Source organism: Streptomyces sp. NPDC091377, from assembly GCF_044757045.1.
GTDB lineage: Bacteria > Actinomycetota > Actinomycetes > Streptomycetales > Streptomycetaceae > Streptomyces.
This window is the reverse complement of record NZ_JBIVUE010000023.1, coordinates 1-109547: the sequence shown is the minus strand read 5'-3', so window position 1 is coordinate 109547 and position 109547 is coordinate 1. Positions and strand designations below refer to the sequence as shown.

Here is a 109547-nt window from a genome sequence, read left to right as displayed (position 1 = left end):
GCGGATCTACCTGGTCACGAGCCTGCCGCCCGGCGCGGCCACCGGCAGCGGACTCGCCGCCTGGATCCGCGGGCACTGGCTCATCGAAAACCAGCTCCACCACGTCCGAGACCGCACCTTCCGCGAGGACGCCTCCAAAATCTGCACCCGGCACCTGCCCCGCGTGATGGCCGGCCTGCGCAATCTCGCCATCGGCGTCCACCGCCAGGACGGCCACACCCACATCGCCGCCGCCCTCCGCCGCACCGGCCGTGACCACCAGCGGCCCCTCACCGCCCTCGGACTGACCTGACGAACCCGGACACAAGATCACTTCTCAAAGACCCTGATCCGCATCTCAATCCATTTCGGGGACACCGGCGCGCCCGTCAACAGCACACACGCCGGCGCCTGGGAGAACGCCAGTCCTGCTGACTGGGCAGCATGGGCAGTCGTGCAGCACCTTGCCGGGCGAGAAGCGGACACCGTTCCTGCTGCCTAGAAACGCCTGCGGAAGGACATGGGGGCGGCGCCGATGGCGTCGCCCCGCCTCACTGCGCAGAGACGACAGCCGAACCGCAGGACCAGCGTCCGTGTCGTGCTGGTGCCCAACCCGCAGCTGACCTCACCAGATTCGAAACGACGTCATGGACTTCGACCTCGCCCCCCTGGACACGTCGCCGCTCGTCGGGTTCCTCGACTGGCTTCGGCTGCGACACCCGCAGGACGAGCACCCGGTCACCTGCCAGACGCGGACACCGGGGGCCTCGCCGGGAAGTTGTACACGGTGAAGTCGCTGACCGGGCGATACCCGATCCGCTGGTACAAGGCGTTGCTGGTGGGATTGGCCAAGTCCGCGAACAGCATCACCTCCGCCGCGCCCGCCGCCAGCGCCGCCCGGCTCACTTCACCCGTCGCGGCACCCCCATATCCGCGGCCCCGCAGATGGGCCGGGGTGTAAACGGGAGCAACCCGGACCTGTCCTGCGACCAACGGCGTCGTGCCCGCCAAGGACACGGGGGTGCCGTCCGGGGTCTCCCAGAACGTGACACGTCCCTCGGTGATACGAGTGTCGGCCCAGACACGATCGTCTGAAGAGGCAGTACCTCCGATGGCGGCAACGAACTCGCGCTGCCACAGCATGAGTTGCTCGCGGTCCTGCTCGCCGACGACCCGGCCTCGGCCCTCGGGAGCCGGATCCGGCAGGGTGAGTGCGCCGAGGCGGTACAGGCGCTCCTGCTCGTGGAGCGTCGGCGTCACGCCCGTGTGCCGCGCCCACGCCTTGGCGAACGCGTCGGCAGTGTCGTCGTCCGCGTTGACGCCTGGAAGGACACGGCCGAGGCCGGCGAGGTGAGCGGCGAGGGCGTCAGCCTCGGTGGGAGTTAGAGAGGTGATGGTCAGGCGGCGCGGCGGGGTGCGGAAGAAGGTCGCACGCACCTCGCCCGCTCGCTCCTGCCAGCCGAGGAGAGGGGCTTCCGTGCCGTACGCGTTCGCTCCGCAGGTACGCAGAGCCTCGGTCACGGTGAGTGGGACGGTGTGTAATGCGGGACGTGAGCGCAGGAAGTCTCCGGCCTCAGCGAGAAACGTCTCGACGTCTTCGGTGAGATGCCAGGCATTCGGGTTCATGCCCCATGATCCCGTGCGCTGTCAGCGTTCGCCCGCGAATTTCCCCGGCACAGACGGCAGGGCTCGCATGCCCGAAAGCCCGGAATCAGGATTACCTTCGGTGACGAATACGCCCCCGCAGCCCGTGGCCGAGAGTTCGTACCGCTGCACCGCCGTCACGACACCATCGTCCGCACCGGCAGGATCCACGCCGTTGTCGACCAGCAGCTCCCGCGCCCACACATCCACACCAGCAGCCACGATCGGATACGCCCACGCGCCTTGCGTCGTACGGCCGAGCAGTGCCCGCCGGACCCGATCCGCGAGCCACTCGGCCTGATCGGTGCGCGCAGCCACGACGGTCACCTGGTAGACGAGACGTGCATCCTCTGCCCTGTCGGCGAGCGGTGCTCCGTCGACCGTGCCGCCCTGCGGATACAGGACCGTGTAAGGCAACGGTGCCGGACGGCCGTCGACGAGCGGAAGGCGGCCACGACCGCACGGCCTGCCGGTAGCCGCGGCCAGCATCCCATGCAGGGCTTCCGTCACACGGCCGCGTTCGATCACAGATCGCCTCCGGCGAAGTACGCGGCTGCGGGCCCCTCAATGCTGAGCACTCCGTACCGGCACAGGCCGAGTGCGTCCCACTCCATCACTCCGGGCGTGGTCAAAATCGACAGGCTTCGCTCACCGTCCTCGTCGAGGACCTCGGCGACCACGACCGCGCGGGCGAGTAGTCCCCGCTCGTGGTCTGCGAGCACGCCCGCCAGAGCGTCCTCGAGACTGTGGGCCATATCGCTCACAGCGTCCTCGACACCGCGCCGCGCAGCTCCCGGACGAGGAGCGGGCCGAAGGTGTTGACGGCCGGCCCCAGGTGAGGGAACGGCGGCGTGCTGTAGTGGCGGCCGAGGCTGTCGACGCCGACTAACCCGAACTCCAGCCGCCTGCCCTGCGGAGCATTGGTCCCGACTTCAGCGACGATCACGGGCCCGGCTCGATGCACGTCGGACTGCCACGATGCCCGGTACTTACAGGTGATCACCCGCGGGCCCGGCCGCCCGGACGCATTGCGCTGCACCTGCACCACGAGGGCCTTCGCTCCGTGCCGCATCGCGGTCTCTGCCGCGGTCACTGCTTCCTTGCCGCCACGGTCCAACGCCGCGGCCAGCTGGGACGGATGCTGAAATGTTCCTCCGCTCACCGCGCCACAGGCTTCCGGTTGTGCTCCTCCAACCAGACGGTACGCAGCACAGGGAACGACGACACCTCACCCAACGCCGACACGCGGTACGTACGGCCAACGGCCTGCTCGTCACGGGCCTCAACGACCAGAACGGTGTCGTTCTCCCACACCTCCGGCGCCCCAAGAGGAAGCAGCATCCGGTACCCGGCGCGCACCTCCTGGACGTACGCGCCGTCCTGCCCGGACCCCTTGCTGCGGATCCGCTCCTGGTGCGCGTACAGACCGGCCTTGTCCTCGTACGCGACCACCGGTGGCGCCGGCACAAGGTCACCAGTTCCCGGATCGAGGATGTCCTCGCCGCTGCCCCGGCTGACCTGCACCTTGTCCCGGATCAGATGGCGCTCCGCGAAGCGGACGAGCCCGGACTGATCAAGCACCCGCAGCCCATTCCCTCAGCTGCGCCAGCGTCCCGCGGGTCAGCTCCCCTGCACGCCCGTCCAGATCGTCCCGGTCGAGAACGGCCTCGTCGAGCTTCTGCCAGTCCACCGCATCAAGAAAGCCGATCACCACATGCCGAACATCCGCCGGCTCCACGACCACCTCGGCCAGACCGTCGAACTCCACACCCTTCCAGCCCTGTTGTACGTACAGGGTGACCTCGGGCCCCTCGTCGACGGTCTGCGTGATCCGGAACGCCTCCACCGCGGAGGCCACATCGTGCCCGTCGAGTTCGATGACTGCCCCCTCTCCGGGGGCGGCTGCGATCCGTACGCGGCGGAAGTCCTCGTTCACGCTCATGATCTCGACCCTAGGTGCGCGAACGACGGGCGCATTGGTCTGCAAAGGCCGTGGTCTCGACATCGACGTCGTGATCCGTGACCTGCGCTTCACTGCCGTACCGTGAAGCGAGTCCTATTTGAGCTGCTGGCTGCATCGCTCGGCGATGCTCCGCTCCCGTGTGCTGCGTGGAGGCGGAGCATCCAGGGGGCTCCTCGAACACGCTCTCGCTGCCTGTGTGACCGGCTATGTATCGATGTGGCGTGAATCATGGCTGAGGTTCGAGTCAACTTGTCTTATTGAAGGGTAAGTTGTAAATGTCTGGCTGTAGGTTCCCTGTGACCATTCTTGATCGTTCTAGGGGGAACCTTGTCGCGTCTCCGCGCGAGATTCTTGGCCCTGGCGTGCGCCGGGGCGACCGCACTGACCGTTCTTGGCACCGCCGCCCCGCCGGCCAGTGCCGGCGCACCCAACGATGCGTGCAGCATCCTGTACAGCGCCCGTATCACCTTCTGGGGGATGACCTGCAGCCAGCCCGGCGAGCCGATGATCGGCGGCTTCGCCAGTTGGCGGAACGTACCGATCACCTTCGATCAGACCGACACCGGCTCTGCCACCGTGCAGGTGGGCAACTATCTGAGGGTCACACCGAACACGTCGAGCAGCCCGCTGGCCGCCAACATCGAGATCGGCCTGTACGCGAACAAAACAGGTAGGACCACTCACACCTACGGGCCACGCTGGACGGAGCTGACGACCAGCGGCGGCCGTACCAAGGCCATCACGGCAGGCGTCAACCCGACCAAGCCGGATATGCGCAACCACACCTACATGACCGTGCGTCAGGACCACGGCAACCAGTGGGACGTGCTCTACGACTTCAACAAGGTCGGATCCACCACCAGCCAGCTCAAGGTGCTGGGCGGCAACACCAACCGCATCGACGTCGGCCTGGAGGTGACCGGCCCCAAGTACGTCGATGCCCCCTCGATCGCGAACCGCATGCAGTTCATGACCGGGAACAAGGTCTGGGAGAAGGTGGCCACGCGCAACGTCGCCAAGTCCGTCACCCCCGCATGCGGCGCGAGCCACCCGGCGCCGAGCTGCTTCACCACCAAGCTGGCCGACAACACGACCTTCACCCAGTGGACGGTGAGCAAGCCACGCCGGCAGGCCGCCGCCCTCGCCGCACCGGGCACCGAGACCGCCGACCCGTCGCACGTCCTGGCCGCCGCGGACCTGCCCGCCACGTTCAACGGCGTGGACCAAAAGGCCCTGCAGACCTGCCTGGACAGCGACCCCGACGGCTGTCTGACCACCGTGCCTGGCCTATCCGAGTGCGTAGTCACCGCACGGGTCTGCAACGCCGCGGCCCTGCCTGCCGGAAACATCGGTGACGACAACACAGGCGAGGCGGATGTATCCACCGCTGACATCCGCTCCCGGGCCGCAGCCGCCTTCGATGTCCCCGCCGACGCCCTCGCCCTCGACCCGCCGCAAGCGAGCCTCCGCTCGACTAACGGCACCGATGGCGCCGCCTGGACGGTGACCTCCACCAGCACCACCCCCGGGCTGCTGCACACCGACCGCCGCTTCGACGGCTTCACCGCCCGCTACTCCGCACGTACCGGCACGCTGCTGGAGGCCTGCTGGGGCGACCTCTGCGATGCCTCATGACCGCCGTCATCCGAATCCCTCGCAGTCACCCCGCCGCCGCTCGCCCGCAAGGAGTCTTCCGGTGAACACCCCTACCACGCTGCCACGTTACGCCCGCGCGGGACGTCAGGGGCACCACAAGCATCGGTCGCCTCTGGTTCGACCAGTGGATCCTCGGCTTCTCCTACGACGGCGACCGCCGCGTCGACTACGTCGCCAGCATCGAGAACATACGCGTCCAGCCCATACCCACTGAAGATGCCACCAAGTGGCGCGTCCGCCAGCACTTCCGTTCCAGCGTCAACGCCTCCACCAGCGACCCGGACCCCCAAGTCACCGAGCCGTCAACCAAGGAACGCGACGAACTGCTCGGCGTATGGGACCGCACCCCGCAGTGGAACCCTCACCTACACCTCCCCCGACAAGGGGCCCCTGTTCGACCAAGGCAACCTGCAGCGCGTCAACTCCACCGTCACCATGGACCTGACCGCCAGCTCACCTACCGCCGCCCCCTTCACTGGGGGAGTGGACAGCTACCACTCCAACGTCCGTTACGACTACGCTGGAAAGTCCGCAGGCAAGTACAAGGGCACCGTCTTCACCTCCGCCCGCGTGGAACTCGTCATGAGCCAGAAGGACCCGGCAGTCAACGAGAGCGCCCTGCATATCTACGACGCCCTGAACCGTCCGGAGCGCACCCTCCCCTCCTGGCCCGGCAAGACCGTGCCCGGCGCGAAGGAGCCTCTGCACCGGGTCACCGACCAGAACAAGATCGACAAGAACCGACAGAAGTCCATCGGCGAATGCAGGAAGGTCTGGGGCGACTACTCCGGCAGCGGCCTGCAATGCGACGAGTACCCCTTCGCTTCCACCAAGGAAGGGTCCACCAAGGGCGACAACCGCTTCTCCGTCCGGTTGATCGACGGCACCGACAACCGCAAGGGCGGAGAACGCCTTGCTGAGATGTACACCCTCAACCGCATCCTGGACGGCGACCCCTTCTACATGAAGATCACCAACTAGCAGGAAGGCCCCCCATGGCGCTTCTCGCCGAACACAACATCACCGCCACCCCCGGCCGCCGTGTTGTGGAGGTCTACGACGCAGACGCCTACCTCGGCGACGAAGCCGCCCTGGACGCCGCGGAGACACAGGTGGTGGCCGGCAACGGCTACCACCTGTACCTCTTCAGCCTGCAACCTGACATGAAGGTGCAGGTCACCATCCGTATCTGGGACACACCGCCCGCCCTGCCGGCGGAGCGCGAAGGCCACGTCGACATCAGCCTCGAGTCCGAAACCGGCACCCTAGTCATCGGCCAACTCGACCGCGGCCCTGCCGCCGACCTCGCCCTGCCCCGCCCCGGCGTCTATGAAGGCCACGCCTGGTGGATCAACCGTCAGGCAGCCGCCGACTACTACGACACCACCCTCGGCCAACTCACCGACGAATCCCCCGACGGCTGGCTGACCGAGGCCTGGAACAGCTGCCCTGTCACCGAACGTTATGTCCTGGACCTCGCCTACAGTCGAGAACCCGAACCCGTCGATGACGAAGACGTCTGAGGATTCAACGGCGGGGCACCCCATCAGCTGCCGGGGATCCGCCTTGCCTGTTCTCTCCTGTGCCCAATTTCGCCACGCGCTTCGGCAGCCAGGCGTCGCCCAGGACCTTCCTCATAAACCATCGAACCCCCGGACAACGAACGGCGCCCGTCCGATTCTTGCCGTACTACGTGGAGGGTTCGCCGCGCTTCGTCCAGCACACGACCGTACGACTTGATGAGGGCAGGATCAGCGAGCGCGCTGATCGCCCCACCAGGGCAGGATCGGAGGTAGGTCGCTCAGGCCCCTGGCGGGCCTCTTGGGTTGGGGAGACTCGCCGTCGTCGCCGTCCCAGCGGCGACCGTACTGATCGGGAAGCACGCCCCATCCCCAGTACGGAGTCGGGCGGCCTGGGGTGTTGCCTACTGTCTCCAGAGGATCAATGCGTTTCTCTCCCACCGTGCACAGATGTGCCCAGTCGTCTCCCAAGTCGAAGACGTAGGCTAACTGTTCGCCGACTTCCAACCTGCTGAGCTTGGTGGTGCGACCATCCACAGTGTCATCGGGAACTTCGTCTCCCCACCAGTCCAGCGGGCTGACTCCGGTTCCGTCAGCCAGAGTGAAAAAGGTGCAGGTGGGACAGGTCCCACCTGCCGAAAGCAGCATCAACGGCTTCGGCAAACTGAGGTCTTTCGGAGATGAGGGTGGGGGTACGCAGCGGTGGTGCCGTGTCTAGCGGTGAGCGGCTGCCGCCACGTGCTGGCCGTCGGGCCGGGGTGCCGGCCGGAAGGTGAGCAGCACCGGTATCAGGCTGCTGAACATCAGGAACGTGAGGAGCCGTAGGAGCCTTTTCCGGTTCCGGTTCCGGGACGTGGAGGGGTGGGGCACGCGGGCGCTTTCCTTGTCGGACGTGTGAGGTGTGTGCACGGGTGGGCCGGGATTCCGGCTGTGTTGCCGTGGAGGGGCCGTGGCTACGGGGTGGGGGTGAGCATTCGCCGGACGGCTTCGAGGCCGAAGCGGGCGACGATCAGGCTGTGGTCGGTCAGGCCCCGTACTTCTGCGGAGGTGATGACGTCGACGCCGCGCAGGCCCGCCCAGTCGTGGGTGCCCACGATCCAGTCGATCCGCTGCGGGGGGCCTTGATCCGTGCGGCTCAGGCTCGCGGTGGGCTCCAGGGCGCCGGGCTGTCGCAGCCGGGTTCCCGCGTGGTGGCCCAGGTCGGTGAACACGGGCCGCTTACCGCCGGTGAGGATCCGGCTGGGCGCTGTGTGTGGGGGACGCGGCGGCCGTCGATCTCGACGGTGCGGTGCTGGATGTGGGTGGCGTCCTCGACGGTGTCCCAGTCGATGGAGGCGGTGGTCTCGTCCTGGACGCGGTGGGGGTAGGAGTTCGCGTCGAGACCCATGAGCACCGAGTTGCGTTCCGCGAACACGGTCAGTCGGGCCGCTTCCATCTCACGCAGCGCCGGACTGTAGTGCGTCAGGTGTGCGGATGCGAGGGTGAGGGGCTTGGGGCATCCCCGGAGGCGGACCTGGACACCGCAGATCGGTTTCCAGGGCATGTCCTGGTCGGTCCGGGCCACCATGGTGAACAGGCCGGGGTGGAACATGATCCCGGGCGGATGACTGCTGCGGTCCTTCTTCGCCTCGGCCATGAACGCGCTCAGACCGCCGATCTCCTCGGCCTCCGCATACAGCGCCCGCCCGCCGTTTCTGGCCGCGTCGGTCAGTTCCTGCCGGAACACGACATGCACGCCGAGGCCGGCGAGGACCTGGGACGCCTTGCGGATGCCGGGTGCGGCGTCCCGGCCGTTGTCCTGCACGTTCCACGACGCCACGACCAGCTCATCCACGGATTCCCGGACATCAGTACTGCTCACAGCGCTCCTTGAGGTCGTATCGGATAGGGGTGGCCCCGGAGACGGGCCCGGCTGCGGTGCGGCCGAAGGAGCCACCCGCCGTGGGGGTGGTGTCGGTGACGGAGTAGCCGGTGCCGGGCCGGTGCGTGAGCAGGCCCAGGCGGTGCAGTTCGTGCAGGGCGTCGCGGACGCGGGGCTCGGGCACGCCCAGTTCCCTGGCCGTGCCGGTGAGGCAGAGGACGGATCCGGCGGGGAGGACGCCCTCCTTGATACGGGCCCTGAGTACCTGTGCCGCGTTGACCCGCGCGTATCTCCTCGCCCTGCCGGCGGCGTTGCCGGGCGCGTTGCCCGCAGGGGCCTTGGGCGTCTGCAGCGCCCGTTCCAGATCCCACCCGACCACATATCTCTCGTAGAGCGTGCGGTGGTCGACGACGCATCGTGGGTGGACGGCCCAGTCGGCCATCGTGAGGCTCTCACCGAACGCGGCGAGCCTCCTCCGCCCCGGATTGCGTCGTTCCGGGAGAACGAGCAGTTCGTCTCTGGACAGGGCCGGCACCTTGACGGAGACGAACTGCCGCCGCCGGTCGACCACATGGAGCAGGCCTTGCTGCTGCATGCGCCGCACGGCCTTGCGGACCGTCGCCACGGAGACACCGAACTCCCGGCCCAGCACCACGTACGAGGGGAACGGGTCACCCGCCGGGTAGACCCTCAGGTAGAGGCGTGCGCGCAGGGCCAGTTCGATGCTCTGGTCACGGGGCAGACCGCGCGCATCGCCCGGAGGATCCCACGTCGTCCCGTCGGTGACGACCCGGATCCCCACGCCCGGCCGCGTCTCCACGAGCCCGTCCTTGCGCAGCGCTTTGACGGCCGGGACCACGACGGCCGGGATACGGTGCTCCGGCAGCCCGAACTCCCGCGCGATCTCCTGGCCGCTGGTGATGTGACCGGGAAGCCACTGGCGGGTCTCGATACGCCTGCGCAGCAGGACCTCCAGCCTGCGTGCCTGTTCCGCTGCGACGCCGGGCTGGATCGGCGCCTCACGATTCTCGGAAGCATCGTGTGGTGTCATGGGTGTGCTGGTACCTCGGGTGTATGAGTGGTGGACAAGAGCCGGGATGTCCCGGCCCGGAGAAGCGCACAGGGCCGGCGGGCGTATTCGGCTGCGGCTGTGTCACGGGTGGGGCGGTGGATGCCGGTGTCACCCACGAGTGTCACCGGCTCGGAGCTGGGGCGGGGCGGGAGCCAGGGTGGTCATGCGGGGATTCCTTTCCGTGGAGGGACAGCAGGGGGTGGGCTTCGGCTGGTTGCGCCCAGCGCGCGGTGCGGGCCGGCGGCGGCTTCGGGCCGGGCAGCGTGCACAGGATGTGCCGGACCGGGCCGGGGGAGGTGTGTTCCGCGGTGGCGATCACCGCGAGCCCGGTCTGCTCGTGCACCGCGCGGACGGCGGCCGTTGCCGGGGTCTCCAGCTCACGGCTCCTGGTCTGCGGCAGCTGTGCTGCGCCGCAGCGGTCGGTCACCAGCAGAACGTCGTCGCTGCCGTGGGGGCTGACCACCGCGGCGACCGTCTCGCGGGCCGGGGGCCGCTCCGTGGCGGGAGGGCACCTGCACGTGGCCGGGATCGGTCCTGTACTGCCGCACTCGGCGCGCGCGTGACGGCGGGCCGCCGTGCGCAGCGCGGTGACCGCGAGCGGGCCGCCGACCGTCACGGCGAGGAGGGCGTCGAGTGCGGCGCGGACCTCGGGGGTGGGCGTCCGGTAGGCAGGGCTGTAGGTCTCGTTGAGGTAGAGGGTGTCGCCGCCGGGCAGGACGAGGCGCGAGCACAGGATGCCCAGCTTCTGTGCGAGGCCGACCAGTTCCGGGGCGTAGCAGGACACGATCCGCACATCCATCGTGTCCTCGGCCCGTCTGGCGAGTGCGTTGAGCCGCCAGGCCGTGTGTGTGGTGCAGCCGTGGGGCCGGGCGAGGAGCTGGTCCTGGAGCACCAGCGTGGCCAGCGCGCCGGGCCACGGGCGGGGTTCTTCCGGACCGGGAGCGGGCGGGTCCCACTCCCACTGGCGGGGCCACAGCGGTCCCAGGGCGACCGCCGTCATGTCCACGGCCAGGTCCTCCACGGCTCTCAGCCGCTCCGCCGCGCCCGGCAGCACGTCCGTGAACAGCGGCTCCCTCTGGACGGCCAGGTGCCGGACCGCGGCGAGGCCGGCTTCGCCGCGGATGCCGACCGTTTCCGCGAACGCCTGTGCCCGCCGCACGCCCAGCGCCGCCCGGTGCCCGCTCTCGGCCTGCTCGACCTGGAGGGTGGTGCAGCCGAGGGTGTGGGCGACCTGGCCGGTGGTCAGGCCCGTGCCGAGACGGCGCTGGCGCAGCCAGGTGCCGAGGACCAGCCTGGACGCGGAGCGGCCCGCCCGGGTGGCCGCCGTGCTGCTGCGCGGCGACACGGCCGCTGCGGCCGGGGAGGGTCCGGCGGTGGCGGTGGGTTCTGTGGTGGCGGTGGTGTCGGGCGGGTGGTTCATGCGGTCGCCGCCCCGGGCAGGACCAGGCACCCCGGTGCCGGGTCGCTGGCGGAGGGTTCGTGCCTCGTGGTGGCGGGGGAGGCGGGGAAGGACCGCTTGGAGGGCCGCTGGGCGGGGATCCACGCCCGGGCGGCGCGCATGCGGAGCGCACCCTGGACGAGGGTCCAGTGGCTGAACGCCTGGGGGAAGTTGCCGACTTGGCGCTTCCGGTGCGGGTCCCATTCCTCGGCCAGCAGGCCAAGGCCGCTGCGGAGGGCGAGGAGCTTGTCGAACAGATGGCGTGGCTCGTCGGCCCGGCCGGCTGACGCGAGAGCGTCGGCCATCCAGAACGAGCAGGCGAGGAACGCGCCCTCGTCGCCGGGCAGGCCGTCCACTCCCGCCTCCTCACCCTCGGTGGGGTAGCGCAGGATGAAGCCGTCCGGCGTGGACAGCTCCCGCTGGATCGCCTCGATGGTGCCGATGACCCGCTTGTCGTCCGGCGGCAGGAAGCCGGTCTGCCCGATCAGCAGCAGCGAGGCGTCCAGTTCCTTGGAGCCGTAGGACTGGGTGAAGGTGTTGCGTTCCTGGTCGTAGCCCTTCTCGCACACGTCCCGGTGGATGTCGTCGCGCAGGCCGCGCCAGCTCTCCAGCACGTCCTGCGGCACACCGGACCCGAGGAGCTTGATGGTGCGGTCCACCGCGACCCAGGCCATCACCTTGGAGTGCACGAAGTGACGGCGCGCACCGCGCACCTCCCAGATGCCTTCGTCCGGCTCCGTCCAGCGGGCCGCGACCTGTTCCACCAGAGCGCGTACGACAGCGTCCGCCTGCGGGTCCGGGTCCAGACCGTGGCGGTGCGCGGTGTGCAGGGCGTCGATCACCTCCCCGTACACGTCGAGCTGGACCTGGCCGGCGGCGGCGTTGCCGATCCGCACCGGACGGGAGCCCTCGTAGCCGGGCAGATGCTCCAGTGTGCCCTCGGGGAGGTCCCGTTCCCCGTCGATCCCGTACATGATCTGCATCTCACCGGAGGTGGCGGAGAGGGTGCGCACCAGCCACGCCCGCCAGGCTAGGGCCTCGTCCGGATAGCCTGCGCGGAGCAGGGCGTCGACGGTCAGGGCGCTGTCGCGCAGCCAGGTGTAGCGGTAGTCCCAGTTGCGGACGCCGCCGATCTCCTCGGGCAGAGAGGCTGTCGGCGCGGCCACGATCGCCCCGGTCGGGGCGTAGGTGAGGCCCTTGAGGGTGATCAGGGAGCGGACCACCGCCTCGCGGTAGGGGCCGTGGTACGTACAGTGTGCGACCCAATCCCGCCAGAAGTCCTCGGTCGCGGTCAGTGACTGCTCGGGATCGGGCACCGGGGGCGGCGGCTCGCATGGACGAGGGGCGTGCGGTGGCCGAGGAGTGACAGGAGACGTGCGGCCTGATCCGTCGTCAGGTCGCCGATCTCCACCCGGCCGTCGGTGGCCCGGGGGGCCACCGACGCGAACAGGGGCGGGCCGTGGCGGTGTCCGAGGGTGCGGAGGATGCCGCCCAGGCGGGCGGCATACCGGTGCGGCCGGGGCATCTCCTCCTCCACCAGCTGGGCGAGCTGCATCATGGCCCGTTCGCAGGAGCAGGAGAGGCAGGGGAGGCCGCGGTCGGAGCGGACGTTCACGCCGTCGATGTGCCGCGCCCGCAGGGCCCGTTCCAGCCGGCCGGCCCGGGAGGCGGTGAAGTCTGTCAGCGGGACGCGCGCGAGTGTCCCGCCCGGCCGGTCGAGGGTGAGGGCGTGGAGCGTGCCGTCGTCGGGTCGTCCTGGCTCGGGGACCACTGCCGGGCGGTCAGCACGTCATGCAGCGTGCGGAGCGCGGTGGGGTAGTCGGCCGGCATGGCGCAGACCGCCGCGCCCGGCACGGCCCCGGCAGCAGTCATGGCAGGCGCGGGAGCGGGGGTGGGGGTCATGGGGTCCTCACAGATGTCGCACCGGGCTGGATGGAGTCCTGGGGCGGGCGCAAGGCGGCCTGCCGGGGGCGGCCGGGAACGGTGGGCGGCGGGCCGGGGTCGGTCGCGAGTGCGGTGTTCAGGGCGGTGGCGAGGATGGCGAGGTGCCACGGGCGCAGCCAGGCCGGATCCGGCAGCGGTACGCACGCCAGTTCGCGCGCAGCAGCCGGGCCTCCTGGCCGCTGACCTGGTGGATGGTGATGTCGGAGACGGTGAGCCGCAGTCGCTGCCACTGGCGGGTGATCTCGGCGCTGGTGACGGCGCTGCGGTGCAGCCACTGGCGGCGGACCGCGGCGAGCAGGTCCTTGTCCGGCTGCCTGCCGGGGCCGGCCGGCGGGGGCGGCGCAATGTCGGTGGGCGGGCGGGTTCGAGCGGTACGGGTGGTCACAGGGGCTCCGGGCGGTGCTGGATCGGTGGAGGGGGCCGGCGCCGGTGGCTGGACGGGCCGTGCGCGGGGTGCGGTGCCGGGGGACGGCCGGGTCAGCGGTGCTGCTCCAGGAGCCCGTTGAGGTGGATGCGGACAGGGGGGTAGAGGTGCGGTAGGCGGGTGAGGACGGTGGCGATGGGAGCCCAGTGGACCTGGGCGGCGTCCGGTGTGGCGGCCAGGGGGGTTCCGCTGATGTAGGTGCAGGCGACGAAGGCGAGGAGGGTGTCGGTGTGCGGGTCGGGGCGTTCGCCGATCACCGTGTCGGCGAACACCTTGACGCCGCTGTGCAGGAGGGCGGCGTGGACGGCGGCGCGCTGCCGGCTGTGTGCGCCGGTACCGGCCGCTGCGTGGGGGAACTCCCATCGGGTGCGGGCGTGGGGGCGGATGAGCAGGACGTCGGTCCCGTGGGTGATGACCGCGAAGACGGTCGTGTCCTTGCCGGGCGGGCCGGGGCGGGTGCAGTGCTGTGGCAGGGGGAGCGGGGGGAAGCGGTCATCGGCTGCGGAGCACGGGACACGGCCGGTGAGGAGGGCTGCGGCGGCGAGGTGGGCGCGGTTGTCGGCGCTGAAGGAGTACCGCAGCCGGGTCAGGATCTGGTCGACGCTGGGGCGGGACCGGTGCAGCCGGGCGGCGATCTGCGCGGCGCTGTCGCCGCTGCAGGCGGCGTGCAGGACGGGGCGGTGCTCGTCGCGGACCACGGGGGTGCCGGGGCGCAGGGGGACGTGGGCGCAGGTGGTCACGCCGTGCAGCACGCCCAGGGAGACGGCGTGCACAGTGGTGCGGGCTCCCACCGTGGCGCGCAGTGCCCTGACGCGCTCGCTCACCGAGCTCGGTGAGATGTCCAGCTGCCCGGCGATCACGGGCACGGTGATCCCTGCGGCGAGGAGCCGCAGGAGCCGTAGGTCGTCGGGTGCCAGCGCGGGGCGGGGCGGGGGTGCGGGTGCGGGTGCGGTGGCCGCAACGGCGGGAGTGGAGGAAGGCACAGGGGCTCCGGGGCAGGGCTGGATCGGTGGGTTGGTGGGTGCGAGGTGGTGCCGGGGCGGGCGGCCGCGCGCCCGCTGGTGGTTCACCGGGGGTCATGCGGGGGCCGGGTCGGGTGTGGGTGCGAGTCGGCCCTTTCGGTCGGTGAGGCGCTGTGACCACTGGACGGTGTGGGTGTCCAGGGCTGTTCTGGCGAGGTGGCCGCGCTGGACCTCGCCGGTTCCGGCGGGGGCGTAGGTGTGCTGGATGTCGCGGAAGTGGCGTTGCAGGTCGTACTCGCCGTCGAGGGCGTGGGCGCCGTGGAGTTCCATCGCGTCCTGGGCGCTGCGGGCGGCGAGCCGGTGGCCGTCGTGTTTGGCCTCGATGAGTTCGGCGTCGCAGGGCACGCCGTGGTCGAGGAGGTGGACGGCGTGGTAGGCGGCGGTCCGGGCGTTCTGGAGGCGGGCCTGCATGGTGCCCAGGCGGTCCTGGATGACGGGGTGGTCGCTGAGGTGTCTGCCGTAGCGGGGGCGTCGGCTGAGGTAGTGGCTGGTGGTGGTGACGAGGGCTTCGTGGATGCCGAGGCTGATGGCGGTGAGGTTGGGGCGGCCGTAGAGGATGCTGCTGCTCTGCGCGACGTGCAGTCCCGTGCCGACGCCGCCGAGAATGTTGGTGTCGGGGACGCGGACGTGGTCCAGGTGCAGGTGGCCGGCGCTGAATCCGTGGAGTCCCAGCCTGCACCGGTGGGGTTCGACGGTGAGTCCTTTGCGATGGCTTTCGACGAGGAACGCGGTCAGGGCGCGGGAGGGCGGGGTGTTGCCGGGTGGTGCGGTGCGGGCGACGACGATGTGGAGGGAGGCGAGGTGGCTGTTGCCGATGTGGGCTTTGCGGCCGGTGATCACCCAGGTGCCGCCCCGGTGTTCGGCGCGAGTTTCGATGCCGCCGATGTGGCCGCCGGCGTCCGGCTCGGTGACGGCGATCGTCGGCAGGACCGTGCCGTCGCCGGTCTGGGGGAGCCAGTGCTGCTTCTGTTGGTCGCTGCCCCAGTGCTCGAGTGCGCCGATGGGGATGTGGCTGGCCTGGAGGATCGCGGCGGCGGCTGCGCAGATGACGGCGAGCCGGTGGATCAGGACCGTTTTCGCGACGTGCCCGGCCCCGGTCCCGCCCCACTCGCGGCTCAGGGTGATCCCGAACCAGCCCTGTTCGGCGAGGCGCCGGGGCAGTACGCGTTCCACGCGGTTCGGGCGGGTCTCCATGTGCCTGACGCGGGGGGTGACGTGTTCGGCGGCGAACGCGGACGCCTCCTTCCACAGGCGGTGGTGGGCGGGGGTGAGGTAGGGGGTGAGGGCGGAGGGCGGTGGGGCGGGCAAGGGCGTCTCCCTGGTGTGGCGGGTCGGTCACCGGGCCGCGGTGGGGTCGGGCCGCGGGCGGCCGGGCCGGGGGTGCTGGGGAGCGGTCAGGGCCGGGAGCGTTCGACGACGGCTTCCACCAGCAGATCCCGCAGGTGCTCCATCAGCTGTTTCGCGGGCCGTCCCACGTCGCGGGCGCGGGGGTTGGGGCCGGTCGCGCAGATCGTGCCCCAGCGCTTCCCGGTGCGGGGGTCGCGCAGCTGGGCACCCTGGTAGGTGCGCACCCCGAACTCGTCGATGACGGGGTTGGACGCGAAGCGGGCGTAGGCGAGCGTGTCGTTGAGGATGAGTGTCCTGCCGGTCTCGTAGACGTCGGGGCAGTAGCCGTGCGTCAGTTCGGGCATGGTCCGTGTGGCCTGCGGCAGGCCGGACGCGGACGGGGGATTGGCGAGGCCGACGAAGAGCATCTGCTGGGGTACGAGTCCGAACCAGTTGACGAACGCGTACGGCAGGGCGCTCTGTCCGGCCAGGTGCGCGGCGAAGAGGTCGAAGGCGCCCAGCGGCGGGTCGTTGAGGTTCAGCTCGTCCGGCAGGTGCGCCTGCCAGTCCTCCGGGCGGGGCAGCGGGGCGAGGACGGCGGAGTACGGGGCGGGATTCATGTGCGGACTCCTTCGTACGGTGAAGTGGGTGTGCCGGCGTGTTCGATGGCCAGGTCCAGGGCGTCGGCGAGGATCTTGGTCGCGGACGCCCGCCGGCGGGCGTCGCAGAACAGGACGGGCCGTTCGGGCCCCAGAGCGAGGGCCTCGCGGACCTCGTCGGGGCTGTAGCGGTGGGAGCCGGGGAAGGTGTTCACGGCGATGAGGAAGGGCAGTGTGCGCCGCTCGAAGTAGTCGATGACGGGGAAGCTGTCGTCCAGGCGGCGGGTGTCGGCCAGGACGATGGCGACGACCGCCCCTTCGGCCAGTTCGTCCCACATGAACCGGAAGCGGTCCTGGCCCGGCGTGCCGAACAGGAACAGGGTGGCCCCTGCCTCGGGGAAGTCGCGCCGCCCGAAGTCCAGGGTGACGGTGGTCTCCGTCTTCTCGGGCAGGAGGGTGAGATCGGCGATGCCCTCGGAGGCGGACGTCATCGGGGCATCGGTGCGCAGCGGGCTGACGTCCGAGACCGCGCCCACGAAGGTGGTCTTGCCCACCCCGAAACCGCCCGCGACCACCGCCTTGATCGCCACCCGGCCGTCAGAGGGCACGGCGTAGCCCGTCACGGACTGCCTCCAGAAGGGTGATGGTCTGGTCCGTGCTGCGGTTCTGCGGCACGCAGACGGTGAGGGTCCCGGCATCGATCTGCCGGGACAGCAGGGACTTGACGAGGTGGACGGGCAGGTCCAGCAGGACGGCGATCTCGGCCACCGAGGACGGCTGGCCGCGGCACAGGGAGATGGCCTGCTCGGCCTCGGGTGGCTGTGTTCCGGTCGGGGGCGGCGGGTCCAGCGCGCTGAGCATGGTCTCCACCCGCAGCGGGTGAGCGGGCCGGACCGGGCCCCCGACCACCACGAACAGGGGCGCGGTCTCCGCCGGCTGCCGGGTCCATGCGGTGCCGGTGCGGCCCGGCATCTCAGTTACCGCCGTCCGTGACGGTCCCGGCGCGGCGGGCCTGCGTGCGCAGCACGTGGCCGAGCCGGTTGACCATCTGCCGCATCTCGTGCCCCACGGCGCCCTCGTCCGCCCCTGGCCGGGTGAGCACACCGAGCGTGCACTGCACGGTGCCCGGGCGCATCACCATGCCCAGCCCCAGCGGGGTTCCCTCCAGGACACCCTCGCCGGCGCTGGTGACGAACAGCGACCACCCGGCGTCCTTGAGGAGGGCGAGCTGGAGTCCGTTCCAGGTGCCCAGGGTGGCGCCCAGTCCCCGGGCGAGTCCGTGCAGACCGCTGATCACCGACGCGGTCTGGTCCGCGAGGTCTTCGTCGATGCCCGTGCCGCTGTCGGGGCGGCGCGGGGTGTAGGCCACCTTCAGGCCGTCCTGCGCGGCGATGACCGCGCCCGACACGCCGGGCAGGTCCAGCAGCGGTTGCAGCAGCCATTCCCAGCCCGTGCCCTGCTGCTGGCACGTGCTGGTCCTGTTCTCGGTCATCGCATGCTCCGATTCGCGTCACGGCGGGCGCCGGACACAGGTGGGGGGTCAGTGGTCGGTCTCGGCCGGTGACGGTGCCGCACTCGCGTCGGCACTTGTGCCGTTCGTGAAGTTCGCGAAGAAGTCCGGCGACGGGTCAGGCACGGGCCCCGCAGCCACCGCCCCCTCCGCCTCCGGCGCCTGTGTGTGCGCGGCGGGCGCCCGCTCGCCGGTGCGCGGGGTGCGGCGGGGCAGCAGGGGCCGCCCGCCCTCGGGGGCCCCGGGCCGTGGCTCGCCCGCCGCGGGAACCGGGCGCAGAACAGGAGAAGCGGCCTGCCGCAGGGCCAGGTCCGGCCGGGGCGGGTCGGCACGGTGCTGCTGCAGAAGCCCGCGGGGAACGATCACCGATGCCGTCGTGCCCGCGTACCAGTTCCGGTCGAGCCTGACCTGGATCCGGTAGCGGGCGGCGAGCCGGGCGGCGACCAGCAGCCCGGTCTGCCGGCGCGCGAGGCGCTCCGGCACGTCCTGCTCGGCGGGGGAGGCGAGCATCCGGTTGCTGTGGTCGAGCTGCTCATCGGTCATGCCCAGCCCGCGGTCCACGATCTCGATCAGGAGACCGGCGGCGACCTCGCTCGCACTCACACTCACCTCGTGCCGGGGCGGAGACGCCTGCGTCGCGTTCTCCATCAGCTCCGCGAGCAGATGAATGACATCCGGGGCGCCGCTGCCCGGACGGAAATCGGGCCGGGTGTCCGGGGCCGGGGTGACGATCCTCGTCGCGTCGTAGCGCTCGATCTCCCCGGCCGCAGCCCGCAGCACATTCAGCAGGGGCGTCGGCGTGTCGAAGCGGCGGGCGGTGGTGCCTCCCAGGACCGCGAAACGGGCGGCCTGCCGCCGGATCCGCCGCAGCAGGCTGTCCACGTCCAGAAGGTCGTAGAGGGCCTCGGGATCCTCCATCGTCGCCTCGCGCGCCTCCACGATCTCCAGGGCGCGCACGACCAGCGTGAACAGGTTTCCCGCCAGGAGCACGAACACCTGGGTGACATCGTCACCGGACTGGCGGCGGGCAGCCAGCGCGGACAGCGCCAGGCCGTGGGACGAGTGCAGGACATGGTCGACCGCCGTCCACTTCCCGTCCTGCGGCCTCAGACACATCCCCTGCGGTGCGGCACCCCGGGCCCCGCCCCGTCCGGCCGGGTCGACCGCGGCCCGGACAGAGCTGCTGAACTCCTCGGCCAGGGACGAGAAGTGGGACAGCCACTCGTCCGACCGCTGCCCCTCCTCCAGCTGCTCCCGCCGCAGACGGCGGGCCGACCGCAGCGCCGACCGGTCACAGACGAGCGCGCAGCAGCCCCACACCACGCCCGCGGCGGGCGCCAGCACCCAGCCGGGCAGCACGCCGGCCGCGTGCGCGGCCCAGGCCGACGACACGACGGCCGCCCCGGCCGCACCGGCCGCCAGGACCGTCGGCCGCAGCCCGGACCACACCGGGCCCGGCGTCACACCCGGGATGCCCGCCGAGGACGCTGTGCGGTGGCGCGCCGAGCGGCGGGCGAACGGACGACGGTACGAAACCATGGCTCCTCAAACAGGTGGTAAAGGCTACAAAAAGGTCAGTTGGGGGGTGCGCGGTGGGACCGGCTGCCGCAGGCCACAGGCGCGGCGGCAGCCGGGAGGGTGCGGCTTCAGCAGGTCCGCGGTCTCACCCCGCCCCCGGCCCGGATCCGGGAAGGTGGATCCAAGCCGGCGCAGGGCCCCTGTTCCGGCAGGCCGTCCCGCCCGATCCCCAAAAGCGGAACGCCGTGCCTGACCGTCCCGGAGCGCGACTGCCGGACCCATGACCCGGGGGGAGCCAGCGGGACCGGAGCCGACGGCTCCCGGACGGCCGTCCGAGGGCCGGGCACCGTCACGGGCCGCGGCCGGCGCTCCCCTGCGACACGGCGTCCGCGAGGAAGGGACGGAGCACCGCTCCGTCCGGCAGCACGGCGGGCGACCTGCGCAACGGCTGCCAGGGAGGCGTGTCCCACGACACGCCCCCGGTCGGCGGCAGGGGGAGCAGATCCGCGCCGGCCGCCACCCGCACGCCGTCCAGGGCGGGCGCGGAGCCCTGACGCACCAGCAGCGTCAGACCGTCCGGACCCAGCAGTATCGGCACCGGCTCCGCACCGTGCTGGAAGACCGGATGCCCCTCCAGCGCCCGGGCGACCCGGCCGACCGCTCCCGCAGGCACGGTCACCGCATCGACACCGGCAGCCGCACACGATGTGCTGATCACCGTCCCCGGGTCCCGGTCCAGCAGCCGCAGCGCCAGCCCGGCCGTCACCTCGGCCCCGCCCGCCAGGAGCGGCCAGCCGAGAACGGCGGTATAAGCCGCCAGCAGCCCGGCGGGATCGCTGGAGCGGGGAGGCCAGGGGGAGCCCATGTGAATCACGTCCTTGTGACCGGTCAGTCGAAAGTGGGGGCAGGGTCACGCGGTCGTTGCAACGCCAGGGCCACGAGCCGCCGCCCAGGTGGTCGGCTTCCCGAAGGCGTGCACGTTCCGCACGGGAGGTGAGAAGGTTCGCAACCAGCCGAGAGGCAGAACCACCCTCATTCCGCCCCCGGAAACATGCATGAGAGTGACCCGTTTCCCCGTTCCTCCTCCGGAGTCCCTCCGGAAACGGAGTCAAGGTTCCAACTCGGCCGCAGGGCGGGAACATTGACTGCCGGGAAGTCCTGACGTCGCCCCGGCGCAGGGAAGACCGACAGGAAGGGGCAGCCGGATGAGTACCTTCTTCCGCTACTTGCTTGACCAGGGCGAACTCGGTGATCACCGGGCGTTCCTCGCCGCCTTCCGGAAGGCGGCGCGTGAACTGGCCGACCTTGAGGACGATCCGCCCCTGCGGAACCTGGAACCGGCCCTGACCACGTTCGAGGGCTGGTACTACGGACGGCGCCAGCCGCAACGCGACGCCAGAAGAGTGCTCAGGCACTGGCTCGGACACAGTGTCGAGGTCCTCTGGAGCCCGGCCGAGTCCGTTCTCGCGCAACAGCACGAGAACTCCCCCGTGGATGACCGTGCCGAAAGAGGCCCGGTCCTGGACGAGATGAGAAGGACGGCAGTCATGGCCGCAGAACGCGCAGCAGACTTCGCCATGGGAACGGAGCACGGGCAGATCGGCCCGGAGACTCTCGCCATCGTGGCCGACAAGGTCGCCGCGATAGTCGAGGACTACCCGCGGGTTCCACTGTCCGCCATCTGGGAGGACATGGCCGCGACACAGGACCAGGTCTTCCGCCTGCTCGACGGCGGCCGGATCCAGCCCTCCCAGGGCCGCGACCTCGGGGTCCTGGCCACGATCCTGTCCTTCCACATGGCCAAGGGCTGCAACGACATGGGCGACCCCCGTCTGGCCATGACCCAGGCCCGCGCCGCCGGCGTGGCAGCCCAGTGGGCCGAACACACCGGACTCATCGGCATCACCCTGGAACTCAAGTCCCTGATCTCCTACTGGTCGAACCAGGCAGGACAAGCCCTCCACTACGCACGTCAGGGTGCCGCCCGGTGCGCAGACTCCCGGGGGACCGTCACCGTCTGGCTCGCCGCGCTGGAAGCCCGCGCAGCCGCACTCCTGGGGGACGAGGAATCCGCGACCGCCGCCCTCATCCGCGCCACCGACCTGCGCCAGCGCGTCGAACCCGACGACCTCGACCGCCTCGGCGGACTCCTGACCTTCCCCGAAGCCAAACAGACCTACTACACCGTCGAGACCCGCGTACTCCTCAACCACCGCGGCGCCGAAGTCGTCGCCCTCGCCGAGGAAGCCGCCCGGGCCTTCACCAACCCCGACACGGCACACTGGGCCTTCGGCGACCAGGCCGGAGCCCAGTGCAACCTCGCACTGACCCGCCTCAACAGCGACCAGCTCGACGGCGCCGCAGAAGCCGTACGCCCCGTCCTGGACCTCGAACCCACCCGGCGCAACCTCGGCATCGTCGTCTCCGCCGGACGCGTGGCATCCGCCCTCACCCACAGCCCGGCCCACAGCGCCCGCGCGGCCAGAGAACTCCGCCAGGAGATCGAGGCATACAGCTCCACCGCCCCCTCCCGCCCGGCACTGGCACGCTGACCTGAACCGGTAGAGTTCCCGCCCATGTACCCGGTCAGCCGCACCAGCGAGCGCCTCGCCCTGCGCGAACTGCACACCGACGACACCGACGACGTCCTGGCGATCTACGGAAACCCGCAGGCGACAGAACACCTCTCCTTCACACCACGGAGCAGGCAGGAAGTCACGGACATCGTCACCCGCTCCATCGCCTCGGCCCGAGCCGAACCGCGCGCCGAGTACGCCCTCGCCGTCACCACCCGCAGCGAGGACCGGCTGATCGGCTGCACCCGACTCGCCCTCGACCCCCACCAGCAACGCGCCGCCACCATCGGCTTCGCCCTGCGCCCCGACACCTGGGGCACCGGATACGGAACCGAGACCGTCCGGCTCCTGCTCACCCTCGCCTTCCACGACCTGGCTCTCCACCGCGTGTGGGGAGCCCGCTCGCCCCTCAACCACACATCCGCCCGCACCATGGAACGCGCCGGGATGCTCGAAGAAGGACTCATCCGCGAACACATCAACAAGAACGGCATCTGGCGTGACTCGGTCGTCCACGCCATCCTCGAACGGGAATGGACGCCCTGACCCCGCCCAGAACCGGCTGACGCGGCTCCGCGGCACAACGCCCCGTCCCTCCGCTGCGTCACCACCCCGTGACGCCGATGACCGGGCGGCTCCCGCGACACCGCAGACAAGGAACCGCCCATGCGTGTCGGCATCACCGGTCACCGCGGACTGCCCGACCCCGTCGCACACGAGGTGCACCGCCTCCTGACGGAGAAGGCCAAGGCGTACGGGCCGTCGTCCCAACTCGTCGCGGTAAGCTGCCTCGCGGACGGCCCCGACGCCTGGTGGGCGGACATCGTTCTCGACGCCGGCGGCACCCTGGAGGCCGTGGTCCCGGCCGAGGAGTACCGGTCCGGGCTGCCCGACTGGCACCACCCGCACTACGACACCCTCCTGGCCCGGGCCGACCGCGTCCATCACACCGGGCTGACCGGGTCCACCGCGCAGGCCCACCAGACGGGGAGCGAGATCCTCGTCGACCGCAGCGACGAACTGGTCGCGGTCTGGGACGGGCTGCCCGCCCGCGGCTTCGGAGGCACCGCCGACGTCGTCACCTACGCCCGCCGCACCGGCACGCCCGTCACCGTGCTGTGGCCCGACGGAGCCAGCCGCTGACACCGCCGCGCAGAAGGGCACAGCCGGAGCGTTCATGTCGCCGCCCTTGCCGCGGCGCAGATCCTGTGGGGCGGTGCAGGCCGCCAGCAGTCCGGCGGAATCGCTGGCGAGGGGAGGCCAGGTCATGTGCATCAGATCCTCGTGACCGGAACTGGACTGGTGTGTTCGGAGATGGGACCCGTACGCCGGACCGGAACCGACGCGAGCGGGACGCGATCCGGGCGGAGCGGGAGAGCCGGTAACGGAGGAGGCGTCATGGATGCGACGTCCTCCTTCGTGCGCGTGGGGGAGCCGGACCGGGACCCCTGCGGGCAGCGCGAGCGCGAGGGTCCCGCGCGTCACAGGGCGTGCCCCGGCAGTGACCAGCAGACACCGAAGTGACTGCTGAAGGGAAGGAAGTCCTGATGAAGTTGACCCGTCAGTAACCGGGCTGAGAGTGCCGCGCGGCAGGAGCCTGGTGACATGCTGGACGCCATGACCACGCTCAACGAACAGGCCGCGACCGCCGAGGACTTGCTTCCCCTGGCGCTCACCTCGTACGGACACTTCACATCCATGAGGGCCGACGCCGAGGGCCGGATCCGCGGCCTCTCCCTCCACCTGGAACGGCTCGTACGGGACAGCGAGAGGGTCTTCGGCACCCCGGTGGACCCAGCCCGGGTACGCGAACTCGTCGCCCACGCACTGGAGGAGAACAGGGGGCCCTGCGTCGTACGGGTCACCAACTACGACCCCGCTGTGGGCCTGGCACGCCCCGCCGACGCCGACAGCCCCCAGCTCCTCGTCACCGTCCGTGCGGCCGGCGACCTGTCCCCGCCCCCGCTCACCGTCCAGAGCATCCCCTACGAACGCGATCTGCCCCGGGTCAAGCACTGCGGCCTCTTCGGCGCCCTCCACGCACGCCGCACCGCCCAGCTCAACGGCTTCGAGGACGCCCTCTTCGTGGGAGCCGACGGCCTCGTGTCCGAGGGCGGGACCTGGAACGCCGGATTCATCGACGCGGCCGGCACCGTCGTGTGGCCCCAGGCCCCGGTACTGCCCGGCGTCACCATGGCCCTGCTCCAGCAGCACACCGATTTCACCGTCGCCCCCGTCACACCCGATCAGGCCAGGAACATGGCGTCCGGGTTCGCCACCAACACCTCCATCGGCGTCCGCGCCCTCGCGGCCATCGACAACAGCCCCCTGGACACCGGGCACCCCACGCTCACCGAACTGCGCGACACCTACCTCCGGATCCCCGGCGAAACCCTGTAGGGGACGGCCATGGGAGCCAACCGCTGGACCGGCAGCGAAGTCGCCCTGCTGCGGCAGGCCCTGCGCAAGACCGTCCGCGACTTCGCCGCCCTCGTACCCGTCAGCGCACGCCAGCTCACCACCTGGGAGAACCGCCGCGCGTCCATCAGCCTGCGCCCCGGCAACCAGGAAGCCCTCGACACCCTGCTCGCCCGCTCCGGGACCGCCGCCCAGGAACGCTTCGCCGCCCTGCTGACCGAACGGGCCGCGGCAGCCCACGACGCACGTACCGAACAGCTCCTCAGCCAGCTCCCGCGCACCGTCCCACACCCGGGGGACGGCAAACTCATGGTGGCCGTGGAAGAGGGCATCTTCTTCTCCGGGCCCGCAGACCAGCCGGTGTGGCTGGAGGCATTCCTCATCGACGTCTACCCGACGACGAACCGGGACTACGCACGCTTCGTCCTGGCCACCGGGCACCCGCCGCCGCGGCACTGGCCGGAGGGAAGGTGCCCCGCCGCCCGGGCCGATCACCCCGTGGTGTGGGTGACTTGGCACGACGCCAACGCGTACGCGAGCTGGGCCGGAAAGTCGCTGCCCACAGTCCGCCAGTGGGAGAAGGCCGCGCGGGGAACGAAAGGACGCCACTACCCGTGGGGAATCGAACCCACGGCCGCCAAGTGCAATGTCGCCGAAGCCGGGATAGGCGCCACGACCCCGGTCACGCGCTACCAGTCCGGCGTGAGCCCCTACGGCGCCTTCGACCTCTGCGGCAACTGCTGGGAATGGTGCTCCACCGAGGAAGTCCCGCAGTCCACACCTCGCCGCTACGAGCTGAAAGGGTCCGCCTTCACATCCCCCTTCGAACGCGCGCTCCCCTCGCTCAGGAACGCGGCCAACGCCGGTATGCGTGACAACGACACGTCCTTCCGCTGCGTCAGCAACCCGTGATGCCACAGGCTCACCGGCCTCAGCCCGACGGCAGCCCGCCGCATCGGCACCCCTGTCACCGTGCTGCGGCGGTAGCCCCCCTGCCACAGCCGGAGCGTTCACGTCGCCACCTCCGCCGCGGCGCAGGCCTTGTGGGGCGGGGTGAGGCGGCCGTCGGGCAGGAGGCATCCCGTGTCCTCGAAGGACACCACCCCGTTGCACAGCAGTGCCCATCCCTGGACCGGCTGGGAGCACACCGTGCGTGCCGACTGGCGGTCCGGGGCGGACGGGTCCGGGCACTGCGGCGTGTGCCCGCACATCCGCCCGGTCACCGGACCCACCCCGTGACCGCCGCGCGGCACCCCGCCCGCAGCGCATCGGGCGCCGGGCGGGCCAGGACCGCGAGCTCCCGGACCCTCTCCGCGGCCCGCACCACCGCGATCAGCGCGCCCAGGCCCTGTCCGGACCGGGCCTGGGCGAGCAGCACCTCCGCCCGGACGGCGACCTGGCGGGCCCGGTCCGTGTGCGGGCCCTGCTCGGCGAGCGGCAGCAGCACACGGACGTGGCGGCCGAGTGCCCGGCGCTGGCGGGCCAGGCCCCGCCCGGTGCAGGACAGGCGGCGACCGGGGTCGAGGATCCGCGCGGTGCGGGCCATCGCCCGGCGGACGGCGCGGTCCGCCCCGGCGGGCGTCGTGGCCGCCGCGGGCAGGGAGACGACGAAGGGGAACGGGGCCGGGCGGACCGATGCGGGCCCGGGCCCGGGCGGGGCGGCGGGCATCGGCGGCGGGAGAAGAGCGAGCGGCGACATGCGGGAATCCCAACGGGTTCGGCGAAGCGGGTTCGGAGCGGATGTGACCGGTGCTGCCGACTACGGCGCCGCGGCGGGAGCGGGCTCGCCCCAGTGAGGGACGTACATCCACACGCGCTTCCCGGGGCGGCTGAGGAAGCGGGTGCAGCCCCAGCGGCCGGTCAAGGAGTCGACCAGGCGCATCCCCCGCCCGCTGCTCTCGCAGTCTCCGGGGGACCGAAGACGCGGCGGATCGGCGCAGGTGTCGTCCACCGCGACACGGAGCACCCGCGGGCCGTGCTCAAGGGTGAGCGTGACCAGGTCACCGGGGCGCGAGCCGTGGACGACGGCATTGGTGACGAGTTCAGACACGGCGACCACCAGCAGATCCAGGTCGTCCCCCAGTACCTGGTCCCACGGGTTGAGGAACCGGTGGGCCAGACGCCGCGCATCGCGGACGTGGATCTCCAGCGCCGGGAACACGGCACAGCACATCCCAGGGGAAGCCGTGCGCTCCGGTTCCCCGGAACCTGCCGCGGGCGGTTGGGGAACGGCCCACTTCCGCAGCCAGTCGCAGGTCTCCCACGAGGCCGGCTCCAGGGCCTGGACCCGCCCGGCGTCCAGCGGGCTCGGGCCCGGGGCGCCGTGATCTGGGCGGTATCCCAGATCCGCCCGTGAGCGGACGACGAGGGTGCTGGCCCCGCTCTCCAGCAGGGGCGCGACCGCGGCCCAGCCCCGGCGTCCGTCCAGCCTGCTTCCCCGGGGCGCGGAGTCGGCGACCGACGCCCGTACCGTCAATCCCCGCGCCCGGGCGGACCGGGCCAGTCTGTCGGCAGCCGCTATCGACGCGGCGGCGTCCGGCTCGCAGGCATACACGATCGCGGTGGTCATGACAGACCCTCCGTAAGCGGGCGGTACGAACACTGCCCGGCGCTGCGGCCCAGGGCGTGCCCGCAAGGGCTGCGGCGGTGCGTGGGCGGATCGGCGGGCAGTCTGAGCCCCCGGGTGAGTACCCGGCCGTCCGGCAGGACCAGCGGGCGGCGGGCGTCCAACAGTGTGGAGCGCGCCGTGGTGCTGGCGAGCGACGCCCGCACTGTCAGCTTCCGGGTCTTTGCCGCCTGCGCCAGTCCGTCGACGGCCGCCACCGACGCAGCCTCGTTCGACTTGCAGGTGTACACGATCGCGGTCGGTACGTCTCTGGGTGCGGTGGTCATGAAGGACCTCCAGAAACGAAGTCTGCGGTGTGTGCGGCAGCGGGCGGCGAACTCCGCAGCGCAGTGACACTGCGGAGATCTGTGGCGTTGATGCTGCGGAACTTCTGCGCAGCGATGTGGCCCGGTCCGGGGAGGTGTCATCGGGCCGGTCGCGGATGCCTGGACGAGTGTGATCACCATGTCGTTCGGGGTGAGGGTCATGGCGGCCTCCGACCAGGCGAATTGGCTGAACGCGACACGGCGGGGAACCAGCGAGGGCTGAAAGGGCCCGGAGATGGTCAGCGATTTGATGAACTGGTTCGTCGCCGGGAACAGCGTTGCGCAGGAAGGCGGGAAGTGGGGCTGCCATCTCGCGTCATCTCGCGTCATCTTCGCGATCGGAGATGACGCGAGATGACGTGGGATGACGGTGCTGCAGTCGCGTGAGATGCGGGACGGTGGGGCGGGAGCAGACGGTCACCTGGCGCTGCCGGAGGGTGCCGACCTCGTCGAGTGATCGGCAGAGGCCGCATACGGAGACTCGGTGCGGCGTCCGTGATGACGTATGTCTCGGCCCAGGGCGGGAGGAGGGAGACTCGGGCATGAGGATGTCAGAGGGAGCCGAATGTGGTGTGGCGATCGCCGGCTCGGTCGCGGACGCTGTGTCCGGGCAGCGGGCAATGAAGGAAGCTGGCTGGACGGCTCCTGTCCGTTCCGCGTTCGGCGGTCGGCCTCTTGGCGGCTGATGCGCCGAGCCCGCAGGCTCCGGCGCGGGTACTCCGTGTCGGAGTGCACTGCCGCGACCGATCACACGGGGCCGGACTTCTGGACGACCGGACCTTTGCCGCAAGGATCACCCGGGCCATGGGGGCCGGTGTCACCTTTCTGGACACATCCGACGCCTACGGACTGGGCCGGTCCGAGCGTCTTCTCGGACGTCTGCTGGCCGACCACCCCGACCGTCCCGTGCGGGTGAGCAGCAAGGTCGGCCGGGTCCGGGGCACCGCCGCTCATCCGTACGCCGGGAGACGGGTCTCACTTCAGTTGCAGCAGACACTGGACAACCTGGGCCTGGAACGCCTGGCCGTCTACACCCTCGAATCGACGGACTTCGGCGAGGACGACCGTTACCTCGTGCCGGTGGTGGAGCAGTTGCGGACGCTGCGGGAGCTCGGCTACATCGGTGCGATCGGTCTGCGCGTGGTCGACGGTCGTCAGGGGCCCTGCGCTGAGGCCGTGGCCCGTGCCCGGCGGATGCTGTTTCTCCTTCAGCTCATCCGGCCCGATGTGATCTGGACCGAATTCGATGCACTGTTGCCGGCCAGGGCATTCAGTCCCGACGGCCGGGACCTGCTGTCGTTCGCAGCGGAGGAAGGGATGGCGGTGTTCCTGGCGGTCTCAACTGGTGCGAGGCTGCCGGCGGATGCGGCTGGGCCGGAATCGCGAGCGCTGGCCGCCCTCCGGCGCAGTCTGGGCGAGCGAGCGGGGAGGCTGCTCCTTCGGTACGTCGTGCGGCAGGCCGACTGTACTGCCCTCGCGGGCATGAAGGCCGACACCGAGGAACTGCGGCGGCTCATGGAGACGCCCTTGCCCCCCGAGGATCTCGCACGGGTTGCTGACGCGTACGGGCTGGTGCGCCGGATGCTGGCGGTGCCCGGAGTTGCAAGGCCGAATGGCCTGGTGTGAGGCCGCCACTGCCGCAGTGGCCGACGTGCTGGTCACGGACTCACATGTCGGGCACCGTCCCGCCGCGGGGCTCCTGGGCGTGCTGGGATACGCGGCCTGTGGACTGCTGCGGTGAGTGGCCCGGCAGCGTGTGGCTGACGCTGCCGGTAGGCGGATCTTCAGGTGGAGGCGGGTGAGGTCCAGCGGGTGAGGGCGTCGCCGTCGGCGAGCATGCTGAGGCGGCTGGCGAGTTCAGCGCGGGCGAAGTCGCTGCGGTGGGCGTTGCGGATGTAAGGACTGAGGCCGGTGATCTCCCGGGCTGCGATGACAGTGTCCAGGCTGTCCCAGGTACGGATGTCCCATCCGTAGGCGGCGGCGAAGGAATCCGCTTCCGCTGCCGTTGGGCGGCCGAAGCGGCGTCGGGTGTAGTGGATCTGCGCGAGGTCCCATTCGCGCGGGCCGATCGCGGTGTGGTCCCAGTCCGCGAGGATGGGCCCGTCGGGGGTGTGGAGAAGGTTGTTGGGGTGCGCGTCGCCGTGGATCAGGGCCCAGCGCCGGGTGAACGGCAGCAAGGGCCACTGGCGACCGAGGCCGTCCAGCCGGGAGAGTAGCCAGGAGCGGGACGCCGCGGTCATGGCGTCGGGGGCTTGTCGGACGGCAGCGGAGACGTCGTCGAAGGGGTCGTCGAACCAGGGCAGGGGAAAGGGCAGCAGGGGCTGATGGTGGAGGCGGCGCAGGAGATGTCCCAGCGCCGCCCCTGCCTGACCGGCTGGGGGAGTGGCGGGTACGAAGTGCCACAAGGAGACGACGGAGCCGTCGACGACCAAGGGCTGGTCGATCCCGCTGACCGGTATCACGCAGGGGAAGCCCTGGTCGGCGAGCCACCCGGTGACGCGCACCGACTGCGTGATGCGGTCCAGGGCGTCGGGAGCCGACGCTATGCGCACGACCCAGCCGGGGACGGGCAGCGCGATGACCGCGTTGGAGTGCTGATGCAGTATCCGGGCCCCGGTCATGTCGACGGAGAGACGCTCTGCGAGGCGGGTGACCACGCTCATGGTCCGCGTTTCGGCGTTCGGATCGTTAGACACACGCCGAGTGTCCCTGACCCGCTGCTGCCTCGCGACGATCCCCTCGGCAGTCCTCAGATAGCGGGAACGGAAGCGGAAACCAGCACGCGGCCCGCGACCTCGTACAGATCCTTCACCGCAGGCACTTCCCGGAACGGGGCCGCAGCATCGAGCACGTCCTGCAGACGGCGCTGGACCCGCCGGGAGGAGACCGACGGTGCCAGATAAGCCAGCTCGGTCCCCACCACGCACCCCTGCTCCACCTCCCCGGCCTGCAGATACCCGACCGCCTGGACCGACAGGGAGAAGGCCAGCAGCCGTGTGTAGCCGTTGACACCGGTACCGCGGAGCTCCATCGCCTCGGCCTCCGCCGCGACCGCCTCAGTGCCCATCGACAGGTTCCGGTAGCAGTGGCCTTCCTCGTCCCGCAGATAAGCCAGGTCGTAGATCCCCGCCCATGCGGGCTCACCCGAGCCGTCAGCCTGTTCCAGCAGTCCGCGTACCTGGCACAGCAGACCCTGTGTTGCGGCCCGGTCGCCCGTCAGAGAGGTGGCCAGCGCGGCCTTGCCCATGACGAAGGCGCGCGCTTTGCCCGGTGAGCGCGCCACCATGCCAGCGGCTCCCTGCGTATAGCTCAGAGCCGTCGGCACGTCCTGCGCCCAGACGGCTTTGAGTCCTCGCATGGCCAGGACCCATCCGACGAGCGTGGAGTCCCCGGCCTCCTCCGCAGCCGACAATGCAAAAGCCAGGAAATGACCTGACTGGCGCAGGTCACCGGTGTCGAAATGCATCCAGCCCACACGGACACCGAACTCGGCCGCCGCGCGGAACAGTTCCTGGCGGACCGGATCGCTCATCGGCAGATGCAGCCGGGGCTGGACCACCCGGCGCAGATAGCCGGTCGCGTACTCGCGGGCGTGCCCGCCGCCGAACTGATGGTCCGACGACGTGAGCGCGGCCAGGGTGGCGCGGATTACCTCGACATCCCGCGGACCCGGTCGCCCGCCCGCCGCGGGCAGCAGTTCCTGTCCCCCGGGCATGGCTCGGCCGCCCCAGAGGTGCGGCGGAGCATCGGCACGGGCTGGAGTGGGCGCCCCGCTCGGGCCCGAGGCCGAAGGATGCCCGCTCGCGCAGCCGGCAGCGGACTGCGCTGGCAGCGCGAAAAGCTGCTCCACCGGAATCCCGAAAAGGTGCTCAAGAATGATCCGGGGCTCGTGACGCGGCTTCACCTTCAGATCTCCGCTCAGCCACCGCTCGAACGTGCGCCGCAGGACAAACGCCCCACGCAGCGTCTCCAAGCCGGGCCGACGTGCGAGGTCCCCCGCCGCCTTGCGGTAGTGCTCTGCGAAGACGTCCGGCGACGTCCAGCCCCGAGCCGTCACCAGCTCACGGAACGGCGTCGGACGGGACATCGCTCCTCCTTGAACCGCAGCCCCCGGCTTTGCCCGGGCGCCGGGCCACCATGTGCCACAGGAGGCGACAGGGACATCACCCACCGTCATCCCAGGATGCTCCCGCGTCAGCCTCATTGGCAAGCCGAAAGGAGCAATCTGCGCCGCAGATTGCTCCTTTGACTGGTTGTCGGCCACCCGCAGCACCGTGCACACTGGTGCCCATGCCGCAGACCACCGCACCCACGGCCTCCCTGCCTGGACATCAAGTCGGCGCCCTGCTAAAGGAGTTGCGCGAAGGGACCGGCGACAGCCTCGCCCAGGTCTGCGACTACCTGAACACCCGGAACATCGGATGCGACACCGGCACTCTCAGTCGCATCGAGAACGGCAGGCGGCGCATCAACGCCGAGACCGCCACCGCACTCCTGGACCGCTACGGCGCCGACCCAGACGAAAGAAATCAGGTCCTCGACCTGATCAGCGTCGACACCACCCGACGCCGGCGCCCCGGCCTGTGGCGCAGGCACAGCGCCCTCATCTCCGGCATGCAGTTCGAACCGTTCCTCACCCTCGAACGCAAAGCCGACTGGATCACCACATACCAGACCGACCTGATCCCCGGCCTGCTGCAGACCCGCGACTACGCCCGCCAGGTCCTGGCACTCCTGCGCCCCAACCTGACCGCAGGCGACCTCGAGGGCCTGGCGGACCTGCGGATGAGCCGACAGAAGTCTTTCGCCCAGGGCCGGCAGCGGATCCGGGCACTGATCTGCCAGCGAGCCCTCACCCGCTCGGTCGGCGACCCCGCCGTCATGCACGAGCAACTGCAGCATCTCCTGTACACCGCAGGATCCCCACGCCATGACGTGCGGATCCTGCCCTACACCTCGCTGATCCACCCAGGGGCCACCGGCCCGTTCGTCATCCTCGGATTCGACGAGACCACCCCCGACCTCGTCTGCGTGGAAACCATGACCCACTCGGTGTACTTCGAAGGCGAAGCCGACGTCCGGGCCTACACCGAAGCGTTCTCCGGACTCTGGGACCGGGCCCTTGCGCCCGGCGACCCCACCATCGGCCTCGAAGAAATGATCAAGGAGCAGCACCCGTGAACCCGCACCACCCCGACCCGGCCCGTCTCGACCTCTCCCGCGTCGAATGGACCGTCTCCTCGTACAGCGGAGGCGGAGGCGACTGCGTCCGCGTCGGAGCTATCAACGGACACACTCTCATCGGCGACACCAAGGACCCCGACCGGCTCCCGAACATCTTCACTCCCCAAGCAGCACGCGCCTTCTTCCGAGGCGTCAAGAGCGGGAAGTTCAACTACCACCCGGATCAGCCCGGCTGAACTCAGGGCAGCCGCTGACAACGACGGCACGAACGCCCCTCGGATGCCCTTGGCCAGCGCCCCCAATGGACGCCCGCGTCTGCCGGGGCGTCGAACTCCGCGCCGAGCACGCGGCTTATCGTCTGCGGCCCTTGGGATGAAGGTCCAGCTCAGCGGCACCATGGTCGAACGGATCGAGAAGAACGAACGAACCTGCACCACCGAACTCGCCCGCAGGCTCGATCAGGCTCTGGACGCCGGCGGGGCGCTGATCCACATCTGGGAACGGGTCCAGGCGGAAGCGGACAGCCCCCGTGATGCGGACAAGTCCGCATCACCCACCCCGGACCCCGGATCGGGCACGCCCGCAGCGGGAACACTCCGCAGGAACACCGACGATGGGAGCAAACCGCCCGTGATACGTCGCAGATTCCTCGCCGGCGGCATGGCCGCAGCAGCCCCGGCCGCGCTGCCCTGCCCCGACATCCCCGCCGCAGGCACCACGCCACTTCCGAAGAGCATCCGCCCCCAGGACATCGACCAGATCCGCGCCGCATCCACGGCCCTCGCCCAATGGGACAACCTCTACGGAGGCGGCGGAATGGTACGAGAAGCCTTCATCGGACACCTCCGCTGGGCCAACGACCTCCTCACCGTCCCGTGCCCTGCACATCTCCACAACACCCTCTTCACCGCCGTCGGCCAGCTCGCCATCACCATGGGCGCCTCGGCCTTCGACGCCTACGACCACCCCACCGCAACCCGTCTCCTCTCCTTCGGCACCCGCTGCGCCGAAGAAGCCGCAAACTGGCATCTCCGGGCCGTCGGCTGCAACTGGCAGGCCCGCCAGGCCATCTGGACCGGCACCCCCGACGAAGGGCTCACGCACGCGGAACAGGGCCTCGTCCGCGCCGAACGCCTCACCCCCCGCGAACAGGCCATGCTCCACAACGCCCGCGCCCACGCCAAAATGGGCCACCACCAGGAAGCCCTCACCGCCATCGCGACCTCCGACGAGATCTTCTCCTACGCCCGCCCCGGCGAAGACGGCCCCTGGATGACCTACTACGACCACGCCCAGCACCACGGCGACACCGGCCACGCCGCCTTCGACCTCGCCCTCACCAACCCCCGCACCGTCCGCACCGCCGCCCAACGCCTCCATACCGCAGTCCAGCACCACACCGACAGCTACCTCCGCTCCCGCGCACTGTCCGGCACCAAACTCGCCACCCTCCTCATGACCACCGGCGACCCCCACCACGCCACCGCCACCGCCCACCGCGCCCTCGACGAAGCCGGCCGCCTCCGCTCCCAACGCGCCCTCGACGACCTCCGCGCCCTCGGCCGCTCCACCCACCCTTACCGACACCACCCCGACATCACAGAACTCCGCCACCGCATCACCACCCTCATCACCCCATGACCACCCACACCGAACCCAGCCGCGCCCTGCTCCACGAACTGACTGCCCAGGCAGGACTCTCCGCAACCGGCGCCCGGCCGATCCGCCTCGCCGAGAACGCCCTGTGGCGCCTGCCCGAAGGAATCGTCGTCCGGATCGCCCGCCCGGGACAGGAACACGCCGCAGCCCGCGAGATCACCGTCACCCGCTGGCTCACCACCGTCGGCTTCCCCGCAGTCAGACCCCTCGCCATCGACCAGCCGGTCCACGCCGCAGGCCGCACCGCCACCTTCTGGCACGAACTGCCCCCACACCACCACGGCACCACCAGCGACCTCGCCCCGCTCCTACGACGACTGCACGACCTGCCCGTACCACCGGACGTGGCGCAGGTACTCGGACACACCGACCCCTTCGTCCGGCTCACCGAACGCATCAACGCCGCACCCCACCTTGACCAGACCGCACGCGGCTTCCTGCTCGAACGCGCCACGGACCTCCGCGCACAATGGGACACCCTCGACCTCTCCACAGACACCCGGACCGTTCACGGAGACGCCTGCCCCTTTCACTAGGCAAGTGGGTTGTCGGAAGTGGGTGTGTCGGGTCGGCAGCGGAACCAGGGACTCGGCCATCGACACGCCGTTCTGAAGGAGACGCCGGAGCAGATTGGTATGGGTGCCAGCTGCATGCCGGTGTGCCGGGCGACGCTTGAAGCCTGCAGTGATGCCCCGTCTCGCCAGCCTTCGTATCGTCCTGGAGACGTCCCCACTTGCCCAGATATAAACGGTCGCTATGGCGCGGTCCATATCTGGCCCGGGCAAGTGCTCAGGGAATTACAGTCACGCTGGCGCCAGCGTGCCTGAAGGCCTCCACTGCCGTGAAGCCGCTAGTTCTTGACGCGCTGTAGGTATGCGCAGGGGCAGCGTCCTTATCGAAGGTGATTTGACCGCCGAACACGTCTGTCACCGTCACGCGGTAGGCGTCAATCTCTTCCTCTGAGGTGATACCGGGAACGAGATGGACTATGAATCCCATCATCGGTGCGCCATGGTGGATTGGACGTGGCGGCCAGTCCACCAGGTGCTGCTGATCTAGCGAGATATCGTTGTTGCCGATCCGGATTTCCACCGGAGATGACTGCCAGTTCTGAATGCGAGTCCCTGGAATCCACTGTTCAGCTCGTTTGGCTTCCAGCTCGAATCGTAGCGGGTGTACTGGGTGAACCGAAGAGTTGGTCAGCAAGATATGGAGACCAACGATACGTCCAGAAGGAAGATCAGGGATGATTGAACTGAATCCGTTGCTCCAAGCGAAGGTGACTGAGCCCTTGAGCTTGGGGCGGGGGCGAACGGCCCTCCATGCAGCAAAGGCTGAACCGATCGAGATCAGTGCGGCAAAGATCGCTACGACGAGACTGGAAACTTCCATTTCGTACTCCATGAGGTCGTCATGCGCCGACTCGGTGGGCGCTCTCTGTGCAATTTCGGCACAGGCGCGCTGGGCTGGTGATCTTAACGCTTTGAGTGTGGTAGCCGTACGTCAGCTGTGCTGGACCCGGCTCTGGTTGCAAAACTGTTGGGCGCCGTACTGAAGGACGCCTCAACGTTTGGTGGTGCTGTCATGGTGAAGCGGTCCACGTCCATGGTCTAGGGCCGCGGCGACCACGCAGGCAATCGGCGCGCAATTGAGCTTCACTGGTAAACCGTGTTTGCTCGGTGGCGAGCTGTGCCAGATAGCTCATCATGCGGAGTTCGCGAATGTCTCGGAGTAGTGGATAACCAGGCCACTCGGTGACGTCGAATCCATAAGTGTCGACGAACGCGTGGTAGTCGTTCTCGCCGATCATATTGAAGGACGTGTACTTGATGGCGGTGGAGACCAGGTCCCACTCGGGGCGTCCGATGGAGAACCGTTCGAGGTCGAGGAGTCGCACCATTCCGTCGTCCGACACGGCAAGATTCCCGCTCCACAGGTCGCCGTGAACGGCTGTCTCGCTCAGCCCTGCCGGCAGCCCGTCCGCCCACCGGCCTTCGAGGGACGCAAGGTGTCTGAGCAGCCATTCCCGGTCGTCGGGTATGAGGGCTGTCGCTGTGCTCAGTCGTTCCCGGAGGCGTACGAAGGGAGCCAGGCGGCCAAAGCTCCGGGCGTCGGGAACCGGGAGGTCATGGAGTTGTCGCAGGATGGTGGCGGTTTCGACAGGGGTGCCTGGGCGGTGCGGTGGCAGCTCCTTCCAGAAGGTCACCGGTCGGCTCTCGACCAGCAACGGCTGCTCCAATGGGAGGGCTTCGACCGTTGCCACTCCGTTCTCGGCGAGCCAACGAGCGACGTGTATCTCCCGTGCTGCGGCCTCGTGCTGGCCGACTCGGGCAATGCGTACGACGACGCTTCCCGGTAGCCGATAGATCGTATTCTCGCCCTGCCAGAGCACTTCGGCATCCGTCGCATCGATGCCGAGTTGGCCGCAGGCTGTCTTGAGGATCTCGGCCATGGTGTCCACGGGTCGAGCTTGGCACATCCGATCGCACACCGTGGCCCGCGGGCGAGACCGCCAAGGTGTCTGCAGGGGTCAGCGCCGTGGGCTGCGGGAGCGAGGCAGTTGCCTCACCTCGTACGCGGAGTCGCTTTCCTCACGGACTTGTTGCAGTTCCAGGGAGAGCTCGGCGGCGATGCGGCTCAGTGCTTTGCTCCGTTCGCGCTCGACGGTCAGTTCCGCCTTGAGCGCCGCCACCTGTTCCTTGAGCGCGGTGTTCTGCTCGGCGGTTTCGCGTACGACGTCGGGGGTGACGGACTGGTTGCGTGCGCGGGCCTGGAACTCCTCGACCAGGGATTTGTGGTCGCCGTAGACGACGTCTCGACGCAGTCCGCACTCGGTGATCAACTCGGTTCCGGTGAGTTTCCCGGTCTTCGATCTCAGCGGGGTGCCGGCCAAAAGCCGCGCGGCAGCGGCCTGGATGGTGGCGCGCTCGGCCTCCAGGTCACGTGTCCTTCGGGTCATACGACCTTGGCCTCCACATCGCCGGAGGGCCGGGTTGCCTCATGCCGGTCGATGACCTGCTGTGCGGCCCTGGCCTGCGCGGCTGCCCGGTCGCGACGCGGGCGGGGTGCGAGTGCGTCCGACGCCGTCGCTTCGTAGTCCGCGAGCTCCCGGTGAAGCTGCATGATGTCGCGGTCGGTGTAGGCGAGATTGAGGCACGAGGTCCGGCAGAACGACTCGTCCGGGCCGCTGCCGGCGGGGAGCCCCAACGTGACCTTCTCCATGCGGCACTCAGCGGTCTCCGCGCGGTGCACGCATGTCATGCCCTCGCCATGATGGATGTCCGGATCCGCCTGGTGCAGCAGCCGCTCGACACTGCGGATGCTGCTCACTATGCGTCCGGAGAACTTCGCGACCCGGCCCAACCGCGTCCGGTACTCGGCTGCGGACGGGCCGCTGACATGCTCGCCGTCCTCCGCGAGTGTGCAGTCGTCATCGATCTGCTCGAGCACCACCTCCAGTTTCTCCACGGCGAGATCCTCCATCCACGACGTGTCGCCTTCGCCCGCGTAATTGAGCGTGACCTTGGTGGATATGTGCGCGTACTGCAACGCGGCAGCGATGAGTCCTCGGGGGCGGCGCACGATGAAGTACGCCAGGGTCCTTCTGAATCGCGATCCAAGCAGCTTCTTCGACGGGTCCGGCGGGATCAGCGGCTGCTCACCGGGGGTGGCGAAGGTGTCGTTGATCCACGCAACCATGGACTCTATGCCGTCGTTCATCTGGTTCGATCGCTGGGCGAATCCGACAGAGCGAGGATTGTTCGTGAGCAGCTCGGCGGGGAAGAGCAGGTCAGCGTCGTGGAGCGACTCAAGCAGGGCGATGGCCTCGTGGACAGGCTGGACCGTGACCCACGGCTGGCTCGGCTTCGCGGCAGCCTCTGTGTCGGCTCCGGTGTCCGGGGTTCGGTCGCTTCCTTTGCCGGGGCGTCCGCGGATGAGGAGTTCGCCGCTGTTCTCGTCCGTGTCCCGGCAGCCTCTGCGTAGCGTCAGGACTTCCCCGGGGCGAGTTCCTGTCAGGTAGCAGATCACCACAAAGCAAGCCGCCATTGCGTGTCGGACCAGCCGAGGCAGCTCGGCGACCGTGATTTCCCGGTCGCGCCAGGGAACGTCGTTGACGAGGCCCGTGACCGTCCCGATGAAGCAGTCGTCGGCAATGGGCAGCCCGAGCCGGGCCGCGACGGCCTTGGCCTGTCCACCGAGATGATCAGTCCGGCGTCGCGGTTCGAGCCCCAGGTGGGAGTCGCTGATTTCCCCGGGCTGCTTCTTCGGGTTGCCGGGAAGTGCGACACCAGACCGGGCCGCGGCCTGTGCGAAGAGCTGTAGGCGTTCCCGGGGCGGTAGGTCTCGGTACGGCTCTTGGCTGGGGTGGACTCCGGCCTCCAATGCCTGGAAGTAGCGCCAGGCATCTCGGATGTCGGGCCCCATGTCCTCAACGATCCGCAATGCCCAGTCCAGCAGCGGCTGCATCGTCGACTCGGCGATCCTCGGGGTTGCGTTGAAGCGGCCGGGGGCCGGGCGTTCGGCGAGCTGCGAGACCGGGATGCCCTTCCACGGGTCATTGGTTGAGAGGCGGCAGACATCCGGCAGGAACTCCGCATAGGCCCACAGAGCACGGACCGCGCCGAGGAGCTGGCGCCGGACTTCCGGACTCGCGGAAGTGGCACGGACATGGTCGAGGTAGTCCTCCAGGACCTGGTCGTCCGCCTCGCTCAGCCGCTCGACACCGCGGTGGTCCAGCCAGACGGCGAAGGCCCGCAGGCGCATGAACCACAACCGCACGGTTCCCGGACCAGCCCGATCAATCGTCTTGTGGCCGGTGATCGCGACGGGGTACGGGTGGTCGAGAGCCGCGAGGACGAAGGTTCTGAACTGGTTCGCTGAGGTGGTCGGATAGGTGGTCCACCACAGGTTGATCGACTGGGCGTGCGCGTCGGGGTGCGCCGGTGTCAGGGGCCAGACATCGTCGTCGAAGCGGGCCATGCGCGTGCCTGCGGAGGTTCGGCGAACCCGCCGGCTGCGCAGGACGACCGTGTCGCCGAGCGGCCATCCGTCGTCCTCGACCCGGACGGCGACGGTCATGTTGGTGCGGGACATCATCGAAGATCAAGCCTTCCCATGGCGAGGTCGTCGACCAGCTGCCGCTGCGGACCGGTCAGGTTCCGGCGGGCCTGCTCCTGCTCCGCAGTGCTGTAGTGGCTCACGACATCGCACAGTTGGTCCAGCGGGCGCTCGAAGCGGACACGCCACACGTCAGGGTCCATGTGAGACCGCAGGGCCGCGAGCCGGTCGCGCAGCTCGATCTGTACGGGGAGCTGATGCGGTAGCGCCCGTGCGTTCTCGCAGTCCAAGCAGGCCAGGAAGGAGGCGTTGCACGGCTTGCCAGGGGGTGTGTGGGGGCCTGCTCGGTGGTCGGTGCAGGCGGTGGCTGCGGTGTCGTTCCGGCCGTCGATCATCTGCCGGAGGACCTCGGGCGGCACATCTGCCTCGGCGGCCGCGGTCACCAAGTCCGTCCGGGCCTTGGCGACCAGGGCGGCGGATACCACGGGAATCACGCGTCGCGCGCGGGCCTTGGTCACCTCCGTACGCAGTGCCTCGCCGACGATGGTCCGGCTCTCACGCTGCACCTCCGGGCTGCGCTTGAGGTAGTAGTCGTTCATCGTGCGCCGGGTGTGCGCGGCCGGGCGGCGGGTGTGCTCGATGCCTGGCTGCCGGATGCGTCCGGCCTCCACGGGTGGCGGCCCGCCCGCGAGGCTCTGACCGGTGGGGAAACCGTGACGGACCGCCCATTTTCCAATGTAGGACGCCCGCACGCCCTGGGCCCACCGGTCTGCCGCACTCTTGCGCATCGGAATGAGCCCGCTGAGCGCCAGTGTGTGCTCGCCGTGATGGCGTGACGTCTCGCTCAGTTCCAGCAACAGCCGGTAGACCCGCAACGGCGAGCGGAACAACGGGAGATCATCGCCCGGGTCCTGCAGCAGGGGGCCGAGACCCGAAGGAAGATCCTCCAGCGGCGTCACCATGTGCTCGCGGTCCGGACCGCGTCGTGGCTTCACCGACTCGACCAGCGCAATGCCGCCCTCCGCGCCGCCATCGGGTCGGTAGTGCACGGCGGGCCACGCCGCCACCGTGCCGAAGTTTTCCGTGGTCAGCGCGGTCAGCAGCAGACAGAACGCCGTGAGTTCGTCCACCGTCAGACACAGGCGCAGCCCGATCCCGGTCATTCCGCCCCAGCGCGATGCCGCGTGAGTGAGCGCGCCACCGTCGTACCGGGGGAGGTCTCCGGTCCGGTCGAAGTGATCCAGCAATCGCCCGATCTCCAGGTCCTGGCCTGCATCAGTGATCGTCCCGGAGCGAAACCGGTTCAGCAAGGCACGCCCGGCTCGCACCCGGTCTCGAGCCCGTCGGACATCACCTCGCACTTCCGTTATGATCCGCTGCATCTCTTCGTCGGAGTAGGCGAGAACCGCCTCCCGGTCCTCGCTCTCCGGCAGCCGCTCGGCGAACAGCACACGCAGCGACTCCACGGGGAGGTCCGGATCGTCGCGAAGCAGAGATCGCATGCCTTCCAGATAGGTGCGGTGCGCCCGCGTACGTCCGCAGAACTCCCACAGGCCCTGCATATGAGCTGGCGTGATCTCTTTTGGTCCCTGCGGTGACGGGCTGAGACTCGAGACGTACTGGGCCAGACGCACGGCCGACCGGTAGACGCCGGCGGCACCGCCGAGGCGGGTCACGCCCGAGCGTACGGACGTCTTGCGGGTGAACACCCTGGCCAGCCACTGCTGGATCCCGGCCTCGATCTCAACGAGATCGCCCTGCCGGGTCCGTGTGTCGATGAAGTCAAAGATCCGCTCCTGGTCACCGGACTGGCTCAGAAACCGCACCGTGGTGCCCTTGCCGTCCGCGAGCAGCCGCTCGGGCCGCTGCCATCCCTGGGGCGGAAGAGCAGCCCTGCGCCCTCCGCGAGACCCCGCCCTCATGCCGTTGCCACCCGGTTCGCAGCCGGTCCGACCGGCAGCAGAGTCCGGCCGCCAGCCGTGGCGACGGTACGGACCAGAGCATCCACCGCAGTCTGCTCCTCCTCGTCGAGTAGCGACACCAGGTAGTCGACCTGCAGAGAAGTGAACGGCTCAAGGTACACGTCCTTGGTGACCGCAGGGTCGTCGTGGCCCAGCAGCGTGGCAAGCGCGTACCAGACGTCGCCGAACTGTTCACGCAGATCCGCCAGTTCCTGGGTGGTGAAGCCTTCCACCGCCGGCTGCCACACGAGCGACAGCAGAGAGAACCATTTGAGGGCGAAAGAATGCCTGGCCATATGGGGGCGGGCCCACAGAGGACACAACTCCTTGCGGAGCTCGCGCTCCTGTCCCTTGAGCTCCGGAGCGGTCCACTGCACCCACTTCTCGGCGATCCTCGCGTTGGCCGCCTGGAAGGTGTCCTCCCAGCCGTCCGGCTTCTTCGGGATGCCACTCGGGGCCAGCCACAGTGCCAGGGGCTCCAGCCCCTGGGCTGTGCGGCGAAATAACAGGCGCCGCTCGTCGGGGCCGATCGTGTCCAACGGCAGCAGGCTCTCCGGCGTTCCCTCGACGCGCAGCGTACGGGTGCGCGCGTTGTAGCCGGTCACGATCCGCAGGTACGGCAACCGCTGGAATCGGCCCTCACGCTGGGCGCGCCGGATCGCCTCGGTACGTGACCCCTCCAGAGGGTCGCAGTACGCCACGATGTCGCGGAGCACCCGGCGCGGGATGCGGTAGGCGCGTCCCTCCTTCTTCGTCCCCTTGATGCATGACGCTGCCAGCCATGCCTTCGGGAAGTTCCCCGAAGCGCCTACAGGCAGCTCGAGGTCGAGCACGCTCGCCCACTCCTGCAGCCGCAGGCCAGTGCCGTACAGGCCGTCGACGAACACCGCGTCACGGTCCTCGTTCATCCCACGCCAGCCCGGAATCCTCAGCCCATAAAACCCGTAGCCACGCAGGCCGATGTCCCGCCACTGCTCGAAGGCCGCCCGCAGCAGCCACTTCACCTGGCGCCGACGCGCCCCCGTCGGCCGGAAGCCGTCTCGGCCGCGCCGCTGACCATCCGGACCGATCTCCTGCTCCTGACGCTCGTCCTGCTCGGCCGTCGAGACGCTGGGAACGGGATTGACCAGCGCATAGGCCCCCGATGCCCAGGAGTAGAAGGTGTTCAGGGCGGCACGGTCGGTGTCGAAGCTCCCCGGCTGGATGCGTTCGGGATTGCGGACATCGGTCAGACGCCAGTCCTTGAACGCCTCCATGTCCTGCGGTGTGACCTCCGCCCAATCGCGTCCGACCGCGTCGAGGAAGTTGAGCCACACCACCAGCGTCATCGCGTAGCGCCGCCACGTCCTGGGCTTCCGCCCCGTCATGGGACGCACACGGAAGAAGAGGTTCAGGCGAGGATCAGGCAGCACCCCGTGCGGAGGGATGATGATTGGCGTGCCGTGCCGAGCTTTGTTTCGCGCGGCTCGTTCGTGGAGGTCACCGAAGGATGCGAGGTACTCGTCGGGCAGGCTCGGTGCAGGCTTGAGGAAGTCATAGAAGTCCACCCTCCAGCCATCCTCGGTCACGTCGCTCAAGTCCCCTCCGCCGCCATCGAATCCGACAACTTCAGAGAGCCTAGTGAAGGCCGGGCAACACGGCCGCCCTCCCCGACGGCCGCGTCGCCCTCCTCGACTTCGAACGCACAGCGCTCGGTCCACCCCAATGGGACCTGACCTCCACAGCCGTCGCCGCCGACACCTTCGGCACCCTCGCCCCGGCTGCCTACCGGAACTTCGCCGACGCCTACGGCTCCGATGTCCGCACCTGGGACCACTACCCCGTCCTCCGCGGCATCAGGGAACTGCGCCTGGTGAGATTCGCTTTCCAGACTGCCGCTCAGTCGCCCGGTGCACTGCGCGAGGCACGGCACCGGCTCGCTTGCATCAGGGGAGAGAACGGACCACGCCCCTGGAACTGGACGGCCGTCGGCTGACCGCCATGGACACTCAACGACATCCGTGCGACGGCACACCCGCGGCGGGCGATGCGGTCGACCAACTCGCCGACGCACCTCACGCAAGCAAGTGCAGCGCTTTCCCGACTCACGGTCAGTCCCGGAGATGAACGCTGCTCGCGGCGGCACGGTCGAGGGGGTCGAGGGGAGTCCGCTCGTGAGGTCCTCCTGCTCACTGCGGTGACGAGCACGGCCGGCTGCAGGCCGTTCGCGTGCGATGTCATCGTGCCGAAGGTGACGCACCCGCACTCCTTCAGACCGCCAACCGGCCCGACGGCCTGCAGGTTATCCGTCATGTCCTGCAGGCCCAGGATGCCGTCCAGCATTACCACCACGAGGCACTCGGGACAGCGCGCGGCAAGGCGCCACCCACTCGTGGTGACCAGGAGCACTTTCACGTCACCGCTTGGCGTTCACGCAGGCGCACTTGCACAATCCTGAGCGTGAGGGCCGGCTGAGTGTTCCTCCGTGACCTCACCGAGTTCCCGGAGCCTCACCACCGCGACAGGGGCACTGGTCGCAGGCAACGCCACAGCGGTATCCGTCAGACGGACCTCGCAGGGCTCCGGATCAGTGATGCCGTCATTGTGGTCGCTCCACAGGTGTACTTCGCGGTACTTCTCCCACGGCCACCACTGATCCGCTCCACTGCCTCCCCGCGCCACAATCACCAGCCGGACTTAGGCGTCCTGACAGAAGCGACCACGTCCTCCCGTCACGGCGGGGGCACCATCCGCACCACCGTGATCTTCACGACGGTCGCCGCGACGTAGTAGCGGATGAAGACACCGGCGACGGTTGCTTCTCGCCGATCCCTCTCCCCACCCACCGGGCTGGAACCGTGCCCGTACGGATCGTGCCCGAGCGTCGAGGCCATCGCCCTGCGGAAACCGGCCGGCCCCGCGTACTGCTTGAGCGTCGCCTCCGCCACCGGCGCGTAGGCGATGCGATATCCGCTCACACCGCCCCCCGCCCCCGGTTCTCGGCCTCCAGCCGGGCGAACTCGTCCTCGTCCTCCGGATCCGAAGCGAGGTTGAGAACCCAGTGGCGCACCACACTGGCCACGGTCTCCGCCGTCGCCCGCCCCAGCTCCTCCTCGAAGCGGACCAGCTGCTCCTCGGACAGCGCGGCCCGGATCCCGTCCACCGTGTCCGGAACCGCGACCCGCTGCTCGTTGCGGACGGTCCATCTCAAACCGCTGTCCTCGGGCATACGGAAGATCCTCTCCATCCCCACCGGCACGGCACTCGCCGCACCCACCATTCACCCCAGCGTAGGACGCACAGGCTGCCCCGTAGGCGCACGCAGCGGGGGCGCCCGCAGCAACTGCAGCGCGCACGTCATACAGTCGCGCGCCTCCACACCGGGTCTGAGGCGGATTGAGCGAAGGGCGCCGTGGCGGGCGGCGAAGGCGCGGATGCCGGGCAGCTTCTGAGACTGCCGGGTGTAGAGAAGGTCGGTGGTGACCGTGCGCAGGGAGGGGCGTCGGAGTTCTTCCGGCGCGACATGCTCGATGGCGCGGAGGCCGGCGTAGACGCGGCCGGGTCGCCCGATTTTGTGCCACATGAGCGCGCTGTCGGTGTGGTAGTGGGCTTGCCGTTCGGCGGTGGGGAGGCGGGTGGGGGCGATACGTTGGGCGTAGGTGATGCCGTCGTAGGGGGTGCCGAACTGGGTGTGGATGCCGATCCGGTAGAGGCCGACCGTGCGAAATTCGGTGCACCGGCCCCGGCCGATTTGAGGAATCACCCCGACGGTCACCCACCCCGGGCGCCGGTCCCCGTGCCATCGGCGTCGTCAGCCGCGCCGCGCACTCAAGGGTGTTGCCGCCGCCATGGGCCTTCGCCACCGCTGGCCTGCGGTCTGCTGTCTGAAGACGGAGCGGACGTGCCTGCCGCCCGCAGGGGGCGCACGCCCTGGCTGCGTGCTCCCGGCAGTTCCCGTGTGCTGGGCTGACAGGGGTGCACCGTAACCGTCACACTTCTAGGTTGCCGGGGGACGGCGCCCGCACGGACAGGCAGGGAACCCGTATGGCCGGCCATCAGCAGACCATGTACATGGAGGGCGGACCGGTACAGGTACCCGCCACGATCCGCGGTGTGCGCGAGGCTCTGCCCGAAGGGCTGCGCGACGAGTTCATCGAGGACGTCGAGAACGCGTCGCCCGATCAACTCCGGTTCACTCTGGGCCGTTGGGCGATGAACATCCCTACGGAGAACGATGCGGCCGAAGAAGCCATCCTCAGCCGCATCCGGTCCGGTGACTTCTCCGACGTCACCTTCGCCGAAGACCTCGGTGACGACGAGTACCGGAGCGCCGGATGAGCTATCGCCTCGCCTGCAGCGACGTGGCGCGGGCGGGCCGTAACGCGCTTTCGGCTGCGGACCGCAAAGTGTTCGACGCCAAGAGCGCCGCCATTGCCCGGGACCCCCAAGGCTGCGTTTCCAGCGGGGCCGGGGCAGCCGGGACCGGCGGGACGCCCCGATCGGCAGAATCGCGATCGTCCGCTACGAGGTGAGCCCCAGCGTCGTCACCGTGACCGTTGTCCGCGTCTCCGGTTTCTGACTCCGTACCGGTCAAGGACCAGTGAACAGTCGATGTGAGCAGCGGCGCGCGGCCCGGGCCGTGGCCGGGCTGGCCCCGTCTTGCCCGCCGTGAGTACGACGGGGTCCGGGGGAGGCGTTCCACCTGACCGGCGGGGGCGTTCGGCGTGCTGCTCCTGTCGGTCCTCGCCACCTTGGCGGTAGACAGCGGCCCGTAGCGGAAGGTGTTGTCCGGGAATGCGGTGAAACCGCCCGTTTGATCGCGGTGAGGACGAGCGGCAGTTCGACTGCGGTCAGGTCGGGAGCGTCGGTGATGCGGCCACCTTTACGGCCGCCCTATGTTCTCGCCGCAGTGCCGCGCCCATTGGGGCAGCGATTCGTCGTTCCCATGCCGCCCGACCGCCGTGGAGGCTCCGGTCCGGCAGCGTGGTGCCTGCGGCTGCCGGCCATTCTGGCTCGTTCACAGGAGGTGATGCCGCCAGCGCAGAGAGGGGTGCTGGTCGAACCAGTAGGTGTGAGCTTCCTGGGTGACGCGGAGCCGCACGGTGGTGATGTCGGGGCTTCCCGCGTCCTGCCATGTGGTGAGGGCCTGTTCGATCGTGTCCCACAGCGGCAGCGGGCCGCCCTGCCGGACCGTCCATACGCCGTGGTCCTTGGTGAACGACGCGAACGACTCGCGGTCGGGGTCGAAGAGGTGAAGGAGCTGCCTGCCGTCCTGCGACGTGGCCCGGCTGAACTGCGCTCCGGGGGCGGCGAGCTGTGCGAGGAACGCGGGCATCCACTCCTCCAGCAGGAGCGGGGACAGTGTGGTTGCGCGCTCGCTGTCGGCGTAGGCGGTCCGGGCGGACAGGTCCCCGCCGAGGGGCACTTCGGCCTGGGACCGGGCCTGCATGAAGGATGACCGGCCGACGATCCTGCCCTCGGCGGTGCCGTCCTGCTCGACGGTGACTCTGGCGAGCCCGGTGCCGTACTGCCAGGACCCGCCGACCGTGGCCAGGACGATTCCGCCGGGGCGGGTCTGCCGGATCCAGGTGTAGGGGATGCGGCGTACCGCGCAGGTGGCGATGACCCGGTCGTACGGGGCCCGGCGGGGGTGGCCGAGGAGCCCGTCGCCGGTGACGGTCCAGGTGGAGAAGCCCGCCGTCTCCAGTGCGGCGTCCGCGCGGCGGGCCACGGCCGGGTCGACTTCGACGGTGGTGACGTTGTCCTCACCAAGGCGGTGGCACAGCAGGGCGGTGGAGTAGCCGGTCCCGGTCCCGATCTCCAGGACCCGGTCTCCGTCCTGCACGTCCAGCTGCTCGATCATGCCGACGACGGTGACCGGGGTCGTGGACGACGACGTGGGCGATCCCGTCACGGGGGTGCTGGTCTGGTCCGCTGTGAGGTGCCCGTCGAGCTGGGTGGCGAGGGACTCGTCGCGGTAGGCGATCCGCAGCCACTCCCCGGGGTCGGTCCCGACGGCAGTCACGGGACGCCACCGGCCGCCCTCCGCGGGCAGGAACACACCCGGATTCAGGAACAGCTCCCGGGGAACACTCTCCACGGCCGTCCGCCACTGGGGGCTGACCAGGACACCGGCCTGCGTGAGACGGTCGGCGAGCGCGCGACGCTCCAGAGACATGCCGGTCATGATGTGGCTCCTCGGGTCAGCAGATCAGCGAAGGCGACGGACATCGCAAGGCCAGTGGACTCCTGGAGCCAGCCCCACTGGCCGTTCGGGTTCAGCTCCAGCCACCACAGGCCGCCCTCCCGGTCGACGGCGAGATCGAAGCTTCCCGACACCAGCCCGAAGTGCCCCAGGTACGCCAGGAGCGCATTCTCCACCCGGGCGGGCAGTTCCACGGGGCGGTAGGACAGGACGGAGTAGTCCTGGCGCCAGTCCAGCATCCCGGACTCGATCCGTACGGCGAACACGCGCTGCCCGGCGACCAGGACACGGAGATCGGCCACTTTGTCCACGGCGGCCTGGTAGAGGTGCGGGGCGGCCCGTACGCTCTCGTCGATCTCGGGCGCGGTGACCGGTGTGGTCCATCCCGTCAGCGGGACACCGTCGCGCCGGTAGGGCGTCCACCGCAGCGTTTTGAAGATCACTCGCTGGTGGCTTTCGATGAAGTCCCGTGCCGCAGCGGGGTCGTTGGTGACCAGCGTGTCCGGCACGGTGAGCCCGAGCCTTTGGGCGGCGGCGAGCTGGACGGGCTTGTAGTCCGCGGCGGCGTTGCGCAGGGGGTGGTTGACCCACAGCGGACCGTCGAGGGCGTGGAGGATACCGCCGAGCCCGTAGCGGACCTGCGCCGCCGCGAAGCGGGCGTCGTCCGCGCCGAGGTGACCGAACGCGGGCCAGACCGGGCGGCGCCAGTACACGGAGCGGACCCCGTCCAGCGCAGCGGCCTTGGACGGGGTCCGTACCTGCCCGACGGGAGGGGCCGGGCAGGTACCGAACCGGGCGGAGACCGTCAGGTCCCGGCCGATGTCGGCGGGGTTGAACCGGACCACCGGCACGCCGCGCCGGTTCAGCTCGGTGATCACCATGTCGGCGGTGGCATCGTCGGTCTCGGTGACCACCAGCACCGGCCTGTTCCCGGACACGCTCAGTCCTGCTCATCGTCCTGGTCGTGTCCCTGGTCCGGCGCGGAGTCCAGGTTGGTCTTGGTGTTCGTCTCGGTGGCTTTCGCGGTGCCGTGCTTGCCCATCTCGATCACGCGCCCGTCCCGGTCGGTGTAGACACCGAGCTGGGTGTCGGCATCCAGGGTGACGGCCGTGTGGGGACAGGAGGTGACGGTCGGATACGGGGCGAGGTGGCGGACACCCCAGGGAGGTGGAGTCGTCTCGAACGCGGTGGTCATCGCCATGGGACTCCTTCTGCCGGCGGTTCCTGTCCTGAACCGAACCTACGGTCACCGTGGGTGGAGTAGAACTGACTGCGGGTACGGGTTCGCCGACCGGAGGCCACAGGGGGCGGCATGGCCGTGAGACGAGCCGCACAGGGGCGTGCGGCAGCGGGAGCGATCGCCGGGTACGTCCTGCGTATCGCCCGTGAGAGTGCGGACCGCACCCAGGTGGCCATGGCGGAAGCGCTGGGCGCTGATCTCACGACGTGGCAGGGCTGGGAGAGCGGGCGAAGGCCCCTGGCGAACATGAAGGCCGGTGCCCTGCTGGATCTGCGGCGCCGTCTCCTGGCGCTCGGATCAGACCCTCACGTCCTGCATCTGCTTGATCCGGCGATGGACGCGGACCGCATCATCGCCGCCACGGTCCGCCCCGAGGAGGGAGCCCCGCGACCGCACCCGCTCGCCGACTGGGTACACACCCGCGACACCGCCCACATGATCGCCTGGGCCCTGAACGGACGTGTCCCGCCCGGCCTCGCACGCAGGCCGGCAGCCGCACGCCGAGGCCCCGTCGCCAGAGCCCCCCTGCTGCCCGCAGCCGAACGAGGCGCCTTCTTCTCCCGCCTCCAGGACATGGCCGAGTCGGCCGCGCGAAAGGGGCAGGGCGGGCTGCTCCTGCACCGCCAGGCCCTCTACCTGTGTGCCTACGACCGCACACCTGAGGCCGCCGCATGGATGAGCCAAGCGCTGCACGACCGCCGCGACCTCGTGGCAGAGCGTGGCTGGACACCGCTGTGGCCGACCGCGCGCTCGACTGCCACCGCCCTCGCCCGGCTGGGCGACCGCCGGCCCCTGATGGACTTCATCGACAGGTCCATCGCCGGCCACGACGCTGCCGAGACCGCCAACCTGAACTACTGGGCCTACTGGCTCGGGTCGATCCGCGAACCCCAGCCGGACGACAGCTTCATGCGGCTCAGGGACGGCAACTGGGAGCCCTTACGCCTCCTGCACGGCCTCGCCGCGGGACTTCACCAGGCACCCGCCTACATCGACCTGTACATCCACACGCTCTGGGCCCTGCTGACCACCCACATGTGGCTGCCGCTCGCGGACCCCGCGCTGACGGACACCCTGCACACCCACACCGCCAGGCTCCTCGACCACGGGGGGATTTCCCCGCGATCACGGCGGGAACTCTCCACCGTGCACTACGTTCTAGGCGAGAACCGCACATGACCAACCGGAGGGCACAGACTCATGGCGGACACAGATCAGCCGGAGCACGCGAAAGGCACGACCGGCTTCCTGCTGGAGATGGGGATGCTCAAGCGTGCCAAGCGCACCGGGTGGTGGATCGCCGGGGTCAAGGACCCCGAGACCATCGCCGAACACAGCTTCAGAGTCGCCCTCATCGGTTCCGTCCTCGCCATGATGGAAGGCGCCGACCCTGCCAGGACCGCCCTCCTCGGACTCTGGCACGACACCCAGGAAACCCGCGTCGGTGACATCCCCCACATCGGCCGCCGCTACCTCACCGCCACAACCAACGAGGACGTCACCGCCGACCAGCTCTCCGCCGCACACCCCGCCGTACGCGCCGGCGCCCAGGAGATCGTGCACGAGTACGAGAACGGCGACTCCCTCGAAGTGATCTGCGCTCACGACGCCGACAAACTCGAATGCCTCCTCCAGGCCGTCGAGTACCGCGAACAGGGCTGCTCCAACGTCCAGCCCTGGATCGACAGCAGCCTCGCCAAGCTCAAGACCGCCGCAGCCCAGAACCTCGCCGAAGCCGCACTCGGCATGACCTCCATCGAGTGGCAGAAGACCTATCTGCGCGGCGGCAGCTGACTACAGGTGCCTGGAACCAGGCTGTCCGCCAGCCCTTCACGGTCCGGGCCACGTGCCCAGGGCCGGCTGACCTACCGCCAGTACGTCATAGGCCGCGGCGTGGTAGAGCAGGTGGGCCTTCCGTACCTGCCTGACGCACGTCCTGGCCCGCTGCCCCGAACTGGACACGGCCGCCGGGCACGTCCGGGACTTTGGCGAGACACTCAGCGGCCGTCTCGGTAGCACGTTCCTTGCCTGGGTCGACGCAGTCGATGGCAGCCGGTTGCCCGGGCGCACCGGCTTACCACTTCACCTGCTCCGGGGCCTCGACGCCGTGACGGGCGGGCTCACCCTGGACTGGAGTTCCGGCAGCATCGAGGGCGCCGTGAACCGCATCATTCTGTGGAATCAGCGATGTCAAGCCGTGTGCTTGCCCATCACGCCGAGGTAGTGGCGGTCTCGGTGAGGAACGTGGTTGTCCCGGCCCGGGAGACTGAAGACCGCGCAGACGTCAGAGGGCCCGGGCCCGGTCCGCCACCTCCTCCAGCACCCGCACCCCCTCCACAGCCCGGTCGAACGTCAACTGCGCCGCCGCGCCCTGGGCGTCGCGCAGCTCGCTGGCCCTCAGCGCGACGGACCGGACCCGGGCCCGCTGCAGACCGAGCTGCCCGTAGAGAACCCGCGCGGTGCGGGCGAGCGGCGGGGTGCGCGCGGTCGGCTCACCCATCGCACGGCTGCGGACCGTGGAACTCCCGTCCGCGTAGCCGACCGTCAGCTTCAGCCGCCCCGCGACCAGACCGCCCGTCCGCAGCCGCCAGGCCACCCTCTCGGCGACCCGCAACGCCCGCTGATGCCGGAACGGGCTGAGCTCGTCCCGGGGAAAGGCGTACTGCTCCGTGCTCGATGACCTCACCGGCTGGCACAACATGTTGAAGGCGACGGCCTGGTCCAGGTCAAGGACGCTGTCCTTGGTGGGGCCGGGACAGCCGTCGGGGCGGAAACGAACGGGTGAACCGAGCAAACACGTGAGGGCACAACTGCCTCCTGTGGAGACCGGATCACGGGCCGTGTATGGCCGTTGGCTCATTCTCACTCAATCTGCCGGTGGGAGTCTCGTCGGTATGTTTCTCTCCTGCCTTGTGGTGGGGAGAACGAGCACTTCCTGTTCTATGGAGAAGAGGGGAGAAGCCATGCCGATCACGGTTGAGGGCCGCCGTCGCGCAGGTGTCGCGCTCGATGCGCCGGAGTCGCGGCTGCCACTGAGTCCCGACGGCGCCCAGGCGATGCCGGAGCTGTCCGTCGGCGACGGGCCGTCACCGTTCGCGTTCCGTTTCCTCGTACCGGTCGCAGCTACCGGTGGCATCTTCCCGGGCGATATCGTCTACGACAAGGACACGCAGACGGGAACGTACGAGGGTCTGCCACCGGGCGTCTACATGACCAAGAATCCGCCGAAGACCTACGGACCGACGCAGCCGACGGGCGAGCTGGACGCGCCGGACGATCCCGGGCCCAGCGACGACTGATGCCCGAGGCCGGACAGATCCTCGTCCTCGCGGGTCGCTTCGACCCGACGTGCGACCTGGTGGTCTACGAGCTGAACCGCCGTGGCGTGCCTGTCTTCCGGGCGGACATGGCCGACTTCCCGCTCAAGCTCACCCTCGCCGCGTCCCTCCACGGGGACCGCTGGAACGGCACCCTGGCCGGCGACCGCCGCACGCTCGACCTCGCCTCGGTCCGCTCCGTCTACTACCGCCGTCCCATCCGGCCGAGACTTCCCGAAGGCATGTCCGCCGCAGCGCGCAAGGTCGCCGAGACCGAGGCCCGTCTCGGATTCGGCGGCCTGCTGACCGCTCTCCCGTGCCGCTGGCTCCCGCCGCCGGGGAAGGCGGCCGACGCCGAGTACAAGCCGCTCCAACTGCGCGTCGCCGCGCAAGCAGGGCTCAGCGTTCCGCAGACGCTCATCACGAATGATCCCGGCGTGGCCCGCGACTTCGCTGACACGGTCGGCGGCCCCCTCGTCTACAAGCCGTTCTTCCCCGTCAGGGGAACCGTCGACGGGCAGAGCGCCGCCGTGTACGCGAGCATCGTCCAACCCGGTGACCTGCCCCACCCGGACATCGCGACCACCGCCCACCTCTTCCAGGAATGGGTGCCCAAAGCACACGAGGTCCGGCTGACCGCCGTCGGTACCACGCTCTTCGCGGCCGAGATCCACGCCGGCTCCGAAGCGGGGCACATCGACTGGCGCAGCGACTACGACAGCCACCGCTACCAGGTCTGCGAGCCGCCCGCCGAGGTGACGGCCGGCGTCCTGCGGATGCTCGGTGTTCTGGGACTGCCTTACGGGGCCTTCGACTTCGTGGTGACCCCGGAGGGCGACTGGCGGTTCCTGGAAGTGAACCCGAGCGGCCAGTACGGATTCATCGAACAGGCGACCGGACTGCCGATCACCGCCGCGATCTGCGACTACCTGGAAGGCACCGGCCCGTGACACGCCCCGAAGAACAGCGCCTCCTCGACGCCCGGATCTCCCTCACACAGCAGATCGACCGCAGCGGCGTGGTGCTCTCCTCGCGCCTCGCCGGCGCCTTTCTCAACGTCCCACGCCACCTGTTCGTCCCCGTCTTCTACCGGCGCGAGGGCGACCGCTTCATCCCGTGGCGGCGCACCGACGGTGACGCGGACGCCTGGCTCGCAGCCGTCTACACCGACGACTCCCTCATCACCGAGGTCGACGACATCCACGCCGAGGACGCACCCGGCGGGGGAGTGGCCGGTGTGCCCACCTCGTCCTCGACAGCGCCGGGGCTCATGGCGGACATGCTCGACGCCCTCGATGTCCACGAGCAGCACGAGGTCCTCGAAGCCGGGACCGGCACAGGCTACAACGCCGCTGTCCTCAGCATCCTCGCCGGGGACAGGCACGTCACCACCGTCGACCGGACCGGAAACCTCACCAGCAAGGCAGGCCCGCGGCTGAACTCCGCCGGTTTCGACCCGCTCGTCCTGCACGGCGACGCCGCCCGCGACCTTCCTGCCGGCACGGTGTACGACCGGATCATCGCCACCGCCTCCGTACGCCGCATCCCACCCGCCTGGCTCACCCGTCTGCGCACCGGCGGCATCATGGTCGTACCCATCAAGGGCACCCTCGCGGGCGGGATGGTCGCCCGACTCACCAAACTCCCCGACGGCACTGCGGCAGGCCACATCCTGCACACGCCTGCCGCGTTCATGCCGCTCAGGGACGGCACACCGCCATCCGGAGAGGTACCCGACGCCGTGACCGGCCCCTCCAGAGACACCTGCCTGTCGGGCCGCTCGCTCGACGACTGGACGTTCTCCTTCTTCGCCCAGCTCCACCTGCCCCCCGGCCTCATCCGCACCTACGCGAGGACCGCCGACGCACTGCACGTCACAACCCTCTACGACCCCGCCGACGGCTCAGCAGCCCAGATCGCCGACCTGCCCGAGGGGCCACCGAGGGTGACCGTCGACGGACCGCGCGACCTGTGGGAACCCGTCGAAACCGCCCACCGCCTGTGGCAGGTCCTCAACCGCCCGCGCCGCGAGTGGTTCACCATCGAAGCCACCACGAACCAGCAGACCGTCAGCTACACCACCCCCGACGGGCGCACCCAGCGCTGGACCTTGTAGCTGCTGTCCTCAGGATCGAGGCTGCAGCGCTCTGTCCCATGGCAGCGCAAGAGTCCTCCGCCTGTCCTGCGCTGGTTGAGCGGATGCGGGGGTGAGGAGCGCGGCGCTGGTCCCCGCCGCTCCGGTCATATGGTCTCGGCGTCGCACATCGTCCTCCGGGTCGGCCGGGTCAGCTCCGGGGCCCACACTCCAATTGTTCGTACATGAGTTGCTTTCGGCAGTACGGATGTCGATCAGGTGTCATCCTCCGCAGGCGACGGGATCCGACGCGAGGGCGATGTGATCGACTCCCACTGTGCTCGGTCGGGGCCGTCGAATCCGCCGGTGAAGCGAGGGTGTGCGGAGATCCATTGGCCGATGCGGTCCCGTACGCCCGGCTGTTGGAGTACCTGGTCGGGGTAGATCATGAGGTGGCGTACCCGGGCCCGCGCGCGCATCACGACCGGGTCGTCCCAGGCGGACGCTTCTATCGCCGCGGCCTCGGGCGGAGGCAGCACTGTGTCGCCGGCCGCGCCTGCCCGCAGGCGCTCCGCGTAGGCGCGGTCCGAGGTGACCTGGTGCTCGTACCAGGGCCGCAGCTCCCGCAGAGTCCACTGGTGGTGCCGGGCGGCGAGCGCCGAAGGGTCGTCCGGGTGCCGGCCGGTGAGGCGGGCGGTCTGCTGGGCGGTGCGCAGGGCGAGAGCTGCGCCCTGGCCGAGGGTGGGGTTGGTGTGGACGAGGGCGTCGCCGGCGTTGATGATGCCGGTCGCCACGGGCCCGGAGCCGTCGGCGAGGGGGGTCCAGCTGTTGGTGAGGCCGCCCATGGCCAGCACGGGGGAGAGAGGCTCGGGGTGTCCGGTGAGCCAGGCGTTCATGGAGGGGAAGGCTCGGGCGGCGGCCTCGAAAACGCTCGGGTCGAGGAGGGCGGTGCGGGTGGGGTCGGTGGAGGACAGGACGAAGGAGAGGGCGAAAGTGGCGCTGTCGGAGGGGAAGACCTGGCCGATCCCGAACGAGGCGGTCGACCCCGCTTTCACCCGGGCGGTGGGGGCGTGGCCGGGCCTGCCGCGGTACCAGCGGCAGTAGTAGCTGACGCCGGTCGGGTGGGACTCGGCTGCCGGCGACCGGCAGCCGGCGTCGGCCAGCCAGTGCGGTACCCGGGTGCGCCGTCCTGAGCAGTCGATGACGAGGTCCGCGGTGCGGTGAGTGCGGCGGGTGCGCACGCCGGTGACGCGGGGGGTGCCGTGCGCGGGGGTGATGGTCAGTCCGGTCACCGGCTGCCCGGTCATCAGGGCTGCGGGGTGATCCCGTTCGAGTGCGCGGCGCAGGGCGATTTCGAGGAGGAGACGGCGGGTCTGCACGGTGACCAGTTGCTCGTCGCCGGGCTGGTGCGGGGGGTGGTGGTCGAACCAGTCGAACTCGTGGCGCTCGCGGGCGCCGAGTTTGAGCATGGCGGCGTAGACGTCCGGGGCCTCGGCGAGCAGCACGTTCCGGACAGGGGCGAGGAGGCCGTGCGGCTGGACGGCGTGGGGGACGCGGGGGCGGCGCCAGGGCAGGAAGTCGTCGTCGGGGTGCGGGCTGAGCGCGTGGCCGTCCTGTTCGAGGACGGTGACCTGGTGGCCTCGGCGGGAGAGGAAGAGGGCGGTGGCCAGGCCGCTGACGCTGCCTCCGATGACGATGGTGCGGGTCATGTCGAGTCTCCTGGCCGGGCGGGTACGGGCACGCGTATTTTCGGCCAGAATGCCTTGCGCGGAGGGTATTTCGGGGATCTCGGGCGGCCGGCCGGGTGCGCCCGGTGCGGTATCCTCCCGTATGGCGTAATGCAATTTAGCGCCTGTGCAGCACCGTGGACTGCGGGATGCCGTCTTCGTCGCGGTTCCTCATTTCCCGGCTGTACCGGCCCCACATCCTGTGCGCGCGCCCATGATTCTTTCTGGGTGGATTCCTTCTTTTGCCGTGCGCGGTGGTCGGCCGATGGATGCTGTGCCCGTCAGAGCCTGCCGCCGGAGTGCGTTGGCAGGTTCCTCCTTGGAGATCACGTGCAAATTCTCGAAGAGACCTCCCGTACGCTCAACGAATTCCTTCTCCTGCCCGGCCTGACCACCAGGGAATGCACGCCGCAGAACGTGGATCTGACGACGTCGCTGGTGCGGCACCGGGTGGGGGAGACGTCTGCGGTGCGGGTCGCGACGCCGCTGGTGTCCGCGATCATGCAGGCGGTGTCGTCGCCGGGGCTGGCGGTCGCCCTGGCGGAGATGGGCGGCCTGTCCTTCATCCACCAGAACCAGTCGGTCGCCTCCCAGGCGGAGGAGGTGCGGCAGGTCAAGGCGCACAGGGCCGGGTTCCGCACCAGCGAGGTCGCCGTCAAGCCCACGGCCACGCTCGGCGAGGTGGCGCTGCTGCTGGCCGAGGCGGATCAGGGCCTGGCCGTGGTCACCGACGACGGCGACCCGGCCGGAGCGTTTCTCGGCGTCATCGGCGTGGAGGACTTCCACACCCGGCGTCACGGCGCGGACCAGGCGGTCACCACCCGGATGCGCCGGCGGGAGGCGCTGCGGACCGCGCCGCCGTCGATCACGCTGTCGGAGGCCAACGAGGTGATCTGGGACGAGCGGCTGGACGTGCTGCCCGTCGTCGACGGCGACCGGCTCGTCTCGCTCGTGCTCAAGGCGGACTACCAGGCGCACAAGACGTTCCAGCACGCGTCGATCGACGCCCAGAAGCGGTTCCGGGTGGGTGCGGGGATCAATTCCCGGGATTTCGAGGAGCGGGTTCCGGCGCTGGTCGAAGCAGGCGCCGATCTTCTGTGTCTGGATTCCTCGGACGGCTATTCCGAGTATCAGGCCGAGACGATCGCGTTCATTCGTCAGAAGTACGGGGACACGGTTTTCGTCGGCGCGGGGAATGTCGTCGAGGGCCGTGCGTTCCGGTATCTTGCGGAGGCCGGAGCCGATTTCGTGAAGGTCGGCATCGGCGGGGGGTCGATTTGCATCACCCGCGATCAGAAGGGCATCGGCCGGGGTCAGGCGTCCGCGCTGATCGACGTGGTCCGGGAACGGGACGCATATGCGGCCGAGACGGGAATCTATGTTCCCGTCTGCTGTGACGGCGGTCTGCTGAGCGACTCCCATGTGGCGATCGCGCTGGCGATCGGCGCCGACTTCATCATGCTGGGACGCTACTTCGCGCGTTTCGACGAGTCGCCCTCCCGCAAGGTCCAGGTGGAGGGCCAGTACTTCAAGGAGTACTGGGGCGAGGGGTCACGCCGCGCGCAGAACGCCGCGCGGTACGGGCAGTCGGATGCGATCGCCTTCGAGGAGGGCGTCGACGGCTATGTGCCGTACGCGGGCAGTCTCTACGACCAGGTGGCGCTGACCCGGGCGAAGCTGACCTCCACGATGATCAGCTGCGGGGCGAGGACGCTGCGCGGCTTCCACGAGGACGCGAAGCTGGTCCTGGTGTCCGAGCGGAGTTACGAGCAGAACAGCGCCGAGGTGCGGCTGAGGGTGCCCGCTGGCGAGTAGCCCCAGCCCTATTGGTTGTGATGTTGCGGCCCCGCACCCCTGGTCGGTTCGCCGGCCCGGGGGTGCGGGGCCTTCGTGGTTCAGCGGGCTGTGGTGCGGGCGGCGTGGGCGCGGGCGGCCGGCTGGAGGTGGAGGGCGGGGTGGAGGGCGGCGGTGTTCGCGTCCCGCCAGAGTCTCGGGATCGGGCCGCCCCGGCTGGTGGCGTGGACTCCGGCCTCATGGAAGAGCCGGTTGGCCGCGTCGTTGAGGAGACGGGCCGCGGTGGCGCAGTCGAGACGGCAGCGGACGGTCAGCTCGCCGTCCGGCCGGGGGTTCTGGTCGGCGGTGGCGGCCGCGCGGTGCAGGAGAAGGTGGGCTGCGTCGGTCTGCCCGGCGGACAGGGCGACGGCCAGGTCGGTGTCCCGCGCGGATCCGGCGGACGCTGCGGGGCGCCCGCGGGCGGCGTCCGTCCACGCCGTCAGGAGCGCCTGGACCGCGCCGAGGAGCGGCGCGGCGAAGAAGAGGCCGCTGACGGCCTCGTGCGCGGGGCCCGTGGTGGGGCTCAGCAGGCTCGCGCGGGGGAAGGAGCGGTCGGCCGGGACGTGTGCCGAGCGGATGGTGAGGGTGTGGCTGCCGGTGGCGCGCAGCCCGGCCGCGTCCCACGTCGCTTCGATGGTCCAGGCCGTACGCGGGACGAGGAGGAACCGCATCTCCCGTTCACCCTCCCGGGTGGTGACGGTGGTGCACAGCAGGGCCCACTGGGCGTGTTCGGCGCCGCTGACGAACGGCCACCGGCCGCTGAGGGTCCAGCCGCCGCCTGCCGTCGCTGTGGTGGTTCCGGAGGGCTGGAGGGTTCCGGCGATCATCACATCGGGTCCGGACTCCCACAGGGTGTCCTGGGCGCTGGGCGGTAGGTGGGCGGCCGCGCGGTTCATGGAGGTCATCACGGCCGCGCACCAGCCGGCCGACGGGTCGGCCCGGGAGAGGCCGGTGAGCGCGGACAGGCACGTGGCGAACGTCCCTGCGCCTCCGCCGTGCTGTGCGGGGACGCAGCCTGTGGAGGAGAAGCAGAAGGGAGCCTCGATCATGTGCAGGTGCTGCTGGTAGACGGCGTCCCATTCCGCCGCGTCGTACGGATGGATGATCACGGGCTCTTCGGCGGCCGTGCCTTCGGGAGCGGTCGTGATGTAGGGGAAGCGATGGCGGCCGGCAACCGCCCTCGGGTCCGTTCGCGGTGCGAAGGCCACCGACGGGTTCACCCACAAGCGGGCGATGCCGTCCACGTCTCCGTCCAGCGCCAGGAACTCGTGCTCGACCAGCCAGGCGACCACCGCGCGCAGACGGGCGACCGGCACACCCAGTTCATCGGCCCAGTGGACGAACTCGAACGGGACCGGTCCGCTGCCCTTGAGCCGACCGGACAGGATGCCCAGCACGTCCCGGCAGGTGCCGTCGTTGCGCGGAGGCTTCCTGCCGTCTGCCGGCCGGGCCTGCACGCGGTGCAGGAAGCCGGCCGCCATTCCCGCCGGTCCTGTGATGACGCCGAAGTCGCACGTGCAGCTGCTCACGTACAGCACAACGTCCAGCCCCCCGTGAACAGCTCCCCGCGGTGCGCAGACTCACCCGAACAGGCCCTTTGTGCCGCTTGTAGGGCCTCGCCAGCCTACCGGCGCCTTCTCGCACGGACGCCTGCCAGTCCGTGGCTACGCTGGGCGGGTGACTTCTTGAGCTGCTCCCAGGCGCTCCTTCAGCGAGATGCCGTGTGACCCCGGCCGTATCCAGTTGACGTACGAGCTGGAGGCGTCGCTGGACAACAGCGATCGTGAGGACACCCTGGAGAAGTGGAGGGTGGTTGCCCACCTGGGCGAGGACTTCGGTCTGGAGAGCATCCCTCCGTGTGATCGGTGCATCGAGCGGTGGAACCGGACCGAGGAGACGGGCGGTTATGTCGATGAGGACGACGGCTGCGTCCATCGCCTGCGGGTCGGGGTGCTAGAGCTGGTCAAGATCCGCTGGGGCGGCTCGCAGAACCCGTTCTGGGCCATGGAGGAAGAGTCCCAGAACCTCTACGAGATCGCCAAGACCGTCTACAACGACGAGCACAACGGTTTCACAGAAGAGTTCGAGCAGATCGCCGAGTTCGGCGGCGAGGACTTGCTCGTGCTGGACAAGGCAGAACTCGAGGCTGCGTGGCGCGGATTCAACCTCGCGCCGATGATCGCCGCGGACAGCTTCCGCCGTCTTGCCGGTGGCTGCGGGGCGGTCATGGTGCACCCCAGCCCGATCGACGCGACGGGCATGAGCAAGGACGAATGGGCTCGCGCTCGTGACCGGCTGCGCGAGACCTGGGCGCAGCTCGGGTTCGTGCCCTACGGCGAAACCCCTTACATGATCTTCGCGACCTGCTGGGCCGATCCGGAAGAGAAGCAGTACGCCCTCCGCCAGCAGGCTCAGGAGCTCAGCAAGCAGTGGCGAGCAGGGAAGGTCCTCCGCTGACCCGGTTGGGTCCTCCGCTGATCGGGCTCTCACCTCAGCAAACGAACGCCGACTCCGCTGCGCTTAGCCATCGGCGTCCTCGTCGCCACCCTGGTCGAAGGGCATGCGGCTCACTAATGATGGGTGGCCGGCTCGCGATACCAGCTGGCTCCGCTGCCGCCGCTCACCCCCGCACAACGCGTTGCTCTACGTCGCCCTTGGCACGGATCTTCCTGATGAGCTCGGCGTCGGCGCGCATGACTCCGGGGACCCTGGTATCGGCTTCGGTCTGGCCGTGCTCCTCACCGCACGGACACACGCTCCATCCGTCAGTCTCGATATGAGCCGCGACCTGCTCGATGATGTCGGCGGCTTCGTCGAGCAGGCCGATAGGAAGTCCCGCACTGTCGCTCGCCGAGTCCGCTCCGATCGCGAGGCCGATCTCGAAGGTCAGGTCCGTGGCGTGCTGCACGGTACGGGAATCGCCGTTGCTGGAGGCGTACTTGACTGCCTGCGCCAAGGCCATGAGCGGACGGGAACAGACCCACCGGGGCATGAAGACCGTCCGGTCGTCGACGCGTACCGGCCGTACGCCGTGGACAGCGTGAGCGCCGTCGGTGTCCACCGCACTGGCCTTGGCGATCTGGTCCGCCACGGCGGAGGGTTCGATGTAGCGCAGTGCTGAGCGGGGCTGGATTCCGAGCCGGTCGGCGACCATGGTGACGTTGTGGGCGAGGACGTTGGTCACCGCTACGGAGACGACGTCCAGCCCTCGGGTGAGGAGTTCGGCCTCGGTCTGCGTCGCGAGGGCCTTGAACGCCTTGGTGTTCCTGATGTCTGCCACGCAGGCCAGCATAGAGCCCTGACCGGAGGGCTCTCGCCGGACGGTGGGGCCGCCCCGCTGCGGGCTCACGCGTGGGGCTGGCCGGCGTAGGTCTGCGCCTGCGTGCGCCACAGGGTGGCGTACTCGCCATCGGCAGCGAGGAGCGAGTCGTGGGTGCCCTCCTCCAGAAGGCGTCCGCCGTCCAGGACGATGATGCGGTCGGCAGCGCGGGTGGAACCGAGGCGGTGGGTGATCAGGATGACCGTGCGCTGCTCGCTCAGCGCGCGGATGCGGTCGTAGACGGCTTCCTCCGCTCGGGGGTCGAGGGCGGAGGTCGGCTCGTCGCAGATCAGGACGGGTGCGTCCGTGCGGTGGAAGGCTCGGGCGCCGGCCAGGCGCTGCCATTGCCCGCCGGACAGGTCGCGTCCGCCCCACTGGGAGGGGGCGAGGTTGGTGTCGAGACCGTCGGGCAGGCAGGCGATGACGTCGTCGGCTCCGGAGGCGCGGGCCGCGACCATCACGGTCTCGTCGTCACCATCGCCCTGGCCGAGGGTGATGTTCTCGCGAGCGGACACCTGCCAGCGGGCGATGTCCTGGGGCAGCAGCGCGAGGCGGGACCAGACTTGTTCCGGGTCGGCTGTGGCCAGGTCCACGTCGTCCCAGGTGACGGTGCCAGTGGTGGGGGTGTAGAGGCCGGCGAGGAGCTTGGCGAGGGTGGACTTGCCCGCGCCATTCGCGCCCACGATCGCCAGGACCTCGCCGCGGCGCACGGTAACGCTGATGTTCTCGAGGACGGGAAGTTCGCTGCCGGGGTAGCGGAAGGTGATGTTGTGCGCGGCGATGGCGGCCGGACGGTCGGGCACGGGGACGGGCGTGGTGGGGAGCTGGGCGCGGTGTTCTGCGTCGGTGAGGAAGGTGGCCCAGTCGCCGAGGTAGAGGCCGGTCTTGTAGGTGGAGTTGATGCCGGTGACCAGTTGACCCAGGAGCAGGCGGCAGGTCTGGACGGCGATGAACGCGGTGCCCGCCGCGGCCGCCGGGATGTGGCCGCCGAGCACGAGCGCGAGCAGGGCGCCGTAGACGAGGAGGGCGGCTCCTCCGGCCATCGTGTCGCCGAGGAGCTGGTAGCGGGCGGTAGCGCGGCCGATGAGGGCGGCGTGTGCGGTGAGCCGGTCGGTGACGGCTGTGAACTGCCCGAGGAGCCAGTTGCGCATGGTGTTGGCCCGCACGTCGAGGGCGGTGGCGCGGCCGGCGGTGCAGTAGATGAGGTTGTGGCGCAGACGGCGGTCGGAGAGGGTGTGCCGCTCGGCGAGGTGGGCGGCGCGTGCGCCGCGGACGGCGGCCGCGCCACGCGGGACCACCGCGAGCAGCAGGAGCGGGAGCAGGAGCGGGTGGAGGGCGGTGAGGATGCCTGCGGCGGCGAGCAGGCCGAGGAGGGCCGCGGTCAGGGCGGTGAGCGCGTCGATCATCAAGTGGGCGTCCTTGGAGGCCCGGTTGGCGGCTTCGCTGTGGTCGCACCAGGCCGGGTCGTCGTAGACGGCGAGAGGGACGCGGGTGGCGGCGTTCAGGTAGCGCAGTTCGGCGATCGCGTCCACACGTGGTCCGATGCGGGCGGTGACGGCCAGAGTGGCGGCGGCGACCAGGGAGCGGCCGACGGCGGCGCCGGTGATCAGGGCGAGCGAGGGCAGCGCCGTCTGGATACGCTCGGCGGTCGGTCCGGTGGCGAGCAGGGGTTGGAGGGCGCCGCGGGTGGCGTAGAGGCCGATCGCGGTGATGGCGCCGGTGGCCAGCTGCAGGAGGGCGGTGAGCAGGACGGCGCGCCGGTCGGCGTCCCAGGCCAGGCGGAGCGCGGTCGCGGCCAGGGCGGGAAGACGCCTGGCGATGGTGGTGAAGTCGTCGGCGAGGGCGTTGTCGTGTCGCTCGGCACTGACCGTGTACTGCGGGATGGGCTCCCCGCCGGTGGGGCGGCGGCGCGGCCACGGCAGTCGAAGCCGTCGCCCCGGTGCGGGGGTCGTGAGGGTCTCGCGGGTGGCGCTGCGGTGCGCGGTGTCTGTCACATCCTGGGCAACGCCTCACCCATACGGGTGGTTGTGGTGGCGAAGGGTGGCGAATTTCAGTTCGAGCGTTCCACCTGGAGAGCGGGGACGTAGGGCCAGACGCGGTCGGTCTCGTCCTGCCCGATGATGGCGGTGCCGGCTTCGATCCAGGCGTGGGCCCCTTGGGGGGTGAAGCGGGCTCCGATCACCCAGCGCACACGGTGCCCGGTGAGGGCAGCCGCGAAGTGCGCGGCCAGGGATTCCTCCAGGCAGGCGGCGCGGCCGGGCCAGAGACGGGCGGCCCGGCGTACGGCGGCGAGGGCGGTCTCTGCCTCGTGGGGCAGGGCAGCGCGGCCCGGCAGGAGGCGCAGCAGGACAAGCGCCACGAACAGTGCGGTGTGCCCGGCCAGTTGCTGGGGTGCGCTGACGGGGGCGGGGGTGGCGAACCGGACCTCGGTGCGCTCGGATTGTGCGGTCGGGGACTCGCGGTGGAGGAGGCCGGCGCGTTCGAGGTCGTCGGCGAGGGCGGTGAGGTCGGTGCGGACCTGGGCTTGGTCGGCGCCCCTGCTGCGCCAGTAGGCGGTGAGGTCGTCGATGGCCGTGGCCGGGGTCGCGCCGTTGGTGATCGTCTGCCACAGGCGGGCGCCGATCGGATCGAGGAAGCGCCACTTGCCGCGTCCGGTGCGGATGTCCATCAGGGCGATGCCGTCCGGGCTGAGCGCCGCGTAGACGCCGGTTCGCGCGCTCATCGCGTGACCTCCTGTGTGTGGGCGGTGGTCGTCTCCCACCATGTGGTGCGGGCGGTAGGCAGCGCGGCAAGCCACAGCTCGGTGACGATCAGGGCGTGCAGCGCTGCCAGCGGCGCGGGTTCACCGCGTGCGGCGCTGTCGAGGGAGGCCAGTGCCTTCGCGCCGTCGAGCAGGTCGGCCTGGGCGAGGAGGGAGCGGTCGAGGATGCGGCGCAGGGCGGGGGCGTTGGTGCGCAGTCCGGCGAACAGGCTGCTGGTGAAGGCGGTCTTGGTGCGCCGGTGCAGCAGGTAGTCGGGGACGTGGCCGGTGAAGGCGGCGCGGGCCAGGGGCTTGAAGTCGCCGGGTTGGGTGCGTGCGTAGCCGGGGATCGCGTGGCAGGCGTCCACGACGAGGTTGTCCAGGAGTGGGGCATGGACGGGCAGGCGCCACTGCTGGCGGCTGATCTGGTCGAAGGTGGCGTGGCCGTCGCCCATCAGTTCCAGGGCGAGCCGCTCGTGGAGGGCGCCGGGGGCGGTCTGCGGGCGGGCGCTCTGGGCGCGGGCGGTGACCAGGTCAGCGACCTGGGCCCGGCCTGCGCGGGTGAGCCAGGCCGTGGCGGCGCCGCTCCCGCACCAGGTGAGCATCTGCGCAGCCGTCGTACCGGGGCCTCGCTGGACGGTGCGGTCGCCGCCGGCGTCGATCGTCTCCGCCAGAGCGGCGAGGGCCTGGGGGTAGGTGGTGCTCTGCGTGCGGGCTGCCTGCTCGAACACTGGCCACAGTGCGGCGCGGCGTGTGCGGGCGAACGCCGCGATGCGGCGCAGCGCCTCCATACGGTGCCCGGCCCGGTACTGGTCGATGGCCATGGTCGGGACCGCGTCCAGGACATCGTCGCCGCCGCGGCCCGTTAGGTGTGCACGGGATCCGTGAGCGGTGGCCGGGGCGAGCTGCGCCGCCTTGATGGCCAGCAGGCCGAGCGTGAACGAGGGAGTGTCGGTGAACGGCAGACCGGCCGGGTTCTCCAGGCCGTCGAAGTGCCGCACGCCGGCCCGGGCGCCGTGGATCGTCGTATGGGTGATTTGCGGGTGGTCGTGGGCGATGCGCTTGGCGTAGCGCATGTCGTCCTGCCCGCCCATGCGCGCGTCGGTGTAGGTGACGGCCAGCAGCGGCCCGCAGGCGGCGGCCAGGCTGGTGACGGTGCCGCTGTCGACGCCACCGGAGAGATCCGAGGAGATCGGGCCAGAACTGGCGGCCCGCCGACTGACAGCGGCGGTGATGGTCTCGCGCACCGCCTTGGCGCCTTCCTCGAAGGACGTCTCGGCCGTGAGAGCCGGTACGGCTTCGGTTCGCGGCTGCCGGCGGGGCGCCAGAACGAGGACGTGGCCGGGCGGGACGCGGCGCACCGCGTGGAAGTGGCTGTCGGCGGCCAGGACGTCGACGCCCCGCACCATGAACGAGCCCAGCAAGACCGCCGGGTTGGGCTCGGCCTCGGCGAACGCGGCCAGCGGGGCGGCCGCCGTCGCCCACAGCACACCCTCGCGGACCTCGATCCAGTACACGGTCACCGTCCCCGCCCGGTCACCGGCGATACGCAGCCCGGCACGGTCCCGCACCACGGTGAGGCAGGAGCCGGGTAGCCGCATCGCCGCCGCCCATCCTCCGCCCTCGGCGTCCGCGCGTGCCGCGGAGAGCTCCTCGCGTGTGGCCAGACAGCAGCCGATCGCCAGCACCTCAGCCTGGCTGCCGCGGCCCGAGCAGCGGCGGACCTCACCCGGTGCGAACCCAGTCGTCCAAACGCGCATCGAGCCGTCGTCGAACACGCCCTGCGCTCCCCGGGGGCGCCAGTCGTTCCCGGCCCAACTACCCCGCCCCGTATCGAATGTCCCGGCAATGAACCGCATGCACGCCATCCCGATCCGCTGATCCCCGTACTGGTCTGCTGCCGCTGCTCACCGAACGAGCGCCCGGCCCGGCGGCCATCGGCCGCCGCCCCGAGCGCTCGCTCACCCGCTCACGCCCCGCTGGGGGCGCCGCGTCACTGCCAGTACTGGGTGTCGTCCGCGTTGTTGTTGCCCGCGGAGCCGAGGGTGGCGCCGGTGACGGTGCCCAGCTCGCTCAGCACCGGCGCGGTGTAGGTCTCGGTCTCGGCGGTCGTGGCGGTGGTGTCCATGGAGTACCTCCGGTAGTCGTCTCGCTTCGGATGCCCGCCGGCCGGACGGGGAGTCTGTGTCTCCCGTACGGCCTCTCGGACTCCTCTATGACACCGCGCGCCAACCCCGCTCGACAGAGCAGAAGTTGGGGACTTCGTAGGACCCGGCCTGGAACGGAACTGGTATTCGACTGGGAGGTGCCGAGGTCAGCGAGCGTCCAGGAGTTCGAGGACGGCGCGGTGGTAGACCGCGTACACCTGCGGGAGCTCGGCGAGGCTGGCGCGCTCGTCGATCCCGTGCAGGCCCTCGTAGGGGACGCCGAATCCTGCGGTCGCCGGGATTCCTCCGGCTTGTCCGGCCAGCAGGTTGCCGATGTTGGACGGGCCGGCGGTCTTAGCCCGCACCGTGATGCCAAGGGAGGCCGCGGAATTCATCAGCGCGGCGGCGGGCTGCTCGTGCGGCTGCAACTGGAAGGGAGGCCAGCTGGCGATGGGTGTGACGCGGGTCGGGGTAGGACCGGGCAGTTCGGCGTCGAGCTCGGCGGCGGCCTTGCGGACCAGCGTCTCGGCGTCGTGGGCGTCGAAGGCCGGGGTCGTGCGCACGTCGACGTTCAGGTCGCACCGGTCCGCTGCCACGGAGAAGCCTTCGCCGCCGTGGATGGCGGTGACCGACAGCTTCGGCGGCAGCCCGAACACCGCGTCCGCCGCCGGAGGGCCGGGCAGGTCGGCGGTGTCCAGGAGCTGGACCAGGCGCGCAGCGCGGGAGACGGCGCCCAGAACGCTTCGGCTGGAGCCGGAGTGCCCGGAGTCTGCGGACACCGTGAGGGTCGCGCGCCACAGGCCCCGGCCGCCGACGACGACGTCGTCCATGCCGGGGTAGCCGATCATCACGCCGGCCGGGATGGCGGCCTCCGGGTCGGCGAGGTAGGCGCGGGCTCCGCCGAAGCCGCCGGTGTGTTCGTCGACGTCCAAAAGGACCGCCAGACCTCCGCGCAGCGTTGTGGCGTGGGGCAGCAGGTCGGCGGCGATGTGGCAGAACACGGAGGCGGCGAGCTTAGAGTCGGCGGCACCCCGACCCCGCAGAAACCCGTCGGCGATGTCTCCGGCCGTCGGCGGGAACGTCCACGCTTCCTCGTCGCCGAAGGAGGCGGTGTCCACGCAGGCGTCCAGGGTCCACCACGGGCCCGGCCGGCCGCCGGCGATCTCGACCAGCAGTCCGACCAGTTGGCCCCTCTCATCGTGCAAGCGCCGGTGAGGCAGAGTGTTCCTGGTCAGCCAGTCCTCCAGGAAGGTGAGGACCGGTGCGTAGTCGTCGATTCCCCCGCGGCTGGGCCTGCGGATCAGCTCCTGGGCCAGCTCGATCACGGACGCCGACCGCGTAGCGGCGTGGGCCACCAAGTCCTTCTTCACGCTTCTCCCTGTTCCGGCGTTGCGCCGTGCCGCACTGGCAGCGCGCGAACGGCCTCCAACGTCTCCACCGGCCATGCGGACGCGCACGCCTCCCGCCCATGCTGCACCAGTCCTACCGCCGCCTCGCGACCCAATAAGACTCCGCAGTCGAACCCTTCGGCCCCGTGGAAACTCGGCAGCGGCACCACGGCCGCACTCTCCGACGCCACGAAGTAGCGTTCCATCGCCTCCAGCGGCTCAACGAGCCCGATGTGGAGCGTCTTAACGCCGTTACGGCGTTCGCCGGGGTCGCGCAGCTCCAGCAGCCGCACCAGATGCTCGGACAACCCGCGGTGACGCGGCGGCCCATACAGAACCCGGTAGTGCACCAGATCGGGCTGCTGCGCCACGGCCGTCTCGATCGCCGCCAGGTACGCCTTCTCCCGACTGCGGGATCCCGTGACCACCAGGTGTTCACGCGCGCCGGCCACGACCTCGACCATGGCCTCCACGAGATCGGTATACCGCGTAAGCACCCGCACGACCACGTCGGTGCCGGTGGCCTCCAGAGCACTCGCGGTATCGCGCCCGTCCTGGTGGGCGAAGAGCACCTCGGAGCGTTCCCGGTAGAGCTGACTCAACCCCCGGCGGTTCCTCACCCCCGTGCGCTTGCGTCCCGACTCCCACGCGCTCAGCAGGCTCGCGTCCGTCGCACCACCGGTGATCTCGTTCAGCTGGTCAACCGCCTCCTCCTGCGTCAGGTTCTGAGCCAGCCGAGCTCGCTTGAGTGCCGAGTCCGTACTTGCCGCTCCGGTCACGGTTCCCCCAGATTCTTCGTCGGACGGCGGAGCAGCACCGCCGACACTTGGCCAGGTGCGCGCGTGTCGGGCTGGGGCCTAAGTCGTTCCCCGCGTCGCGGCTCTCGCCGCGGCGCGTTGCGCCCGCTTGCCGGCCTCAACCTTCTCCCGGGATGCCACGACCAGGAGAAGCCGCTCGTCGTGGCCACCGACACGGCGTAGCCGCTGACCGCCGTCCGGTGCACCGTCGAAGCACTCCATACCCGCCCTGGCTTCGCACGTGGGGCAGTTGCGCTTGAACCAATGGCTCCGGACAACCCGCGTCTGGAGCGTACCGAGCTTGACGCCGCTGGTGAGCCGCTCCCGGGAACCGTCTGATTCCGCTGCTGGCCGCCGCTCGCTAAGCCGTCCCAGCCCTGCACCGTGCCCCCATGCCGATCCGCCTCATCGGTGACCGATGCTGCCATCCCGCCCCGCCCGACAACAGTCCTCCTCTCCGCGCTGACCGGGGTCGCGGATCCCCGCACGCCGTGGCCAACGCCTCGGCCTCGATTCTCGCCTGCACAGCCCGGCCATCGGCATCCGAGGCGAGGTAGCGCAAGCCTTCGTCGCCCAGCGCGTCCACCAGCGGGTGCAGCGCCTGCGCGCGGCGCTCGAGGTAGCGAAGCCGCTCGTCGAGGGGGAGAACGAGATAGTTCTCGGCGTCACCGAGTGTGGCCTCCGCACGAGCACCGCGTCGGCCGGGCATCCGGCGGTCTTGCCGATTCTCTCCAGTGCGGTCACAGCGTCGGTCCGGCCGCCGCCAAACGCTCCAGCTCGGGCAGCCCGTTCCCGCAGCAGTCCCCGCACACCAGGCGTCGGCGCGCCGGCTCGACGGGCAGGTTGTAGGCGAGCCGCCGCTCTGCGCCGCGTGCACGCAGGTCGAAGCGGCACTCGGCGCACAGCAGCCCCATCGCCTCGGCTTGTTTGACGCTCCAGGCCGGCCACTCGGCCGCGAAGGAGGACAGCACCAGCATGGCCATCCCGCTCGGACGTGGCTCGCAGTACGTGAAGGTGAAGCCGGGTGTCTCGGCCGGGAGCTCGTCGATGGGCTGCTGGAGCGAAGGTACCCAGCGCACCAGCTTGGCGAACGCGACGCGGACCTCCTGCCCCTTGCGGCGACGCGCCTCGCGCGCCCGCGGCGGACGGAAGGCGACGACAACCTCGTGGGGCACCTTCAAGACGTCCAGGTCCTGTGACAGCTCAGCGGCGGACGCCTTCCATTCCCCGGCGTTGCACTCGCGCCACATCGCCAGCCCGCCGCCGGTCAACACGCTGGACGTGCGCACGACCCCGACGAGGCGGCGCTGGGCCGCACGCTCGGCTTCCGTCACCAGCTGAGCCATCCCGCTCCAACCCTTCCATCGCCGGGGAACGCGCAGGTGCACCCACCCACACCGCGCTCAACGACACCGTGCCCCCGGCGGTTGCTCCCTACGTCCCGGATGGCGCCCTCTCGGCCGCAGCCCTCGCAGGGTTCGGTCGACAGCTCGGCCTTCGCCGACCAGGACCTGACCGACGCGCACGTACAGCACACCGTGGACCTGCTCCTGGACCGCTCCCGCGTCCTGGCGGATCAGGTCGCCGCCGGACACACCGGCGTCGTCGGCCTGGGCCTACCAACTCGCCGAGGGCGGCTCCCGGATGGTCACCTCCCACGGCGTCTCCGCTACGGCAGCCTCCACCGTGCAGACTAGTTGATCACCGCCCGGATGGATGGTGCTGCGGTGGCCTTCCGCCCTACTGGCGCCTCCCCTGAATCGCGCGTAAACCAGCATCGAGAAGGGCCACTTGGTGCCTTTTCGGCCAGCTGATCCATACCGGCACGAAGGCGGCCCTGGCGCCGGTTAGCGTGATCGAAATGGCTCCGCCGCCGCGTCCCAACCAGGGGAGGACCGCCCGCATGAGCAGGCACGCCACCGCCTACGTGCACAGTCTCGGGATCGCCGATGAGACCGCCCGCCGGGTTCTGGTCCTTCTGGCCGAACGCACCCACGCACCCGGCGACCCGCACCGTCCAGAAGACGTCCCCGAAGTCATGGGCCTGCACCTTCAGGACTCCGACATCCCCGCCCTCGCAGCCCAGGCCGGGGTCGATCCCGATGCGTTCCGCCAGCAACTGCGCGGGCTCAAGAGCCACGTGAAGATGGACATCCTCGAGCACCCCGACGGGCTCTGGGAGATCGTCTACGGCCCCTCCTACACCAGGGCCCCGAAGCCGCGACCGGCGACGCCTGACCTGACACGAGGCGGGCCGCACCCGTTCTGGCTGCCGGGCTGGGAGGAGTACAGCACCTGGGGCTACGAGCAGGGTCCCGGCGGACACCAGCACCTGTACGCGCCGCTCATCCTCAACCAGGACGGCGCCAATGCGGAGCCTCGGATCTGGATCACCCCGCCGCGGCACACGGCAACAAGCGTCGACGAGCTCGCCGAAGCAATCGCCGAGGCCCTCGTGCCGTACGGGCCAGTCCCTCCGCCGGCCGCCGAGGTCAAGAGGTGGCTGACCTCGCCGCCCCCGTCATCCTGGTAGCCCGGGCCCTACGCCCGGGATTCGGTTGGGCCTGTTCGCGCGCAACGGCGCACTTCAGAAAGCCCACACCAAGGGACGGCACCGGCGCACAACAGCAACACGCGCGCTCCTGCTGCTTTTCGCCATTCACCATTGCGGGACCGTCGAAGGTCGTCTCTGCCGTTCTTCGCAGGTGAGAGACACCCATGCGGTGAACCCCGCGGGGCACGGTCGGCGGGGCGACGGTGGCCGCACAGCTGCCGGCCGCCGATCCATCGAGGTCAGCAACTCCTGGCTTCCGACCTGTTGGACGGCCGGCAGATGGGAGGCGCCTGGCTTGATGACGGCCTGTCCAGGCTCCGTCTCGTGACGGGCCGACAGGTTCTGTCAGTGCCCGCTGCTACACCAATTTGAGGGACGGGTCGTGACCGCGGCTCGCCGACGGGAGGGGACGTCATGTCGAAGGTACCGGACGGGTTCCACTACGTGCGCGGACACATCCGCCGCAATCCGAAGCCGGGCAGGGCGAAGCGGATGAGCGGCTGGCTGATCGCCGGCATCGTGGCCGGCATCTGGTTATGGGGGCAGGTGGTCGGGTTCGGCGAGGTGGCCACCACGACGCCTCCCGCGCAGCCGCAGCCGGCCGTCTCCTCTCCGGCCGCCCGCTGATGGGACGCAAACGGATGCGCTTTCGACGTCCGCGCGGCGCGGCCGAGGTCCTGTCGGCGGGTGTCGTGGCGCTGGCCGTCTTGGTCCTGGCCGTCCGTACGGCTGCCGGGGCTGTCCAGGCGCTGGAGGACGCCTGGCCGTTGCTGCTGGCTCTCGCCCTGCTGGCGGGGGCCGTTACGGCCTGGCGACTTGCGCGAGCCATACAGGCGCGGCGCGGTGACGCCGAGCGGCTGGCCACGCTGCGGATCACCCTGTCCGAGTTCGACGCCATGGACGACCGACAGTTCGAGTACGCGTTGCGGGACCTACTGGTCCGCGACGGCTGGCCGGCACGCCGCGTGGGGGCGGCGGCGATCAGGCGGCCGACGTCATCGGTGACCACACGCAGCGCGGCCGGATCGTCGTGCAGGCCAAGCACACCCGCGTCGGCGGGAAGGTGGGCTCCTCGGTCATGTACGCGATGAAAGGGACGGCCGGCCCGGCCCACCGAGCCGACCACGCCGTCGTCGTCACCAATGGCACCTTCACCCGTGACGCCATGGCCTGGGGCGACCGGCACAGCGTCTTGTGGGTCGACCGGGACAAGCTCCGGTGCTGGGCGGAGAACGGCACCGCGCTGCACGAACTCCTCGGGCTGTCCGTCCGCCGCAGCCGGTTCAAGCGTGCTGCCTGACAGCCACTTGCTCATCGTCACCGTCTTGGAGGTGTGGTGTTCGACGAAGACGGGTCACTCGACCCGCTGCTGAAGTTCCTGCTGTACGCCGTCCTTGCGCTGGCCATCGGCAAGATGGTGTGGGAGTGGCTCAGGGACGACGTCAGCCGGTGGCTCACCGTGGACCTGTGGGGGCTCATCTGCGATCACCCCTGGTGGACCGGCTGCATCACCGTCGGCGCACTGGCCACGCTCATCCTTCTGGCGAAGCTGCTGTCCTTCCTGTTCGGCGCCGGTGCCGGCACGTACGCCTACGTCGACAGTGACGAGGACTACGCCTCCACCGTCGCGCCGGGCGAGACGGTGGAACCGGACGTGCTGACCTTCAAGATGAAGCAGCTCGCCGCGATGAGCGCGACGGGCTTCGAGCAGGCGTGCGCCGATCTCCTGGCCCGGGACGGGTTCCGCGGCACCCGGCGGGTGGGAGGCGCCAGAGACCTCGGCGTGGACGTCACCGCCCGCGACCCCGACGGGCAGCTCGTGATCTTGCAATGTAAGCAGTACAAGGCCCCGGTCGGCTCAGGGCACGTGCAGAAGTTCAACGGGACGGCGCGCCTCCACCACGGAGCCGATGTCCCCATCATGATCGGCCTGAACGGCTTCACCCAGCCTGCCATCGAGTTCGCCGCGCACCACGAACTCCTCCTCATGGGCCGTCCCGAACTGAAGAGATGGGCCCACGGCCAGCACCTGTACGACGTCCTGGGCATCCCCAGCGCGACCCCGTGACCCCCGGTTCGGCCCCACCCCGCCGCCACGCCGCCGCTCATGCCTCTCTGCGTGGCGGGTGGGGCTGCTCCTCCTCCGGGGTGGGCAGTACCGCGATGCGCTTGCGGCCGAGCCTCTTTTTCAGGGTGAGGTTCTCGGCGTAGAGGTTCGCCGTCACCGTGGCGAGGGCGTCGAGCTTGCCTTGGGTCTCGGCGGCCTGCTCCCTCGCCTCCCGCAGCTTCTTCCTGAGGTCGGCGATGGTCTCGTCGCGCTGGACCTCACCGGGTGTGCGCAGGACGGGGCGGCCGACCTGCGCGTCCCATTCGGCGAGGATGTCTTCGGCGCGGTGCACGGTCGCGTGGCTGACCTGGGCCTCGCGGGCGAGGTTCTCCTTGGTGAGGGCGCCGTCGGTGTGCATGGGCTCGCCGGCCAGCAGCCGGGTCATGGCCGCTCTCAGCTTGTCGGCGGACGCTGCGGATACCGGCATCAGGCGTGGCCTTCCTCTTCGAGTGCGCGGGTGATGCGGTGGACGTCGGCAAGTCGGATGAAGACCGCCTCTCGCCTTGGCGGCGACAGCCGCGGGTCCTCGACACAGGCGGTCAGGTCGTCTTCTTCGGCGATCCAGTACGGGGCGTGGGTGCGGGTGATGGTCGAGTTGCGGCAGCGGGCCGGCTGGCAGGCGCCGAGCAGTGGGGCCAGTCCGCGCTGGTCTTCGGGGAGCTCGTCTTGGCACTCGGCCTGAGGGGCGTCGAACATGCAGTGGTTGATGGTGCCCAGGTGCAGGTTGGACAACTCGTCGGCGAGCAGGGCCTCTTCCACCCGTTCGTCGGCGATCTGTGCCCGGAGCTGGGGGTTGTTGTTGATGGTGTTGATGACCTTGTCGAGGCCGGCGTGCAGGCGTGCGGCACCGGGGCCGACCGCGACGCGTTCGCCGCGGCGGCGGCCGCGGAGCAGGTCCACGAGCTTGCGGGCGGCGGCCTGCTGCAGTTCGGTGTCGAACTCCTTGGCCCAGCTCGTGTCCATCTGCGCGTACGCCTGGGTGGTGCGGTTGGCCAGGGCCCGGCGGGCGGCGTGCTTGGGCTGGAGGCCGAGCGCGACCTCGGAGTCCGGTTCGCGTCCGGCGAGCTGGGCCATGGTCTTGCGGAACATGTGCGAGCGGACGTGCGAGGGAGCGGGTCAGGCCGTGGAAGGCGGCTTTGGCGGCGCCGCAGGCGGTGAGTCCGGGGCGGCCCGCGCGGGAATGTCCGGTCACGGCGTGACCAGAGCGGGCGCGGCGGGCCGGTCGCCTTCCTGGAGAGTGAGGAGCTCGTGGAAGAGAGACCCCTCCCGGTCGGCGAGCTCGGAGAACGTGCCCTGTTCGGCAACACGGCCGTGGTGGAGGACGATGATGCGGTCGGCGTGGCGGGTGCTGATCAGGCGGTGCGTGACCAGGACGGTGGCCCGGTCGGCAGCCAGCTCGCGCATGGTGGCGAACAGGGCGGACTCGGCGCGGGAGTCGAGGGCGGAGGTCGGCTCGTCCAGGACCAGGAGGGCTGCGTCCCGATGGAACGCACGGGCCAGCGCGATGCGCTGCCACTGGCCGCCGGAGAGATCGTGGCCGTCGGCCCCGGAGGGTGCGAGGGAGGTGCCGAGTCCCTGGGGAAGCTGGGCGATGACGCTGTCGGCGCGGGCGGTGGCCGCCGCTGCGTGGACGGCCTGGTCACCGCCGGGGCGCGGGGTGCCGAGCTGGATGTTCTCCCGTACGGTCAGCGCCCATTCGGTGAAGCACTGCGGCACCAGGGCGACGTGCTCCCACACCGTTGCGGAGTCTGCCTCGGCCAGGTCGAGACCGTCCCACCGGACGGTGCCGGTGTCCGGGAGGGCCAGACCGGTGAGGAGCTGGACGAGGGTGGACTTGCCCGCGCCGTTCTCACCGACGAGGGCGACGACCTCGCCCCGCCGGACGGTCATGTAGGTTCCGCGATCCGTGAGCAATTCCGCGTGATCATGAGCACCGAACGAGCAATTCCGCGGTTCGGTGAGCAGTCGATCCCGCGACCTGCGGCTTCGGCGAGCCTGCGGGCGCGGCTCCTGGCTCCGTGACCGTGCTGGTGCTCATGATCAGCCAGCAAGGCCAGTGTTCACGAAGCCCGGATTTCGGCGTTTCCGCAGTAACGAGTGCTCACGCACTCGCGGAACCTACAGGTCACGCTGACGCCGTCCAGCGCCGGGCGGCTGGCGCCAGGGTAGGTGTAGGTGACGTCGTCGGCCTCCATGACGGCCGGGCCGGCGGCCGGGACGGCCCGGGTGCCGCGCCGGGCGGTGCACTCGCCGTTGGTTGCGAAGGAGTGCTTCGTGGGTGCCTTCTTCGCGAAGGCATCCGCCGTCGAGGACGAGGTGCGGTCGGCGGCGCGAGTCGAGCCGAGTCGGTGGGTGATCAGCATGACGGTGCGGCTGCTGTGTGTGCGGATGTGGTGGACGGCTCCTCGGCACGCGGGTCCATCAGAGGTCGGCTCGTCGCAGATGTGCCGACCGCGGCCTGAGCCCCTGGGGCCGAAACGTCGTCTGGGGTGGTCACCGGACCGTGTAGCGGGCGGTGTTGTCCACGCGGGTGGTGAAGCCGCCCGCGGTGTCGCGGGTGAGCAGCAGCAGCGGTTCGACGGAGGTCAGGTCGGGGGTGCCGGTGATGCCGCCGATCTTGCGGGTGGCGGTGACGGCGATGAGGTCGCCGCCGGGGGCGAGGTCGTCGAGGTAGGCGGTGTTGTGCTGGCCGCGTTCGCCGTTCAGCAGGCACTTGGCGGCGCCCAGGACGCCGAGGGTCATGCAGCCGCCGAGCAGGATGACGGTGGTGCCCTGGCCGAGGGTGAGGCGGGTGATGACGGTCAGGTCCGCCAGGAGTTCGCCCTCGGGCGCCCAGAGCGGCGCCAGGCGGATGCCGCCGTGGCCGGGGAGGGCGATGGCCGCCTCCGGCGGCGGGGTGAAGGTGTAGGGCAGGTGGGGGCCGAACTCGGCGTAGGCGGTGTTGCGGTCGGGGGCTCCGAGGATGATCAGGCTGTCGGGTTCGGCGTTTTAGTACTCGCCGGGGTGGAAGTCGCGGATGGTTGCGGCCGGGAAGTTCTGGGCGAGGTGCACGCGGACGTAGAGCAGGGCGTCGAGGTCGGCGAAGCCCGCGTAGCGGGCGTACAGCGGGTCGCTCGGCCGTCCCCGCGCCTGGTTCGCGGCGGGCAGCGCGGAGCAGATGATGTCCACGCGTGAGTCGGCGGTGATGCCGAAGAACCGGCCCGTCCCATCGTCGGAGGCCGTTCCTGCGGTGGCGGGGGCGTCGCTGCCGGGCGGGGGCGGTTCGGCGACGTAACTGCCGTCGCAGATGAGCAGGGCGAGGGTGTCCAGTGCCTGTCCAGCGTGGCGGCGCACGGTCTTGGCCGAGCAGCCCAGCACCCGGGCGAGGGATTCCTGCCGCTCGGTCAGGCTCGGCCAGGAGTGCTCACCCAGCAGGTTGAAGTCGGCGGCTGCGTAGCGGCGCTCGTGCGGGGTCAACGCGTCGATCGCCCTGCGCAGGGCCCCCACCAGGCGTGTGGTCTCGCTCGCCGCGTTCGACAGCGGCGGGGTGCGGGCGAGCAGCAGCGTCTTCAGCGGTTCGCTGAGCGCGGTAACCGCTCCGGGGTGACCCAGAGCGGGGCCCTGGCGCAGTCGCAGCAGCTCGGTGCGTACGTCCTCGGGGGAGAGCCGGGGCGGGGGGATCGCCATCTGTCCAAGGGTTGTCCAACGGGCGGGATCTGTCCTGGTTTTGGGGCAGCTGGCGGGATGTCGCCCCCACCGGGTTCGCGGGGATGGTGAGGGCTCCTTCCCCACCGCTGGAGGTGACCATGCACGCCGCGCTCGTACCGGCCCCGACCTGGGGGGCCGCAGCCCCCGCCCCCTCCTCCGCCTCCGCCTCCGCCCCCGCCCCCGCCGCCGACCAGCGACAACGACTGGAAACCGTCGCCCGCGGTTCCGGGCGCCCCCGTGCCGGAAGGACACACCCCCGACACGGGGGCGCCCCGGTTCCACCACCCGCGTCACCGAAGGAAGAAGGAGAAGGCGGCCGTGGACGATCGCCCGGCGAGCACACTGGTGCTCAATCCTGATGAGCTCGGCCCCGACCCGGCAACCGGCATGGACCTGGCGGTGAAGCTGGGCATCGGGCACCTGGAGGTCCGCTCGACCGAAGGCGCCAACGCGGTGACCCTGCCCGCCGACCGTCTGTGGCACATCCGCGCCCTGGCCGACGAGCGCGGCCTGAAGGTGGCGGCGCTGGCCTCGCCGCTGTGGAAGTGGTGCCGGCCCGAGGCGACGCCAGGAAGGGTGGACACCTTCGGCTTCCCCACCCAGGTCCCGCCCGCAGACCGGCTGGGCTGGATCGAGCGGGCCATCGAGGCCGCGCGCACCCTGGGTGCTCCGATCGTGCGGGTCTTCTCCCACCTGCAGGTCGAGCCGGAGTTCACCGAGCAGTTGCTCGGTGACCCGCTGCTGGCCAAGGCCCTGGACGCGGCGAACACCGCAGGGGTGCGGCTGCTGCTGGAGAACGAGCCGGTGTGCACCGTCGCCCACGCCGAACCGCTCCTGGAGGTCCTTCACCGGTACCACGGGCAGGGCCTGGGACTGTGGCTGGACGTGGCGAACCTCCACGAGGTCGGCCAGGCCACTCCCGAGGTGGTCGGCCCCCTGGCCCCGTACGTCGGCTACGTACACGTCAAGGACTACCGCCCCGCCGACGGCGGCGGGCGATCCTTCTGCCCGGCCGGCGAGGGCGTGGTGCCGTACGGCGAGGTGCTGCCGCTGCTGCACGCGGCCCGCCCGGCGCTCCCGTACGCGCTGGAGACCCACGTGCGCGACACCCCTGCCGACGCGCTCACCGCCGGGGCCGCGTTCCTGCGCTCGGCCGTCCCGGGCGGCGTCGCGTGAAACGCGCTCTGCTCGTCGGGGCCGGCGAGGTCGGAGCCAAGCACCTGACCGCCCTCTCCGGCACGCCCGGCCTGGCGGTCGCCGGGGTCGCGGACCCCGCCCCGCGCACCGATGTCCCCAGAGGCGTGCCGCTGTTCGCGTCCTGGCGAGCGGCGCTCAGGGCCGTGACGCCGGACCTGGTGGTCGTGGCCGCCCCTCCCGGGACCGCGCTCGCCGCGGCCCGGGACGCCGCCCAGACCGGGGCCGCCGTGCTCGTGGAGAAGCCCGGCACCACCGATCCCGCCGCCCTGGCGCCCCGGCCGGGCGACGGCCGGGTCTTCGTCGCGTTCCAGCCCCACTTCGCCCCCGGCCTCGACGCTCTGCTCGCCGAGCGTCCGGCCGTCGTCCGGGCCGAGGTGAGGCTGGCCGTGCGGCGCGATCCCGGCTACTTCCGCGGCTGGCGGCGTACCTATGCCGCTGCCGGCGGGGTGCTGCACCAGCAGGCCATCCACGGCCTGGCCCTCGCGCTGCGGTTCGTGCCCGGTGACGTCGAAGTGATCGACGCGGCGGTGACCCACTGCCGGGGCCTGGCCGAGACCGAGGACCACGTCGCCGCCGCCATCACCCTGTCCGGCGGAGCCACGGTGCAGGTCGACGCCCGCGTCGACCACGACGGGCCGCCGGCCCACGAACTCGTCCTCCACCTCGCCGACGGCCGCCGCCTTGACGTGCGCGGCCGCAACCTCGAAGCCGGACTCGGCGAGATCGCCGCCGCCCCCACGCACGAGGAGCTTCGGCGCGCGATGTACGCCGCCGTCCTCGACGCCGCCGAGGGCCGACCGGCCCACCCCTGCCTGTTCCCGCTGACGGCGCTGCGGCGCCCGCTGGAGGTGATCGACCGTGTCTACCGCGACGCCCGCGTCGTCCGCGCTGCGCACGCCGCTGCCGCATGAACTTCCCGTCGAGGTCGTCGAACGCAAGGGCATCGGCCACCCCGACACCCTCGCCGACGGCATCGCCGAACTCGCCTCCATCCGCTACAGCCGGCACTGCCTGGACGTGGCGGGGGCGGTGCTGCACCACAACCTGGACAAGGTCGCCGTCCTCGGCGGCCGGGCCGCGTTCACCGACACCGACGGCGTCTACGACCGGCCGCTGCGGGTCGTCTTCGGCGGCCGGATCTCCACCAGCTTCGCCGGCCGGGAGCTGACGGTGCGGGAGATCCTGGAGCAGGCGGCCGTCGACCACCTGGGTACCGCCCTGCCGGGCTTCGACCGGGTGAAGCTGGAGATCCGGCACGAGACGACCGACTCCTCGAAGTTCCCCCGCTGGTTCGCCCCCCGCTCCCTGGAGGATCTGCCCGAGAGGCGCGGTGCGTTCTCCAACGACACCGCCTACCTTGTCGGCTCGGCCCCGCGCACGGCCACGGAGACCGTGGTGCTGCTGGCCGAGGCGTGGTTCCGCCGTCTGCCCTGGGCGGGCAGCGACATCAAGGCCCTCGCTGTCCGCGACGGCCGGGCCTGGAGGGTGACCGTGTGCGTGCCCGCCCTGGCCGGGCACCTGACCAGCTCCGCTCAGTTCGACGACGCCGTCACCGCCGCCGCCGGCGAACTGACCGAGCTGCTTGCCCAGCGGCTGCCCGGCCGGGTGACGGTGGTGTGCAACACCCGCAACTCCCGCACCGGCCCCCTGTCCGGCCAGTACTTCACGCTGTCGGGGTCGGCCGTCGACTACGGCGAGGACGGCCTCGTGGGCCGGGGCAACGCCCGCACCGGCGTGATCAGCGGAGCCCACCTGGCCGGCAACGAGGCGACATTCGGGAAGAACCCGGCCTACCACGTCGGCAAGGTCGGCGGCTGGCTCGCCGATGAGGCCGCCCGCGCGGTGGCCGCCGAGTTCGGTCCGTGCCGCATCGCCCTGCTGTGGCGCAACGGCGCCCCGTACGACGAGCCCGCCCAGGTCGAGATCACCACGGTCCACCAAGCGCCGTCCGGGGCGGCGGAGGAGCTGGTGCGGGCCACCCTGTCCCGCACGGACTGGATGGAGGACCTGCTGTCCGGCAGGTACCTCCCCACCGTCGCACCGGTCGAGGAGCTGCTGGTCGGCCTGGAGCGGGCGGCGGGATGAACGTGCACCGGCTCGTCACCGGCCACGTCTCCGCCTGCCTCGCCCTGCCCGAGCAGCTGGACACCAGGGCCGCGCGGGCCGCCGCCCGCGCCCTGCCCGGTGGCTGGACCCTGACGGCAGGCCCCGCCGCGGAAGCGGCGGACGTCGAGGTCACCACGGGGGCCGCGGCCGTCACCGTCGCGGCCGGCACCGTGCGCCTGTGGTTGCCGGTCGAGACGGCCGCCTCGGACACGCTCGCGTACGTCACCTACACCGCGCTCGAACGCGCCCGCCAGCACCAGCGCAAAGTCACGGTGCACGCCACCGCGCTGATAGCTCCCGACGGGCGGGCGGTGCTGCTGCTCGGCGCGAAGGGGGCGGGCAAGACGTCCACCGCGCTCGTCCTCGCGACACGGGGCTGGACCCATGCCGGAGACGACCTGGTCGTCCTCGGCGAGAGCGATGACGGCACGGTGGCGGTGTGGCCGGGCAAGCCCTCCGCCGCCGTCCGCGACCCGGTCCGGCCGCTCGCGCCGAAGCCCCAGCACGCCCTGAAACCGTTCGCCGCCGGGCCGGTCCCGCTGGCCCGGGTCGTACGCGTCGCTGTCCACCGGGCGCTGGACACTGCGTCGCTGACGCCCGCGGCGCCGCTGTCGGTGAACGAGCGGCTGCGCCTGCACGAGCTGCTGGGCCGCTACATCTCCGGCCTGCCCACCCCCCTCACCTGCGTGACCGGGATGCCGTACGGGCCGGTGTGGCCGCTGGATACCCCCGCCCTGGCCCGCTGGCGCAGCCACCTCATCACCCGGCTCGCCGGCGGCCGGTTCGACTACCTGCACGCCCCCGGCCCCGCCACGGCCGCCGATCTGCTGACCAAGGAGGAGGCCGGATGAAGGTCGCCGCGATCCTGCCCAGCCGCAACGAGCCGGCCACCATCGCCGCCGTCACCACAGCCGTCGACGCCGCGCTCGCCGAGCGCGGGTTGGTCATCGTGCACGCCGACTCCTCCGACACCCCGGCCACCTCCGAGCGCTTCGCCACCACCGGCACCCGGGCGGTCAAGGTGCCGCTGACCGGCCTGGTGCGGGGGAAGGGCGCCCAGATCCTGGCCGCCGCCCACGACCCGGTGACCGCCGGAGCCGATGCGGTGCTGATCGCGGACACCGACACCCGGGGCCCCGACCCCGCCGTCTACGCCGCCCTGCTGGAGCGCGTACGGGCCGGGGCCGCCGTGGCGATCGCTGACTACCCGCGGCACTGGGACGAGGCCAACCTCACCAACCATCTCGCCCGGCCGCTGATCGCCGCCACCACCGGCCACGACGTGCCCCAGCCCCTCGCCGGGGACCTCGTCCTCTCCCGCGCCGCCCTGGACGCAGCCCTCCGTGCTGCTCAGGCCCTGCCAGCGGAGGTGGCGGCGTGCGTGGCAGGGTACGGCATCGACGCGTTCCTGCTGCTGACCGCGACCACCGCCGGGCCGATCGCCTCCGTGCGGTTCGACCGGTCCAAACAGCACGCCGGGTCCTTCCCCCACCTCCCGGCCATCTACCACCAGGCCGTCCCCGTCCTGCTGCACCTGACCGCCACATGGGCCCCGCCTCCAGGCCTGCCGGACGGCGCGACGGCGCTCTACCGAGTCGCCGACCGTACCGTGGAGCCCGCCCGTCTTTCGGCCATGCTCACCACACTGGACAGCTTTGGCCCACACCCCGGCGGATACGATGAACACCCGTGGCCGGAGCCCGCCGCGGACGCCTGGCACGCCGTCAACTCCGGTACACCGGCGCCCGACGCGGCCCGCCGGCTGTGGCCGCGCTACCTCCGGTGCGTGACCGACTGGCTCACCAGCGGGCAACGCGCCACCACCCGGCAGCGGGCCGAGACACTCGCCGCCGCACACGCCCGCCTGCACACAGCCGTCCTCACCCCGCAGGAGCCCTGCCGATGACCGCCGCCCCGACCTCCGGATTCTCCGCGTTCGCCCTGGAGCCCTTCCCCGAGCTCCAGCCGGGCGACGACCTGGCGGGCACCATCACCGACGTCCTCAGCCGCACCGACACCGGACTGCGCGACGGGGACATCGTCGTGGTCGCCAGCAAGGCCGTCTCCATCGCGGAGAAGCGGTACGTCGACCTCGCCAGCGTCACCCCCGGCCCCGAGGCTCTGGAGCTGTCCGCCAGGACGGGCAAGCCCGCCGAGATCGTGCAACTGATCCTGGACTCCTCCAGCGAGCACTTCCTGGCCACCGACAAGGGCCCCATCATCGCCCGGCACACCCTCGGCTACCAGCTCTTCTCTGAACTACGACTGAGTGGCACCTCGGCGGAGGTAGCTTGCGCTGGTGGGCGGCCTGTTGAGCCTCGACGATGACCACGCCGACCCTGATCAATCCCTCGTGCGCACGGAGCCTTCGATGATCACTTCCTCGTTCACAGCGTTCGCGCTGGAGCCCTTCCCCACGATCAAGCCGGGCGACGACCTGGTCGAGGCCATCACCACGGTCATGCAGGCCCAGGACGTCGCCCTGCATGACGGGGACGTGATCGTCGTCGCGAGTAAGGCGGTCTCGATCTCGGAGAACCGCCGGGTGGACCTGGCCACCGTCACGCCCAGCGCGGAGGCCCTGGACCTGTCGGCTCGGACTGGTAAGCCGGCCGAGGTGATCCAACTTGTCCTGAATGAGTCGGTCACACACTTTGTGGCGGGAGATCGAGGCCCCATCATCGCCCGCCACCGACTGGGTTTCGAACTCACGTCAGCGGGAGTTGACCGGGACGGCCCGGACGGCGCATGGCTGCTGCCCAGCGATCCGGATGCCTCCGCCCGCGGTCTGCGCGACGCTCTCACCAAGGCAACCGGCGCCCCCGTAGCCGTGGTGATCGCCGACTCCGATGGCCGGGCCGACCGCCGCGGTGCCACGGTGATCTCGATCGGTGCCGCCGGCATCGCGCCCTTGCGCACGTCGGAGCACGCCGAGCCCGATGGCCGGGTCAAGCGCCAAGAGGAGACGCTGACCGACCTGGTAGCCGCGGCCGCCGGGCTGATCTTGGGCCAGCGAGGCCGCGGCGCCCCCGTGGCTGTCCTGCGGGGTGTGGCGTACGAATCCAGCGACGCGGGAGTGTCGGCGATGCTCCACCACCGGCCGTGACGCTGCTGATCACGGGTGCCGCCGGGACCATCGGCACCCGGCTCGCTTCCGACCTGGCCGCCCGCGGTGTCCCGCTCCGCCTGCTCGACCAGCACCCGCCCACCAGCCCCCCGCCCGCGGGCGCCGAGTTCTTACAGGCCGACCTGCGCAACCTGGACCCGATCGAGAAGGCCACCGCCGGGACATCCGCCGTCGTGCACCTCGCGGGCTTCACCCACGAGGGGCCGTTCGCCGGCATGGTGGAGCACAACATCACCGGTACCCACCACGTCCTGGAGGCCGCCCGCCGTCAGCACGTGCCGCGCGTCGTACTGGCCAGCAGCCACCACGTCACCGGCCTCAATCCCGTCGACTCCCCGACCGCGCCGCAGGCCCCCGACAGCTTCTACGCGGTCTCCAAGGTCACCATCGAAGCCTTGGGCCACCTCTACGCCCACAAGACCAGCATGCAGGTCGTCGCCGTCCGCATCGGCAGCTACCGCGACCGCCCCACCGAGCCCCGCCACCGGGCTACCTGGCTCAGCCCCCGCGACGCCACCGCCCTCTTCTACGCCGCCGCCACCCGGCCTCTGACCTGCTCGTTCCTCACCGTGTACGGCACCTCCGCAAACCGCGAGTCCTGGTGGCCACGCACCGGCTGGGACGCCCTCGGCTACCAGCCCGCCGACGAGGCCGGCTACCACCCCGATGCCGGGCCGCTCACGGACCGCTTCATGGGCGGCGCCTTCGCCGACGACGAACTCCCCGCATAGGAGCGTGATGAAGCAGCTCGCCGTGCTCGGCTCCCCGATCAGCCAGGCCCTGTCCCCGGTGCTGCACCGCGCCGCCTACCAGGCACTCGGCCTGGACTGGAGCTACCGCGCCATCGACTGCACCCCCGACCGGCTCGCCTCCTTCCTCGCCTCCCTGGACGACACCTGGGCGGGGCTGTCGCTGACCATGCCGCTCAAGCGCGCCGCCGTCCCCCTGCTCGACGCGGTCTCGCAGACGGTGAAGGCCACCGGCACCGCCAACACCGTCACTGTGCGCGGCGGCCGACTCCTGGGCGAGAACACCGACGTCGACGGCATGCTCCAGGCCCTCCGCGACGCCGGGATCAACCGCGTGGAATCGGCGTGCGTGCTCGGCGCGGGCGCGACCGCCGCCACCGCCCTCGCCGTCCTGAACGCCCTCGGCTGCCGCGAGGCGACCGCCATCGCCCGTACCCCCGCCCGCACCGACGAGCTGGCGCACGCGGCCGAGCGCATCGGGACCGCCCTGCGCATCCAGCCCTGGGACCAGGCCGCTCGGCACCTTCAGGCGGACATCGTCGTCTCCGCCCTCCCGCCCGGCGCCGCCGACCCGCTCGCCCCACAGTGGCCGTCAGCGGGGAACACGCTGTTCGACGTCGTGTACCGGCCCTGGCCCACCCCGCTCGCCCAGGCCGCCCGCCGCGCGGGCAGCACCGTCATCGGCGGCCTGCCGATGCTCGTGCATCAGGCCGCCCGGCAGGTCGAACTGCAAACCGGCCGCACCCCGGCGCCCCTGGCCGCGATGCGGAGAGCCGCCGAAGGCGCCCTCGGCGAGGTCACCCCCGAGGCGTAGGCGAGACTGGACGCGCCCGGCGGCGCGACGACGTCCGGCCGATGCCGCCGCCGGGCCCCCCACGTCCGCCTCTGGGTCCGCACCGCCCCATGGCCCGAAGGGGGCCTTCGTCCCCGGGGCCTACATCAGTCAGCCGCGACAGCAGCTCGCCGAAGGTCGCGGCCCTCGCAGGGCGTTCCGGGCAGGCGGCGAGCCCAGCAAGAGACCTGCTCGCGCTCGCAGACCGGCGACTGCCGCGACAGCGTCCTGAAGACCCCGTCCAAGGAACACGGCGAAACCTCCGGGCCCCCGCATGAAAGCCGCAGGTCAAAGCGCTGGCACCGGGGACAAGATGGGCGCGTTCTGTTTCGTGCGACGAGAGGACCACCCCTCATGGGAGCTCTGCCCCCGCTCAGTCCCGAGCGTTCCGGCAGCATTGAGGGCGCCGTGAACCGCATCATTCTGTGGAATCAGCGATGTCAAGCCGTGTGCTTGCCCATCACGCCGAGGTAGTGGCGGTCTCGGTGGGGAACGTGGTTGTCCCGGCCCGGGAGACTGAAGACCGCGCAGACGTCAGAGGGCCGGGTGAGGATGCTGGACTGCTGGCCGAACGTGAGAGTGTTGTTGACGTAGTGCTCACAACCTGCGGCATCCAGGGCTGTGACCAGTTCCTCGCGGAGCACGGTGGCCTCGAACGACTCTGATTCGGGAGGGGAGTGGGGGAGCGGTGGAGTCGTCCGTGGGCCGCCTGGCGCTGTCGGGCGGAGCGTGCCGCTGGCCGTCCGGACGCAGACCGTGACCCGGCCTGTCACGGGAAGTCTCCTTCAAGCCGGTTGATCCGGAGTGCTCCGTCCGATGGCCGCTCGTCGCCGTTCCGCATACGGCCGCACGATTACGACGTCTCTTCATAGAGTGTGGCGCCCTCGGGAGTAGCGGCGAGGGTGACGCTGCTGGTGAGACACAGGCCGCACTCGGGAGCGTTGTCGGCGAGGTCGGAGGGGTCCCGGTCGGCGAGGAGGAGGCGCAGTGCTGTGGCCGGGGCGAGGTGTTGGCCGGGGTGCCAGCCCTGGGTGCGGGCGGTGTCGGGATCCTGGGCGGCCGTGTGCCGGCCGGCTCGGGCCAGCAGGTCCGCGTCGGCCACGGCGAGCCGCAGGGTCTGGGTGACGGTCACTTCGGTCAGCACCGGGCCAACATCCGGTGCGCTGTGCCGGCGCTGGTGGGGGAGGGGAAGGGCGTCGTGAGTCATCCGGGGGTGCTCCTTGCGGGGTGTGGATGTCAATGGGTGGGGGTCAGGACGGCCCAGGATCTGGCGCGGAAGGGCCGGGCGGGGGTGGTGTCGCGGCCGTGACGGGCGGCGAGAGCGGCGACGATGGCCAGGCCGCGGCCGTGCTCGATGAGAGGGCCTTCCGGGGGGCGGGGTGCGGAGGGGGCGGGGCCTCCGTCGGCGACGGCTATCCGGATGGAGCCGTCCAGGTGCCGGTGCAGGTCCGCCCGGATCGGGCCGACGGCGTGCGTGACTGCGTTGGTGACCAGCTCGGAGACGACCAGGACGATGTCCTCGTCCACCCGCCCCTCGCGGCAGCCGTCGGGCGGCGGCCAGTCACGCAGGGTCTCCCTGGCCCACCGGCGGGCCTCGCCGCACGCGCGGGCGCAGCGGTCGAGATGGATGCAGGTGTGCCGGATTCCGGCGGGCCGGGACACGGTGGGGCCGGTCATACGGGTGTCTCCACGGGTCGGGTGCGGTGATGGTCCGGTCGTGACGGCCCCGGTGGGCCGAGGGCGCGGCGTGGTGCCGTGCCGGATTTGCGGACACACTCAACTGTGACGCACCGCACGACAGGTGCAACGCACAGGATGTACAGCATGGGCGAACCGTCCACAGTGTCGGACGGACGGGCCGGGAGGAGGCCGGGATGCCGAGGCCGAGATCGGGGCCGGGCGTACTGCACGCGGTGCTCGCCACCCGCCTCAAGTGGCGGCGTGAGGGCGCCGGTGTGTCTCACGCTCAGGCCGCGGCGGAGCTCGGGGCGCACCCGGCGACGGTGCGGCGGATCGAGGGGGCGGAGACGTCGCTGGACGCCGGGCAGGTCGGCACGCTGCTGCGGTTCTACGGCGCGGGGGAGGCGGAGATCGCCGAGGTCGTGGCCCAGCTCGCGGAGGCGAACGCGCCGGGCTGGTGGCATCCCTGGCGCGACGTCATGGACGAGTGGCAGCAGCAGATGATGAGTGTGGAGACTGCGTCCAGCCTGATCCGGGTCTGGGACCCCGCCCTCGTGCCCGAACTGCTGCGTACGCCTGCGTATGCGCAGGCGGTCGACCGGCTGCGCAGCCCTGGGGTCCCGGATCGGGTCCGGATCCGGCGCGCCGAGTTCCTCGCGGAGCGACAGGCCCGCATCACGGCCCGCAAGGCACGGATCTGGGCGCTGATGCCGGAGGCCGCGCTGCACACCCGTGTCGGCACCCCGGCGGTGATGGCCGAGCAGATCGAGGCCCTGCGCGCGGCGGCCAGGCCGCCGCGCGGGCTGCGCACCGTTCAGGTCTCGCCGCTCGCCGGGCCGGCGCATCCGCTCACCGGCGCGCCCGCGCTGGCCCTGTACCGGGTCGATGTCGAGGAGATCCCCGACCATGTGGTCCGGGACAGTCCCGTCGGCCCGCCCAAAATCCGCGACGACACCACCACCGTGACCGCCTACCGCATGCTGCTCGACCAGGCATGCGCCGCCGCCCCCGGCCCGGAAAATCCGCTCCCCACCTTGTGAGAGGAATCTGTGATGACCGACGACCAGCCCGGCCAGCGGCCGCGTATCGACACCTCCGTGGCCCACTCCGCCCGTGTGTGGAACTACTGGCTCGGCGGGAAGGACCACTACCCGGCCGATCAGGCGGCCGGCCTCGCCTACGAAGCCGCGCTCCCGCAGGCCCGCCAGTGGGCGCAGGAGTCGCGGGCGTTCCTGCGCCGGATGATCACCTACCTCGCCGCCGAGGCCGGGATCCGCCAGTTCCTCGACCTGGGCTCCGGGCTGCCGACGGTCAACAACACCCATGAGGTGGCCCAGCGGATCGCCCCGGACGCCCGGGTCGTCTATGTCGACCACGACCCGCAGGTCCTTCTCCACGTCGGCGCGCTGCTGACCAGTACGCCCGAAGGGGCCACCGCCTACGTCGAAGCCGACATGCGCGATACCGAGCGGGTCCTCGCCGGTGCGGCGGACACCCTGGACCTGTCCCGGCCCGTCGCTCTGGTCTGCGCGGATGTCCTCGGGCACATCGAAGACTTCGACGAGGCACTGGACCTGATCGACCGGATCGTGCGGCGGCTGCCCTCCGGCAGCTACCTCGCCCTCAGCCACTGCGACGCCGACGGCCCCGAGCACCGGGCGGCCCAGGACGCCTACAACGCGACCGGCGCCATCCCCTACATCCTCCGCACGCCCGAGCAGATCGCCCGCTTCTTCCAGGGCCTGGAGCTGGTGGAGCCGGGACTGGTGTCCTGGCCGAACTGGCGGCCGGACGCCACCACGGGCACCACCACCATCCGCGCCGGCTGGGGAGCCGTCGCCCGCATCCCCTGAAACCCCTCCTCCCGGACCCACTGCCGACCTCGCGTCAAGACACGGAATTCGTGTGCTGCACCTCGGTCCGCTCCGGTGTCGACTTTGTCGTGGACCAGTGCAGTTCGCGCTGGCCAGAGCCTCGATCGGCAGCAAGCCAAGTAAGGCACGTTGACTCCGAAGGCATTTCCAACGCCCCCCGTCGACATTTCCGACGGGGGGCGTTGAATCTTGCGAAGGTACTGCCCGCTGCTACCAAGGAGAGCGCCATGAGCGCCGTTCAGCCCCTGGCCGAGACCGTCGTCGACGACTGGGACGCCGCCCGTACTCACCTCGCGGAGAACACCAGCACCGCGGCCTACGACCTCACCGAGTTGACGGCCTTGCTCGACGCCGAGCTCCACCACCTGGTGCTCGACCCGCAGACCCGGACCATCTGGTGGGCCTACGACAACAGCCCCCTGGACGGTGAGGGCTGGACGGTCCAGCAGCTGTCCCCCTCCGACGCCGCCGCGCAGCTGAGCGCCGTGGTCGACCTGATCCAGGACCGGCAGGACGACCTCACCGAGTACGTCGATCGCCACGCCGACCTCGACCGCGACCAGGAAGCGCTCGACGAGTACGCGGCCGTTCTCCTGCTGGCCCTGCCGGTCGAACCGGCGGAGGCCGCCGTGACGATCAAGTGGCGGCGGCGCCAGATCGCACGAGAAGGCACCCTCCAGCAGCGCGCCTACGCCCAGCTGGTCGCCGAACTCGCGGGCACCGAGCACGGGGGCAAGACCCACGCCGGACGGGTTCTGGGCGTCACTGATGTCCAGATTGGCCGGATCATCCGCGAGGACCAGCAGCGTCGTACCGCGCTGGCCGATACCGTCCGAGCCGCACGCCAGACTTCGGACTGACGGTCCAACCTTTTCAACCGAAAAGTTGGCGCCAGCGGTGTCGTACGTGCCTGACGAACCCTCGGATATCTGTAAGGCACGGACCAATCGAGTCCACTTGCCTGACGTGCCTTATGGCTCCTGAGCACCCCAGATAACGACCGCTCTCCTTGCGGATGCGCCGCAGCGTCACCTGCTCGAACCTGTTCCTTATGGACAGCGACGCTGTGGTGATCCGGCGGCTCATCGCCGCCGCCCGCGCCGGCGCCCAGCTCATCACCGAAGCCGCCCACACCACGAACGGCTGGGCCGTTCTGGTCGACCCGATCGCCGGCGCGATCTACAGCGCCCCGCCCGAAGCTGCCGAGGAAGGGATTCACGCGGCCGCCGAGCCGTCCACCGCCGACACCGCCGTCACAGTCCGTCCGGCCGCTGGAGCCGCCCTGGTCCTGTGCCCCGGACCCGACACCTCCGCCCGCCGCGCCGACCTCGTTGCCTCCACCACCGCCGGCCTCCTCGCCGTCCGCGCCCGCCGCACCCTGGACCTCAGACCCGCCGACATCCGCCTCCACACCGCCGCCATCCGCCTCCTCCTACGAGGCGAAACCACCCTCGCCCACGACATCCTCGGCACCCTCGCCCCCACCGCCACCGTCTACCGCCTCACCGGCCCCGACCCCCAGCGCGCCCACCACGCCCTGCGCCGCGCTCTCCAGCCCACCGCACCGGACCACGGCGAACACACCCTGCTCACCCTCCTCGACGGCGAGCTCACCGTCATCGCCCTCCACCCGGCCGCCGATGACGGCCGCGTCCTGCGCCTCATCGCCCGCGCGGCCGAGCGCCACCAGCTCCTCGGCGGCGTCGCCGACCCCTGCCCCCTCGACATGATCGCCACCGCCTGGACCGAAGCCGAACAAGCACAAGCCGCCGCCACCGCCGGCCACCGCCTCGCCCCCGTCACCGGCCTCGGCACCCGCAGCCTGCTGCGCCTCATCCCACCCGACCGGCTCACCGCCTGGGCCCACACCCTGCTCCACCCCCTCGACACGGCCGCCCGCCGCCTGCTGAACATCTGGCTCCGCAGCGCCTCCATCGGCACCACCGCGCAGATCCTCGGCATCTCCCGCGCCACCGTCCGCACCCGCCTGCGCACTGCCGCCCAGCTCCTCCACACCCCCCTGGACTCCGCCACCACCCAGGCCCAGCTCCTCCTCGCCCTCAAAACCCCCACCCCGGACGCGGCGAACCCGCCTCCCACCAGTCGGGCACCGCTCCCCGTCTCCCTGGCCGACGCACCGACGGCTCACCGATGGGCCACCACTCTCCTCGCCCCCTGGACGCCCCGTCCCTGCGGATCGCCCTCCACGTCTGGCTGCAGCACCTCGGCCACACGGCCCCCGCGGCCGACGCCCTCGGGCTTCACCGCACCACCTTGAACCGCTGGCTGGAGGAGATCACCGAGCGCCTCGCCGCCGACCTGACCTCACCGGCCACCCGGGCGGAGCTGCACCTCGCCTGTGTGACCCTCGGCGAGCACACCGAGCCGAACACCCTCCCCCGACGCGGCGGCAGGACTTTCCAGCGGGGCCCGCTTCCGCAGGAAGCGCCGCCGCTGGCGGATCAGTGAGCCGGACCGCGAACCCTCTCCGCGGTGCGGATGGCCGGTGTCCCCCACCGCCCGCGCAGGAAGGGTCGCTTCAGCGGGTGTCGCCCGACCGGCTCACAGCAGCACCGAGTCGTGCTGATGCCATTCCTTGCGACGCGGCGCCTTCTCGATCGGGCCACCACCGAGCGGTGCCGGTCCTTCCATGCGGTGATCATTCCGCCCCGCCACCACACCATCAGGCGAAAGCAGATCCACTCAAAGACTCACGAACCGCCCTCTCAGAACTGCCTCGCACAACACGCAGGATTCGAAAGGACTTCTGCGAGTGGTGACCTGCGGAAACGTGATCGCTTCGGGGGCTCTCGCAGAACTCTCACAGATGGTCATTTGTCAGAACGCGCCGCGCGCCCCATGCGCCCCCGGAGTGCAACGCCGCGCTGACAGCGCGGCATTGTCAGCGCAGTGCTGTGTCGGGATGGTGGGGGCATGACGACCACCGACAAGCCCGCTCGTCCGCCCCGGCCGGTCCCGTACGTGATGGACAGGGACCAGGCCCGGCTGCTTGCCCGGCTCTCCGAGGACTACGTCGACGTCGTACCCGAGATCCAGAACCGTACGCCTCAGGCGTCGGTCGCCGTGCTGCTGCACGCGGTCCATGCCCATCAGGCGCAGCGTTTGTTCGCAACCGACGCACGCTGGAGGGAGATCGCGGGCATCACGGAGGTGCCCGAGGACCGCGCGGATGACGTCGCCGCCGCGCTCGCGCTGCTCCAGGTCGCCCGCGCGGATCTGGACGGCCTGGAGGCCGCTCTGCTGCTCGCCGCTCGCACGGCCAGTGCACGCACGGGCAAGCCGGTACTGACGTTCAAGCAGATCGCTGCCGCGCTCGGCGTGGAGTCCGAGCAGGCCGCCCAGGGCCGCTACCGCCGCAAGGTCGGCAACCTCAACGGCAGCGACTCCGGCGCCGATCGGTGAGTCCGTCGGCGCCGGGTCGGATGCCGGGCGGTCGCCCGATGTGCGGGTGGGTGGTGGTGATGGCCTCCATGCGGCCCCTTGTTCATGATCTAGACGAGTAAGTCCGAAGTCTGCGGGCGCATAAAGCGAGGGTCTCGTTGATCTGTTTGTGACGACAGATCTCGAAACCCTCGCGACAGCACTGTACGTGAAGATCGATGACTCTCTGACAGGAACGCGTCGGCCAGGACGGCCGCCGCGGCTGACAGACGCGGAACTGTTGACGGTGGCGGTGATGCAGGCCGTCCTGGGATTCGTCTCCGAAGCCCGCTGGCTGAGGTTCGCCCGCCGCCACCTGGCCGCCGAGTTCCCCTGCCTGCCCGGCCAGTCCGGCTACAATAAACGTCTGCGGGCCGCGAACACCCTGATCAGCCGCTTCATCCGCACCCTCGCCCGGGACACCGACCTGTGGCATGACGACGTGTGGATCGTGGATTCCACCCCCGTCGAATGCGCCCGCTCACGCCCCACGGTCAAACGCTCCGACCTGGCAGGCTGGGCCGCCTACTCCTACTGCCCCTCACACTCCCGGTTCTTCTGGGGCCTGCGCCTGCACCTGATCTGCACCCCCGGCGGCCTGCCCGTCGCCTGGGCCCTGGCCAACCCGAAAACGGACGAGCGGGAAGTCCTGGCCGGCACGCTCACCCAGGACGCCGATCTGCTGACCACCCACCCCGGCCAGACCGTCATCGGCGACAAGGGCTACGTCTCCGGACACCTCGACGCTCTCATGGCCGACCACGGCCTGACCCTGCTGCGGCCGAGCTACCGCAACAAGACACCCCGGCCAGGCGAGCACCTGCCCAAGCCGATCCGCCAGCTGATCGAGTCGGTCAACGACACCCTCAAAGGCCAGCTCGACCCCGAACGCCACGGAGCCAGGGCCCCAGCCGGAGTCCTGGCCCGCGTCGGACAACGCATCCTCACCCTGACCGCAGCCATCTGGCACAACCGCGCCAGCGGAACACCATTGACCAGGTCACTCATCCCCTACGATCACTGACCAGGACTTCGGACTTACTCGTCTAGCGCCAAACGGTATCCCGACCCACCGACAAAGCGCACTGATATTCGATCTCGGTGGCTGGCCTCTGTGAACGCTGGTGCCACAGGAGAGTCCAGTGGGCTTTTCCGGGGCACCCGCATGCGCAGCGCCGGTATGGGCTACTGGGTCAGCCGCAGGTTCCAGCCCTCCGAGGTGCGGGTGAGCGTCGAGGAGTATGTCTCGGGGGCGGGGCGCCCGGCGTCCTCCCAGGCGGTCAGCCAGTTGCGCAGGATCGTAAGGGAAGGGGAGTCGGCGCGGCTGGCGAGGACCGTGCCGTCCTGCTGGAGGACCGCAGCAGTGGCGGGCGTGGAGTGACCGATCGCCCACAGGTCCGGCCGAAGCCCCGCCATGGTGAGGTTCGGGTCCGCCTGGGCCGCGGCGAATGTACGCCAGGACGGCCAGTCGATCTCCGGGCCCGCATACGGCTCGGTGTGCGCGTCCTTCGTCAGGAGATCCAGGGCGGTGTGGGCGCCGGTGTTCCAGTGGTCGTCGTGATCGCGCCAGGCGACAGAGATCCATGAAGGACTGGGCACTCGGTTCTCCCAGTCCACCCACCGGCCCGGGAGATCCAGGTTGTCCTTGGGCGAAGTGGTGGCCTCGATGTACCCGCCGGTGAACACCTCCTCGACGACAGGCTCTCCGCCCACGACGCGGATCTTGGCGACGACCGTCATGTTGGGCACGGGGGCGATAGGCAGTGGGGCAACGATCAGCCCGCCGTCGACGACCTGGTCCACCCATGCCTTGGGCAAGAAGGGCGGGGTGCACCACGACACCATCCGGTCGTACGGGGCCGGCTTCGGGAAGCCGGCGGTGCCGTCGGCAACGTGGCAGTGGATGTTGTGCAGCCCACGTTCCTGGTGGATGAGGCCCGCCCAGCGTGCGAGGTAGGCGTCGATGTCGAGGCTGGTGACGTGACCGCCGTTGCCGACGATTTCGGCGAGCAAGGCTCCGGAGTAGCCGGAGCCGGTGCCGTACTCGATGACGTTCATGTCCTCGCGTACGTCCAGGTTGGCGATCTCGCGGTGGATCACCACCGGGTTGGAGCGGTGCGGGGTGGCGCCGCGGCCTTCGTGGTGGGTGTACTGGCGTTCAGGGACGGTTGCGGCGACATCGGCGACGGCGGTCACAGCTCACTCCTTCGAGGGGGGTGGGGCACTCGTATCCGATAACTGCTCCGGGCGGGTGAAGGACACGCGCCCGGCGACTTGCTGTACGGCGTCAGATCGTCAAGGCAGTGTGGTGGTGCCAGCCGGCGGCGGTGTACTCGCCGACCGGGCCGTGGCCGGGCAGGTTGGGCCAGGCGTGGTACTCGACCGGGGGCGGGGCGAAGCGCGCGCCGAGGCACCACTCGAGGCGCTGGCCGAGGAGGGCGGCGGCAAGGACGCTGCCCAGTGAGGTCTCCATGCAGGCGGCTCGGCCGGGGTAGAGCCGGCTGGTGTGCCGCACCGCGCTGACCAGGGCCTCGGCGCGGTTGACATCGAGGTCGCGGTGGCCGGCCCTGCGGGCGAGGCGGACGGTGCGGACGGTGTGACGAAACCGCAGCTGCAGCAGGACCAGGGCGAGCGCGAGACCTGCTGCGGCGGCCAGACGCTCGCCGTAGGTGCCGGAGCGGGCGGTTGAGTAGGCCTCCATGCTGGTCATCGGGTCCACCTCCACCGGCGGCGGGAACGTGTGGCCGGCGCGAGTGTGGGCTCGTCATGCGCGAGGCCCTGGACGGTCAGCGTCTCGGCGACATTCCGTACATCGATCGCCGCCTGCTCGGCGGGGATTCCGTAGCGCGTGGCGAAGCGATCGGCGGCCTGCTCCGGGGTGGAGCCGGCGAGGAGGAGCATGACCGCGACCGAGGCCGTCGGCGTCAGGTAGGACCACCGTCCGGTGCGCTCGCTGAGGATCGCGCCGCCCTCGTCGGTGAGGACCGGATGAGCGCCGTCACGTAGCTGCCACATGACCGCTCACCGTCTCCCACCAAGTGGAGGAGGCCGAGGCGAGTTGCCGGAGCCAGACCTCGGCGGCCACTACCAGGTGCAGCGCGCCCTGGGCGGTGGGCTGACCCGCGGACGCCCGGGACAGCGCCTCCGCGATGGGCTGCTCGGTGACGAGCCCCAGCGCAGCCAATCGCGAGGTGGGGCCGAGCAGATCCTTCAGGACGGGCGCATTCTCGCGCAGACCCGCGTAGGCGAGGGAGTTGAAACCGCCCTTGGTCGTGCGGGCGAGGATGAAGCCGGGCAACACCCCGCTGCCGGTGAACGCCGCGTCCAGCATCGGCTTGTACCGGGCGGGGGCGCCCCGCTGGTCGGCGCCGACAGCAAGACAGGCGCGGATCACCTCGTTGTCCAGGTAGGGAGCGGCCAGCTCGATGCCGTGCTCGGCCAGAGCGAGCGCCCGCCATCCGGCGGTGTTCGCACCGACCCGGGCCAGGTCCTGCCGCTCGGTCCACTCCGCCAGCCGGGCCGGCGCGTCGGTGAGCGCACCCGCGGCCTCGTCGAGGGCGGCGGCGAGCATCAGCCGGGCGCCGTGGGTCATCCAGTCTGCCGAGGCCAGCAGCGGTGTCCAGGCCATCGGCCGCTGGGCCTGGGGGATCCAGCCCCGCGCGGAGCCGCGGAGTGCGGTTGCCGTGTGCCGCCAGGCGCCGGCCAAGTCGATGCGGGAGGCGGGCCGTGCGCGGGAGAGGACGGCGAAGGTGGAAGTATGCCGCAGCCGGGCGTGGACCAGGGCGTGCTGCCAGGCCCGGCGGTGCCGCCGCTCGCGGAGCAGGTCGGCGATGTACGACGAAGGGGCGGAGAGCACCGCGTCCCCGGCAGCCCCGGTGAAGTGCACCCCCGGGCCGGTGGTGTGCTCGGTGACCGTGTCGAGGACGGCCCGCTTGATGGATGCGGTGACCGCGTACGCATTCGGGGCGTCGGATACCGGCAGCGCGGAGATGTTCTCGAGCCCGGAGTAGTACACGGTGCCCGGGGCGCCGGGGACCTTATGGGGGGTCAGGTTCGGCACCGTGGCCGCGGTGCGGGTCGCGAACGAAAGATCGTCGTCGCGCAGGCGTTCGTCGGCGAAGGTCACGGCGGTCACCGGGCCGCGCTGGGCGGCCAGGCAGGCGAGCGTGGTGGAATCCAGCCCTGCGAGATCCGCGCTGGCCGGCCGGGAGTCGATTCGGGCAGCAACCGCCTCAGAGAGTGCGGCCCGAACCACGGGACCCTGCTGGCGCAGAGCGACGGGCGAGTAGGCGACCGGCTCGTACCGCTCGACACCGCCTCCGTCCGGGCCGATCAGCAGCAGATGCCCGCCCGGCACCCGCGCCACCTCGCGGAACAGACTGCGCGTGGCGAGCACGTCGGGCTGCCCGAAGGCGAGATGGGCGGCGAGCGCGGTCACGTCGACCGGGGCCCCGTCCAGCGCGGCCAGCGCGGACGCGGAAGTCGCCCACCACGTGCCGGCCCCATCCGTACGGTAGTACACCGGGTGCTGCCCGGCGAGGTCGCCGATCACGGCCAGGCGGCTACCGCCGTGCGCCACCACCAGGTACGAGCCGGGCCAGCGGGTCAGCAACCGCCAGCCGCGGGCTCGCACAACCGGCAGCGCGTTGCGCAGTTGGGCATCATCGGCGCCGCACTCGCCGATCACGGCCAGTGTCGCCTGCTCATCAGTGACGGCCCGGATCCGCTCTGGCGGCCATCCGCTCGTCCATGTCGTGTCCAGGCCGGGCACCGCCCGGCCTTCGGCGGGCCGCCGGTCCCGTCCGGTGCCCCCGTGCCATCCCGCGCTCCACCTCATTGATGCCCACTTCCTCGTCCGTGCGCGCGTACGTGGTCAAGAACGGGGCGGAGGCGCCGAGCCCGCCCCTCCCGCGCCCCAGCACGGGGTGTGACGGACCCGGCGCCTCCTTGCCGGAAGTCGGGGCGTGGTGCCCCGCCGCCCTCCGGCAGTCCGCGGACTCAGGCGTTCTTGTACTCGGTGTCGTCGGCGGTGTCGAAGCTGTTCGTGCCCAGCGTCACCGCGACGACCGCGCCCGCGTCCAGCACGATCGGGGCCTCGTAGACCGGGGCAACCGGGGTGGGGGCGAGGTTCAAGACGAACGTCCCTTCGCTCACTGCCCGGCGGCCGTCCGCCGGGCTATGACGATCAGTCAACGCCCGGACGCGTAGCGTGGACAGCTGCCACAATGTCTGCCAGGTGTAGGCCAGTTGTGAACCAGGACCGACGATCGGCCGGACATGACTCTTGCGGAGCGCATCCGCGCGGCACGTGAAGCACGGCGGCCCAGATGCAGTCAGCAGCGGCTCGCTGACGAGCTCTCGGTGGCACGGTGGGGGCAGGCGGGTTTCCTCGACCGGCAGCAGGTCTACCGGTGGGAGACCGGGCGACGGGAGCCGGAGGAATGGCTCCCCTTCCTCGAACAGGTCCTGCACCTCGACCTGTCCGATGACAATGAGCCTCAGTTCGCCGATACCGTGACCGCAGTCATGCTCCTGGGAGGAAACGACGTGGAACGACGGCAGTTCCTCGCGGCATCTGCTGCCGTTGGTCTGGCCGCGCTCGACCTGACGGACGCCGAGGCGGTCACCCGCCGTGTGAACCGGCCGGGCCCGGTCGCGGTCGGGATGGGCGAAGTCAGCGCCGTCCGTACGATGACCACCACCCTCGGAGACGCCGCCTCCGAACTCGGCGGAGGTCACGCCCGCCACCTCGCCGTGCGCTACCTGACCGTCGACGTCAAGCGATGGCTGCACGGCCGCTACACCGACACGGTCGGCCGCGAGCTGTTCGCCGCGACCAGCGAGCTGGTGCACCTGATCGGCTGGATGGCCCGAGACGAGGGCAACCAGGGCCTGAGCCAGCGCTACAACGTGCACAGCTACAAGCTCGCTGCCGAGGCCGGCGAGAACGAACTCGCCGCGACCGCCTTGCGCGGCCTGGCCGACCAGGCGATCGATCTTGGTCACATCCCCACCGCCGTAAGGCTCGCCGAGGCATGCGAGCACCGGGGCCGGAAGCTGAGCAACCCCAAGGCACTGGCCTACTACCGCAACACGCTCGCCCACGCGGCCGCCGCCGACAGCGACCGCACCACCGCCACGCAGATGCTCACTTCCGCGCAGGCCGCGATCGAACTCGCACCGGCCCGGCCCGGCCAGTCCTGGGCAAGCCACTACAGCCACGGCCGGTGGGCCCACGAATCCGGCATGATCCACGCGAAGCTGGGCGACTACGCCGCGGCGGAGGAACACCTGCACCTGGCCCTCGACATCCACGGACTCGACCGCAATCGCACCCGGGCGATCGTGCTCGCCGACCTCGGACACGTCCAGCTCAAGCGTGGGAACACCGCCCAGGCCCTCACGACCTGGAACGACTTCCTCGACTGGTCGGACGGCGTGCAGTCCGTCCGCGTCAACGACGGTTTGACCAACATCGCCGCACGCCTGCCTAGCATTCCGGACAGCCCGGCCGCCCAGGAGCTCGGCGAGCGCATCACCGCCCGTACGTGATCGTGTCGCAGGAGGGCCTCTCGCCCACTGATGCCCGCCGGGTATGCTCAGGGCTCATGGGCCACTGCGACTGGCCCGAGCCCCGTCCTCATGCCCACGCCGCACAGGACCCAGAGGCCAAGAGCCGCAGACTCGTAGGGATCTCGGACCATCACTGGCATGACCTGACAGCAGCCGGTGGGCGTGGCGCCAAGGGCTGTGGAACGGGCATGACGTGACCCACCCCAACGAGGACCGCAAGCACCTGATCCGCGCGTACATGGCGGAACACGGAATCCGCTACAACGTGGCCCGCCGGGCACTGGACGAAGCGTCCGGAGTGGACCCGTGGGACGTTTTACCTCCGAGGAGCGCTCAAGGCGGCGGTGGAACGCCGGAACGTTCACCGGGTTCATCGCTCCGCCAGAGGCGGCGCTGCTGTCTGCGGTTGCCGACCAGCTCGGCCGCCTGCTGTACGACGAGGCGGTCAGGTGGGGCGACGAGCCGGTCATCGTCTGGGTCGAGGACGAACTGGGCGACTCGGTCCTTGCCCGGTTGCCCAGGTGTACCGACCGCCAGGACCAGGCATGGCGTGTGCGTATGGCCCGCGCGTTCGGTGACCTCGCTGGCGACCCGGAGCAGGCGGGCGAGCGTGTGCGGGACCGCGCGAAGACGCAGCTCGGTCCCGTGTTCCTCGGCCCGGCGACTCGCAGCCATCAGGGCACTCAGCCCGGTGCCGTCGCAGAATTTCAGCCGCGCCAGGTCGACCTCCGCGCGCCCGGACGCCGCCCGGATCCCTCCGGCCCCGCCCCCGCCGCGCCGTGCGGCGTGCCGACACATCCGACTCCGTGCCCGCGTTGCCCTGTTGTTGCGGGCCTTGCCGTGTGCCGGGTCAGGGTGCGGTCACCGGGCCGGGGGAGCGGTGGCCACCCTCCCGCTCCCTCCGGCCGCTCCATCCCCACGCCGTCGCACACGGCACGCTCGAAGGGACCCCACATGCCCCGCCTGACCCGCCAGCAGAACACGCAGCTCGACCGCGTGGAGCACTTCCTGAACCTGGCCCTTGCCGAGCTCACCAACGACCGCACCGTCGTCGCGATGAAGTCTGCCGGAGCCGCGACCTTGGAGTTCTACAACGAGTGCAGTGACCAGTGGATCGCGCCCATCCGCCCGGCATCGCTCGCCTACCGGGGGGTGCCCCTATGGGTTTGGCCAAGCTGATCGGGCGGGTTGGGGTTCGTAGAAGGTGCCGTCGCGGAGCATGGCGAAGAGGACGTCGGCTCGTCGTCTCGCGAGGCAGAGGAGAGCTTGGGTGTGGTGCTTGCCCTGGGCGATCTTCTTGTCGTAGTAGGCCCGGGACGCGGGGTCGCCGAGGGCCGCGAACGCTGAGAGTAAGAAGGCCCGTTTGAGCTGCTTGTTCCCTCGGCGGGAGGGTTGTTCGCCGCGGATCGAGGAGCCCGAGTTGCGGGTCGCCGGGGCGAGTCCGGCATAGGCGGCGAGGTGGGCGGCGGAGGGGAAGCTGCTGCCGTCGCCGACCTCGATGAGGATCCTGGCTCCGGTCCTGATGCCGACTCCCGGCATCGAGATCAGGACCTGGGAAAGAGGGTGGGCCTCCAGTAGTTCCTCGATCCGCCCGGCCAGGAGTTTGCGCTGGTCGAGCACCGCTTGGAGCGAGGTGGCCAGGCTTGGGACGATCAGCGCGGCCGCCTCGGTGCCGGGGACCACGACGGTCTGCTCGTCCAGCGCGGTGAAGATGTCCTCGACCAGGCGCTCGGCCATGCGTGGCGCCTTCGGCCGCAGAAGCGTGATCAGGCGGCGCCGGCCCGCCTTGCGTATCTGGGCCGGGGACCCGAACCGTTCGAGCAGGGCCAGGACGGCCGGGTGCTGCAGCCGCGGGCCCAGGACCCGTTCGAGCGACGGGTGGATCTGGGCCAGCAGGCCGTGGAGCCGGTTCGTGACGCGGGTGGCCTCGCCGGTCAGGTCGTCGTCGAAGCCGACGATCATCTCCAGCTCGGCGATCGTCTCGTCTTCGAGGTCGACCGAGCGCAGGGTGTGAGGCATCGCGCGGGCCGCGTCGGCGATGATGAACGCGTCCCTCGCGTCGGTCTTGGCCTCGCCGGGGTAGAGGTCGGCGATCCGCCTCATCGTCAGGCCGGGCAGATAGGCGACCGGGCAGCCCATGTCCCGGGCGACGGCCAGCGGCAGGGCTCCGATGGAGGCCGGCTGGTCGACCACGACCAGCACCGTTCCGTGCTTGGCCTGGAGTTTCGTGAACAGCTCGCGGAGCTTCGGTTGGGTGTTGGGCAGGCGCTTGTCGAACGCCCTTTTCCCGGCCGGTGTCACGGCGGTGGCGTGGTGTTCGCCCTTGCCGACGTCCAGGCCGAGGAAGACATCGATGCCGCCGGTCTCGATCACGTGCATCCTTCGGTCGTGCTCCACCCGGCCGTCCTCCGGCACCGATCGCTACATCCATATTACGAAGAACCTCCCGACCTGCGAAGAGTCGGTGATCATGCCCCTAATCAGCGGTCTGTCAGTGCCTCCGGGCCCGGTGACACCACCCCCCCCGGATCATGGTTAACAAGGGGGGGAAGTCATGCCGGACCCGAAGGCCGGGAGCCCCATTGCGCGACCATCAAAAAGGTAATGGGGGGGGGAGAGAACGGCAGGGCGGGAGCCACGTGCTGGACGGGAGCCACGTGCTGGGCGGAAGGCCGGTGGGAGCCGCCGGTGCGGCTCACCGGCTCACTTCAGCCAGGCGTCGACGACCGTCTCGTTCTGGGCGATCCACTCCTTGGCGGCTTCCTGCTCGTGCCCCTGGCCCTTCTCCTGGATCAGCAGTTCGAGGCTGCCCAGCTGATCGGAGGTGAGCTTGAAGTTGTTCAGCCAGCCGGCCAGTTCGGGGTGGTCGTCGGAGAAGCCCTTGGAGGCGATGGCCTGAACCTTGTCGGGGTCTCCGTATGTGCCCTTGGTGTCCTTGAGGACCTTCAGCGGGAGCTTGGCGTAGGCCCAGTGCGGTCGCCACAGGGTGACCACGATGGGCTTCTTCTTCTTGATGGCGGTCTGCAGCGCGGAGAGCATCGCGGACGTGCTGCTCTCGGTGAGCTGGTAGTCGTCCTTGAGGCCGTAGCCGGGTATGACGTTCTCGCGTGTGAGGCGCATCAGGCCGGAGCCCGCCTCGATGCCGACGATCTGGCCGTCGAACTCGGAGGCGTGCGCCTTGAGGTCGGCGATCGTGTTGACGTCCTTGACGTAGGTGGGGACGCTCAGGTTGAGGTCGGCCGGCGAGTACCAGGTGGAGACGGTCTCCAGCTTGGAGCCGAGTTTCTTCCAGTACGTCTCGTGCGTGGCGGGCAGCCAGGCGTCGAGGTAGAGGTCGACCTGCTTGTTGGCGACGCCGGTGAAGGTGCTGGCGATGTCCAGCTCCTGGACCTCGACCTTGTACCCCTTGTCCTCGAGGATCTGCTTCCACAGGTAGGTGGCGGCGATGTCCTCGTCCCAGCCCGCGACGGCGGCGATCTTCAGCGTCTTCTTGCCGCCGCTGTCTCCTCCGGAGTCGGAGCCCACGGTCGCGGTCTGTCCGCTGCACGCGGTGGTGACCAGGGTGAGTACGGCGCCTATACAGCCGACGAGGAGCGTGCGGCGGCGTGCGGTGTGGTTCATGAGGGTTTTCCTGTTCTCAAGCGGTCTTCACGCCGAAGCGGCGACGGCGGGTTCGGGGTCGGGAGCGGAGGTCGTGTCCGCGACCTTGACGGCCGGGGCGGACTGGGTCCGGTTCTTGCGGGGCTTGCGCCGCTTCGTCGTGGCCAGGGCGCCTGTGGTGCGGTCGAGGAAGATGGCGAGGAAGACGACCGCGAGGCCGCCCTGGAAGCCGACGCCGACGTCGAGCTGGCTGATGCCGCGGACGACGACGGTGCCCAGGCCGGCGGCGCCGACCATGCCGGCGATGACCACCATGGACAGTGCCAGCATGATCACCTGGTTGACGCCGGCCATGATCGAGGGCAGGGCGAGCGGGAGCTGGACCTCGCGCAGGATCTGGCGGGGCTTGGCGCCGAAGGCATGCGCGGCTTCGACGACCTCCCTGTCGACCTGCCGGATGCCCAGCTCGGTCAGGCGCACCGCGGGCGGGATGGCGAACACGGTCGTGGCCACTACACCGGGAACGAGGCCGATGCCGAAGAAGAACACGGCCGGGATGAGGTAGACGAACACCGGCAGGGTCTGCATGAAGTCCAGCACCGGCCGTACCACGGCACTCGCCAACGGCCCGCGGGCCGCCCACACCCCGATCGGCACCCCGATCGCCACCGCGAGCGACGAGGCGACCAGGACCACGGCGAGGGACTGCATCGCCTCGGTCCACAGGCCCATCGCCTGGATCAGGAGGAAGGCGACGACGGTGAACGCGGCGAAGCCCCACTTGCGGGCGAAGTAGGCCAGCACCGTGAACACCACGGTGATGACCAGCGGATGCGGTGCGGTCAGCACGACCAGCACAGCGTTGACCAGCGTCGTCATCACCGAGGAGATCGCGTCGAACAGGCCGCCCAGGTGCTCTGTGAGCCAGTCGACGGCGGAGCTGACCGGGGTTCCGAGGTCGATGGTGAACAGCGGGCTAGACATGGGCCGCCTCCTTCGGTGTGTCGCTGGAGTCCGTGGTGCGGGCATCCGACAGGGCCGTGAGGAGGGCGGCGCGGGGGACCACGCCGCGCAGCTTTCCGTCGTCGTCGGTCACGGCCAGGGGTACGGCATGCCGCCCGACCTGACGGCACAGATCCACCAGCAGGGTGTCGGGACCGGTCTGCTCGTAGTCGTCGGTCAAGCATTCCCGCAGGGAGGTGCACTTCTCCGCGGCGGCCCGGGCCAGCAGCTCGTCATGCGCCACCCCGGCGATGCGTCCGTCGTCCTCCAGCACGAAGACTCCGCCGGCCTCGATGTTCGACAGCTTCCGCAGCACCTCCCGGGGATCGTCGCTCACGCGGGCGGTCAGCAGGGGTTCACGCATGATGGTGCTCGCGGTCAGCACACGGGAGCGGTCCACGTCGGAGACGAAGTCGCGCACGTACCTGCACGAGGGCTTGTGCAGGATGTCGGTCGCGGTGCCCAGCTGTACCACCCGCCCGTTCCGCATGACCATGATCCTGTCGCCCAGGCGCATCGCCTCGTTGAGGTCGTGGGTGACGAAGACGATGGTGCGGCGCAGATCACGCTGCAGCTTCAGCAGCAGGTCCTGCATGTCCCGCCGGATCAGCGGGTCGAGCGCGCTGAACGGCTCGTCCATGAGCAGGATCTCCGCGTCCGTGGCCAGCGCACGTGCCAGCCCCACCCGCTGCCGCTGCCCGCCGGACAGCTGGTCGGGGTAGGCGTCGCCGCGGTCGCCCAGGCCGACCGTCTTGAGCGCCCAGTCGGCGCGCTCCAACCGTTCGGCCTCGGCGACGCCGCGTACCCGCATGCCGTAGGCGGAGTTCTCGCGCACCGTGCGGTGCGGGAACAAGGCGAAGTGCTGGAAGATCATATTGATCTTGCGGTTGCGCAGGTCCCGCAGGTCCGCGTCGCCCATCTTCAGGACGTCGCGGCCGTCGATGCGCAGCTCGCCGCCGGTCGGCTCGACGAGCCGGTTGAGCATCCGAAGCAGGGTGGATTTGCCTGAACCGGACAAACCCATGATGACGAAGAGTTCTCCGGGAGCGATGTCGAAGGAGACGCCGTCGACAGCGTGTACTCCCTCGGATGCCGAGCCGTAGACCTTTTTCAGCCGGGATGCCTCAATCACCGTGCCCCACCTCCGGGGGTCCGCGCGGGGCGGAAGGGTTACAGCCTGCAAGGCTGATGTCTCGCTGTGCGAAACAGCTGTGCAATGCGGTACGAAGATGTCCCCACGTCGGGCCACTCGTCAAGGCCCTGCGTGGAGGAATCGGAGAATTTACGCCGGGCGGTCACCACCGGCAGGCCCGCTCCGCAGCCGTAACACGGGGTTCATTCCGGGTGCTTGGGAGGCCGCAGGCAGCACTGCCGGGCTCGGCTACTCTTCCGTCATGTCCAGCAACGGAAGCCGCCCCCGTGATCACTCGGTCCAGTCCGTCGACCGAGCGGTTTCAATCCTGCAGGTTCTGGCCGCGCAGGGTCCGTGCGGCGTGACCGAGATCGCCGAGGCGCTGGGCATCCACAAGTCGACCGTCTTCCGGCTGCTGGCGACGCTGGAGTCGCGAGGAATGGTCGAGCAGAAGAGTGAGCGCGGGCGGTACCGCATCGGGTACACCGTGGTCGAGCTCGCCGGCGGGGCGAGCAAGGTGAACGACCTGTCCGCGCTGAGCCACCCCGTATGCCAGGAACTGGCCGCGGCCGTGGGCGACACGGTGAACGTCGCGATCCGCGAGGGCGACGACGTGATCAGCATCGACCAGGCGATCGGTGCGTCGATCATGAGCATCGACTGGGTCGGCAGGCGCACCCCGATCCACGCGACCTCGGCGGGCAAGCTCTTCCTGGCCCACATGACCCCGGACGAGGTCGAGGACATCTTCGCGAAGGGTCAGCAGAAGCACACCCCGCACACCATCGTCGACCCGGCGAGCCTGGCGGCCGAGTTGGACGGCGTCCGAGAGCGCGGCTACGCCGTCAGCCTCGAGGAGCATGAGATCGGACTGGCCGCCATCGCCGCCCCGATCCACGACCTGAACGGCCGGATCATCGCCGCCATCACCCTGTCGGGGCCGACCTTCCGCATCAACGAGGACACCATCCCGGGCCTCGCCGAGCAGCTCCTGGCGGCCGGCGCGAAGGTCTCCTGGCGCCGGGGGTACGTGAAGCGCGGGTGACCGCGCACCGAACGGGCTGACGCGGAGTGGTGAGGTCGGTCCGGAGCAGGTCGGAAGACGAGGGCTCTTGACGGCTGGGATGTCCAGGCTCACCCTTTGTCTCGTATCGCGATGTCGTTTCGCAATGCGAAACCACCAGTGACCCGAGGAGCGGCTGTGCCCTCACCCACCCTGGATCCCCTGCTCCAGCCCTTCCGGCTGAAGCACCTCACCCTGCGCAACCGCGTAGTCAGCACCTCGCACGAACCGGCGTTCGGCGAGGACGGCATGCCCAAGGACCGATACCGCGCCTACCACCTGGAAAAGGCGCGGGGCGGAGTCGGCCTGACGATGATCGGCGGCTCGGCGGTCGTCTCCCCGGACAGCCCGCCCGCCTTCGGCAACCTGCTCCTGTACAGCGACGACATCGTGCCGTGGCTGCGCCGACTGGCCGACGACGTGCACGAAGCCGGGGCTGCGGTCATGTGCCAGGTCACCCACCTGGGGCGCCGTACCAGCAACTACGCCGGCGACTGGCTCCCGCTGGTGTCCGCCTCCGCGCTGCGCGAGCCCGCGCACCGCTCCTTCCCCAAGGCCGCCGAGGCGTGGGACCTGGACCGGATCGTCGCCGACTACGCCGCCGCGGCGGTCCGCTGCAAGGAGGGCGGCCTCGACGGCATCGAGTTGGAGGCGTACGGCCACTTCCTGGACAGCTTCCTCTCTCCGGCGACCAACCACCGCGACGACGAGTTCGGCGGCAGCCTGTCCCACCGCATGGCGTTCCCGCGCCGGGTGATCCGCGCCGTCCGCGAAGCCGTCGGCCCGGACTTCGTCGTCGGCATCCGGATGTCGCTCAACGAGGCACACCCCCGCGGGCTCACGTCGGACGAGGCACTCGCCGCCGCCGAGCAGTTCACCGCCGACGGCATCGACTTCATCAGCGCCATCCACGGATCCATCGAGAGCGACGCGTCCCTGGCGAAGACCATCCCGTCCATCGGCACCCCGCTCGGTCCGTTCCTGGACTTCACCGGCGAGATGAAACGCCGGCTCGCCATCCCCGTGATGCACGCGGCCCGCATCGCCGACGTCGCCACCGCGAGGCACGCCCTGCGCGAGGGGCTCCTCGACCTGGTCGGCATGACCCGCGCGCAGATCGCCGACCCGTACCTGGTCGCCAAGGTGAAGTCCGGCCAGGAGGACCGCATCCGCCCCTGCGTCGGGGCGAGCTACTGTCTCGACGCGATCTACGACTCCGGCGACACCAAGTGCATCCACAACCCGTCGTCAGGTCGCGAACTCCAGCTGCCCCACATCCTCTCGCCGACCATCGGCCGCCGCCGTAAGGCAGTCGTCGTCGGCGCCGGACCCGCTGGCCTGGAAGCGGCCCGCGTGCTGGGTGAACGGGGCCACGACGTCGTCCTGTTCGAGGCGAGCGACCAGCCCGGCGGACAGATCAGGCTCGCCGCCTCCAACCCCCGCCGTCACGACCTGATCCAGATCGTCGACTGGCGCTTCCTGGAGTGCAAGCATCTCGGCGTCGACCTCCGGCTCGGGACCTACGCCGAGGCCGAGGACGTCCTCGCCGAACACCCCGACCTCGTCATCGTCGCCACCGGCGGCGTCCCCAACCGCAACTTCCTGACCAAGGGCGAGGGCCTGGTCGCCGACACCTGGGACGTCATGAGCGGCTCCGTGCGGCCCAAGGGCGAGATCCTCGTCTACGACGACCACGGCGGCTACCCGGCCATGGACGCCGTGGAGGTCCTCAGCGCGTCCCCCGACGTGGGGATCGAGTACGTCACTCCCGAGCGCACCCTCGCCCCCGACGTCGGCAGCATGAACTCCCCCGCCTACCTCCGGGCGTTCGCCGCACACGAGGTGGCCACCACACTCGCCCAGCGGCTGCGCTCGGTGCGCCGCACCGGCGACGGACGGCTCGCCGCGATCCTCTACAGCGAGTACACCGAGGCCGAGACCGAACGGCTCGTGGACCACGTGATCGTGGAGCACGGGACGCTGCCCAACGACGAGCTGTACTTCGACCTCGTCCCCGGCTCGACCAACCTCGGCGAGGTCGACGTCCGCGCCCTGCTCGCGCACGAGGCCCAGACTGTGGTCCGCAACGAGGCGGGCCGCTACCAGCTGTTCCGCATAGGCGACGCCGTCGCCTCCCGCAATATCCACGCCGCGGTCTACGACGCCCTGCGGCTGTGCCTGCCGGTCTGAGCACCCCCATTCCAACCGCCGACTCCTGAGTTCTGCCGGAGAGATGAGATGACCCCAGTGACAACCCCCGCGGACCTCGTTTCCCGGCGTGCCGTCGGCCAGAGCCTGGAGGCGCCGTTCTACACCGGCGAGGAGTTCTTCGGTCTCGACATCGAGGCCGTCTTCGCCCGGCATTGGATCTTCGCCGCCACCGAGGCCGAGATACCCGAGCCCGGCGACTACGTGACCGTCACGCTCGGGCCGTACTCGATCATCATCGTCCGCGACGACGACGAGGACGTACGCGCTTTCCACAACGTCTGCCGCCACCGCGGCGCCCGCATCCTCAACGAGGACCGCGGGTCGGTGGGCAACATCGTCTGCGGCTACCACCTCTGGACGTACGGCGTGGACGGCACACTGCGGCACGCCGAGTCCCAGGCGCCCGACTTCGACCGGAAGTGCTTCTCGCTCAAGTCCGTGCACGTACGCACCGTGGCCGGACTCGTCTACATCTGCCTGGCCCAGGAGCCGCCCGCGGACTTCGACGAGATCATCACCCGGGTGGAGCCGTACCTGGCGCCGCACAACCTGGCCAGGGCGAAGGTCGCCGCGCAGATCGACCTGGTCGAGCACGGCAACTGGAAGCTGACCATGGAGAACAACCGGGAGTGCTACCACTGCGTGGGCCACCCCGAGCTCCAGCAGTGCTACTTCCCCACCTACGGCTACGCCGAGCAGGACGTCCCCGCTGCGCTGCGCCCCACCTACGTGCGCTTCCTGAAGACCGACGCTGACGCCCGTACGACCTACGAGTCGCTCGGCCTCCCCTACGCCGCAATCGAGGAACTCGACAACCGTCCCACGGGCTTCCGTATCCAGCGCGAACCCCTTGACGGGGCCGGCGAGTCCTACACCCCGGACGGCACCGCGGCCTGCAAACGCCTACTGGCGGACTTCCCCACCGCCCGCCTGGGCCGCCTGTCCTTCCACACCCAGCCCAACGCCTGGTTCCACATCATGGCCGACCACGCGATCACCTTCTCCGCGATCCCTCTCGGCCCGGACCGCACCCTGGTGCGCACCACCTGGCTCGTGCACGCCGACGCCGTCGAGGGCGTCGACTACGACCTCGACACACTCACCAAGATCTGGAAGGCCACCAACGACCAGGACGCCGTCTTCGTCGCGCGAGCCCAGCGGGGCATCAGCAGCCCGGCCTATGTGCCGGGCCCCTACAGCCCGACGGAGGAACAGGTCGAGGCGTTCGTCAACTGGTACGTCACCCGGCTCAAGGCACACCTGGAGCGGCAGCGATGACCTCGGAGACCGAAGAACTGCTGGTGTGCCGTCAGGTCCACCCGCTCACCCACGACGTCACCACGTTCGTGTTCGAGTACGCCGAACCCCGGCTGTTCCGGCACGAGCCCGGCCAGTACATCACGCTGACCGTGGAGATCGACGGGCAGCCGGTGCAGCGCTGCTACACGATCTCCTCCCCGCCCACCCGCCCGTTCCTGCTCTCGATCACGGTGAAGCGGGTGCCGGGCGGACGCGTCTCGAACTGGCTGCACGACCACCTGAAGCCCGGCGACAGGGTGCGGGCGCACGGCCCGCACGGCGAGTTCACGACGGCCCTGCACCCGGCATCCAAGTACCTCTTCCTGTCCGGGGGAGTGGGGGTCACCCCCTCCATGTCGATGACCAGGACGCTCTACGACCTGGCCGACCCGGCCGACGTGGTCTTCGTGCACAGCGCGCGCACCCCGGCCGATATCGTCTTCCGCCACGAACTCGACCTCATCGCCGCGACCGCGCCCAACATCCGGGTGGTCCACATCTGCGAGGAGGATCGCCCCTACGCTCCCTGGGGCGGCTACCGTGGTCGGCTGACCATCGAGGCACTCCGCCAGATCGCGCCCGACCTCACCGAACGCGAGGTCTTCGCCTGCGGACCCGCCCCCTATATGACCGCCGTGCGCACCATGCTGTCGGACGCCGGCCTCGACATGGACCGCTACCACCAGGAGAGCTTCACCTTCGAAGCTCCCGTCGCGGCGCCCGACACCGACACGGGCGCCTCCGGCTTCAAGATCGAGTTCACCCGCAGCGGGCGCACCATCGAGTGCGATGCCGAGACCTCACTCCTCGCCGCCGCCTCCAGAGAGGGGATCAGCCTCCCGGCCTCCTGCGCCCAGGGCATGTGCGGCACCTGCAAGACGAGCCTCGTCGCCGGCTCCGTCGACATGCAGCACAACGGCGGCATACGGCCCCGCGAGATCGCCCAGAACAAGATCCTCCTCTGCTGCTCGAAGCCGCTGGAGGACCTGGTGATCGACGCGTGAAGGTGAAAGGACATGTCACCCGCAGACGACCTCGCCGACGTTGTCCTACAGCAGCGATCGGAGTCGCGTCTCCCAATTGGCGGTCGAGTCGTCGCGGGGTTCCGGGCGGCCAAGTCCTTTGAGCCTTCCCAGCGGCGCCCCGATGACAGCCATACCCAGAACCCCTGGGCCCTCCGATCTTACGAATGACTGTGAGGATTGCTGATGGCACCGCTCGGCGGTCTGACCCACCGAATGACTGACGCCTCGGCTGTCCATTTCTGGAATCGTCGGCCGGCTG

The 109547-nt window shown here is 70.3% G+C and carries 117 protein-coding genes and 3 pseudogenes; 52 read left to right on the top strand and 68 right to left on the bottom strand.

Features of this window, described 5'->3' with window-relative positions:
* A partial coding sequence (locus tag ACIQNG_RS34290; RefSeq protein ID WP_401490566.1) for a transposase occupies positions 1-292 on the top strand: 292 nt, incomplete at its 5' end.
* Positions 293-717: 425 nt separating this feature from the next.
* On the opposite strand, the gene ACIQNG_RS34285 is transcribed toward ACIQNG_RS34290, so the two are convergent.
* The 6 genes from ACIQNG_RS34285 to ACIQNG_RS34260 are packed head-to-tail and all read right to left on the bottom strand — an operon-like array spanning position 718 to position 3565.
* Positions 718-1605, bottom strand: a complete 888-nt coding sequence (locus ACIQNG_RS34285) for a GNAT family N-acetyltransferase (protein ID WP_401490564.1) — start codon at positions 1603-1605, stop codon at positions 718-720.
* Positions 1606-1626: 21 nt separating this feature from the next.
* Entirely contained in the window at positions 1627-2151 is a 525-nt protein-coding gene (locus ACIQNG_RS34280; RefSeq protein ID WP_401441502.1) for a hypothetical protein, read from the bottom strand.
* On the bottom strand, positions 2148-2378 hold the full coding sequence (locus tag ACIQNG_RS34275) for a hypothetical protein (RefSeq protein WP_401441503.1): 231 nt from the start codon (positions 2376-2378) through the stop codon (positions 2148-2150). Before ACIQNG_RS34275 ends, ACIQNG_RS34280 begins: the two co-directional genes overlap by 4 nt.
* A 5-nt stretch (positions 2379-2383) precedes the next feature.
* On the bottom strand, positions 2384-2785 hold the full coding sequence (locus ACIQNG_RS34270; protein ID WP_401490562.1) for an HK97 gp10 family phage protein: 402 nt from the start codon (positions 2783-2785) through the stop codon (positions 2384-2386).
* Positions 2782-3204, bottom strand: a complete 423-nt coding sequence (locus ACIQNG_RS34265; RefSeq protein ID WP_401490560.1) for a DUF6093 family protein — start codon at positions 3202-3204, stop codon at positions 2782-2784. Before ACIQNG_RS34265 ends, ACIQNG_RS34270 begins: the two co-directional genes overlap by 4 nt.
* Complete coding sequence (locus ACIQNG_RS34260; RefSeq protein ID WP_401490558.1) at positions 3197-3565, bottom strand: hypothetical protein; 369 nt, start codon at positions 3563-3565, stop codon at positions 3197-3199. The genes ACIQNG_RS34265 and ACIQNG_RS34260 overlap by 8 nt, the downstream gene beginning before the upstream one ends.
* A gap of 348 nt (positions 3566-3913) precedes the next feature.
* Between ACIQNG_RS34260 and ACIQNG_RS34255 the strand changes: the two genes are divergently transcribed.
* From ACIQNG_RS34255 to ACIQNG_RS34245, 3 genes are all read left to right on the top strand, one after another.
* Positions 3914-5221, top strand: a complete 1308-nt coding sequence (locus ACIQNG_RS34255; RefSeq protein ID WP_401490557.1) for a hypothetical protein — start codon at positions 3914-3916, stop codon at positions 5219-5221.
* Between the two features lie 504 nt (positions 5222-5725).
* On the top strand, positions 5726-6223 hold the full coding sequence (locus ACIQNG_RS34250) for a NucA/NucB deoxyribonuclease domain-containing protein (protein ID WP_401490555.1): 498 nt from the start codon (positions 5726-5728) through the stop codon (positions 6221-6223).
* Between the two features lie 14 nt (positions 6224-6237).
* Positions 6238-6765, top strand: a complete 528-nt coding sequence (locus ACIQNG_RS34245; protein WP_401490553.1) for a hypothetical protein — start codon at positions 6238-6240, stop codon at positions 6763-6765.
* A 950-nt stretch (positions 6766-7715) separates the two neighbouring features.
* On the opposite strand, the gene ACIQNG_RS34240 is transcribed toward ACIQNG_RS34245, so the two are convergent.
* The 15 genes and pseudogenes from ACIQNG_RS34240 to ACIQNG_RS34170 all read right to left on the bottom strand — a co-directional run bounded on the left by ACIQNG_RS34240 (position 7716) and on the right by ACIQNG_RS34170 (position 20341).
* Positions 7716-7856 (bottom strand): hypothetical protein, encoded by a 141-nt coding sequence (locus ACIQNG_RS34240; RefSeq protein ID WP_401490552.1) that lies wholly within the window; start codon positions 7854-7856, stop codon positions 7716-7718.
* A 41-nt stretch (positions 7857-7897) separates the two neighbouring features.
* Positions 7898-8623 (bottom strand): endonuclease/exonuclease/phosphatase family protein, encoded by a 726-nt coding sequence (locus tag ACIQNG_RS34235; RefSeq protein ID WP_401490551.1) that lies wholly within the window; start codon positions 8621-8623, stop codon positions 7898-7900.
* Positions 8610-9674, bottom strand: a complete 1065-nt coding sequence (locus ACIQNG_RS34230) for a GntR family transcriptional regulator (RefSeq protein WP_401490549.1) — start codon at positions 9672-9674, stop codon at positions 8610-8612. The genes ACIQNG_RS34235 and ACIQNG_RS34230 overlap by 14 nt, the downstream gene beginning before the upstream one ends.
* Positions 9675-9816: 142 nt before the next feature.
* Positions 9817-11115, bottom strand: a complete 1299-nt coding sequence (locus ACIQNG_RS34225; RefSeq protein WP_401490547.1) for a hypothetical protein — start codon at positions 11113-11115, stop codon at positions 9817-9819.
* Positions 11112-12458: pseudogene (locus ACIQNG_RS34220) on the bottom strand (glycoside hydrolase family 15 protein); the annotation flags it as partial. The gene ACIQNG_RS34225 and the pseudogene ACIQNG_RS34220, both read right to left, overlap by 4 nt.
* Positions 12425-12904, bottom strand: a complete 480-nt coding sequence (locus ACIQNG_RS34215; protein WP_401490545.1) for a hypothetical protein — start codon at positions 12902-12904, stop codon at positions 12425-12427. The gene ACIQNG_RS34215 and the pseudogene ACIQNG_RS34220, both read right to left, overlap by 34 nt.
* Positions 12905-13153: 249 nt before the next feature.
* Positions 13154-13462, bottom strand: a complete 309-nt coding sequence (locus ACIQNG_RS34210; protein WP_401490544.1) for a hypothetical protein — start codon at positions 13460-13462, stop codon at positions 13154-13156.
* Positions 13463-13554: 92 nt separating this feature from the next.
* Entirely contained in the window at positions 13555-14484 is a 930-nt protein-coding gene (locus tag ACIQNG_RS34205; protein ID WP_401490542.1) for a hypothetical protein, read from the bottom strand.
* A gap of 93 nt (positions 14485-14577) precedes the next feature.
* Positions 14578-15831 (bottom strand): acyl-CoA dehydrogenase family protein, encoded by a 1254-nt coding sequence (locus ACIQNG_RS34200; RefSeq protein WP_401490540.1) that lies wholly within the window; start codon positions 15829-15831, stop codon positions 14578-14580.
* An 86-nt stretch (positions 15832-15917) separates the two neighbouring features.
* The gene (locus ACIQNG_RS34195; protein WP_401490538.1) at positions 15918-16469 is read right to left on the bottom strand and encodes a GAF domain-containing protein; all 552 of its coding nucleotides are present in this window, start codon (positions 16467-16469) and stop codon (positions 15918-15920) included.
* Entirely contained in the window at positions 16466-17023 is a 558-nt protein-coding gene (locus ACIQNG_RS34190; protein ID WP_401490577.1) for a GTP-binding protein, read from the bottom strand. The genes ACIQNG_RS34195 and ACIQNG_RS34190 overlap by 4 nt, the downstream gene beginning before the upstream one ends.
* A 22-nt stretch (positions 17024-17045) precedes the next feature.
* Positions 17046-17420, bottom strand: coding sequence for a DUF742 domain-containing protein (locus ACIQNG_RS34185; protein ID WP_401490536.1), 375 nt, complete (start codon positions 17418-17420; stop codon positions 17046-17048).
* Between the two features lies 1 nt (position 17421).
* Entirely contained in the window at positions 17422-17940 is a 519-nt protein-coding gene (locus ACIQNG_RS34180) for a roadblock/LC7 domain-containing protein (RefSeq protein WP_401490534.1), read from the bottom strand.
* A gap of 48 nt (positions 17941-17988) precedes the next feature.
* On the bottom strand, positions 17989-19497 hold the full coding sequence (locus ACIQNG_RS34175) for an ATP-binding protein (protein WP_401490532.1): 1509 nt from the start codon (positions 19495-19497) through the stop codon (positions 17989-17991).
* Positions 19498-19825: 328 nt separating this feature from the next.
* Positions 19826-20341 (bottom strand): hypothetical protein, encoded by a 516-nt coding sequence (locus tag ACIQNG_RS34170; RefSeq protein ID WP_401490531.1) that lies wholly within the window; start codon positions 20339-20341, stop codon positions 19826-19828.
* Between the two features lie 340 nt (positions 20342-20681).
* Here ACIQNG_RS34170 and ACIQNG_RS34165 point away from each other — a divergent pair, with 340 nt between their 5' ends.
* From ACIQNG_RS34165 to ACIQNG_RS34145, 5 genes are all read left to right on the top strand, one after another.
* Positions 20682-22028 (top strand): hypothetical protein, encoded by a 1347-nt coding sequence (locus tag ACIQNG_RS34165; RefSeq protein ID WP_401490529.1) that lies wholly within the window; start codon positions 20682-20684, stop codon positions 22026-22028.
* 24 nt (positions 22029-22052) lie between these two features.
* Positions 22053-22598, top strand: coding sequence for a GNAT family N-acetyltransferase (locus ACIQNG_RS34160; RefSeq protein ID WP_401490527.1), 546 nt, complete (start codon positions 22053-22055; stop codon positions 22596-22598).
* 120 nt (positions 22599-22718) lie between these two features.
* Positions 22719-23195: a hypothetical protein gene (locus tag ACIQNG_RS34155; protein WP_401490525.1), complete on the top strand. Its 477-nt coding sequence runs from the start codon at positions 22719-22721 to the stop codon at positions 23193-23195.
* 462 nt (positions 23196-23657) lie between these two features.
* Positions 23658-24452, top strand: a complete 795-nt coding sequence (locus ACIQNG_RS34150) for an aminotransferase class IV (RefSeq protein ID WP_401490523.1) — start codon at positions 23658-23660, stop codon at positions 24450-24452.
* Positions 24453-24461: 9 nt separating this feature from the next.
* Complete coding sequence (locus ACIQNG_RS34145) at positions 24462-25382, top strand: SUMF1/EgtB/PvdO family nonheme iron enzyme (RefSeq protein ID WP_401490521.1); 921 nt, start codon at positions 24462-24464, stop codon at positions 25380-25382.
* 98 nt (positions 25383-25480) lie between these two features.
* Here the strand turns inward: ACIQNG_RS34145 and ACIQNG_RS34140 are convergent, their stop codons facing one another.
* Complete coding sequence (locus ACIQNG_RS34140) at positions 25481-25618, bottom strand: DUF5999 family protein (protein WP_401490575.1); 138 nt, start codon at positions 25616-25618, stop codon at positions 25481-25483.
* On the opposite strand from ACIQNG_RS34140, the gene ACIQNG_RS34135 reads away from it, so the two are divergent.
* A complete protein-coding gene (locus tag ACIQNG_RS34135) occupies positions 25554-25709 on the top strand; it encodes a hypothetical protein (RefSeq protein ID WP_401490579.1) in 156 nt (51 codons plus the stop codon). The genes ACIQNG_RS34140 and ACIQNG_RS34135 overlap by 65 nt on opposite strands.
* Here ACIQNG_RS34135 and ACIQNG_RS34130 read toward each other — a convergent pair.
* From ACIQNG_RS34130 to ACIQNG_RS34120, 3 genes are read right to left on the bottom strand one after another with little or no spacing between them, the layout of a single operon-like run.
* Positions 25690-26169 (bottom strand): hypothetical protein, encoded by a 480-nt coding sequence (locus ACIQNG_RS34130; RefSeq protein ID WP_401490519.1) that lies wholly within the window; start codon positions 26167-26169, stop codon positions 25690-25692. The genes ACIQNG_RS34135 and ACIQNG_RS34130 overlap by 20 nt on opposite strands.
* Before the next feature lie 60 nt (positions 26170-26229).
* Entirely contained in the window at positions 26230-27039 is an 810-nt protein-coding gene (locus ACIQNG_RS34125) for an ATP-binding protein (RefSeq protein ID WP_401490517.1), read from the bottom strand.
* Complete coding sequence (locus ACIQNG_RS34120; protein ID WP_401490515.1) at positions 27036-27362, bottom strand: hypothetical protein; 327 nt, start codon at positions 27360-27362, stop codon at positions 27036-27038. The genes ACIQNG_RS34125 and ACIQNG_RS34120 overlap by 4 nt, the downstream gene beginning before the upstream one ends.
* Before the next feature lie 768 nt (positions 27363-28130).
* Here ACIQNG_RS34120 and ACIQNG_RS34115 point away from each other — a divergent pair.
* Positions 28131-29027, top strand: coding sequence for an aldo/keto reductase (locus ACIQNG_RS34115; RefSeq protein WP_401490513.1), 897 nt, complete (start codon positions 28131-28133; stop codon positions 29025-29027).
* Between the two features lie 158 nt (positions 29028-29185).
* Here the strand turns inward: ACIQNG_RS34115 and ACIQNG_RS34110 are convergent, their stop codons facing one another.
* Positions 29186-30097: an aminoglycoside phosphotransferase family protein gene (locus tag ACIQNG_RS34110; protein WP_401490511.1), complete on the bottom strand. Its 912-nt coding sequence runs from the start codon at positions 30095-30097 to the stop codon at positions 29186-29188.
* A 53-nt stretch (positions 30098-30150) separates the two neighbouring features.
* Positions 30151-31488 carry a hypothetical protein gene (locus ACIQNG_RS34105; protein ID WP_401490510.1) on the bottom strand — a complete coding sequence of 446 codons (1338 nt, stop codon included), beginning with the start codon at positions 31486-31488 and terminating at the stop codon, positions 30151-30153.
* Positions 31489-31691: 203 nt separating this feature from the next.
* Between ACIQNG_RS34105 and ACIQNG_RS34100 the strand changes: the two genes are divergently transcribed.
* The 4 genes from ACIQNG_RS34100 (at position 31692) to ACIQNG_RS34085 (ending at position 34780) form a co-directional block, all read left to right on the top strand.
* Positions 31692-32582, top strand: a complete 891-nt coding sequence (locus ACIQNG_RS34100; protein ID WP_401490508.1) for a helix-turn-helix domain-containing protein — start codon at positions 31692-31694, stop codon at positions 32580-32582.
* Entirely contained in the window at positions 32579-32821 is a 243-nt protein-coding gene (locus tag ACIQNG_RS34095; protein ID WP_401490506.1) for a DUF397 domain-containing protein, read from the top strand. Before ACIQNG_RS34100 ends, ACIQNG_RS34095 begins: the two co-directional genes overlap by 4 nt.
* Positions 32822-32957: 136 nt before the next feature.
* Entirely contained in the window at positions 32958-34226 is a 1269-nt protein-coding gene (locus ACIQNG_RS34090; RefSeq protein WP_401490504.1) for an XRE family transcriptional regulator, read from the top strand.
* On the top strand, positions 34223-34780 hold the full coding sequence (locus ACIQNG_RS34085; RefSeq protein ID WP_401490502.1) for a hypothetical protein: 558 nt from the start codon (positions 34223-34225) through the stop codon (positions 34778-34780). The genes ACIQNG_RS34090 and ACIQNG_RS34085 overlap by 4 nt, the downstream gene beginning before the upstream one ends.
* A gap of 253 nt (positions 34781-35033) precedes the next feature.
* Here ACIQNG_RS34085 and ACIQNG_RS34080 read toward each other — a convergent pair whose 3' ends face one another.
* The 6 genes from ACIQNG_RS34080 to ACIQNG_RS34055 all read right to left on the bottom strand — a co-directional run bounded on the left by ACIQNG_RS34080 (position 35034) and on the right by ACIQNG_RS34055 (position 42831).
* Entirely contained in the window at positions 35034-35648 is a 615-nt protein-coding gene (locus tag ACIQNG_RS34080; protein WP_401490500.1) for a hypothetical protein, read from the bottom strand.
* 178 nt (positions 35649-35826) lie between these two features.
* The gene (locus ACIQNG_RS34075; protein ID WP_401490574.1) at positions 35827-36696 is read right to left on the bottom strand and encodes a phosphotransferase enzyme family protein; all 870 of its coding nucleotides are present in this window, start codon (positions 36694-36696) and stop codon (positions 35827-35829) included.
* 78 nt (positions 36697-36774) lie between these two features.
* The gene (locus ACIQNG_RS34070; protein WP_401490498.1) at positions 36775-37203 is read right to left on the bottom strand and encodes a hypothetical protein; all 429 of its coding nucleotides are present in this window, start codon (positions 37201-37203) and stop codon (positions 36775-36777) included.
* Positions 37200-39338 carry an integrase SAM domain protein gene (locus ACIQNG_RS34065; protein ID WP_401490496.1) on the bottom strand — a complete coding sequence of 713 codons (2139 nt, stop codon included), beginning with the start codon at positions 39336-39338 and terminating at the stop codon, positions 37200-37202. The genes ACIQNG_RS34070 and ACIQNG_RS34065 overlap by 4 nt, the downstream gene beginning before the upstream one ends.
* Positions 39338-41128: a hypothetical protein gene (locus ACIQNG_RS34060; RefSeq protein ID WP_401490494.1), complete on the bottom strand. Its 1791-nt coding sequence runs from the start codon at positions 41126-41128 to the stop codon at positions 39338-39340. The genes ACIQNG_RS34065 and ACIQNG_RS34060 overlap by 1 nt, the downstream gene beginning before the upstream one ends.
* Before the next feature lie 92 nt (positions 41129-41220).
* The gene (locus tag ACIQNG_RS34055) at positions 41221-42831 is read right to left on the bottom strand and encodes a site-specific integrase (RefSeq protein ID WP_401490572.1); all 1611 of its coding nucleotides are present in this window, start codon (positions 42829-42831) and stop codon (positions 41221-41223) included.
* Between the two features lie 71 nt (positions 42832-42902).
* Between ACIQNG_RS34055 and ACIQNG_RS34050 the strand changes: the two are divergent.
* Positions 42903-43238 (top strand): annotated as a pseudogene (locus ACIQNG_RS34050) (aminoglycoside phosphotransferase family protein); the annotation flags it as partial.
* 736 nt (positions 43239-43974) lie between these two features.
* On the opposite strand, the gene ACIQNG_RS34045 reads toward ACIQNG_RS34050, so the two are convergent.
* From ACIQNG_RS34045 to ACIQNG_RS34035, 3 genes are read right to left on the bottom strand one after another with little or no spacing between them, the layout of a single operon-like run.
* Positions 43975-44220: a hypothetical protein gene (locus tag ACIQNG_RS34045; RefSeq protein WP_401490492.1), complete on the bottom strand. Its 246-nt coding sequence runs from the start codon at positions 44218-44220 to the stop codon at positions 43975-43977.
* Positions 44217-44471: a hypothetical protein gene (locus tag ACIQNG_RS34040; RefSeq protein ID WP_401490490.1), complete on the bottom strand. Its 255-nt coding sequence runs from the start codon at positions 44469-44471 to the stop codon at positions 44217-44219. The genes ACIQNG_RS34045 and ACIQNG_RS34040 overlap by 4 nt, the downstream gene beginning before the upstream one ends.
* 51 nt (positions 44472-44522) lie before the next feature.
* Entirely contained in the window at positions 44523-45005 is a 483-nt protein-coding gene (locus tag ACIQNG_RS34035; protein WP_401490488.1) for a hypothetical protein, read from the bottom strand.
* Between the two features lie 281 nt (positions 45006-45286).
* Here ACIQNG_RS34035 and ACIQNG_RS34030 point away from each other — a divergent pair, with 281 nt between their 5' ends.
* The gene (locus ACIQNG_RS34030) at positions 45287-45580 is read left to right on the top strand and encodes a hypothetical protein (protein ID WP_401490487.1); all 294 of its coding nucleotides are present in this window, start codon (positions 45287-45289) and stop codon (positions 45578-45580) included.
* Positions 45581-46259: 679 nt separating this feature from the next.
* Here ACIQNG_RS34030 and tgmC read toward each other — a convergent pair.
* From tgmC to tgmA, 3 genes are read right to left on the bottom strand one after another with little or no spacing between them, the layout of a single operon-like run.
* Positions 46260-47429, bottom strand: coding sequence for an ATP-grasp peptide maturase system methyltransferase (gene tgmC / locus ACIQNG_RS34025; protein WP_401490485.1), 1170 nt, complete (start codon positions 47427-47429; stop codon positions 46260-46262).
* The gene (gene tgmB, locus ACIQNG_RS34020) at positions 47426-48385 is read right to left on the bottom strand and encodes an ATP-grasp ribosomal peptide maturase (protein ID WP_401490483.1); all 960 of its coding nucleotides are present in this window, start codon (positions 48383-48385) and stop codon (positions 47426-47428) included. The genes tgmC and tgmB (ACIQNG_RS34020) overlap by 4 nt, the downstream gene beginning before the upstream one ends.
* A gap of 2 nt (positions 48386-48387) precedes the next feature.
* The gene (gene tgmA / locus ACIQNG_RS34015) at positions 48388-48648 is read right to left on the bottom strand and encodes a putative ATP-grasp-modified RiPP (RefSeq protein ID WP_401490481.1); all 261 of its coding nucleotides are present in this window, start codon (positions 48646-48648) and stop codon (positions 48388-48390) included.
* A 111-nt stretch (positions 48649-48759) separates the two neighbouring features.
* Between tgmA and ACIQNG_RS34010 the strand changes: the two genes are divergently transcribed.
* Positions 48760-49866 carry an XRE family transcriptional regulator gene (locus ACIQNG_RS34010; RefSeq protein ID WP_401490479.1) on the top strand — a complete coding sequence of 369 codons (1107 nt, stop codon included), beginning with the start codon at positions 48760-48762 and terminating at the stop codon, positions 49864-49866.
* A 21-nt stretch (positions 49867-49887) separates the two neighbouring features.
* Positions 49888-50481, top strand: a complete 594-nt coding sequence (locus ACIQNG_RS34005) for an HD family hydrolase (protein ID WP_401490477.1) — start codon at positions 49888-49890, stop codon at positions 50479-50481.
* A gap of 490 nt (positions 50482-50971) precedes the next feature.
* Here the strand turns inward: ACIQNG_RS34005 and ACIQNG_RS34000 are convergent, their stop codons facing one another.
* Complete coding sequence (locus ACIQNG_RS34000; RefSeq protein ID WP_401490475.1) at positions 50972-51481, bottom strand: hypothetical protein; 510 nt, start codon at positions 51479-51481, stop codon at positions 50972-50974.
* Positions 51482-51650: 169 nt separating this feature from the next.
* On the opposite strand from ACIQNG_RS34000, the gene ACIQNG_RS33995 reads away from it, so the two are divergent.
* Genes ACIQNG_RS33995 through ACIQNG_RS33985 form a run of 3 tightly spaced genes read left to right on the top strand, consistent with a single transcriptional unit; the run spans position 51651 to position 54120 of the window.
* Entirely contained in the window at positions 51651-51986 is a 336-nt protein-coding gene (locus tag ACIQNG_RS33995; protein WP_401490474.1) for a hypothetical protein, read from the top strand.
* The gene (gene tgmB, locus ACIQNG_RS33990) at positions 51986-52954 is read left to right on the top strand and encodes an ATP-grasp ribosomal peptide maturase (protein WP_401490472.1); all 969 of its coding nucleotides are present in this window, start codon (positions 51986-51988) and stop codon (positions 52952-52954) included. Before ACIQNG_RS33995 ends, tgmB (ACIQNG_RS33990) begins: the two co-directional genes overlap by 1 nt.
* Positions 52951-54120, top strand: a complete 1170-nt coding sequence (locus ACIQNG_RS33985; protein WP_401490470.1) for a protein-L-isoaspartate(D-aspartate) O-methyltransferase — start codon at positions 52951-52953, stop codon at positions 54118-54120. The genes tgmB (ACIQNG_RS33990) and ACIQNG_RS33985 overlap by 4 nt, the downstream gene beginning before the upstream one ends.
* 233 nt (positions 54121-54353) lie before the next feature.
* Here the strand turns inward: ACIQNG_RS33985 and ACIQNG_RS33980 are convergent, their stop codons facing one another.
* Entirely contained in the window at positions 54354-55787 is a 1434-nt protein-coding gene (locus ACIQNG_RS33980) for an FAD-dependent oxidoreductase (RefSeq protein ID WP_401490468.1), read from the bottom strand.
* A 348-nt stretch (positions 55788-56135) separates the two neighbouring features.
* Here ACIQNG_RS33980 and ACIQNG_RS33975 point away from each other — a divergent pair, with 348 nt between their 5' ends.
* Positions 56136-57620, top strand: coding sequence for an IMP dehydrogenase (locus tag ACIQNG_RS33975; protein ID WP_401490570.1), 1485 nt, complete (start codon positions 56136-56138; stop codon positions 57618-57620).
* Between the two features lie 80 nt (positions 57621-57700).
* Here ACIQNG_RS33975 and ACIQNG_RS33970 read toward each other — a convergent pair whose 3' ends face one another.
* The gene (locus tag ACIQNG_RS33970; protein ID WP_401490466.1) at positions 57701-59167 is read right to left on the bottom strand and encodes a hypothetical protein; all 1467 of its coding nucleotides are present in this window, start codon (positions 59165-59167) and stop codon (positions 57701-57703) included.
* A gap of 214 nt (positions 59168-59381) precedes the next feature.
* Between ACIQNG_RS33970 and ACIQNG_RS33965 the strand changes: the two genes are divergently transcribed.
* Positions 59382-60095 (top strand): hypothetical protein, encoded by a 714-nt coding sequence (locus tag ACIQNG_RS33965; RefSeq protein WP_401490464.1) that lies wholly within the window; start codon positions 59382-59384, stop codon positions 60093-60095.
* Between the two features lie 163 nt (positions 60096-60258).
* Here ACIQNG_RS33965 and ACIQNG_RS33960 read toward each other — a convergent pair whose 3' ends face one another.
* The 8 genes from ACIQNG_RS33960 to ACIQNG_RS33925 form a co-directional block, all read right to left on the bottom strand.
* Complete coding sequence (locus tag ACIQNG_RS33960) at positions 60259-60918, bottom strand: hypothetical protein (protein WP_401490462.1); 660 nt, start codon at positions 60916-60918, stop codon at positions 60259-60261.
* 65 nt (positions 60919-60983) lie between these two features.
* The gene (locus ACIQNG_RS33955) at positions 60984-62951 is read right to left on the bottom strand and encodes an ABC transporter ATP-binding protein (protein WP_401490460.1); all 1968 of its coding nucleotides are present in this window, start codon (positions 62949-62951) and stop codon (positions 60984-60986) included.
* Positions 62952-63007: 56 nt separating this feature from the next.
* Positions 63008-63679, bottom strand: a complete 672-nt coding sequence (locus ACIQNG_RS33950; protein WP_401490458.1) for a lasso peptide biosynthesis B2 protein — start codon at positions 63677-63679, stop codon at positions 63008-63010.
* The gene (locus ACIQNG_RS33945; protein ID WP_401490457.1) at positions 63676-65475 is read right to left on the bottom strand and encodes an asparagine synthase-related protein; all 1800 of its coding nucleotides are present in this window, start codon (positions 65473-65475) and stop codon (positions 63676-63678) included. Before ACIQNG_RS33945 ends, ACIQNG_RS33950 begins: the two co-directional genes overlap by 4 nt.
* Before the next feature lie 215 nt (positions 65476-65690).
* Positions 65691-65825 carry a hypothetical protein gene (locus ACIQNG_RS33940; RefSeq protein ID WP_391788656.1) on the bottom strand — a complete coding sequence of 45 codons (135 nt, stop codon included), beginning with the start codon at positions 65823-65825 and terminating at the stop codon, positions 65691-65693.
* Between the two features lie 186 nt (positions 65826-66011).
* Positions 66012-67214 (bottom strand): M20 family metallopeptidase, encoded by a 1203-nt coding sequence (locus ACIQNG_RS33935; RefSeq protein ID WP_401490455.1) that lies wholly within the window; start codon positions 67212-67214, stop codon positions 66012-66014.
* A complete protein-coding gene (locus ACIQNG_RS33930; protein WP_401490453.1) occupies positions 67211-68011 on the bottom strand; it encodes an XRE family transcriptional regulator in 801 nt (266 codons plus the stop codon). Before ACIQNG_RS33930 ends, ACIQNG_RS33935 begins: the two co-directional genes overlap by 4 nt.
* 758 nt (positions 68012-68769) lie before the next feature.
* Positions 68770-69375: a hypothetical protein gene (locus ACIQNG_RS33925; RefSeq protein ID WP_401490451.1), complete on the bottom strand. Its 606-nt coding sequence runs from the start codon at positions 69373-69375 to the stop codon at positions 68770-68772.
* 99 nt (positions 69376-69474) lie between these two features.
* On the opposite strand from ACIQNG_RS33925, the gene ACIQNG_RS33920 reads away from it, so the two are divergent.
* From ACIQNG_RS33920 to ACIQNG_RS33900, 5 genes and pseudogenes are all read left to right on the top strand, one after another.
* A complete protein-coding gene (locus ACIQNG_RS33920; protein WP_401490449.1) occupies positions 69475-69726 on the top strand; it encodes a hypothetical protein in 252 nt (83 codons plus the stop codon).
* A 206-nt stretch (positions 69727-69932) separates the two neighbouring features.
* Positions 69933-70562 (top strand): hypothetical protein, encoded by a 630-nt coding sequence (locus ACIQNG_RS33915; protein WP_401490447.1) that lies wholly within the window; start codon positions 69933-69935, stop codon positions 70560-70562.
* Between the two features lie 435 nt (positions 70563-70997).
* A complete protein-coding gene (locus ACIQNG_RS33910; protein WP_388863093.1) occupies positions 70998-71210 on the top strand; it encodes a hypothetical protein in 213 nt (70 codons plus the stop codon).
* Positions 71210-71883: pseudogene (locus tag ACIQNG_RS33905) on the top strand (restriction endonuclease). The gene ACIQNG_RS33910 and the pseudogene ACIQNG_RS33905 overlap by 1 nt, the downstream one beginning before the upstream one ends.
* Before the next feature lie 36 nt (positions 71884-71919).
* Positions 71920-72651 carry a restriction endonuclease gene (locus ACIQNG_RS33900; protein ID WP_401490445.1) on the top strand — a complete coding sequence of 244 codons (732 nt, stop codon included), beginning with the start codon at positions 71920-71922 and terminating at the stop codon, positions 72649-72651.
* Positions 72652-72688: 37 nt separating this feature from the next.
* Here ACIQNG_RS33900 and ACIQNG_RS33895 read toward each other — a convergent pair whose 3' ends face one another.
* From ACIQNG_RS33895 to ACIQNG_RS33870, 6 genes are all read right to left on the bottom strand, one after another.
* Positions 72689-73117, bottom strand: coding sequence for a hypothetical protein (locus tag ACIQNG_RS33895; protein WP_401490444.1), 429 nt, complete (start codon positions 73115-73117; stop codon positions 72689-72691).
* Positions 73117-73779: a hypothetical protein gene (locus ACIQNG_RS33890; protein ID WP_401490442.1), complete on the bottom strand. Its 663-nt coding sequence runs from the start codon at positions 73777-73779 to the stop codon at positions 73117-73119. The genes ACIQNG_RS33895 and ACIQNG_RS33890 overlap by 1 nt, the downstream gene beginning before the upstream one ends.
* Positions 73780-73878: 99 nt before the next feature.
* Positions 73879-74580, bottom strand: coding sequence for an ATP-binding cassette domain-containing protein (locus tag ACIQNG_RS33885; RefSeq protein ID WP_401490440.1), 702 nt, complete (start codon positions 74578-74580; stop codon positions 73879-73881).
* A 170-nt stretch (positions 74581-74750) separates the two neighbouring features.
* Positions 74751-75053 carry a hypothetical protein gene (locus ACIQNG_RS33880; RefSeq protein WP_401490438.1) on the bottom strand — a complete coding sequence of 101 codons (303 nt, stop codon included), beginning with the start codon at positions 75051-75053 and terminating at the stop codon, positions 74751-74753.
* A gap of 130 nt (positions 75054-75183) precedes the next feature.
* On the bottom strand, positions 75184-75432 hold the full coding sequence (locus tag ACIQNG_RS33875) for a hypothetical protein (protein WP_401490436.1): 249 nt from the start codon (positions 75430-75432) through the stop codon (positions 75184-75186).
* Between the two features lie 246 nt (positions 75433-75678).
* On the bottom strand, positions 75679-76356 hold the full coding sequence (locus tag ACIQNG_RS33870) for a hypothetical protein (protein WP_401490434.1): 678 nt from the start codon (positions 76354-76356) through the stop codon (positions 75679-75681).
* Positions 76357-76695: 339 nt separating this feature from the next.
* Between ACIQNG_RS33870 and ACIQNG_RS33865 the strand changes: the two genes are divergently transcribed.
* From ACIQNG_RS33865 to ACIQNG_RS33820, 10 genes are all read left to right on the top strand, one after another.
* Positions 76696-77553 carry a sugar phosphate isomerase/epimerase family protein gene (locus tag ACIQNG_RS33865; RefSeq protein ID WP_401490432.1) on the top strand — a complete coding sequence of 286 codons (858 nt, stop codon included), beginning with the start codon at positions 76696-76698 and terminating at the stop codon, positions 77551-77553.
* Positions 77550-78485: a Gfo/Idh/MocA family protein gene (locus ACIQNG_RS33860; RefSeq protein WP_401490430.1), complete on the top strand. Its 936-nt coding sequence runs from the start codon at positions 77550-77552 to the stop codon at positions 78483-78485. The genes ACIQNG_RS33865 and ACIQNG_RS33860 overlap by 4 nt, the downstream gene beginning before the upstream one ends.
* Positions 78433-79659 (top strand): methionine adenosyltransferase, encoded by a 1227-nt coding sequence (locus ACIQNG_RS33855; protein ID WP_401490429.1) that lies wholly within the window; start codon positions 78433-78435, stop codon positions 79657-79659. Before ACIQNG_RS33860 ends, ACIQNG_RS33855 begins: the two co-directional genes overlap by 53 nt.
* Positions 79656-80531, top strand: coding sequence for a hypothetical protein (locus ACIQNG_RS33850; protein WP_401490427.1), 876 nt, complete (start codon positions 79656-79658; stop codon positions 80529-80531). Before ACIQNG_RS33855 ends, ACIQNG_RS33850 begins: the two co-directional genes overlap by 4 nt.
* On the top strand, positions 80528-81586 hold the full coding sequence (locus ACIQNG_RS33845; RefSeq protein WP_401490425.1) for a hypothetical protein: 1059 nt from the start codon (positions 80528-80530) through the stop codon (positions 81584-81586). Before ACIQNG_RS33850 ends, ACIQNG_RS33845 begins: the two co-directional genes overlap by 4 nt.
* Positions 81583-82008, top strand: coding sequence for a coenzyme F420-0:L-glutamate ligase (locus ACIQNG_RS33840; RefSeq protein WP_401490423.1), 426 nt, complete (start codon positions 81583-81585; stop codon positions 82006-82008). Before ACIQNG_RS33845 ends, ACIQNG_RS33840 begins: the two co-directional genes overlap by 4 nt.
* The gene (locus ACIQNG_RS33835; RefSeq protein WP_401490421.1) at positions 81980-82786 is read left to right on the top strand and encodes a coenzyme F420-0:L-glutamate ligase; all 807 of its coding nucleotides are present in this window, start codon (positions 81980-81982) and stop codon (positions 82784-82786) included. Before ACIQNG_RS33840 ends, ACIQNG_RS33835 begins: the two co-directional genes overlap by 29 nt.
* Positions 82783-83538: an NAD-dependent epimerase/dehydratase family protein gene (locus ACIQNG_RS33830; RefSeq protein WP_401490419.1), complete on the top strand. Its 756-nt coding sequence runs from the start codon at positions 82783-82785 to the stop codon at positions 83536-83538. The genes ACIQNG_RS33835 and ACIQNG_RS33830 overlap by 4 nt, the downstream gene beginning before the upstream one ends.
* Before the next feature lie 7 nt (positions 83539-83545).
* Positions 83546-84370, top strand: coding sequence for a shikimate dehydrogenase (locus tag ACIQNG_RS33825; protein ID WP_401490417.1), 825 nt, complete (start codon positions 83546-83548; stop codon positions 84368-84370).
* 455 nt (positions 84371-84825) lie between these two features.
* Entirely contained in the window at positions 84826-85053 is a 228-nt protein-coding gene (locus ACIQNG_RS33820; RefSeq protein ID WP_401490415.1) for a hypothetical protein, read from the top strand.
* Positions 85054-85241: 188 nt separating this feature from the next.
* Here the strand turns inward: ACIQNG_RS33820 and ACIQNG_RS33815 are convergent, their stop codons facing one another.
* Together ACIQNG_RS33815 and ACIQNG_RS33810 are read right to left on the bottom strand one after the other, a co-directional pair.
* Positions 85242-85595: a hypothetical protein gene (locus ACIQNG_RS33815; protein WP_401490414.1), complete on the bottom strand. Its 354-nt coding sequence runs from the start codon at positions 85593-85595 to the stop codon at positions 85242-85244.
* A gap of 29 nt (positions 85596-85624) precedes the next feature.
* The gene (locus ACIQNG_RS33810) at positions 85625-86065 is read right to left on the bottom strand and encodes an ATP-binding protein (protein ID WP_401490412.1); all 441 of its coding nucleotides are present in this window, start codon (positions 86063-86065) and stop codon (positions 85625-85627) included.
* A 197-nt stretch (positions 86066-86262) separates the two neighbouring features.
* Between ACIQNG_RS33810 and ACIQNG_RS33805 the strand changes: the two genes are divergently transcribed.
* The 7 genes from ACIQNG_RS33805 (at position 86263) to ACIQNG_RS33775 (ending at position 92407) form a co-directional block, all read left to right on the top strand.
* Entirely contained in the window at positions 86263-87108 is an 846-nt protein-coding gene (locus ACIQNG_RS33805; protein ID WP_401490410.1) for a helix-turn-helix domain-containing protein, read from the top strand.
* Positions 87109-87120: 12 nt separating this feature from the next.
* Positions 87121-87921: an SAM-dependent methyltransferase gene (locus ACIQNG_RS33800; RefSeq protein WP_401490408.1), complete on the top strand. Its 801-nt coding sequence runs from the start codon at positions 87121-87123 to the stop codon at positions 87919-87921.
* A 248-nt stretch (positions 87922-88169) separates the two neighbouring features.
* Entirely contained in the window at positions 88170-88802 is a 633-nt protein-coding gene (locus tag ACIQNG_RS33795) for a hypothetical protein (protein WP_401490406.1), read from the top strand.
* Between the two features lie 191 nt (positions 88803-88993).
* Positions 88994-90220: a helix-turn-helix domain-containing protein gene (locus ACIQNG_RS33790; RefSeq protein WP_401490405.1), complete on the top strand. Its 1227-nt coding sequence runs from the start codon at positions 88994-88996 to the stop codon at positions 90218-90220.
* A complete protein-coding gene (locus ACIQNG_RS33785) occupies positions 90118-90411 on the top strand; it encodes a helix-turn-helix domain-containing protein (protein WP_401490568.1) in 294 nt (97 codons plus the stop codon). The genes ACIQNG_RS33790 and ACIQNG_RS33785 overlap by 103 nt, the downstream gene beginning before the upstream one ends.
* Positions 90412-90876: 465 nt before the next feature.
* Complete coding sequence (locus ACIQNG_RS33780) at positions 90877-91365, top strand: hypothetical protein (RefSeq protein WP_401441570.1); 489 nt, start codon at positions 90877-90879, stop codon at positions 91363-91365.
* Between the two features lie 148 nt (positions 91366-91513).
* Positions 91514-92407 (top strand): IS982 family transposase, encoded by an 894-nt coding sequence (locus ACIQNG_RS33775; RefSeq protein ID WP_401490403.1) that lies wholly within the window; start codon positions 91514-91516, stop codon positions 92405-92407.
* A 161-nt stretch (positions 92408-92568) separates the two neighbouring features.
* Here the strand turns inward: ACIQNG_RS33775 and ACIQNG_RS33770 are convergent, their stop codons facing one another.
* The 5 genes from ACIQNG_RS33770 to ACIQNG_RS33750 all read right to left on the bottom strand — a co-directional run bounded on the left by ACIQNG_RS33770 (position 92569) and on the right by ACIQNG_RS33750 (position 96516).
* Complete coding sequence (locus ACIQNG_RS33770) at positions 92569-93579, bottom strand: protein-L-isoaspartate O-methyltransferase (RefSeq protein ID WP_401490401.1); 1011 nt, start codon at positions 93577-93579, stop codon at positions 92569-92571.
* Positions 93580-93670: 91 nt separating this feature from the next.
* Positions 93671-94093, bottom strand: a complete 423-nt coding sequence (locus ACIQNG_RS33765) for a lasso peptide biosynthesis B2 protein (RefSeq protein ID WP_401490399.1) — start codon at positions 94091-94093, stop codon at positions 93671-93673.
* Positions 94090-94398, bottom strand: a complete 309-nt coding sequence (locus ACIQNG_RS33760) for a PqqD family protein (protein ID WP_401490397.1) — start codon at positions 94396-94398, stop codon at positions 94090-94092. The genes ACIQNG_RS33765 and ACIQNG_RS33760 overlap by 4 nt, the downstream gene beginning before the upstream one ends.
* The gene (locus ACIQNG_RS33755; RefSeq protein ID WP_401490395.1) at positions 94382-96220 is read right to left on the bottom strand and encodes an albusnodin/ikarugamycin family macrolactam cyclase; all 1839 of its coding nucleotides are present in this window, start codon (positions 96218-96220) and stop codon (positions 94382-94384) included. Before ACIQNG_RS33755 ends, ACIQNG_RS33760 begins: the two co-directional genes overlap by 17 nt.
* 161 nt (positions 96221-96381) lie before the next feature.
* Positions 96382-96516: a lasso RiPP family leader peptide-containing protein gene (locus ACIQNG_RS33750; RefSeq protein ID WP_401490393.1), complete on the bottom strand. Its 135-nt coding sequence runs from the start codon at positions 96514-96516 to the stop codon at positions 96382-96384.
* A 228-nt stretch (positions 96517-96744) separates the two neighbouring features.
* On the opposite strand from ACIQNG_RS33750, the gene ACIQNG_RS33745 reads away from it, so the two are divergent.
* Positions 96745-97935: a tetratricopeptide repeat protein gene (locus ACIQNG_RS33745; protein WP_401490392.1), complete on the top strand. Its 1191-nt coding sequence runs from the start codon at positions 96745-96747 to the stop codon at positions 97933-97935.
* 354 nt (positions 97936-98289) lie between these two features.
* Here ACIQNG_RS33745 and ACIQNG_RS33740 read toward each other — a convergent pair whose 3' ends face one another.
* Complete coding sequence (locus ACIQNG_RS33740; RefSeq protein ID WP_401490390.1) at positions 98290-98754, bottom strand: STAS domain-containing protein; 465 nt, start codon at positions 98752-98754, stop codon at positions 98290-98292.
* Positions 98755-98910: 156 nt separating this feature from the next.
* On the opposite strand from ACIQNG_RS33740, the gene ACIQNG_RS33735 reads away from it, so the two are divergent.
* Positions 98911-99135: a hypothetical protein gene (locus ACIQNG_RS33735; RefSeq protein ID WP_401490388.1), complete on the top strand. Its 225-nt coding sequence runs from the start codon at positions 98911-98913 to the stop codon at positions 99133-99135.
* Here ACIQNG_RS33735 and ACIQNG_RS33730 read toward each other — a convergent pair.
* The 4 genes from ACIQNG_RS33730 to ACIQNG_RS33715 all read right to left on the bottom strand — a co-directional run bounded on the left by ACIQNG_RS33730 (position 99115) and on the right by ACIQNG_RS33715 (position 103690).
* A complete protein-coding gene (locus ACIQNG_RS33730; RefSeq protein WP_401490386.1) occupies positions 99115-100335 on the bottom strand; it encodes an IS110 family transposase in 1221 nt (406 codons plus the stop codon). The two genes, ACIQNG_RS33735 and ACIQNG_RS33730, sit on opposite strands and share 21 nt — an antisense overlap.
* Before the next feature lie 324 nt (positions 100336-100659).
* A complete protein-coding gene (locus ACIQNG_RS33725) occupies positions 100660-101577 on the bottom strand; it encodes a glycine betaine ABC transporter substrate-binding protein (RefSeq protein ID WP_401490385.1) in 918 nt (305 codons plus the stop codon).
* A gap of 27 nt (positions 101578-101604) precedes the next feature.
* On the bottom strand, positions 101605-102540 hold the full coding sequence (locus ACIQNG_RS33720) for an ABC transporter permease (RefSeq protein WP_401490383.1): 936 nt from the start codon (positions 102538-102540) through the stop codon (positions 101605-101607).
* A complete protein-coding gene (locus ACIQNG_RS33715; RefSeq protein ID WP_401490381.1) occupies positions 102533-103690 on the bottom strand; it encodes a glycine betaine/L-proline ABC transporter ATP-binding protein in 1158 nt (385 codons plus the stop codon). The genes ACIQNG_RS33720 and ACIQNG_RS33715 overlap by 8 nt, the downstream gene beginning before the upstream one ends.
* A gap of 262 nt (positions 103691-103952) precedes the next feature.
* Between ACIQNG_RS33715 and ACIQNG_RS33710 the strand changes: the two genes are divergently transcribed.
* The 4 genes from ACIQNG_RS33710 (at position 103953) to ACIQNG_RS33695 (ending at position 109267) form a co-directional block, all read left to right on the top strand.
* Positions 103953-104735, top strand: a complete 783-nt coding sequence (locus ACIQNG_RS33710) for an IclR family transcriptional regulator (protein ID WP_401490379.1) — start codon at positions 103953-103955, stop codon at positions 104733-104735.
* 156 nt (positions 104736-104891) lie between these two features.
* A complete protein-coding gene (locus ACIQNG_RS33705; protein ID WP_401490377.1) occupies positions 104892-106943 on the top strand; it encodes an FAD-dependent oxidoreductase in 2052 nt (683 codons plus the stop codon).
* Between the two features lie 48 nt (positions 106944-106991).
* Positions 106992-108242: an SRPBCC family protein gene (locus ACIQNG_RS33700; protein WP_401490375.1), complete on the top strand. Its 1251-nt coding sequence runs from the start codon at positions 106992-106994 to the stop codon at positions 108240-108242.
* Positions 108239-109267 (top strand): 2Fe-2S iron-sulfur cluster-binding protein, encoded by a 1029-nt coding sequence (locus ACIQNG_RS33695; protein ID WP_401490373.1) that lies wholly within the window; start codon positions 108239-108241, stop codon positions 109265-109267. Before ACIQNG_RS33700 ends, ACIQNG_RS33695 begins: the two co-directional genes overlap by 4 nt.
* The last annotated feature ends 280 nt before the right edge of the window (positions 109268-109547 follow it).

Excerpts from the sequence above, each read along its gene's own strand:
- ACIQNG_RS34285 (WP_401490564.1), bottom strand. The coding sequence starts at position 1,605 with ATGAACCCGAATGCCTGGCATCTCACCGAAGACGTCGAGACGTTTCTC.
- ACIQNG_RS34275 (WP_401441503.1), bottom strand. The coding sequence starts at position 2,378 with ATGGCCCACAGTCTCGAGGACGCTCTGGCGGGCGTGCTCGCAGACCAC.
- ACIQNG_RS34260 (WP_401490558.1), bottom strand. The coding sequence starts at position 3,565 with ATGAGCGTGAACGAGGACTTCCGCCGCGTACGGATCGCAGCCGCCCCC.
- ACIQNG_RS34245 (WP_401490553.1), top strand. The coding sequence starts at position 6,238 with ATGGCGCTTCTCGCCGAACACAACATCACCGCCACCCCCGGCCGCCGT.
- ACIQNG_RS34230 (WP_401490549.1), bottom strand. The coding sequence starts at position 9,674 with ATGACACCACACGATGCTTCCGAGAATCGTGAGGCGCCGATCCAGCCC.
- ACIQNG_RS34225 (WP_401490547.1), bottom strand. The coding sequence starts at position 11,115 with ATGAACCACCCGCCCGACACCACCGCCACCACAGAACCCACCGCCACC.
- ACIQNG_RS34195 (WP_401490538.1), bottom strand. The coding sequence starts at position 16,469 with ATGAATCCCGCCCCGTACTCCGCCGTCCTCGCCCCGCTGCCCCGCCCG.
- ACIQNG_RS34185 (WP_401490536.1), bottom strand. The coding sequence starts at position 17,420 with ATGCCGGGCCGCACCGGCACCGCATGGACCCGGCAGCCGGCGGAGACC.
- ACIQNG_RS34180 (WP_401490534.1), bottom strand. The coding sequence starts at position 17,940 with ATGACCGAGAACAGGACCAGCACGTGCCAGCAGCAGGGCACGGGCTGG.
- ACIQNG_RS34175 (WP_401490532.1), bottom strand. The coding sequence starts at position 19,497 with ATGGTTTCGTACCGTCGTCCGTTCGCCCGCCGCTCGGCGCGCCACCGC.
- ACIQNG_RS34170 (WP_401490531.1), bottom strand. The coding sequence starts at position 20,341 with ATGGGCTCCCCCTGGCCTCCCCGCTCCAGCGATCCCGCCGGGCTGCTG.
- ACIQNG_RS34165 (WP_401490529.1), top strand. The coding sequence starts at position 20,682 with ATGAGTACCTTCTTCCGCTACTTGCTTGACCAGGGCGAACTCGGTGAT.
- ACIQNG_RS34160 (WP_401490527.1), top strand. The coding sequence starts at position 22,053 with ATGTACCCGGTCAGCCGCACCAGCGAGCGCCTCGCCCTGCGCGAACTG.
- ACIQNG_RS34155 (WP_401490525.1), top strand. The coding sequence starts at position 22,719 with ATGCGTGTCGGCATCACCGGTCACCGCGGACTGCCCGACCCCGTCGCA.
- ACIQNG_RS34150 (WP_401490523.1), top strand. The coding sequence starts at position 23,658 with ATGCTGGACGCCATGACCACGCTCAACGAACAGGCCGCGACCGCCGAG.
- ACIQNG_RS34145 (WP_401490521.1), top strand. The coding sequence starts at position 24,462 with ATGGGAGCCAACCGCTGGACCGGCAGCGAAGTCGCCCTGCTGCGGCAG.
- ACIQNG_RS34130 (WP_401490519.1), bottom strand. The coding sequence starts at position 26,169 with ATGTCGCCGCTCGCTCTTCTCCCGCCGCCGATGCCCGCCGCCCCGCCC.
- ACIQNG_RS34125 (WP_401490517.1), bottom strand. The coding sequence starts at position 27,039 with ATGACCACCGCGATCGTGTATGCCTGCGAGCCGGACGCCGCCGCGTCG.
- ACIQNG_RS34120 (WP_401490515.1), bottom strand. The coding sequence starts at position 27,362 with ATGACCACCGCACCCAGAGACGTACCGACCGCGATCGTGTACACCTGC.
- ACIQNG_RS34105 (WP_401490510.1), bottom strand. The coding sequence starts at position 31,488 with ATGTCCCGTCCGACGCCGTTCCGTGAGCTGGTGACGGCTCGGGGCTGG.
- ACIQNG_RS34100 (WP_401490508.1), top strand. The coding sequence starts at position 31,692 with ATGCCGCAGACCACCGCACCCACGGCCTCCCTGCCTGGACATCAAGTC.
- ACIQNG_RS34090 (WP_401490504.1), top strand. The coding sequence starts at position 32,958 with ATGAAGGTCCAGCTCAGCGGCACCATGGTCGAACGGATCGAGAAGAAC.
- ACIQNG_RS34085 (WP_401490502.1), top strand. The coding sequence starts at position 34,223 with ATGACCACCCACACCGAACCCAGCCGCGCCCTGCTCCACGAACTGACT.
- ACIQNG_RS34080 (WP_401490500.1), bottom strand. The coding sequence starts at position 35,648 with ATGGAGTACGAAATGGAAGTTTCCAGTCTCGTCGTAGCGATCTTTGCC.
- ACIQNG_RS34075 (WP_401490574.1), bottom strand. The coding sequence starts at position 36,696 with ATGGCCGAGATCCTCAAGACAGCCTGCGGCCAACTCGGCATCGATGCG.
- ACIQNG_RS34070 (WP_401490498.1), bottom strand. The coding sequence starts at position 37,203 with ATGACCCGAAGGACACGTGACCTGGAGGCCGAGCGCGCCACCATCCAG.
- ACIQNG_RS34065 (WP_401490496.1), bottom strand. The coding sequence starts at position 39,338 with ATGTCCCGCACCAACATGACCGTCGCCGTCCGGGTCGAGGACGACGGA.
- ACIQNG_RS34040 (WP_401490490.1), bottom strand. The coding sequence starts at position 44,471 with ATGCCCGAGGACAGCGGTTTGAGATGGACCGTCCGCAACGAGCAGCGG.
- ACIQNG_RS34030 (WP_401490487.1), top strand. The coding sequence starts at position 45,287 with ATGGCCGGCCATCAGCAGACCATGTACATGGAGGGCGGACCGGTACAG.
- tgmC (WP_401490485.1), bottom strand. The coding sequence starts at position 47,429 with ATGACCGGCATGTCTCTGGAGCGTCGCGCGCTCGCCGACCGTCTCACG.
- tgmA (WP_401490481.1), bottom strand. The coding sequence starts at position 48,648 with ATGGCGATGACCACCGCGTTCGAGACGACTCCACCTCCCTGGGGTGTC.
- ACIQNG_RS34010 (WP_401490479.1), top strand. The coding sequence starts at position 48,760 with ATGGCCGTGAGACGAGCCGCACAGGGGCGTGCGGCAGCGGGAGCGATC.
- ACIQNG_RS34005 (WP_401490477.1), top strand. The coding sequence starts at position 49,888 with ATGGCGGACACAGATCAGCCGGAGCACGCGAAAGGCACGACCGGCTTC.
- ACIQNG_RS33995 (WP_401490474.1), top strand. The coding sequence starts at position 51,651 with ATGCCGATCACGGTTGAGGGCCGCCGTCGCGCAGGTGTCGCGCTCGAT.
- tgmB (WP_401490472.1), top strand. The coding sequence starts at position 51,986 with ATGCCCGAGGCCGGACAGATCCTCGTCCTCGCGGGTCGCTTCGACCCG.
- ACIQNG_RS33980 (WP_401490468.1), bottom strand. The coding sequence starts at position 55,787 with ATGACCCGCACCATCGTCATCGGAGGCAGCGTCAGCGGCCTGGCCACC.
- ACIQNG_RS33950 (WP_401490458.1), bottom strand. The coding sequence starts at position 63,679 with ATGAGCGCGCGAACCGGCGTCTACGCGGCGCTCAGCCCGGACGGCATC.
- ACIQNG_RS33940 (WP_391788656.1), bottom strand. The coding sequence starts at position 65,825 with ATGGACACCACCGCCACGACCGCCGAGACCGAGACCTACACCGCGCCG.
- ACIQNG_RS33925 (WP_401490451.1), bottom strand. The coding sequence starts at position 69,375 with ATGGCTCAGCTGGTGACGGAAGCCGAGCGTGCGGCCCAGCGCCGCCTC.
- ACIQNG_RS33920 (WP_401490449.1), top strand. The coding sequence starts at position 69,475 with ATGGCGCCCTCTCGGCCGCAGCCCTCGCAGGGTTCGGTCGACAGCTCG.
- ACIQNG_RS33915 (WP_401490447.1), top strand. The coding sequence starts at position 69,933 with ATGAGCAGGCACGCCACCGCCTACGTGCACAGTCTCGGGATCGCCGAT.
- ACIQNG_RS33910 (WP_388863093.1), top strand. The coding sequence starts at position 70,998 with ATGTCGAAGGTACCGGACGGGTTCCACTACGTGCGCGGACACATCCGC.
- ACIQNG_RS33895 (WP_401490444.1), bottom strand. The coding sequence starts at position 73,117 with ATGCCGGTATCCGCAGCGTCCGCCGACAAGCTGAGAGCGGCCATGACC.
- ACIQNG_RS33890 (WP_401490442.1), bottom strand. The coding sequence starts at position 73,779 with ATGTTCCGCAAGACCATGGCCCAGCTCGCCGGACGCGAACCGGACTCC.
- ACIQNG_RS33885 (WP_401490440.1), bottom strand. The coding sequence starts at position 74,580 with ATGACCGTCCGGCGGGGCGAGGTCGTCGCCCTCGTCGGTGAGAACGGC.
- ACIQNG_RS33880 (WP_401490438.1), bottom strand. The coding sequence starts at position 75,053 with ATGCTGATCACCCACCGACTCGGCTCGACTCGCGCCGCCGACCGCACC.
- ACIQNG_RS33875 (WP_401490436.1), bottom strand. The coding sequence starts at position 75,432 with ATGACCCTCGGCGTCCTGGGCGCCGCCAAGTGCCTGCTGAACGGCGAA.
- ACIQNG_RS33870 (WP_401490434.1), bottom strand. The coding sequence starts at position 76,356 with ATGGCGATCCCCCCGCCCCGGCTCTCCCCCGAGGACGTACGCACCGAG.
- ACIQNG_RS33850 (WP_401490427.1), top strand. The coding sequence starts at position 79,656 with ATGAACGTGCACCGGCTCGTCACCGGCCACGTCTCCGCCTGCCTCGCC.
- ACIQNG_RS33845 (WP_401490425.1), top strand. The coding sequence starts at position 80,528 with ATGAAGGTCGCCGCGATCCTGCCCAGCCGCAACGAGCCGGCCACCATC.
- ACIQNG_RS33840 (WP_401490423.1), top strand. The coding sequence starts at position 81,583 with ATGACCGCCGCCCCGACCTCCGGATTCTCCGCGTTCGCCCTGGAGCCC.
- ACIQNG_RS33825 (WP_401490417.1), top strand. The coding sequence starts at position 83,546 with ATGAAGCAGCTCGCCGTGCTCGGCTCCCCGATCAGCCAGGCCCTGTCC.
- ACIQNG_RS33820 (WP_401490415.1), top strand. The coding sequence starts at position 84,826 with ATGTCAAGCCGTGTGCTTGCCCATCACGCCGAGGTAGTGGCGGTCTCG.
- ACIQNG_RS33815 (WP_401490414.1), bottom strand. The coding sequence starts at position 85,595 with ATGACTCACGACGCCCTTCCCCTCCCCCACCAGCGCCGGCACAGCGCA.
- ACIQNG_RS33810 (WP_401490412.1), bottom strand. The coding sequence starts at position 86,065 with ATGACCGGCCCCACCGTGTCCCGGCCCGCCGGAATCCGGCACACCTGC.
- ACIQNG_RS33805 (WP_401490410.1), top strand. The coding sequence starts at position 86,263 with ATGCCGAGGCCGAGATCGGGGCCGGGCGTACTGCACGCGGTGCTCGCC.
- ACIQNG_RS33800 (WP_401490408.1), top strand. The coding sequence starts at position 87,121 with ATGACCGACGACCAGCCCGGCCAGCGGCCGCGTATCGACACCTCCGTG.
- ACIQNG_RS33795 (WP_401490406.1), top strand. The coding sequence starts at position 88,170 with ATGAGCGCCGTTCAGCCCCTGGCCGAGACCGTCGTCGACGACTGGGAC.
- ACIQNG_RS33790 (WP_401490405.1), top strand. The coding sequence starts at position 88,994 with ATGGACAGCGACGCTGTGGTGATCCGGCGGCTCATCGCCGCCGCCCGC.
- ACIQNG_RS33780 (WP_401441570.1), top strand. The coding sequence starts at position 90,877 with ATGACGACCACCGACAAGCCCGCTCGTCCGCCCCGGCCGGTCCCGTAC.
- ACIQNG_RS33765 (WP_401490399.1), bottom strand. The coding sequence starts at position 94,093 with ATGACCAGCATGGAGGCCTACTCAACCGCCCGCTCCGGCACCTACGGC.
- ACIQNG_RS33760 (WP_401490397.1), bottom strand. The coding sequence starts at position 94,398 with ATGTGGCAGCTACGTGACGGCGCTCATCCGGTCCTCACCGACGAGGGC.
- ACIQNG_RS33755 (WP_401490395.1), bottom strand. The coding sequence starts at position 96,220 with ATGAGGTGGAGCGCGGGATGGCACGGGGGCACCGGACGGGACCGGCGG.
- ACIQNG_RS33740 (WP_401490390.1), bottom strand. The coding sequence starts at position 98,754 with ATGTGTCGGCACGCCGCACGGCGCGGCGGGGGCGGGGCCGGAGGGATC.
- ACIQNG_RS33735 (WP_401490388.1), top strand. The coding sequence starts at position 98,911 with ATGCCCCGCCTGACCCGCCAGCAGAACACGCAGCTCGACCGCGTGGAG.
- ACIQNG_RS33730 (WP_401490386.1), bottom strand. The coding sequence starts at position 100,335 with ATGCACGTGATCGAGACCGGCGGCATCGATGTCTTCCTCGGCCTGGAC.
- ACIQNG_RS33725 (WP_401490385.1), bottom strand. The coding sequence starts at position 101,577 with ATGAACCACACCGCACGCCGCCGCACGCTCCTCGTCGGCTGTATAGGC.
- ACIQNG_RS33720 (WP_401490383.1), bottom strand. The coding sequence starts at position 102,540 with ATGTCTAGCCCGCTGTTCACCATCGACCTCGGAACCCCGGTCAGCTCC.
- ACIQNG_RS33710 (WP_401490379.1), top strand. The coding sequence starts at position 103,953 with ATGTCCAGCAACGGAAGCCGCCCCCGTGATCACTCGGTCCAGTCCGTC.
- ACIQNG_RS33700 (WP_401490375.1), top strand. The coding sequence starts at position 106,992 with ATGACCCCAGTGACAACCCCCGCGGACCTCGTTTCCCGGCGTGCCGTC.
- ACIQNG_RS33695 (WP_401490373.1), top strand. The coding sequence starts at position 108,239 with ATGACCTCGGAGACCGAAGAACTGCTGGTGTGCCGTCAGGTCCACCCG.